Origin of the sequence: Photorhabdus laumondii subsp. laumondii, assembly GCF_003343245.1 — a bacterium.
In the GTDB taxonomy this organism is placed as follows: Bacteria; Pseudomonadota; Gammaproteobacteria; order Enterobacterales; family Enterobacteriaceae; genus Photorhabdus; species Photorhabdus laumondii.
Map to the genome: position 1 here is coordinate 4266998 of NZ_CP024901.1, position 115343 is coordinate 4382340.

At 46.4% G+C, this 115343-nt stretch carries 97 protein-coding genes and 2 pseudogenes (2 of these 99 running past the window's edge); 41 read left to right on the forward strand and 58 right to left on the reverse strand.

What is annotated here, in order from left to right; all coding sequences use genetic code 11:
- Positions 1 to 873: the 3' portion of a LysR family transcriptional regulator ArgP gene (locus tag PluTT01m_RS18610; protein ID WP_011147777.1), read on the forward strand. The gene continues 30 nt to the left of window position 1, outside the view; only the last 873 of its 903 coding nucleotides appear in the window; its start codon lies off the left edge, out of view; its stop codon occupies positions 871 to 873.
- Here PluTT01m_RS18610 and PluTT01m_RS18615 read toward each other — a convergent pair.
- A complete protein-coding gene (locus PluTT01m_RS18615) occupies positions 870 to 1592 on the reverse strand; it encodes an oxidative stress defense protein (protein ID WP_011147778.1) in 723 nt (240 codons plus the stop codon). The genes PluTT01m_RS18610 and PluTT01m_RS18615 overlap by 4 nt on opposite strands.
- A gap of 113 nt (positions 1593 to 1705) precedes the next feature.
- The gene (gene argO / locus PluTT01m_RS18620; protein ID WP_011147779.1) at positions 1706 to 2329 is read right to left on the reverse strand and encodes an arginine exporter ArgO; all 624 of its coding nucleotides are present in this window, start codon (positions 2327 to 2329) and stop codon (positions 1706 to 1708) included.
- Between the two features lie 580 nt (positions 2330 to 2909).
- Here argO and PluTT01m_RS27000 point away from each other — a divergent pair.
- From PluTT01m_RS27000 to PluTT01m_RS18630, 3 genes are all read left to right on the forward strand, one after another.
- On the forward strand, positions 2910 to 3059 hold the full coding sequence (locus PluTT01m_RS27000; RefSeq protein WP_157852141.1) for a hypothetical protein: 150 nt from the start codon (positions 2910 to 2912) through the stop codon (positions 3057 to 3059).
- 187 nt (positions 3060 to 3246) lie between these two features.
- Complete coding sequence (darE, locus tag PluTT01m_RS18625; RefSeq protein ID WP_011147780.1) at positions 3247 to 4545, forward strand: darobactin maturation radical SAM/SPASM protein DarE; 1299 nt, start codon at positions 3247 to 3249, stop codon at positions 4543 to 4545.
- Positions 4545 to 5072, forward strand: a complete 528-nt coding sequence (locus PluTT01m_RS18630; RefSeq protein WP_228956852.1) for a GNAT family N-acetyltransferase — start codon at positions 4545 to 4547, stop codon at positions 5070 to 5072. Before darE ends, PluTT01m_RS18630 begins: the two co-directional genes overlap by 1 nt.
- Before the next feature lie 429 nt (positions 5073 to 5501).
- On the opposite strand, the gene mscS is transcribed toward PluTT01m_RS18630, so the two are convergent.
- The 3 genes from mscS to PluTT01m_RS18650 form a co-directional block, all read right to left on the reverse strand.
- Positions 5502 to 6374, reverse strand: coding sequence for a small-conductance mechanosensitive channel MscS (gene mscS, locus PluTT01m_RS18640; protein ID WP_011147782.1), 873 nt, complete (start codon positions 6372 to 6374; stop codon positions 5502 to 5504).
- A 138-nt stretch (positions 6375 to 6512) separates the two neighbouring features.
- Positions 6513 to 6884: a YacL family protein gene (locus tag PluTT01m_RS18645; protein WP_011147783.1), complete on the reverse strand. Its 372-nt coding sequence runs from the start codon at positions 6882 to 6884 to the stop codon at positions 6513 to 6515.
- 2 nt (positions 6885 to 6886) lie between these two features.
- On the reverse strand, positions 6887 to 7072 hold the full coding sequence (locus PluTT01m_RS18650) for a hypothetical protein (protein WP_041380276.1): 186 nt from the start codon (positions 7070 to 7072) through the stop codon (positions 6887 to 6889).
- 187 nt (positions 7073 to 7259) lie between these two features.
- Between PluTT01m_RS18650 and PluTT01m_RS18655 the strand changes: the two genes are divergently transcribed.
- Together PluTT01m_RS18655 and PluTT01m_RS28320 are read left to right on the forward strand one after the other, a co-directional pair.
- A complete protein-coding gene (locus tag PluTT01m_RS18655; RefSeq protein WP_011147785.1) occupies positions 7260 to 7439 on the forward strand; it encodes a Dabb family protein in 180 nt (59 codons plus the stop codon).
- Positions 7436 to 7555 carry a Dabb family protein gene (locus tag PluTT01m_RS28320; protein ID WP_082302924.1) on the forward strand — a complete coding sequence of 40 codons (120 nt, stop codon included), beginning with the start codon at positions 7436 to 7438 and terminating at the stop codon, positions 7553 to 7555. Before PluTT01m_RS18655 ends, PluTT01m_RS28320 begins: the two co-directional genes overlap by 4 nt.
- Before the next feature lie 917 nt (positions 7556 to 8472).
- Here PluTT01m_RS28320 and acnB read toward each other — a convergent pair.
- The 9 genes from acnB to PluTT01m_RS18705 form a co-directional block, all read right to left on the reverse strand.
- Entirely contained in the window at positions 8473 to 11070 is a 2598-nt protein-coding gene (gene acnB, locus PluTT01m_RS18665) for a bifunctional aconitate hydratase 2/2-methylisocitrate dehydratase (protein ID WP_011147786.1), read from the reverse strand.
- Between the two features lie 472 nt (positions 11071 to 11542).
- Positions 11543 to 12970, reverse strand: a complete 1428-nt coding sequence (gene lpdA, locus PluTT01m_RS18670; protein WP_109791775.1) for a dihydrolipoyl dehydrogenase — start codon at positions 12968 to 12970, stop codon at positions 11543 to 11545.
- Positions 12971 to 13176: 206 nt separating this feature from the next.
- Complete coding sequence (aceF, locus tag PluTT01m_RS18675) at positions 13177 to 14775, reverse strand: pyruvate dehydrogenase complex dihydrolipoyllysine-residue acetyltransferase (RefSeq protein ID WP_011147789.1); 1599 nt, start codon at positions 14773 to 14775, stop codon at positions 13177 to 13179.
- A 14-nt stretch (positions 14776 to 14789) separates the two neighbouring features.
- Positions 14790 to 17453, reverse strand: a complete 2664-nt coding sequence (aceE, locus tag PluTT01m_RS18680; RefSeq protein WP_011147790.1) for a pyruvate dehydrogenase (acetyl-transferring), homodimeric type — start codon at positions 17451 to 17453, stop codon at positions 14790 to 14792.
- Positions 17454 to 17642: 189 nt separating this feature from the next.
- The gene (pdhR, locus tag PluTT01m_RS18685; protein ID WP_011147791.1) at positions 17643 to 18407 is read right to left on the reverse strand and encodes a pyruvate dehydrogenase complex transcriptional repressor PdhR; all 765 of its coding nucleotides are present in this window, start codon (positions 18405 to 18407) and stop codon (positions 17643 to 17645) included.
- Between the two features lie 731 nt (positions 18408 to 19138).
- Positions 19139 to 19507, reverse strand: coding sequence for a hypothetical protein (locus PluTT01m_RS18690; protein ID WP_011147792.1), 369 nt, complete (start codon positions 19505 to 19507; stop codon positions 19139 to 19141).
- 47 nt (positions 19508 to 19554) lie between these two features.
- The gene (locus PluTT01m_RS18695; RefSeq protein WP_109791777.1) at positions 19555 to 19830 is read right to left on the reverse strand and encodes a hypothetical protein; all 276 of its coding nucleotides are present in this window, start codon (positions 19828 to 19830) and stop codon (positions 19555 to 19557) included.
- Between the two features lie 341 nt (positions 19831 to 20171).
- The gene (locus PluTT01m_RS18700; RefSeq protein ID WP_011147794.1) at positions 20172 to 20393 is read right to left on the reverse strand and encodes a helix-turn-helix domain-containing protein; all 222 of its coding nucleotides are present in this window, start codon (positions 20391 to 20393) and stop codon (positions 20172 to 20174) included.
- 8 nt (positions 20394 to 20401) lie between these two features.
- Positions 20402 to 20980, reverse strand: a complete 579-nt coding sequence (locus PluTT01m_RS18705) for a hypothetical protein (protein ID WP_011147795.1) — start codon at positions 20978 to 20980, stop codon at positions 20402 to 20404.
- 983 nt (positions 20981 to 21963) lie between these two features.
- Here PluTT01m_RS18705 and PluTT01m_RS18710 point away from each other — a divergent pair.
- The 6 genes and pseudogenes from PluTT01m_RS18710 (at position 21964) to PluTT01m_RS18730 (ending at position 25071) form a co-directional block, all read left to right on the forward strand.
- Complete coding sequence (locus PluTT01m_RS18710) at positions 21964 to 22341, forward strand: fimbrial protein (RefSeq protein WP_041380278.1); 378 nt, start codon at positions 21964 to 21966, stop codon at positions 22339 to 22341.
- 32 nt (positions 22342 to 22373) lie between these two features.
- Positions 22374 to 22568, forward strand: a complete 195-nt coding sequence (locus PluTT01m_RS18715; RefSeq protein WP_041380280.1) for a hypothetical protein — start codon at positions 22374 to 22376, stop codon at positions 22566 to 22568.
- A gap of 102 nt (positions 22569 to 22670) precedes the next feature.
- Entirely contained in the window at positions 22671 to 23387 is a 717-nt protein-coding gene (locus tag PluTT01m_RS18720; protein WP_011147798.1) for a fimbrial biogenesis chaperone, read from the forward strand.
- A 10-nt stretch (positions 23388 to 23397) separates the two neighbouring features.
- Complete coding sequence (locus PluTT01m_RS27275) at positions 23398 to 23613, forward strand: hypothetical protein (protein ID WP_192880110.1); 216 nt, start codon at positions 23398 to 23400, stop codon at positions 23611 to 23613.
- A 110-nt stretch (positions 23614 to 23723) separates the two neighbouring features.
- Entirely contained in the window at positions 23724 to 23861 is a 138-nt protein-coding gene (locus PluTT01m_RS27280; protein WP_192880109.1) for a hypothetical protein, read from the forward strand.
- A gap of 241 nt (positions 23862 to 24102) precedes the next feature.
- A pseudogene (locus tag PluTT01m_RS18730) lies at positions 24103 to 25071 on the forward strand (fimbria/pilus outer membrane usher protein).
- Positions 25072 to 25498: 427 nt separating this feature from the next.
- Here the strand turns inward: PluTT01m_RS18730 and ampE are convergent.
- Together ampE and PluTT01m_RS27955 are read right to left on the reverse strand one after the other, a co-directional pair.
- Positions 25499 to 26353, reverse strand: coding sequence for a beta-lactamase regulator AmpE (ampE, locus tag PluTT01m_RS18740; RefSeq protein ID WP_011147799.1), 855 nt, complete (start codon positions 26351 to 26353; stop codon positions 25499 to 25501).
- Positions 26350 to 26472 (reverse strand): hypothetical protein, encoded by a 123-nt coding sequence (locus tag PluTT01m_RS27955; protein WP_255562350.1) that lies wholly within the window; start codon positions 26470 to 26472, stop codon positions 26350 to 26352. The genes ampE and PluTT01m_RS27955 overlap by 4 nt, the downstream gene beginning before the upstream one ends.
- Before the next feature lie 376 nt (positions 26473 to 26848).
- Between PluTT01m_RS27955 and nadC the strand changes: the two genes are divergently transcribed.
- The 7 genes from nadC (at position 26849) to yacG (ending at position 32859) form a co-directional block, all read left to right on the forward strand.
- On the forward strand, positions 26849 to 27739 hold the full coding sequence (gene nadC / locus PluTT01m_RS18745) for a carboxylating nicotinate-nucleotide diphosphorylase (RefSeq protein ID WP_011147800.1): 891 nt from the start codon (positions 26849 to 26851) through the stop codon (positions 27737 to 27739).
- 197 nt (positions 27740 to 27936) lie between these two features.
- Complete coding sequence (gene ppdD / locus PluTT01m_RS18750; RefSeq protein WP_011147801.1) at positions 27937 to 28359, forward strand: prepilin peptidase-dependent pilin; 423 nt, start codon at positions 27937 to 27939, stop codon at positions 28357 to 28359.
- A 167-nt stretch (positions 28360 to 28526) separates the two neighbouring features.
- Positions 28527 to 29969, forward strand: a complete 1443-nt coding sequence (gspE, locus tag PluTT01m_RS18755; protein WP_011147802.1) for a type II secretion system protein GspE — start codon at positions 28527 to 28529, stop codon at positions 29967 to 29969.
- 2 nt (positions 29970 to 29971) lie between these two features.
- Positions 29972 to 31171, forward strand: a complete 1200-nt coding sequence (hofC, locus tag PluTT01m_RS18760; protein WP_011147803.1) for a protein transport protein HofC — start codon at positions 29972 to 29974, stop codon at positions 31169 to 31171.
- A gap of 91 nt (positions 31172 to 31262) precedes the next feature.
- Positions 31263 to 31886, forward strand: coding sequence for a dephospho-CoA kinase (coaE, locus tag PluTT01m_RS18765; RefSeq protein ID WP_011147804.1), 624 nt, complete (start codon positions 31263 to 31265; stop codon positions 31884 to 31886).
- The gene (gene zapD / locus PluTT01m_RS18770) at positions 31879 to 32631 is read left to right on the forward strand and encodes a cell division protein ZapD (RefSeq protein WP_011147805.1); all 753 of its coding nucleotides are present in this window, start codon (positions 31879 to 31881) and stop codon (positions 32629 to 32631) included. Before coaE ends, zapD begins: the two co-directional genes overlap by 8 nt.
- A 30-nt stretch (positions 32632 to 32661) precedes the next feature.
- Positions 32662 to 32859 (forward strand): DNA gyrase inhibitor YacG, encoded by a 198-nt coding sequence (gene yacG / locus PluTT01m_RS18775; protein WP_011147806.1) that lies wholly within the window; start codon positions 32662 to 32664, stop codon positions 32857 to 32859.
- 38 nt (positions 32860 to 32897) lie between these two features.
- Here yacG and mutT read toward each other — a convergent pair whose 3' ends face one another.
- From mutT to secM, 3 genes are all read right to left on the reverse strand, one after another.
- Positions 32898 to 33290, reverse strand: coding sequence for an 8-oxo-dGTP diphosphatase MutT (gene mutT, locus PluTT01m_RS18780; protein WP_011147807.1), 393 nt, complete (start codon positions 33288 to 33290; stop codon positions 32898 to 32900).
- 120 nt (positions 33291 to 33410) lie between these two features.
- The gene (gene secA, locus PluTT01m_RS18785; protein WP_011147808.1) at positions 33411 to 36122 is read right to left on the reverse strand and encodes a preprotein translocase subunit SecA; all 2712 of its coding nucleotides are present in this window, start codon (positions 36120 to 36122) and stop codon (positions 33411 to 33413) included.
- Between the two features lie 83 nt (positions 36123 to 36205).
- Positions 36206 to 36730 (reverse strand): secA translation cis-regulator SecM, encoded by a 525-nt coding sequence (gene secM / locus PluTT01m_RS18790; RefSeq protein WP_011147809.1) that lies wholly within the window; start codon positions 36728 to 36730, stop codon positions 36206 to 36208.
- Between the two features lie 32 nt (positions 36731 to 36762).
- Here secM and PluTT01m_RS18795 point away from each other — a divergent pair, with 32 nt between their 5' ends.
- Positions 36763 to 37290, forward strand: a complete 528-nt coding sequence (locus tag PluTT01m_RS18795; protein ID WP_011147810.1) for a DUF721 domain-containing protein — start codon at positions 36763 to 36765, stop codon at positions 37288 to 37290.
- 127 nt (positions 37291 to 37417) lie between these two features.
- On the opposite strand, the gene lpxC is transcribed toward PluTT01m_RS18795, so the two are convergent.
- The 19 genes from lpxC to ilvI all read right to left on the reverse strand — a co-directional run bounded on the left by lpxC (position 37418) and on the right by ilvI (position 59168).
- Entirely contained in the window at positions 37418 to 38335 is a 918-nt protein-coding gene (lpxC, locus tag PluTT01m_RS18800; protein ID WP_011147811.1) for a UDP-3-O-acyl-N-acetylglucosamine deacetylase, read from the reverse strand.
- 98 nt (positions 38336 to 38433) lie between these two features.
- On the reverse strand, positions 38434 to 39594 hold the full coding sequence (ftsZ, locus tag PluTT01m_RS18805; RefSeq protein ID WP_011147812.1) for a cell division protein FtsZ: 1161 nt from the start codon (positions 39592 to 39594) through the stop codon (positions 38434 to 38436).
- A gap of 62 nt (positions 39595 to 39656) precedes the next feature.
- On the reverse strand, positions 39657 to 40913 hold the full coding sequence (gene ftsA, locus PluTT01m_RS18810; RefSeq protein ID WP_011147813.1) for a cell division protein FtsA: 1257 nt from the start codon (positions 40911 to 40913) through the stop codon (positions 39657 to 39659).
- A 41-nt stretch (positions 40914 to 40954) separates the two neighbouring features.
- Positions 40955 to 41761, reverse strand: a complete 807-nt coding sequence (gene ftsQ / locus PluTT01m_RS18815) for a cell division protein FtsQ (RefSeq protein ID WP_011147814.1) — start codon at positions 41759 to 41761, stop codon at positions 40955 to 40957.
- 1 nt (position 41762) lies between these two features.
- On the reverse strand, positions 41763 to 42683 hold the full coding sequence (locus PluTT01m_RS18820) for a D-alanine--D-alanine ligase (RefSeq protein WP_011147815.1): 921 nt from the start codon (positions 42681 to 42683) through the stop codon (positions 41763 to 41765).
- Positions 42676 to 44151, reverse strand: a complete 1476-nt coding sequence (murC, locus tag PluTT01m_RS18825) for a UDP-N-acetylmuramate--L-alanine ligase (RefSeq protein WP_011147816.1) — start codon at positions 44149 to 44151, stop codon at positions 42676 to 42678. The genes PluTT01m_RS18820 and murC overlap by 8 nt, the downstream gene beginning before the upstream one ends.
- A gap of 55 nt (positions 44152 to 44206) precedes the next feature.
- Positions 44207 to 45274, reverse strand: a complete 1068-nt coding sequence (murG, locus tag PluTT01m_RS18830) for an undecaprenyldiphospho-muramoylpentapeptide beta-N-acetylglucosaminyltransferase (RefSeq protein ID WP_011147817.1) — start codon at positions 45272 to 45274, stop codon at positions 44207 to 44209.
- Positions 45271 to 46464, reverse strand: coding sequence for a cell division protein FtsW (gene ftsW / locus PluTT01m_RS18835; RefSeq protein ID WP_011147818.1), 1194 nt, complete (start codon positions 46462 to 46464; stop codon positions 45271 to 45273). Before ftsW ends, murG begins: the two co-directional genes overlap by 4 nt.
- The gene (gene murD / locus PluTT01m_RS18840; protein WP_011147819.1) at positions 46464 to 47774 is read right to left on the reverse strand and encodes a UDP-N-acetylmuramoyl-L-alanine--D-glutamate ligase; all 1311 of its coding nucleotides are present in this window, start codon (positions 47772 to 47774) and stop codon (positions 46464 to 46466) included. Before murD ends, ftsW begins: the two co-directional genes overlap by 1 nt.
- A gap of 2 nt (positions 47775 to 47776) precedes the next feature.
- Positions 47777 to 48859, reverse strand: coding sequence for a phospho-N-acetylmuramoyl-pentapeptide-transferase (mraY, locus tag PluTT01m_RS18845; RefSeq protein WP_011147820.1), 1083 nt, complete (start codon positions 48857 to 48859; stop codon positions 47777 to 47779).
- Entirely contained in the window at positions 48853 to 50232 is a 1380-nt protein-coding gene (gene murF / locus PluTT01m_RS18850) for a UDP-N-acetylmuramoyl-tripeptide--D-alanyl-D-alanine ligase (protein ID WP_011147821.1), read from the reverse strand. The genes mraY and murF overlap by 7 nt, the downstream gene beginning before the upstream one ends.
- Positions 50229 to 51716, reverse strand: coding sequence for a UDP-N-acetylmuramoyl-L-alanyl-D-glutamate--2,6-diaminopimelate ligase (murE, locus tag PluTT01m_RS18855; RefSeq protein ID WP_011147822.1), 1488 nt, complete (start codon positions 51714 to 51716; stop codon positions 50229 to 50231). Before murE ends, murF begins: the two co-directional genes overlap by 4 nt.
- On the reverse strand, positions 51703 to 53469 hold the full coding sequence (locus tag PluTT01m_RS18860) for a peptidoglycan glycosyltransferase FtsI (protein ID WP_011147823.1): 1767 nt from the start codon (positions 53467 to 53469) through the stop codon (positions 51703 to 51705). The genes murE and PluTT01m_RS18860 overlap by 14 nt, the downstream gene beginning before the upstream one ends.
- A gap of 28 nt (positions 53470 to 53497) precedes the next feature.
- Positions 53498 to 53818 (reverse strand): cell division protein FtsL, encoded by a 321-nt coding sequence (gene ftsL, locus PluTT01m_RS18865; RefSeq protein ID WP_041380284.1) that lies wholly within the window; start codon positions 53816 to 53818, stop codon positions 53498 to 53500.
- Positions 53815 to 54759, reverse strand: coding sequence for a 16S rRNA (cytosine(1402)-N(4))-methyltransferase RsmH (gene rsmH / locus PluTT01m_RS18870; RefSeq protein ID WP_011147825.1), 945 nt, complete (start codon positions 54757 to 54759; stop codon positions 53815 to 53817). Before rsmH ends, ftsL begins: the two co-directional genes overlap by 4 nt.
- A 2-nt stretch (positions 54760 to 54761) precedes the next feature.
- On the reverse strand, positions 54762 to 55220 hold the full coding sequence (mraZ, locus tag PluTT01m_RS18875; protein WP_011147826.1) for a division/cell wall cluster transcriptional repressor MraZ: 459 nt from the start codon (positions 55218 to 55220) through the stop codon (positions 54762 to 54764).
- A gap of 631 nt (positions 55221 to 55851) precedes the next feature.
- The gene (cra, locus tag PluTT01m_RS18880) at positions 55852 to 56859 is read right to left on the reverse strand and encodes a catabolite repressor/activator (protein ID WP_011147827.1); all 1008 of its coding nucleotides are present in this window, start codon (positions 56857 to 56859) and stop codon (positions 55852 to 55854) included.
- A gap of 87 nt (positions 56860 to 56946) precedes the next feature.
- Positions 56947 to 57438: an acetolactate synthase small subunit gene (gene ilvN, locus PluTT01m_RS18885; protein WP_011147828.1), complete on the reverse strand. Its 492-nt coding sequence runs from the start codon at positions 57436 to 57438 to the stop codon at positions 56947 to 56949.
- Positions 57439 to 57440: 2 nt separating this feature from the next.
- Positions 57441 to 59168 (reverse strand): acetolactate synthase 3 large subunit, encoded by a 1728-nt coding sequence (gene ilvI, locus PluTT01m_RS18890; RefSeq protein ID WP_011147829.1) that lies wholly within the window; start codon positions 59166 to 59168, stop codon positions 57441 to 57443.
- A 1425-nt stretch (positions 59169 to 60593) separates the two neighbouring features.
- Here ilvI and PluTT01m_RS18900 point away from each other — a divergent pair.
- Positions 60594 to 61859 (forward strand): SPM autocatalytic domain-containing protein, encoded by a 1266-nt coding sequence (locus tag PluTT01m_RS18900; protein WP_011147831.1) that lies wholly within the window; start codon positions 60594 to 60596, stop codon positions 61857 to 61859.
- Between the two features lie 9 nt (positions 61860 to 61868).
- A complete protein-coding gene (locus PluTT01m_RS18905; protein WP_011147832.1) occupies positions 61869 to 62495 on the forward strand; it encodes a tetratricopeptide repeat protein in 627 nt (208 codons plus the stop codon).
- Between the two features lie 155 nt (positions 62496 to 62650).
- On the opposite strand, the gene PluTT01m_RS18910 is transcribed toward PluTT01m_RS18905, so the two are convergent.
- The 3 genes from PluTT01m_RS18910 to leuO form a co-directional block, all read right to left on the reverse strand.
- A complete protein-coding gene (locus PluTT01m_RS18910; protein WP_011147833.1) occupies positions 62651 to 63217 on the reverse strand; it encodes an RBBP9/YdeN family alpha/beta hydrolase in 567 nt (188 codons plus the stop codon).
- A 324-nt stretch (positions 63218 to 63541) separates the two neighbouring features.
- Positions 63542 to 65341 (reverse strand): AMP-dependent synthetase/ligase, encoded by a 1800-nt coding sequence (locus PluTT01m_RS18915; protein ID WP_109791992.1) that lies wholly within the window; start codon positions 65339 to 65341, stop codon positions 63542 to 63544.
- Positions 65342 to 65578: 237 nt separating this feature from the next.
- Positions 65579 to 66523: a transcriptional regulator LeuO gene (leuO, locus tag PluTT01m_RS18920; protein ID WP_011147835.1), complete on the reverse strand. Its 945-nt coding sequence runs from the start codon at positions 66521 to 66523 to the stop codon at positions 65579 to 65581.
- A 957-nt stretch (positions 66524 to 67480) separates the two neighbouring features.
- Between leuO and leuA the strand changes: the two genes are divergently transcribed.
- The 7 genes from leuA to PluTT01m_RS18960 all read left to right on the forward strand — a co-directional run bounded on the left by leuA (position 67481) and on the right by PluTT01m_RS18960 (position 76345).
- Positions 67481 to 69043 carry a 2-isopropylmalate synthase gene (gene leuA / locus PluTT01m_RS18930; RefSeq protein WP_011147836.1) on the forward strand — a complete coding sequence of 521 codons (1563 nt, stop codon included), beginning with the start codon at positions 67481 to 67483 and terminating at the stop codon, positions 69041 to 69043.
- Positions 69044 to 69045: 2 nt separating this feature from the next.
- Entirely contained in the window at positions 69046 to 70137 is a 1092-nt protein-coding gene (gene leuB, locus PluTT01m_RS18935) for a 3-isopropylmalate dehydrogenase (protein WP_011147837.1), read from the forward strand.
- Between the two features lies 1 nt (position 70138).
- A complete protein-coding gene (gene leuC, locus PluTT01m_RS18940; RefSeq protein ID WP_011147838.1) occupies positions 70139 to 71548 on the forward strand; it encodes a 3-isopropylmalate dehydratase large subunit in 1410 nt (469 codons plus the stop codon).
- Positions 71549 to 71559: 11 nt separating this feature from the next.
- Positions 71560 to 72162 (forward strand): 3-isopropylmalate dehydratase small subunit, encoded by a 603-nt coding sequence (leuD, locus tag PluTT01m_RS18945; RefSeq protein ID WP_041380289.1) that lies wholly within the window; start codon positions 71560 to 71562, stop codon positions 72160 to 72162.
- Positions 72163 to 72606: 444 nt separating this feature from the next.
- Positions 72607 to 74268: an HTH-type transcriptional regulator SgrR gene (gene sgrR, locus PluTT01m_RS18950; RefSeq protein WP_011147840.1), complete on the forward strand. Its 1662-nt coding sequence runs from the start codon at positions 72607 to 72609 to the stop codon at positions 74266 to 74268.
- Between the two features lie 584 nt (positions 74269 to 74852).
- Positions 74853 to 75539 carry a DNA mismatch repair endonuclease MutH gene (mutH, locus tag PluTT01m_RS18955; protein ID WP_011147841.1) on the forward strand — a complete coding sequence of 229 codons (687 nt, stop codon included), beginning with the start codon at positions 74853 to 74855 and terminating at the stop codon, positions 75537 to 75539.
- Between the two features lie 92 nt (positions 75540 to 75631).
- On the forward strand, positions 75632 to 76345 hold the full coding sequence (locus PluTT01m_RS18960; protein ID WP_011147842.1) for a TerC family protein: 714 nt from the start codon (positions 75632 to 75634) through the stop codon (positions 76343 to 76345).
- Between the two features lie 262 nt (positions 76346 to 76607).
- On the opposite strand, the gene speB is transcribed toward PluTT01m_RS18960, so the two are convergent.
- The 3 genes from speB to PluTT01m_RS26250 all read right to left on the reverse strand — a co-directional run bounded on the left by speB (position 76608) and on the right by PluTT01m_RS26250 (position 79944).
- Complete coding sequence (speB, locus tag PluTT01m_RS18965; protein ID WP_011147843.1) at positions 76608 to 77531, reverse strand: agmatinase; 924 nt, start codon at positions 77529 to 77531, stop codon at positions 76608 to 76610.
- A 169-nt stretch (positions 77532 to 77700) separates the two neighbouring features.
- Positions 77701 to 79605, reverse strand: coding sequence for a biosynthetic arginine decarboxylase (gene speA, locus PluTT01m_RS18970; protein ID WP_011147844.1), 1905 nt, complete (start codon positions 79603 to 79605; stop codon positions 77701 to 77703).
- Between the two features lie 126 nt (positions 79606 to 79731).
- On the reverse strand, positions 79732 to 79944 hold the full coding sequence (locus PluTT01m_RS26250) for a hypothetical protein (protein WP_011147845.1): 213 nt from the start codon (positions 79942 to 79944) through the stop codon (positions 79732 to 79734).
- Positions 79945 to 80236: 292 nt separating this feature from the next.
- Between PluTT01m_RS26250 and metK the strand changes: the two genes are divergently transcribed.
- Both metK and PluTT01m_RS18980 read left to right on the forward strand, forming a co-directional pair.
- Positions 80237 to 81409 carry a methionine adenosyltransferase gene (metK, locus tag PluTT01m_RS18975; protein ID WP_011147846.1) on the forward strand — a complete coding sequence of 391 codons (1173 nt, stop codon included), beginning with the start codon at positions 80237 to 80239 and terminating at the stop codon, positions 81407 to 81409.
- A gap of 148 nt (positions 81410 to 81557) precedes the next feature.
- Positions 81558 to 82049 (forward strand): annotated as a pseudogene (locus PluTT01m_RS18980) (SprT family zinc-dependent metalloprotease); the annotation flags it as partial.
- Positions 82050 to 82774: 725 nt separating this feature from the next.
- Here the strand turns inward: PluTT01m_RS18980 and PluTT01m_RS27705 are convergent.
- A complete protein-coding gene (locus tag PluTT01m_RS27705; RefSeq protein ID WP_228957057.1) occupies positions 82775 to 83035 on the reverse strand; it encodes a hypothetical protein in 261 nt (86 codons plus the stop codon).
- A gap of 352 nt (positions 83036 to 83387) precedes the next feature.
- On the opposite strand from PluTT01m_RS27705, the gene PluTT01m_RS18995 reads away from it, so the two are divergent.
- Positions 83388 to 83648, forward strand: coding sequence for a hypothetical protein (locus tag PluTT01m_RS18995; protein WP_162096531.1), 261 nt, complete (start codon positions 83388 to 83390; stop codon positions 83646 to 83648).
- A gap of 247 nt (positions 83649 to 83895) precedes the next feature.
- Here PluTT01m_RS18995 and xerC (PluTT01m_RS19000) read toward each other — a convergent pair whose 3' ends face one another.
- Positions 83896 to 85008 (reverse strand): site-specific tyrosine recombinase XerC, encoded by a 1113-nt coding sequence (gene xerC / locus PluTT01m_RS19000; RefSeq protein ID WP_011145461.1) that lies wholly within the window; start codon positions 85006 to 85008, stop codon positions 83896 to 83898.
- Positions 84995 to 88309 carry a CHC2 zinc finger domain-containing protein gene (locus PluTT01m_RS19005; RefSeq protein WP_011145462.1) on the reverse strand — a complete coding sequence of 1105 codons (3315 nt, stop codon included), beginning with the start codon at positions 88307 to 88309 and terminating at the stop codon, positions 84995 to 84997. The genes xerC (PluTT01m_RS19000) and PluTT01m_RS19005 overlap by 14 nt, the downstream gene beginning before the upstream one ends.
- Positions 88310 to 88441: 132 nt before the next feature.
- Here PluTT01m_RS19005 and PluTT01m_RS19010 point away from each other — a divergent pair, with 132 nt between their 5' ends.
- Both PluTT01m_RS19010 and PluTT01m_RS19015 read left to right on the forward strand, forming a co-directional pair.
- Positions 88442 to 88780, forward strand: coding sequence for a helix-turn-helix domain-containing protein (locus PluTT01m_RS19010; protein WP_011145463.1), 339 nt, complete (start codon positions 88442 to 88444; stop codon positions 88778 to 88780).
- 92 nt (positions 88781 to 88872) lie between these two features.
- Positions 88873 to 89115, forward strand: a complete 243-nt coding sequence (locus tag PluTT01m_RS19015) for a SymE family type I addiction module toxin (protein WP_011145464.1) — start codon at positions 88873 to 88875, stop codon at positions 89113 to 89115.
- 44 nt (positions 89116 to 89159) lie between these two features.
- On the opposite strand, the gene PluTT01m_RS19020 is transcribed toward PluTT01m_RS19015, so the two are convergent.
- Together PluTT01m_RS19020 and PluTT01m_RS19025 are read right to left on the reverse strand one after the other, a co-directional pair.
- Positions 89160 to 89477, reverse strand: coding sequence for a hypothetical protein (locus tag PluTT01m_RS19020; RefSeq protein ID WP_011145465.1), 318 nt, complete (start codon positions 89475 to 89477; stop codon positions 89160 to 89162).
- Positions 89474 to 90403 (reverse strand): hypothetical protein, encoded by a 930-nt coding sequence (locus PluTT01m_RS19025; protein ID WP_237146614.1) that lies wholly within the window; start codon positions 90401 to 90403, stop codon positions 89474 to 89476. The genes PluTT01m_RS19020 and PluTT01m_RS19025 overlap by 4 nt, the downstream gene beginning before the upstream one ends.
- A gap of 352 nt (positions 90404 to 90755) precedes the next feature.
- On the opposite strand from PluTT01m_RS19025, the gene PluTT01m_RS19035 reads away from it, so the two are divergent.
- Entirely contained in the window at positions 90756 to 91016 is a 261-nt protein-coding gene (locus PluTT01m_RS19035; RefSeq protein ID WP_125026219.1) for a hypothetical protein, read from the forward strand.
- A 229-nt stretch (positions 91017 to 91245) separates the two neighbouring features.
- On the opposite strand, the gene xerC (PluTT01m_RS19040) is transcribed toward PluTT01m_RS19035, so the two are convergent.
- Both xerC (PluTT01m_RS19040) and PluTT01m_RS19045 read right to left on the reverse strand, forming a co-directional pair.
- Positions 91246 to 92376 (reverse strand): site-specific tyrosine recombinase XerC, encoded by a 1131-nt coding sequence (gene xerC / locus PluTT01m_RS19040; protein WP_011147852.1) that lies wholly within the window; start codon positions 92374 to 92376, stop codon positions 91246 to 91248.
- A complete protein-coding gene (locus PluTT01m_RS19045; protein WP_011147856.1) occupies positions 92363 to 95677 on the reverse strand; it encodes a CHC2 zinc finger domain-containing protein in 3315 nt (1104 codons plus the stop codon). The genes xerC (PluTT01m_RS19040) and PluTT01m_RS19045 overlap by 14 nt, the downstream gene beginning before the upstream one ends.
- Positions 95678 to 95809: 132 nt before the next feature.
- On the opposite strand from PluTT01m_RS19045, the gene PluTT01m_RS19050 reads away from it, so the two are divergent.
- Both PluTT01m_RS19050 and PluTT01m_RS19055 read left to right on the forward strand, forming a co-directional pair.
- Entirely contained in the window at positions 95810 to 96172 is a 363-nt protein-coding gene (locus tag PluTT01m_RS19050; RefSeq protein WP_011147857.1) for a helix-turn-helix domain-containing protein, read from the forward strand.
- 72 nt (positions 96173 to 96244) lie between these two features.
- Positions 96245 to 96472, forward strand: coding sequence for a SymE family type I addiction module toxin (locus PluTT01m_RS19055; RefSeq protein ID WP_011147858.1), 228 nt, complete (start codon positions 96245 to 96247; stop codon positions 96470 to 96472).
- A 52-nt stretch (positions 96473 to 96524) separates the two neighbouring features.
- On the opposite strand, the gene PluTT01m_RS19060 is transcribed toward PluTT01m_RS19055, so the two are convergent.
- Both PluTT01m_RS19060 and PluTT01m_RS27710 read right to left on the reverse strand, forming a co-directional pair.
- Positions 96525 to 96872: an immunity 8 family protein gene (locus PluTT01m_RS19060; protein ID WP_011147859.1), complete on the reverse strand. Its 348-nt coding sequence runs from the start codon at positions 96870 to 96872 to the stop codon at positions 96525 to 96527.
- A gap of 14 nt (positions 96873 to 96886) precedes the next feature.
- The gene (locus tag PluTT01m_RS27710; RefSeq protein ID WP_011147860.1) at positions 96887 to 97774 is read right to left on the reverse strand and encodes a hypothetical protein; all 888 of its coding nucleotides are present in this window, start codon (positions 97772 to 97774) and stop codon (positions 96887 to 96889) included.
- Between the two features lie 444 nt (positions 97775 to 98218).
- Between PluTT01m_RS27710 and PluTT01m_RS19080 the strand changes: the two genes are divergently transcribed.
- Positions 98219 to 99601 carry an IS4-like element ISPlu9 family transposase gene (locus PluTT01m_RS19080; RefSeq protein ID WP_011144727.1) on the forward strand — a complete coding sequence of 461 codons (1383 nt, stop codon included), beginning with the start codon at positions 98219 to 98221 and terminating at the stop codon, positions 99599 to 99601.
- A gap of 44 nt (positions 99602 to 99645) precedes the next feature.
- Positions 99646 to 99903, forward strand: a complete 258-nt coding sequence (locus PluTT01m_RS27005; protein ID WP_157866891.1) for a hypothetical protein — start codon at positions 99646 to 99648, stop codon at positions 99901 to 99903.
- A gap of 229 nt (positions 99904 to 100132) precedes the next feature.
- Here PluTT01m_RS27005 and xerC (PluTT01m_RS19090) read toward each other — a convergent pair whose 3' ends face one another.
- Together xerC (PluTT01m_RS19090) and PluTT01m_RS19095 are read right to left on the reverse strand one after the other, a co-directional pair.
- A complete protein-coding gene (gene xerC / locus PluTT01m_RS19090; RefSeq protein ID WP_011145673.1) occupies positions 100133 to 101263 on the reverse strand; it encodes a site-specific tyrosine recombinase XerC in 1131 nt (376 codons plus the stop codon).
- Positions 101250 to 104567: a CHC2 zinc finger domain-containing protein gene (locus PluTT01m_RS19095; RefSeq protein ID WP_011147861.1), complete on the reverse strand. Its 3318-nt coding sequence runs from the start codon at positions 104565 to 104567 to the stop codon at positions 101250 to 101252. Before PluTT01m_RS19095 ends, xerC (PluTT01m_RS19090) begins: the two co-directional genes overlap by 14 nt.
- Positions 104568 to 104699: 132 nt before the next feature.
- Between PluTT01m_RS19095 and PluTT01m_RS19100 the strand changes: the two genes are divergently transcribed.
- Together PluTT01m_RS19100 and PluTT01m_RS19105 are read left to right on the forward strand one after the other, a co-directional pair.
- Complete coding sequence (locus PluTT01m_RS19100) at positions 104700 to 105062, forward strand: helix-turn-helix domain-containing protein (RefSeq protein WP_011147857.1); 363 nt, start codon at positions 104700 to 104702, stop codon at positions 105060 to 105062.
- Positions 105063 to 105134: 72 nt separating this feature from the next.
- Positions 105135 to 105362: a SymE family type I addiction module toxin gene (locus tag PluTT01m_RS19105; RefSeq protein ID WP_011147858.1), complete on the forward strand. Its 228-nt coding sequence runs from the start codon at positions 105135 to 105137 to the stop codon at positions 105360 to 105362.
- A 52-nt stretch (positions 105363 to 105414) separates the two neighbouring features.
- Here PluTT01m_RS19105 and PluTT01m_RS19110 read toward each other — a convergent pair whose 3' ends face one another.
- The 3 genes in view from PluTT01m_RS19110 to PluTT01m_RS19120 are tightly spaced (at most 48 nt apart) and all read right to left on the reverse strand, a layout consistent with a single transcriptional unit that may run on beyond the window.
- Entirely contained in the window at positions 105415 to 105762 is a 348-nt protein-coding gene (locus PluTT01m_RS19110; RefSeq protein ID WP_011147859.1) for an immunity 8 family protein, read from the reverse strand.
- A 14-nt stretch (positions 105763 to 105776) separates the two neighbouring features.
- Positions 105777 to 114860 carry a hemagglutinin repeat-containing protein gene (locus tag PluTT01m_RS19115; protein ID WP_011147862.1) on the reverse strand — a complete coding sequence of 3028 codons (9084 nt, stop codon included), beginning with the start codon at positions 114858 to 114860 and terminating at the stop codon, positions 105777 to 105779.
- A gap of 48 nt (positions 114861 to 114908) precedes the next feature.
- Positions 114909 to 115343 carry the final stretch of a ShlB/FhaC/HecB family hemolysin secretion/activation protein gene (locus PluTT01m_RS19120; RefSeq protein WP_011147863.1) on the reverse strand. 1230 nt of this gene lie beyond the right edge of the window, so the window shows 435 of its 1665 coding nt (coding positions 1231–1665); its start codon lies off the right edge, out of view — the gene reads right to left on this strand; its stop codon occupies positions 114909 to 114911.

Consider the following 115343-nt stretch of genomic DNA (forward strand, 5'->3'; position numbering starts at 1 on the left):
GCCCTGGATGCAGTGATCCGAGAACGCGGCTTCGAGCGCGCTGCCCAGAAACTCTGTATCACTCAATCCGCAGTTTCTCAACGTATCAAACAGTTGGAAAATCTGTTCGGTCAGCCTCTATTGGTACGCACCGTTCCTCCACGCCCTACCGAACAAGGACAAAAACTACTGGCACTATTGCATCAGGTAGAGTTGTTGGAAGAACAATGGCTAGGCAATGAACAGGGGACCGATACTCCATTGCTGCTTTCATTAGCCGTCAACGCTGACAGCTTAGCAACCTGGCTGTTACCAGCTCTACATCCGGTACTCGCTGATTTACCTATCCGACTCAATATTCAAGTTGAAGATGAAACTCGGACTCAAGAACAGCTAAGAAGAGGTGAAGTCGTTGGCGCAGTCAGTATTCAACCACAGCCTTTACCCAGTTGTCTGATTGATAAACTAGGCGCACTGGATTATCTGTTTGTCGCCTCACCAGAATTTGCGACCCGCCATTTCCCAAATGGGGTTACCCGTTCGGCGTTACTAAAAGCCCCAGCAGTTGCATTCGACCATCTGGATGATATGCATCAGGCATTTTTACAACAGAACTTCGAATTATCACCGGGTAGCGTTCCATGTCATATCGTCAACTCATCTGAAGCCTTTGTACAACTGGCAAAACAGGGTTCCACTTGTTGTATGATCCCACATTTGCAGATTGATCAAGAATTGAAAAATGGTGAACTGATCGACCTGACACCGGGTTTATGTCAGCGCCGGATGCTCTACTGGCATCGTTTTGCACCGGAAAGCAGGACTATGAAAAAAGTGACTGACGCCCTGTTGAAACTTGGGCGTCAGATGTTAAGACAAGATGATATTAATTAAGGTTTGAGCTCAAAAACCACATCAACCTGATCGCTGAAGTTGATGCTATCCTGCTGGTAAGTTTCACCCACTCCAGCAGCAGCACCTCCCGACATCATCACATCAGTATTGCGATACTTCATGTGATCAATCACCTCTGGTGCTCGGTAATTGATACTGTATATCGAGCCAACTTTGCTATTAAAGCCTTTCGCCAAGGCACCAGCTTGTTCAATTGCATTCTCAATCGCTTTCTGGCGGGCTTCATCACGATATTTTTGCGGATTGTCCACACCAAACTGAACAGATACGATTTCATTCAAACCCGCTTTTAATGCACCATCTAGCAGATCATTAAGTTGATCTAACTTACGAACCTTCACCTCCACTGAACGGATCGCACGATAGCCTTTCAGCACCGATTTGCCCGATACATTATCGTACTCATAATCAGGCTGAGTACGCAAATTCGCGGCATCAATATCTTTCTTTTCAATACCGTGATTTTTCAGAAAATCAAAATACTTAGCAACCAGTTCATCAACCTGCTTTTTAGCCCCAGAAGCATCTTTAGCCGCAATATTGACGTTAATCAGCAATGTTGCTATATCCGGTTCTGCTTTCACTACCGCATTACCAGAAGTAATAACATGAGGGACTCCGGGTAAATCAGCAGCCTGTGCAGCAAGTGGCACCCCGGCACTTAACATGGCGGCCAACCCCAATGATTTTAATTTCACACAACCTCCGAAGAAAACCTGTTACAGAAAATGTTCATCCCACGGAAAAACCGAAATATACATGGGATGAATAAAACACTAACACAGAGAGTGTATGCAAAGAAGTGTTCAGCTTAATCAGAAATTAGCAATCCCTGCTTAGCAAGTTGCCATGCGATATACCACATTATGATACAAATAAACCCATTAATAATCCGTTGAGAAAGCGGCTTACTTAGCACAGGGGAAAACCATGCAGCCAGCAATGACAGAGAAAAAAACCAACTAACAGAAGCACTTGCCGCCCCAAAAGTAAACCAAGGCCTGAGGTCTGAAGATAACTGACCACCAATACTACCCAGAACAACAATGGTATCTAAATAAACATGCGGATTTAACCAAGTGACCGCAAAGATGATCGCAACTACCCGCCAACGGTTTTTTACTGAATTATTTACCTGCGCCAATTCAACATTGGCAAACAAAACCACACGTAAGGCCCCCCATCCATACCAGAATAAAAAAGCAACACCTCCCCAGGTGACAAATTGCAAGAGTAAAGTTGACTGACTAAGTAATGCACTACCACCAAATACACCGACACCAATCAGAAAACCATCACTGATCGCGCACAAAGTTGCGCTCATCAAATGAAATTGTCTCCTGCTACCTTGCTGCATGACAAAGGCATTTTGTGGGCCAAGAGGCAAGATCATTGCTGCGCTAAGAAAAAAACCCTGCACAAATGTCGATAACATAAAAAAACTCCTCAATAATTATTCACTTTGCTATTTCAATGTTCAGAATATTAAGAAGAATAGCTCATTAGAGGAAATAAATGTTTCTAATCGATCATAAGAAATTTTAATAACCAACCAAAAATCAGATTCTTACAGGAAAATCATTTAATTAATTCAAAAAAATCAAGCTAATACCCATTCAAAACATTAATAAACCCTTAATTCTGTAAAAATTAAGAAAAATAAATTATCGATTGAATTATATTAGCAATCATTATTACTAGCGCACTCACTATCATAAATAACTATTTTTTCCGAAGCAATGCTGAAAAGATACTAAACCAATCTAAAACAATTTAATATCATATTAATACAGCAATCAAATATTACCAATATCGAATCTTGCCATAAACCTCTTAATGATAACCACATAAAAAAATAACCTGTTACGATAGATTGCAAACACTTAACCGTTTACTTTATAAAATGAGACAATGATAAAAAAACCATAAAAAAACCATGGATTATTGGAATTTATTCACAACATTAACTACTCTTTAATTACTGACTATCAAGCCAATAGAAAATGGGGTTGCATATGAACGTATCTACAAAAAATCATGATGCTAAATTATCCCCTCCGGGGGAGAATAGTAAAAATAAAGATAATAGAGAGATTAATGATAACAGAGATAAATCAGAATACGAAAATTATCCTGAGCTTTCTCAATGGACCTTTAGATTCTAAACACTAACAATTTAACTTAAACAACGGCATTGGTAGTCAGTACCTATACCTAAAATTAATCCCATTAACGCTATTTTATTTATCATTTTACATTCTCAATACTGATGTACTGTATATGCGTATTAATAACTTTACACAGTTTGAATAAAAACCATCTACAAAAATAACACTTAAAAGAGAGGTTAAGATGAACGAAAAAATAGAAGTAAGAAATATAGATGTAAATAGCGATATGAGTACTAATTACACTAAAAAAAGACCTAAAATCCCTCAGGAACTATACGCATATGAAGATATAAAGAAAATTCCAATCCAAGATATCCTTTCTGATGAGGAAATAGAAATTTATGAAAATGAAATGCAGAAAAAAATAAAAGCAAAACCGTTGGGATCTAACAAACTTGTTGTTGTTACCAAAGCGACCAGATTATGCAATCTAAGATGTTCCTACTGCCATTCATGGGCTGAAGGGAAAAATAATACCATGAGTTTTAGCAGTTTAGTTGCTATGACGAAAAGGATCCTCGATATTCCTGATTTAATTAGAATTGAATTTGTATGGCATGGCGGTGAAGTTACAAGATTAAGACCTGAATTTTTCATAAAATTCATTTGGTTACAACAACATATTAAGAGAGATAACCAATTCGTTACCAATGCGATACAAACAAATGCTGTGAATATCAGTGAAAAATGGATAGCATTGATAAAAAGATTGAATATTAGTGTTGGAATAAGTCTTGATGGTCACCCCGAAATTAATGATAGCAGAAGAGTTGATCTAAAAGGCGTTGGCACTTCGAAAAGAATAGAAAAAACAATACAAACATTTAGAAATAACAATATTAAATATGGAGGGCTAGTTGTCGTTGATCGGCTTATTCTTGAAGCAAATAAAAGAGAACTATTAAGCTATTTTGCAAGAATAAACCTCAATGATCTTGTTTTTCTAGATATCGTTCCAGATAACAGGTTGCTTCCAGGAGAGTCTCCAGGTGACAGTTATGTCAATTACTTCGAATACATGGACTTTCTCTCGGAACTATTTCTAATTTGGTGGAAGGAATATAAAGACACAATTAACATTCCTTTATTTAACTCATTTGTTGGTGTTTTGAAAGGTGCTAGTAATGTTCTGATGTCATGTTATTGGTCAGAAAAATGCCATCAAGAAGTTGTTACAATTGAGCCAAATGCAACCGTATCTGCATGTGATAAATACGTCGGAAGCGAAAATTTTTACTATGGTTCATTGCTAGATAATGACTTAAAAACATTATTAGAGAATTCTATACATTATGAAAAATCAGAAAAAGAAGAAATCACTAATAATAACAACATGAAAAATTGCCAGTGGTTTCATTTATGTCACGGTGGATGCCCACAAACGAGAATAAGTAACAGGAAACATAATAAAATGTACTCAGATATATTAGCATGTTGCGGAACTGACAAGCTACTTAATACAATTTCTGGAGTTTTATGATGGAAAATAACAATAAAAACACTAACTTTAATAAAACTGAAATGAATAAATTCACTTTTGTAGAATCAAAATTGAGCAATGAAGAAGTCGTTGATATACATGATATAATGGTGAACTCAGGAGAATTAAGACCTATTGAATACCTTAAGTTATGCCAGAATGAGATTAAAGAATCAAAGAGAATAGTTATACTATGTAGTCATAATACAGAGTTTGTCGGTATGGCACATATTCTCTTAATATCTGAACGCACATCATTTAATGATCAGGGAATTATTGAACTCCATGACCTTTGGGTTAATCCAAAGTGGAGGAGAAATGGCATAGTACTTCCTCTCTCTCGCAAAGTAGAAGAAATTTGTTATCAACGACTTAACGTAAAAAATGTTGGCTTGGCGATACAACTCTATAAAAACAATGAATATATTTTGCGATTTTATATGAAAATTGGGTATAAACCCATTGATTTGCAAATAGATGGTTCTAATACAGTATTATGGATGACAAAAGAAATAGAACCTTTTTAAACGACTGGTATTGAACTATCAATATCAGAGTCTATCCCTAATAGGCGTAATTATTGCAAACAATGGCAAATAAAACAGCCTAATGGGATAGGTTATTAGTCTCTCTATTTAACTCAACAATATCATCATACCGAGATATACCCGTTATCTTTCAAGTTGCCTCTTTGTTGGCTGCGCTCACTCACCCCGGTCACATAGTTACCTATGCTCCCGGGGATTCGCTCCCTTGCCGTCGCGATCCATCTTGAAATCCATAGGGTATAAAACAACCAGATGGTTGTTAAAAATAAGGGATTATTTCGCAGTAACTCAATCCGGTCTGAACGATCACAAAATCAATAAATCACCAACCGGACTGAATTCTGCCAATAATAACGCCAACATCGATACCTTAATATATGCGAAGAGGATCGTGATGATAATCAAACTTTAATCGCTCACCCTATTCTGCGACACAGCTTGGTTCTGATGCAAATAAACATCCATTTGCGGATAAGGAATACTGATATTGTGTTTATCCAATGTGCGTTTAAAGTCCTCCATCAAATCCCAATAAACCTCCCAAGCATCACCATTGGTGGTCCATACACGCACAATAAAATTCAGTGAAGAGGGAGCCATTTCATGCAAACGAATCGTCACGCCTTTTTCATGCTGAATACGATTGTCTGCGGCAATAACATTGCCTAATACTTTTTTAACTTCGTCAATATCCGCATTATACGCCACACCGACCATAATCTGGGTTCGACGATTCGGTTCACGGCTGGTATTAATAACATTATCTGCAATAATTTTCCCATTCGGGATCACGACAATTCTGTCATCTGCTGTACGCAATGTAGTAGAGAAAATCTGCACTTGAACAACAGTGCCTTCAACCGCGCCCAGAATAACATATTCACCCGCACGAATTGGACGAAAAGCCACTAACAATACCCCTGCGGCAAAATTGGACAAAGAACCTTGTAAAGCTAAACCAACAGCTAAACCAGCCGCACCAATAACCGCAATGACAGAAGCCGTCTGAACACCTAATTTGCCCAAAACTGCAATAATAGTGAACGCAATAATCAAATAACGAACAACAGCAGCCAGGAAATCTGATACCGTTACATCAATGCCACGCAATGACATAACTCTTTTTACACCCTTACTAATGAGTTTCGCCGCCATCAATCCCAGAACAAGAATGAGAATAGCAGCAACAGCATTGACCAGATATTGAATGATTAAATCCTGATGATTAATAAGCCAACTTGTAGCTTCATTAATGCCACCAGACAGATTGATATCTTCCATTTAAAACCACCTTGATTCTTTAACTATTTAACCTACCATTGAGTAAAATTACTCGATGACTATCCTTCATAGCAACCATATAACAGTAAGAAAAAAACCTATCGTGCCAGAGAATTATTTTTGTCTATATACAGCCTCTCACCAATCGTACTTTTGCAAAATAAAATCCCGATAATCGGCCAACATATCAATAAAATCCTTGGTACCGCAAAAAGCCAGGCTCTCCTTATCGTAATAACTCATGCCCTCCTCCATCGAATCAGTTTCAAACTCAAGCTGATTGGCACGAACCATAACTTCTTCGTCATCCATTAACAGCGTATATTCATGACCTACAAGTTGCCATTGACGTTCACTACCTTTAATTTCGGCCAACGCTGAGGCAATCTTATCTATCACCGCCAAATCACCTTTAACTTCTTCATTCAGCCACTGACCAATAGCTTCGTGATCCATCGAGAACCGGCTAGTCACCAGTCCAGTGACATCCAGCAAAAATTCGTATTCCATCATTACCTCTGGTGCGTTCTTTCCATTTTAATATTTCCTGGCAATTCCGCCTCAAAATCAGCCCACAAACTGCCAAGAAGTGGGAGATTAAAGCCTCTATGCTGACACAACGGCATGGTTTTCACCGGGATAACCGAAATATACACCCCCAAGTTATTCTTGAGGTTTGTGTCCGCGATGGCTTTCATCGGAGGAGAGTCCAGCCTCAGTGCAAATATAGGCAAATACACTATAATTAATAATATCTCAGAGAAACAAAAACAGCAAAATCGAATACACATCCACTAATTGATGAGATATATTCAAGGATCTTGTAATAGAAAAATTTATTTTCTATCTTGTCAGCAAAAACAAAAACACCTTTCAGGAGCCATTATGATACGCCATATTCTTTTGTTAAAATTCACATCCGAGATAAAACAACAACAATTAACGACGATAAGAGATACCGCTATTTCCATGCAGCATCAGATCAAAGGCATTTCTTCTATCGAGTGGGGAAGTCATGTAAGTAGTGAAAACAAAAAAAAGGTTTTACACATGCTATCACCATGACATTTGATGATCATAAAGCTATTGCAAACTATTTGCCTCACCCAGCGCATGATAAATTAAAAGATCTCCTTATAGATTCGGTCGCTGATATCATCGTCTTTGATTATGAAGTGTAATTTTCATTTATGGTAAATAACCATCTGCTAATCAATGTTCAACATAATGAATATTGTCGGCACGTCTAAGAATAATTAGGTACGCCGATTATTGGTAGAAATAAAATTACGCATCTTTTCATGGGGAATTTAAATATTTAATCAATAATTATACCTTATGGATTTCAAGATGCATCGCGACGAGCATAGGTAACTATGTGACCGGGGTGAGCGAGTGCAGCCAACAAAGAGGCAACTTGGAGGATAACGGTATATATCATTGAAAATTATTAAAAAGATATAACAACCGGATGGGTTAAAACAATATAAAACCAGTTTAAACCGGAGTATTTAAGGAGTATTTAAGGAGTATTTAAGGAGTATTTAAGGAGTATTTAATTTATCATGATTTTGCATAATAAATGCAACATAATAGCACTGAAATTAACCCGATCTGTATGCTGTAAAACCATGTATTTTGGGATTTTATTATGCCGATAATTAGGTTTTTTCTGTTTTTATTTTTTTAGGCTTAAAACCATAAAGAGTAACAGGTTTATTAATAGCATTAAAATAAAATCCAATTTATTTAATGGTTTTTAATACTACTAAACGCTTTTTCTTTTTTCATTGTTAATTTTTTAATGCGGTTAATATTGTTATTTTATCACTTCAATCAATTTAAAATCCGTTCTTCCTAATGTTTTCTCTTTTAATATCAGTTATAGAATGAAACTTTTTACCTCCTTTAAAAAATCCTTAATCACTGTTTTTTTACCTTTAATGATTAAAGTTTTTATTTTTTTTCATGATATGCTTGTCTTTTTTCCAGTATTTAAAGCCACACTAACAGGCAAAAAACGAATTTTCTTAACTAACACTCGTTTTATCATTATCTAAAATGGGAGGTTTTTACCTCCCATTCATTGGTATCGCAATTACACCGTGGTTTGGAAAATCACATCATCCGCTTTTTCAGTGTATTGGTTCAGTTGATCAAAATTGAGATAACGGTAAGTATCTTCCGCAGTCTCATCAACTTTATCCATAAATTGCTGGTACTCTTCCGGTGTAGGTAAACGTCCCAACAAAGAAGCCACAGCCGCCAGTTCAGCCGATGCCAGGTAAACATTCGCCCCCGTCCCCAGACGATTCGGGAAGTTACGAGTCGAAGTGGAGACCACAGTTACACCGTCAGCAACGCGGGCTTGGTTACCCATACACAAGGAACAGCCAGGAATTTCAACCCGTGCCCCACTCTTACCAAAGATGCTGTAATAACCTTCCTCTGTGAGTTGAGCTGCATCCATTTTCGTTGGCGGAGCAACCCACAAGCGAGTTGGTAATTGACCTTTATGTTGATCCAATAATTTACCGGCTGCACGGAAATGACCAATGTTAGTCATACAAGAACCGATAAAAACCTCATCGATTTTACTGTTAGCCACATCAGACAGTAAACGGGCATCATCGGGATCGTTCGGTGCACACAGAATAGGTTGTTTGATTTCAGCCAGATCGATTTCGATAACTGCGGCATATTCTGCATCAGCATCAGCTTCCAACAATTGAGGATCTTTCAGCCAATTCTCCATGCCCGTTACACGACGCTCTAAAGTACGGCGATCACCATAACCTTCGGCAATCATCCATTTCAGCAGCACAATATTGGATTGCAGGTATTCAATAATCGGTGCTTTATCCAATTTAATGGTACAGCCCGCCGCAGAGCGCTCCGCAGAAGCATCCGCCAGCTCAAATGCCTGCTCAACTTTCAGATCTGGCAAACCTTCGATTTCGAGAATACGGCCAGAGAAGATGTTTTTCTTACCTTTCTTTTCAACCGTCAGAAGACCTTGCTGAATCGCATAGTAAGGAATCGCATGAACCAAATCACGCAGAGTAATACCGGGCTGCATCTGCCCTTTAAAACGAACCAGCACCGATTCTGGCATATCCAAAGGCATCACCCCCGTCGCAGCAGCAAACGCTACCAGACCAGAACCCGCCGGGAAGGAAATACCAATCGGGAAACGCGTATGAGAATCACCACCGGTACCAACGGTATCAGGCAACAGCATACGGTTCAGCCATGAGTGAATAATGCCATCACCCGGACGCAGAGAAACACCGCCACGATTCATGATGAAATCAGGCAAGGTATGGTGAGTAGTGACGTCAACTGGCTTAGGATAAGCCGCCGTATGGCAGAATGACTGCATTACCAGATCCGCAGAGAAACCCAAACACGCCAGATCTTTCAGTTCGTCACGGGTCATTGGGCCAGTTGTATCCTGAGAACCAACAGAGGTCATTTTAGGTTCACAGTATTCACCAGGGCGAATACCCACAGTGCCACATGCCCGACCAACCATTTTCTGAGCCAAGGAGAAACCGCGACGACTTTCTTCAACCGCTTTCGCCTGACGGAAGACATCACTGGGGGGTAAACCAAGAGACTCACGCGCCTTACTGGTCAAACCACGGCCGATAATCAGTGGAATACGGCCACCCGCACGCACTTCATCCAACAATACATCTGTTTTCAGTTCAAATTCAGCCAGTAACTCATTGGTTTCGTGGTGACGTACTTCCCCTTTATATGGGTAGATATCAATTACCTCCCCCATATTTAATTTGTTCACATCCAGCTCAATTGGCAGCGCACCGGCATCTTCCATCGTATTGAAGAAGATTGGCGCAATTTTACCGCCCAGAACGACACCGCCACCACGTTTATTTGGCACAAAGGGAATATCGTCGCCCATAAACCATAATACTGAGTTAGTGGCCGATTTGCGGGAAGAACCTGTACCAACCACATCACCGACATAAGCCAGCGGATAGCCTTTCTTATTCAGCTCTTCAATCTGTTTGATTGGACCAATAACACCAGCTTGATCCGGGACAATCCCTTCGCGAGCATTTTTCAACATTGCCAGAGCATGCAGCGGAATATCAGGGCGTGACCATGCATCCTGCGCAGGAGATAAGTCGTCAGTGTTTGTTTCACCCGTCACTTTAAATACCGTGACTGTAATTTTTTCTGCCAATTCAGGGCGTTCCAGATACCACTGCGCATCAGCCCAAGATTGCATAATTTGTTTGGCTTGTGGATTACCTGCTTTTGCTTTTTCTTCTACATCATAGAAGTTATCAAACATCAACAAAGTATGAGAGAGCGCTTTAGCTGCAATTGGAGCCAGTTTTTCATTATCCAAAGCATCAATCAAAGGATGAATATTATAACCACCTTGCATCGTTCCAAGCAGCTCAACCGCCTTTTCTGGCGTAATTAGCGGTGAAATGGTTTCATCTTTCACAATGGCGGCAAGAAAACCGGCTTTTACATAAGCCGCTTCATCAACGCCAGGGGGAATACGGTTAATCAGCAAATCTAACAGGAAATCTTCTTCACCTTTTGGTGGACTCTTCAGTAACTCAACCAGCGCCGCCGCTTGTGTCGCGTCCAATGGTTTAGGGACGACACCTTGGGCTGCACGCTCGGCTACGTGCTTGCGGTATTCTTCTAGCACGACTTTCTCCTCGCTCTCATTGTCATTTTATCTACCCGGCTCTGCACCCGCCTTAGAACCTGCCTCACCAAGCTATTATCTTTGCGTAACAATATGTGTTTTCGCAACAAATAGCCCCTCCTGAAACAGGTTGTTAGTTATGGTTCCGGGTGCCAGGTCAGAGGATTGCCGGCATAACTTAACAAGTGCAAAACAAGTTATGCCCAGCTTCGGGCGCTCAGCATACCAAAATTTGAATACGATGTTAATTCGTTCACAGAAAAGTAACATTAACTGATAGTAATATTCTGAATTAACAGCAGACAAAGCTATTAAAACAGATTATTCCGCTGATTTTTGCCAGTAGCACCCACAAAAACCATACTTTTTATATTGAGTCTCCTCAAACAGGTCATACCAGATAAAAAAACGGCTTTCAATAAATGAAAGCCGCTTCGGTAAATTACATTAATAGATTGATCGATTTAAGAAATTATTTCTTTTTCTTCGCTTTCGCATTTGGCAAATCAGTAATACTGCCTTCAAAGACTTCAGCAGCCAGACCTACCGACTCATGCAACGTTGGGTGAGCATGGATAGTCAATGCGATATCTTCCGCATCACAACCCATTTCAATTGCCAGACCGATTTCACCCAACAATTCACCACCGTTAGTACCCACAATCGCACCACCGATAATACGATTACTTTCTTTATCGAAAATCAATTTGGTCATACCGTCAGCACAATCAGAAGCAATTGCGCGGCCAGAAGCTGCCCACGGGAAAGTAGCCGTTTCATAGCTAATGCCTTTCTCTTTCGCTTCTTTCTCAGTCAGGCCAACCCATGCAACTTCTGGTTCAGTGTAAGCAATGGATGGAATCACTTTTGGATCAAAGTAGTGTTTCTTACCCGAAATAACTTCCGCCGCAACGTGACCTTCATGAACACCTTTATGCGCCAACATCGGCTGACCAACGATGTCACCAATAGCAAAGATGTGCGGTACATTGGTGCGCATTTGCTTATCAACATGGATAAAGCCGCGGTCATCAACGTCAACACCGGCTTTACCTGCATCCAGCATTTTACCGTTAGGTACACGACCGATAGCAACCAGAACCGCGTCATAACGCTGTGGTTCTGCTGGTGCGTTTTTGCCTTCCATCGTGACGTAGATACCATCTTCTTTGGCTTCTACCACGGTAACTTTGGTTTCCAGCATCAGATTGAATTGTTTGCTGATACGTTTGGTAAAGACTTTCACCACGTCTTTATCAGCCGCAGGAATAACCTGATCCAACATTTCAACAACATCAATCTGAGAGCCCAGAGCGTGGTAAACGGTTCCCATTTCCAGACCGATAATACCACCGCCCATGACCAACAAGCGGCCAGGAACCGTAGTCAGCGCCAAAGCATCGGTAGAATCCCAAACGCGCGGGTCATCATGAGGAATAAATGGCAGTTGGATAGGACGGGAGCCCGCGGCAATAATGGCGTTATCAAAATTAATCGTTGTTGCGCCACCTTCACCTTCAACAACCAGCGTGTTCGCCCCTGTAAATTTACCAAAACCATTAACCACTTTAACTTTGCGGCCTTTAGCCATACCAGCCAAACCACCGGTTAGCTGATTAATAACTTTTTCTTTCCAAACACGGACTTTTTCGATGTCAGTTTTGGGTTCACCAAAAACGATGCCATGATCTGCCAGCGCCTTAGCTTCCTCAATCACTTTTGCTACATGCAGCAATGCCTTGGAAGGGATACAACCAACGTTAAGACAAACACCACCTAAGGTAGAGTAACGTTCCACCAGAACGGTTTCTAAACCTAAATCCGCGCAACGAAAAGCAGCAGAATACCCTGCTGGACCTGCCCCAAGTACCACTACTTGGGCTTTAATTTCAGTACTCATCATGACCTCTTAATTGTTTGTCCGGCGGGTCAGGCGCCAAAAACGATATATTCCACCGGGACCTACACACCGCGAGCAGTTTACAGAATTGTTAATAACCTGAAAAGTGCGTTAACGTGACAGAACTCGCAACAAACTCACCAGATGTAAGCTGTCTCTCTGTCACCGCAATAACAATCAGGCCGGCACATGGCCGGCCTTTGAGATTACATCACCAGACGGCGGATATCGCTCATCGCATGATTAATAAATGTGATGAAACGCGCACCATCAGCACCATCGATCACACGGTGATCGAAAGAGAGTGACAGAGGTAGCATCAGGCGTGGAACAAACTCTTTACCATTCCATACTGGCTTCATTGATGAGCGGGATACGCCCAGGATAGCCACTTCTGGTGCATTAACGATTGGCGTGAATGCTGTGCCACCGATACCCCCCAGACTTGAAATAGTGAAGCATCCCCCCTGCATATCAGATGCGGTCAGTTTGCCTGCACGCGCTTTCTTAGACATCTCAGTCAGCTCGCGGGACAATTCAATGATGCCCTTCTTATTAACATCACGGAACACTGGAACCACCAGACCATTAGGTGTATCAACTGCCACACCAATGTTGATGTATTTTTTCAGCGTCAGTTTCTGACCATCTTCCGAGATAGAGCTGTTAAAGCGCGGCATCTCTTCCAGCGCTTTTGCTACCGCTTTTATGATGAATACTAGCGGAGTAATCTTCACGCCAAGCTGTTTCTTCTCAGCTTCCTGATTCTGCTGTTTACGGAAGTTTTCAACTTCAGTGATATCCGTTTCGTCGAACTGTGTAACATGTGGGATCACCACCCAGTTACGGCTCAGGTTAGCACCAGAGATTTTCTGAATACGACCCAGCTCAACTTCTTCAATTTCACCAAATTTGCTGAAATCCACTTTCGGCCAAGGCAACATACCCGGCAGACCACCACCGGCTGATGCAGGAGCCGATTCTGCACGTTTAACCGCGTCTTTCACGTAAGCCTGAACATCTTCACGCAGAACACGGCCTTTACGCCCTGTACCTTTCACTTTAGCCAGGTTAACGCCGAATTCACGCGCCAGGCGACGGATCACCGGCGTTGCATGAACATAAGCGCTATTTTCAGCGAAATCATTTTTGTCTTCTTCTGCGAAGCTTCTGCTAGCAATAACCGGTACTGCTGCTTTCTCTGGTTCAGCAGTTGGAGCTGGCGCAGAGGCAACCGGAGCAACAGGTGCTGCACCCGCGACTTCGAATACCATGATCATAGAACCGGTTTCCACTTTATCACCGGCTTTGATTTGAATTTCTTTAACGATACCGGCGAATGGCGCGGGGACTTCCATAGAGGCTTTATCGCCCTCTACGGTGATCAACGATTGTTCAGCTTCCACTGCATCGCCAACTTTCACCATCACTTCGGTAACTTCGACCTCATCACCGCCGATATCCGGTACATGAACCTTCATAGCCGCAGAAGCTACGGGTTCTGGCTCTGCCATACGCGAAGACAATGTTACCGCTGCTGGCGCTTCCGCTGGCGCAGCTTCTACAGCACCTTCCGCGGAATCAAAAATCATAATCAGTTTGTCGGTTTCAACTTTATCGCCAACCGCAATGATGATCTCTTTAACAACACCCGCCTGTGGGGATGGAACTTCCATCGAAGCCTTATCACCTTCCACGGTGATCAGCGATTGCTCAGCTTCCACTGTATCGCCAACTTTCACCATGATTTCGGTGACTTCAACTTCGTCCGCACCGATATCCGGTACCTTAATTTTGATAGCCATTGATTCTTTACCTCTTATGCCAGACGCGGGTTAACTTTTTCTGGGTTAATGTTGTATTTGTTGATTGCTTCTTCCACAACACTCACAGCGATTTCGCCGCGCTTAGCCAATTCACCCAAAGCAGCAACTACCACGTAAGAAGCATCAACTTCAAAATGATGACGCAGGTTTTCACGGCTATCGGAACGACCGAAACCGTCAGTACCCAATACGCGGAATTCACTTGCAGGGATGAAGTTACGAATTTGTTCTGCGAACAACTTCATATAATCAGTAGAAGCCACTGCTGGTGCTTCATTCATGATCTGAGCAACATAAGGTACACGTGGCGTTTCTGTTGGGTGCAACATGTTCCACCGTTCACAATCCTGACCATCACGAGCCAGTTCAGTGAATGAGGTCACGCTGTACACATCAGAACCCACACCATAATCGTTAGCCAGAATCTGTGCCGCTTCACGAACATGACGCAGAATAGAACCAGAACCTAATAGCTGAACTTTACCTTTGCTGCCTTCCAAGCTTTCCAGCTTATAGATACCTTTACGGATACCTTCTTCTGCACCTTGTGGCATCGCCGGCATGTGGTAGTTTTCGTTCAGCGTGGTGATGTAGTAGTAAATGTTCTCTTGTTTCTCACCATACATACGCTCTAAACCATCATGCATAATCACAGCAACTTCATAAGCAAATGCCGGATCATAAGAGATGCAGTTAGGGATAGTCAGAGACTGAATGTGGCTGTGTCCATCTTCGTGTTGCAGACCTTCACCATTCAAGGTTGTACGGCCGGAAGTCCCCCCAATCAGGAAGCCACGAGCCTGTTGGTCACCTGCTGCCCAGCACAGGTCGCCAATACGTTGGAACCCGAACATAGAGTAGTAGATGTAGAACGGAATCATTGGCAGGTTATTGGTGCTGTAAGACGTTGCTGCCGCCAGCCATGATGAACCGGCACCCAATTCATTGATGCCTTCTTGCAGAATCTGGCCTTTAGAGTCTTCTTTATAGTAAGCAACCTGTTCACGGTCCTGCGGAGTATACTGCTGGCCGTTAGAGCTGTAGATGCCGATCTGACGGAACAGACCTTCCATACCAAATGTACGCGCTTCATCAGCAATGATTGGCACCAGACGATCTTTGATTGATTTGTTCTTCAACATCACGTTCAAGGCACGAACAAAAGCGATAGTGGTAGAAATCTCTTTGTTCTGTTCTTCCAGCAACGCACCAAAATCTTCCAGAGTTGGCAGTTCCAGCTTCTCTTCAAAATGAGTACGACGGCTTGGCAGATAACCCCCTAGCGCTGCACGATGCTCATGCAAATATTTGTACTCTTCAGAGTCTTTATCAAACGTCACATAAGGCAGCTTTTCGAGTTGATCATCAGCCACAGGTACATTAAAACGATCACGGAAATGGCGAACGCCTTCCATATTCATCTTCTTAACCTGATGAGCGATGTTTTTACCTTCCGCCGTATCACCCATACCGTAACCTTTGATGGTCTGAGCCAGGATAACCGTTGGTTTGCCGGTAGTTTCTTGCGCTTTTTTCAAAGCAGCAAAGACTTTCTTAGGATCATGACCACCACGGTTCAACGCCCAAATCTGGTCATCGGTCATATCTTTAACTAATTCAGCGGTCTCTGGGTAACGACCAAAGAAATGCTGACGCACATAAGCGCCATCTTTGGATTTGAATGTCTGGTAATCACCGTCTAGCGTTTCGTTCATCACTTGGATCAATTTACCGCTGGTATCTTTACGCAACAGTTCATCCCAACGATCGCCCCAAAGCACTTTAATAACCTGCCAACCTGCGCCATCAAAAATGCCTTCCAGCTCATTAACGATTTTGCCATTACCCGTAACTGGACCATCCAAACGTTGCAGGTTACAGTTGATAACAAATACCAAATTATCCAGTTTCTCGCGGGTTGCGATAGTGATCGCACCTTTGGATTCTGGCTCATCCATTTCACCATCACCCAAGAAGGCATAAACGGTCTGCTTGGAGGTATCTTTCAGACCACGGTGTTCCAGATATTTCAGGAACTTAGCCTGATAAATCGCACCGATTGGCCCCAATCCCATTGAAACAGTTGGGAACTGCCAGAATTCAGGCATCAATTTTGGATGCGGATAAGAAGAGAGACCATTGCCATGAATTTCCTGACGGAAATTATTCATCTGCTCCTCAGTTAAACGGCCTTCAAGGAAAGCACGAGCGTAGACACCTGGAGAGATATGACCTTGGAAATAAACCAAATCACCGCCGTCATTTTCATTACGGGCACGGAAGAAATGGTTGAAACAAACTTCATACATGGTTGCTGAAGACTGGAATGAAGCCATGTGACCACCTAATTCCAGATCTTTTTTAGATGCCCGTAGCACAGTCATCACAGCATTCCAACGAATAGTAGAGCGAATACGACGCTCCAAATCCAGATTGCCAGGGTAAGCAGGCTCATCCTCAACAGCAATGGTGTTGATATAATCGCGGTTAGCAGCACCGGCCGCAACATTCACGCCACCTTTACGTGCTTCGTTCAGTACCTGATCAATCAAGAACTGGGCACGATCAACACCCTCTTCACGGATGACCGATTCGATCGCCTGTAACCAGTCGCGAGTTTCGATCGGATCCACGTCATTTTTCAAAATGTCTGACATGGTGTATTCCTTATCTGTTATCTGTTTCTAATGATTGTTTTGGAGCCTACCTTCCCGTCATACCCTTTGACGTTCAGCCGGTCATGACTGGAAGATAGGCCCTCACTGTTGTTGCCGCTAGTGCCCTCAGTAAAGGGACTCAACTTAGCTATGCAGACGCAGCAAATTTCAAGATCCACACAGCTAATTTTATTCCTGATGCTGTTGAAGACATCGTAATGATCGCTCGCGGCGAGTGTGCTCGCGGCTGAGATCCAATAAGACATCTTCAATAAACGCTAAATGGCGATGGGAGGCCTCACGGGCTTTCTCTGGTTGCCTCGCCATTATCGCTGCAAAAATCTTCGCCCGATGATCGCTGACAGCCGTCAACATTTCTCGGCGGGTATACAAAAACTCAAAATTCTGCCGGATATTTTGTTCCAGCATAGGTGCCATACAGCGTAATAAATGAAGGAGAACCACATTATGCGCTGCTTCGGCAACGACAAGCTGATATTGCAACACAGCCTCAGATTCAGCATTGACATCACCACTTTCCTGAGCTTGTTGAATAACAAGGTGATATTGCCGAATGCGTTCAAAATCTTCGTCAGTTCCACGCAGTGCCGCGTAATAGGCAGCAACACCTTCCAAAGCATGGCGGGTTTCAAGGAGGTCAAATTGAGATTCAGGGTGACCAGCCAGTAGTTGTACCAGTGGATCACTGAAACTTTGCCAAAGGTTACTCTGAACAAACGTCCCCCCACCCTGACGGCGAAAAAGAAAACCTTTAGCTTCTAACCGCTGAATGGCTTCGCGCAGTGAAGGGCGTGACACATCAAACTGTTTCGCCAACTCACGTTCAGGCGGCAACTTCTCCCCTGGACGCACAGATCCTTCAAGGATGAGATGTTCAAGACGCTGCTCAATAACATCTGATAATTTTGGTTGGCGGATTTTATTATAAGCCATATTTACTATAAGTCAGTTAGAACTAAGCCAGTTAGAACCTATCTCATGTCTCATGAGGCTATTTTGTTTGTCGTTTAAAACCTGGACAATGCTCAAACCACCTGCATCAATAGCACCTACTTAAGGTAACTACATATATCCGTCATCTTTCAAGTTGCCTCTTTGTTGGCTGCGTTCGCTCACCCCGGTCACATAGTTATCTATGCTCCCGGGGATTCTCTCCCTTGCCGTCGCGGTCCATCTTGAAATCTATTGAGTATATATGGATAAACATTGTTTCGGTCTTTGCCAAAGTCAATTGGTAATACCAATTTAAACTACCGGGCCATAAAAGTAACAAAGTATTCACCAACTGTCCATAAAGACCTTGTCCCAAATCATAAAAACCTGCAAATTTTAACAGTTTTTTTTAAAAATTCGCAAAAGTTGATAACCAATAGGTTAATAAACATCCTAAGATAATATTTTAACCTAACCTTTATGAACGTATAAATAGGTGCAGTGAATCGTTACAGCAAGAAAATAGTTGAATCTTTATTAAAAAAATATAGCGACCAAATCATCACCTGTTGATTTTAAATACAAATGCATACCATCAGGTTATAAATGTAGCTCAAATCAATAAAACCGAGGGCTAAAACTGGCAATTAGAAAGGAATAATGACAAATATGTGAGGAACCACCAGCAACAGCTCCAGGTAACTCCTGCTGATGGAAAAAAATGGACTACATTAAAACCAATAACGCGTCTCTTCATGCCACCCTTTTTTATACATACAGGATGAAATTATCCAACGCCTTGATGATTCATTTTTATCCCAACGCTTAACCTCAGTTTTCGGCACAGTAATGTAATGATTACAGGATTTATCTTCGTCCTTGTCTTTATCTTTGCAAGAAAAATGTTTTGTCTCGAAAGAATGAACAACTTCGCTGGTCCAGTCTGATGGTAATTGAGAATAACCTAATGCTTTACATTCAGCGTAATCCCTATCTCTTTCATACTGAGTTGCCCCTGGTTTTTCCCACGATGTACAACCCGCCAATAGAGTAAATAAGGTAAATAAAGGGATAACAGCTATTTTTCTTATAAAATTCATATAACAATACCTTAATTAAAAATAAAGAAATAACCAAAGAAATTAAATTAGAATTTAAAAGTCCCCCCAATACTGTAACTCTTATCTTCAAAAGGTGGTCTTCCACCAGATTGTATAATTTGTCTATCTTGGATTGAGATATCCCGGTAAATATCAGGAGTAGAAGGTATATTATCTACTTTAACTTCACTACCTGAAACTATATCCTTGACATTACATTCAAAATAACCACAGGTTGAAATATAGCCATCAGTAAGCCGTGGCATAGAAGAACATCCTGTAATCACAAATATTGAGAATAAAACAATAAAAAATTTATTCATTGTTAACATCCTTGAATTGCTGTTTTTATAAAAATTTAACTTAAATGAAAACCATATAAAAAGAGAGATCATTTCTTATGATCGAGTAAATAATATCTACATATGCATTTTATCTTTCTGGCATTCCACGGAATATCAGAACAATATCCCCCCAGAGAGAAATATATATTCTTATCGCGAGGAGAAACCTGCTTTATTGGTGAACCATTAACACCACAGAGTAACAGGCTAGATAAAAAACATGAAATAATTAATATTTTCATGCATTTAAAACTGGCTAATGAATATAAAGTTCTATCTTATAAGATACCAAAAGACACACAATGACTTTATTTATTGTATTAGCGGTTATCCTCTCCATCTTCCACATATTCCAATATATCTCCAGGTTGACACTGCAAATGTTTACAAATTTTTTCCAGCGTCTCAATACGGATACCTTTTATTTTGCCATTTTTCAGCAATGATAAATTCTGCTCAGTAATACCAATAATGGCAGCCAGTTCTTTAGACTTTACTTTCCTTTTTGCTAAGATCACATCCAACCTTATTATAATACTCATGATGATTCTCAGATAAAATAACGTTGCTCATCGCTTATCTTCTTAGATTCACGCATAATTAAGCTAAATATCAGAAGGAATACACCAAACATAATAATAAACAGAGATTCTGAATTAACGCCAAATGAAAAACTAAATACCCGTTGCCCTTTCACTAAATCCACAGATAACGCCATTCCTTGTAACATATTAATCACAGGGTAGAGAAGTTGCTCTAGAATCATCAGGAAACCAATAATAAATGAAGCGGAAATATTACGGTTACTCCATATTTCACCTTTAGCAAACCGGAAAAACAGAATGCCAATTAATATATAAGATGACGTTGATATAATCCGAGGTATCGTATCCAGAGAGATATAAAGCACCTGACTTAATAAAGATTGCTTAAATCCTTTTGCAGTTAATGCAGGCATAAGATCGCTATACGCCTGAAGAACGGCCTGACGAGTGGTATCGTGCCATAACGACCAAGATGCAATATGGAACCCCAAATCACCAATTACCATAATGGAAGCAATAATAATAGCCAGAAAGCTGAGTAGCTTGATTCTGGGATTAGTTACAAACTCCTGTTTATCACACATCTTGTGTCATTCCATATACATGTTCAACTAAACTTTCGCTAAAGTACTTTAAAAGTTATCGTATGACAATAATTTTTTATCACTAAATAGACAGAATATGGTTCAAAGTGATAGATAAATCAGAGTGATAATCATTGAAAGCTACCATTAATTTATTGATAGAAAAAGAAAAAAGTCATCATTTATCTGAAACAGCAAACAGTATATGTTACTTGGTCACTGTTCTATCATCCCGCCATTACATGGTTTACAGCGATAGTTTGCTGTGAAGATTGTATGACAAACACAGAACGGTTTACTCAGGGCACCTTTCAAAACCAGCACCATGCCGGTCAATTTCAATACAGAGTGAATCGAAGATGATGGTTCAAAACAAACCTGATATCAGGTCTTAACCAATCCCCTCAACACTGAAATTAATAAGAATAATTAATATAATGCTTTTGCAATGCTGGAGATTCGTGTTTCTGCGCAAGGGTAAGAAGGTGTAAGAACGAGGAAAAACCTTACTCAAAGTAGTGATGTGGCTTTCAATGACATCAGTTTCTGATATGGGACAAAAAACCGAACATTTAGAGTTATTTTGTTCGGTCTTCTTCAAACGCGGGGGAGTATACGGAAAATTTCATCACTTAAAAGAGATTTTTTGTATTTTTTTGTAAAAAATCACCTAGTTTTTTGATTTAAAATTGAAATTATTTCTTGCATTACGGATATTGCGACCTGTTGCAAGATCGTTTTTTGATCGATTTTATATTCAATTTCTTATGACAAAGGCAGAAATCCTGAAACTAAATGGTATAAGTCAGAAGTAATTTCATTAATTTAATATTTATATTCATATATTTCATCAAGTTAATAACTGAACAAAATAACTCTAAATGACCAGTAAACGCACCGCCTTGGCGGTCCGATTGTTTAACCTGTCATGGTGTTGTTTTGGGCAAAATGTATTCAGTAGATGTAGATAAGGAATGTATGAAATGAAAAAGCAAATGATGAAGACCAACATATTAGCCGCAGTACTCCTAAGCATGGAGATAGGTATGGCACACGCTTCAGATGGCGCTACGGTCAACGTGATGGCCTCCATAGGCGCCTCGACCCCTGATCTCAACGTCGAAGGTACGGGCATTGTTGGTAGTAAAGGTGCTTACACTTTAGATATGGGAACAGTTAGAACGTCAGACATTAGTGCTGACATCAATAGCGCTCATTCATCAGGAAAAGAGTTAGAGGTTAAACTAGCTAACTGTAGTTCCAAAATGGGAAAAACCATAAGCAATGCTAAATCACTCCTTCACAAGATATTCAAATACAGGTTTTGGAACAGACTCTTACTAACAGCAACCAGATCTTAAACGCCAATGCTAATGCTGACGTAGAGGTGGCCGTGTATGACGGGAATACCGCTGTTACTAAGGCAGCTCCTATTGTTATCGCTGATACCACAGAATTCGAGCCAACCAGTCCAAAAGATGGAAAAGGCATGAAAAAATGCAAAATGGCGCTGGTTTCCAAGTCCAGCGCCGTACCAGCAGCCCAAGAAGTAATAGCACCAGTAACATTCCAAGTGGTTTATAAATAATCACACGCCATCAAGTGCTAAGGGCATCATAGCAGCGGAATTGGACAGAGAAGTCCAACTCTTGCTGATGCAACACCAAACCAGACACATTCAGGTGACTCAGTGAAAAGATTGATGACAGCGATGATGATGGCCGGCCTGTTAGGCTGCCCGATCACTTCCACACAGGCGGAGAGGGTGGGGATTGATGCCACCCGCATTATCTACCGGGCGGATAGCTACGCTGCAACCGCTTTGCTACGTAATAGCAGTAAAGAGGCCGTCTATCTGATGCAGGTGACGGTCAGTTCTATCCCTGATGGGAGCAAGACTGCGCCATTTTTAGTGACTCCCCCCCTGTTTCGTATGGAACCCGGCAGCCAGAATCAGGTGCGTATCATCAAAACCGGCCAGGCGCTGCCTGCTGACCGGGAATCCCTGTTCTGGTTTACCGCGCAAGCTATCCCGTTAAGCACCGAATCCAATAATCTCTCTAGTAAGCAGAGCTCCGGGGGCGTACAAGTTCTGGCTAACACAATTAAATTGATGTATCGCCCGTCAGGGCTGCCGGTTGCACCGGAAAAGGGCTTCGGCGCTTTGCGCTTCAAAACGACAGCCGAGGGAATAACGATCACGAATCCATCACCCTATTACATCACCTTCACCTCCCTGAAAGTAGGCGGACAAGAGCTGATGACAAAGCAACAGAAAGAGAACATGGTCTCACCGTTCTCGACCCTTTTTTTACCCCTCAAAGGGGTGCATTACCCGGCTAAAGTGAGTTGGACGGTGATTAATGACCTTGGAGGAGGATCTACCTATCAGGGGGAGATACCGTAATGTTAAAACCGTGAGCCTTTATCAGACGGACAACACTCGCTGGTCTGCTTTGTACCGTCCTCTTCCCGGGGCAAGTTCAAACACGGCAGAACTGACTCTGGCATTAACGCTGGAACAGCCAACCTGTGAACTCAACGTGCAGACATCCCACGTCGAGTCTTCACCCATACCGCTTAACGAAGTACAGAACATATCGAAGCAGCGGACAACAAGCCTATTACGCTAGCGTTGTCAGGTTGTGCGAGGTCAGCCAGAGCTGGTCGTACACCGGCCATTAAAATAGCCGGCCCCACACCAGAAAACCACCCGACATTATATCGGGATAAGGCTTCCACTGTGGCGGGAAACGTGGGATTTGGCCTGCGCTATCAATTACCGGGAGGCGGGCTAGGGAGCTACCTGAAAAATGGCGATTATGGCGAAAACCGCCCCGGCGTTTGTGGGGACAGTCAGGATCGCCACGTCCCGTTATAACCCCGCCGCATCGGCGGACGGTATTCAGGCAGAGTGACCTTAATATCAACAGCATAGGCTGAATTATAAGCAGAGATGAGCTATGGCAACAAAAACTTCATTTCCGCCTGCACTGCGGGAGGATAACCAACACGCGCCCGGTCAACCAGGCGGTTTCTGGCCCCGTCCGGTATACCTATGTCTGCTGTGTTCACTGACGGCAACGACCCTGCCCGCCTCGGCGCGGGAATACTTTAATCCCATGTTCCTAATGGGCGCTGATGGTGAACACAGTCATGTCGATCTCTTGGCGTATGAAAACGCGAGATATGTCGCACCCGGGCGCTATCTGGTGGATGTCTACATGAACCAGAATAAGGTGGACAGCCGCGAGATTGAATTCAGGCTGGTTAACGGCCATCTCCAGCCGGTATTCACCGTCGCACAACTGGAAAGGTATGGGGTCAATACTCGCGAGTTACCGGCTTTTCAGGGTAAAGCGGATGACAGCCCCATCACCGAGCTGACGAAACAGATCCCGCACGCCCGCGTGACATTGGATTTTGTCCGTTTACGTCTCGATCTCAGCGTCCCTCAGAGCGCCATGCAGCCCCGTTATTCTGGAACGGTTAACCCGTCACTGTGGGATCCTGAGATCCCAGCTTTTTTGATGAACTACACCGTCAATGGCTCGGAAAAGCATTATGACAATCAGGGAAACTGGGAAGGATCACGTTCTCGTAATCTGTTTGCTTCTTTTCGTAATGGGCTGAATCTGGGACTGTGGCGTCTGCGCAGCCCGCAAACCTACAGTTACAATCATCAGCGCCACGAGGACGCCTCCTGTTTTTCCGCGCCGACACAGACCCAATGGCAGGTGAACAATACCTACCTGCAACGTGACATCCCAGCACTGCGCAGTGAGTTCACGGCGGGTGAAACCTATACCGGTGGCGATATTTTTTACAGTATCCCATTTCGGGACATGAAACTGGCTTCGGAGGAGGCGATGTTACCCGACAGTCAGCACGGTTTTGCCCCGGAGATAACCGGTGTGGCGAACTCCAATGCGCAGGTGACGGTATTCTAGAATGGCAATATCGTGTATCAAACCACCGTAGCACCGGGGCCGTTTCGGTTCACCGACCTCTATACCACCGGGAGTGCGGGCAACCTGACAGTGATAATCAAAGAGGCAAATAGGGATAAACAGCACCTGCTCCAGCGATGATGATGTATTTCAAAATTCACGCTTACTCTACCGGATCGATGGGCCATTTGTTCCGGGGAAACAGAATGCCTTAGCCTCTTCAATAGAGGATGTCGCCTTCATGTTTACTGATGCGGCCACCCCCCCCTTATCACTCAAGAACGCAAGATACGTTAAACAAAGGAACGATAACTACACGGCATCGACACAAGTTTCTGTTGTACCAGTTCTGTTGAAAACTGACGGTGCCGGAGGGCTAGCTCAAGCTGTTGCGGTTATTTCAGTATGGTCGGATATTGACTTCATCGAACCCTCTTCTTAGTTGTTGCAATTGTTGCAGCGCCAGTCGGCGCTGCATAAATCGGCTCTAATAGCTAAAGGTAAGCCAAACAACTCCATATATAGTATGAATAAAACCCGAACCAATCAGAGTCATTAAGCCAACGCATCAAACCAATGCCCCATAAATTGTCAGTAAGGCAACGACAACGATGACAGAGAAAGTCACTTTTTTCGCCAGTATCACCGCAGCAATGGGAGTTTGAATTGAATCAAGATGGGGTTCACGACTTAATGAAAACTGAGCAAGCTGACAGAGCACTTTATATTGTGAAGTTCTTAAATCACTAAGAGAAGCAACCCACGCCGGTAAAGCCCGTTCACCATGCCCTAATAAAGCATAGGCAACGCCAGCCAAACGAGCAGGAACCCAATCCAACCAATGCAACAAGCTGTCAACACCCGATTGCGCCCGCTGAACCGGTGTACCATATTGTGCCAACCATCCCTGATAAGCCCTCAAAAAGCCATATCCCATCAAAGCAACAGGACCTAATTTACCCGCCACAATCAACCAAAAAATCGGGGCCAGATAATAGCGAAAATTTATCCATAGCAACGCATTTTGTATCTCTCGCAACATATTCTCTTTGCTGGCATCAGAGGGTAAACCATGAATAATTGCGAGACGCGTAAGATATTCCCTTTGTTGTTCCCTATTATCCTGATGAACAGTACGAAAATATTCACGATAGTCATGCCGTAAGCGCCCCGCTCCGATGCACAGCAAACAAATGAACACCCATAACACCAGTTCAAGAACACCGAACATAAAATCATTTAATATTTCAATCAGTAACCATGCTATCAACATGACTGCTAACGTCATCAACAGGCTTTTCCATAACGAAAAGGATTTCATACCGGTAAGCAATGGCTCAAGACGATGCTCTAATTGCCAATGGTCACCCATTTTAAAAACTCGTTCCCACGCCAACACTAACAACAGTATAAAGAGAGTCATTCTTTCTGCTCCTGTAACAATTGCTGGTAATGTGTCCAATCGAAATAAAGTCCCAGATCAATTTTTCTTCCCAGAACAACATCATTATAGCCAGTGATATGCTCTTTTATACCCGTCATCTTTCAAGTTGCCTCTTTGTTGGCTGCACTCACTCACCCCGGTCACATAGTTCCCTATGCTCCCGGGGATTCGCTCCCTTGCCGTCGCGATCCATCTTGAAATCCATAGGGTATATATCCGGGTCTACCTATAAACCATTGTGTCAGTACAACAAAGCTTTCCCGGAGACAAACTAATACGATGAATAACCAATAAAACAGTTGCTCACCTGTGGGCACAAATCGTGTGAAAGAATTTTTCTAACTCAATTCATCATGCAACCACATTTTTTCTTTTCCTTAATCTAGATGATAAAACCAAGATAGTAGTTGTTCACTACACAACAGGGTAGCATGTTAAGACCATCAATATTGTTATCACCTCTGGAGCTTTTTAATGACAAAACAAAATTGCAATACGGATCAGCGCCGTGCTGTTCTTATGGAACACTTGCAAAACGACATTCCTGCCAGTGTAACCCTCGCACTAAAAGAAGATCTGGGTGGAAATACAAATTTCACCGCTGATATTACCGGCCAATTAATTCCCGCAGATAAACAAGCCACCGCAGTCATTATCACTCGGGAAGATGGCATTTTCTGTGGACAACAATGGCTGAATGAAGTTTTTACTCAATTAGGCGACCAGATCTCCATTGAATGGTTAGTCAAAGATAGTGATGCAATTACAGCCAACCAAAAACTTTGCCTATTACGAGGCCCAGCACAGATATTACTGACCGGTGAACGCACCGCCCTTAACTTTATTCAAACTCTCTCTGGCGTTGCAACGGAAGTCAGTCATTATGTTCACTGTCTTACCGGTTTAAAAACTCAATTACTTGATACACGCAAAACGCTACCAGGATTACGCACCGCCTTAAAATATGCCGTACTTTGTGGAGGTGGTAATAATCACCGCCTCGGATTATTCGATGCTTTCCTTATTAAAGAAAACCATATTATTGCCAATGGCTCTATTAAACAGGCAGTAGATAAAGCTCGTTATTCTCACCCTGATGTCCCTGTTGAAGTCGAAGTAGAAACGCTAGATGAACTCATTCTGGCACTCAAAGCTAATGTTGATATTATTATGCTAGATAATTTTACTATTCCAATGATGAAAGAAGCCGTCGCTATCACATCAGGTAAAGTCGCTTTAGAAGTATCCGGTAATATCACCCTGGATACTTTGCGCAGCTATGCTGAAACAGGCATCGATTTTATTTCTGTTGGAGCACTCACCAAACATATTAGAGCATTAGATCTCTCCATGCGCTTTAATTAGCAATAATTATATTGATGGTGGTGTAAATCAGCAATTAGTTACTCACAAATTTGCGAACACCACCGTAAATATTTTTGCAAACCTTGTAATCCAAAAATTCTTTTTCGAGTCAATTCCATAACCTTCATATATCCTATTTCATTTTTTTCTCTTTCCTTCATTCTCTATATCGCAATACCACAACACGGAGAAAAAATATGAAACAACAAGGATTTACTTTAATGGAGATCATGGTTGCTATTGCTATCATTTCCATCTTAAGTGCCATTGGTATTCCTAGTTATCAAGGATATATCCAGAAAGCCGCTTTAACAGATATACTACAAAATATTGTACCTTATAAATCAGGTATAGAACTTTGCGGTTTTGAAACTGAAGATTTCAATGGTTGCAACGCAGGAGCAGTGTCAATTCCAAAAGAACATAACAGCAGATATATCGATAACATTTCAGTTAAAAATGGGGAAGTTACCATTAACGGTAAACAGAGTCTTAAAAACCTCAGCGTTACATTAAAGCCGACACAAAATACACAAACAGGTATAATTAAATGGAATATTAAATGTGAATCGACAAACAATTCATTAAAAAGTCGTTGTCAGGAAATATTTGAATTTTAATTCATTAACTCTTATACCCTATGGATTTCAAGATGCATCGCGACGGCAAAGGAGTGAATCCCCGGGAGCATAGATAACTATGTGACCGGGGTGAGCGAGTGCAGCTAACAAAGAGGCAACTTGAAAGATGACGGGTATATCAATACACACTTACACAGGAAGCAATAATGAACTCACTTTCAGCAACGGAAAATACATTAATGGAAAAAGAAATTCATGATATTTGTCAACGCCACCAATCTGTTGTGATAAAAAAAGATGATAATACGATAACAATTGCCAGCAGCGAATTACCCAATGATGATTTATTATCAGCATTACGCTTTATTTCCGGATGTATTGTTAATGTAGAAATTTGGCCACTGGCAAGGATCGAATCAGTATTACATCAAAATATTTCACTGAGTCATGTACCAGAGGAAGAATCCTCTCTATTACCACTTAAAACTGATATCAATACAGATGAAAATGATGCCCCCGTCATTCAACTTATTAATCAAACTTTATTAACTGCAATTCAACGGCGTGCATCCGATATTCATTTCGAGCCATTCCAACAAGGTTACCGTATCCGTATCCGAGTTGATGGCTCATTACACTTATTGTCTTCGCCATCTTATCAAATGAATGCAAGCATTGCCGCACGCCTTAAAATAATGGCGAAATTGAATATTGCTGAAAAACGGTTACCTCAAGATGGACAATTTGATTGGTTTGACACCCGACACAACTATGCTATCCGTATGGCAACTTTGCCAACCATACACGGAGAAAAAGTTGTGCTTAGAATATTAAATACAATGCAGCAATTATCGTTAGATCAATTAGGTATTCCTGACCCATTATTAAATCAGCTCCGACAAAAACTCGCATTACCACAAGGAATGATTTTAGTGACTGGCCCAACGGGTAGTGGGAAAACCGTAACTTTATATAGCTGCTTACAATATCTGAATCAGAATAAAAAGAATATTTGCAGTGTAGAAGATCCCGTCGAGATCCCACTGAATGGCATTAATCAGACACAAACTAATAGCAAAATCGAGCTCAATTTTGCCAAAGTATTACGGGCATTACTACGCCAAGATCCTGATGTCATTATGGTGGGAGAAATACGTGATGGCGAAACAGCTGAAATTTCAGTAAAAGCGGCACAAACAGGTCATTTGGTTCTTTCTACATTGCATACTAATTCAACCATAGATACATTATCGCGCCTACAAAATCTGGGTATTTCAGGTTATATGGCTGCTTCTTGTATCAAATTAATTATCGCCCAACGACTTGTCAGAAAATTATGTCTTCATTGCCGTAAACAACAAACAGAAGAAACCGTTATTAATATTGAAAACAATTCTCTATTTATTAATCAATGGTTAGCAGTTGGTTGTGAACATTGTTTCTCCGGTTATTATGGCCGAACGGCTATTTATGAATTTTTAGAAATAACTTATGATATTCAACAAATATTATCAGAACAGAATCCTAAAAATGTTCAAAACACCATTATGGCTCAAAGAAAAGACACTTTACTTTCATCCGGTATTTTATTAGTGGAACAAGGCATCACGACATTAGAAGAAATTTATCAAGTCACAGGTCAGGAATAGTAATGAAAATTCATTATATTTATAATTGGCAAGCAGTGAACAACAAAGGCGAAATATCAAAAGGGAAATCACTATGTGATAACAGGAAAGCTTTATATCAGCAGCTTATTCATTCTGGATTGCAACCTTATAATATAAAATGTGAAAAATTGATATTTTATCATCATCAACAAATTGCCTACCGTTTGAATTTCATTCGTCAATTGGCAACACTATTATCATCAGGAATGCCATTACTGAATTGCCTCAATATTCTTATTCGCGAATGCGCTCATCCATTATGGCATTGTGTATTATTAGATATTAGCAAGAAAATTACCCGTGGAGAATCATTTTCCTCCTCATTAAAAAATTATCCATTTCTATTCCCACCTTTATTTTGTCAACTTATTTCTGTTGGTGAGTTAACCGGGCAATTAGAAGTCTGCTGTCAATTATTGGTTAAACAACAGGAGCAACAAGATAAGTTACAGAAGAAAATAACAAAAGCGCTACGTTATCCTCTGATTATTACCATTGTTGCCAGCATCATTATTTTATTGATGCTTATTTTTGTTTTACCTGAATTTGAACATATTTATCATTCATTTGATGCACAACTTCCTCTGCTCACCCGCAGTTTATTAATCACTTCCAACTGGCTGATTCAATACGGTGGCTATGGTGTTATTGGATTAATTCTACTGCTTCTATTTTATCTACAATTACGTCAACGCCATACAATATGGATTACTCGTGAAAAAAATCTAATGTTACGTTTACCCGTTATTGCAAAATTAATTAGTTGTCAGCAATTAGGACAACTTTTCCATATTCTGTTTATGACACAAAAAGCCGGCCTGACACTCACCGCAGGGTTAGACAGTGCTATTGCATCAATAAATCATCCGGTATTTTTGCAAGCGACTAAATTCTTACGAGCTCAAATTAATCAAGGGGTACCAATGAGCGAAACACTGAAACAACAATCTTGTTTTCCTGCTCTGTGTCAACAGTTTGTCAGTGTTGGCGAAGAATCTGGCAATCTGGAACTGTTATTAGGAAATCTTGCTAATTGGTACCAACAACAAGCATTGGAGATTTCTGATAATATGACACAGTTACTAGAACCAATACTTATAGTCATAATAGCGATTATTGTCGGTACGCTATTGCTGGCAATGTATTTACCCATTTTTCAGCTAGGTACGATACTCACCTAAAGTAAAAATGATTCCATAGCTTTGTCTCTAGGTCATCTGCCTCCTTTCGGTTACAATCCTGAAATATTATCAAGTAATATTAAGGGATAGGATGACTTATATTATTGCACTCACAGGTGGAATTGGCAGTGGTAAAACCACTATCGCCAATGCTTTTGCTGCGCTTGGTGTTCCTCTTGTCGATGCAGATATTATTGCCAGAGAAATCGTTGTTCCTGGAACGCCCGCTCTACAAGCCATCACAGAACACTTTGGTCATGACATATTGACACCCGATGGTAACCTTAACCGAGCACTGTTACGCCAGAAAATATTCACAAACAATCAAGAAAAACAGTGGGTTAATCAACTTCTTCACCCTCTAATACATCAAGAAACCCGACGGCAATTAGAACAGATAATAGCACCTTATGTTATTTGGGTTATTCCATTATTAGTCGAAAATAATTTAAGGCATCTGGCAGATCGGATTTTAGTCGTTGACGTTTCACCTGAAATACAAATCAGCCGGATAGCCACTCGTGATGGTATTAACTACCAACAAATTGAAAATATTTTGGCGGCACAGGCATCCCGTAGCGAGAGACTGGCTTATGCCGATGACATTATCTCAAATCATGATAACGTACAGGCAATTACTCCTCGTGTTGCCGAATTACATCAACAATACTTAAGATTAGCTGAATCAGCCAGACAGGACAATCATGATGAGTGACACAACTTCTACAATCATTTTTGAACATCCACTGAATGAAAAAATGCGAGCATGGTTGAGAATTGAATCTTCCCTACAACAACTCACAAGTCAACGCCATTTAAACTCATTGGCAAGCAGCCTCGCCTTTTTCCGCACAATAACTGAGTTACTTGAAGTGCTAGAACGCGGGGAAGTACGTTCAGAATTGCTAAAAGAATTAGAACGTCAACAGGCAAAATTAAAACAATGGGCTGAAATACCCGATGTTGATATAAATATCGTCAATAGTTTCAGATTAAAATTGAAAGAGCGGGCTATTGCATTAAGTAAAGCACCACGATTAGGGCAATCCCTTAAAGAAGATAAAATTATCAGCCTAGTGCGCCAGCGCCTCAGTATTCCCAGTGGTTGTTGTGGTTTTGATCTACCCACCCTACATCTATGGCTTCACTTACCACAATCAGAAAGAGATAAAATGGTCGCATTCTGGATTGATAGTTTGCTACCTCTCCAACAAGCCCTGGACAGTATTTTAGAACTCATCCGCCAATCTGCTATTTTTCGTTCAGAAATCAGTAAAAACGGTTTCCATCAGAATACAGCAGAAGGCGCAGATTTACTGAGATTACGTTTGCCATTAACCCCTTTATTGTTTCCCCAAATTTCCGGTCATAAGACCCGCTTTGCTATCCGTTTTTTACCATTGGATAGTGAAAAAGGCTCCGTGCCTGCTCATTTACCATTTGAATTGGCATGCTGCTAATATTACGAACTAATTATCAGGAAAATTATTATGTCTGAATTACTCACGATTGAATGCCCAACATGTGGTAAAACTGTGGTTTGGGGAGAAATAAGCCCATATCGCCCATTTTGCAGTAAACGCTGTCAATTAATTGACTTAGGCCAGTGGGCAAATGAAGAGAAGCGGATACCAAGCCAAAGTGAAAACTCTGATAGTGATGATTGGAGTGGACAACCTGAGCAATAATAAATAGCCGCGTTATTAATAATGCGGCTATTGACAACTCAAGCGGTAAGTAATGCAACAATGCTGCGGTTAGCAGGCGGGAATTCATCAGCAATTAAATCTTTCTGTAATACCCACCGAGAAAGTTGCCCTTCTTTACCGAAAGGCTCATTTTCCCATTCATCCACCAAGAAGAAATACAGGGTAATCAACCTGTCAGGAAAATCATGTTCAACCGTTTTTACCAGATCATAATGAATAACTGTAATACCAATTTCTTCCTGTAACTCACGTATTAAAGCCTGTTCAGGCGTTTCTTCTTGCTCAACTTTCCCACCAGGGAATTCCCAGACCCCCCCCATATGGGCATCAGCATGACGCTGAGTAATAAAAATTTCATGTTGCGTATTTCTGATAATCCCAGCGGCTATATGTAGGTGTTTCTTTTCCATATTACTCTTACTTCTTCATCTCTTCTTTTTGATTGCTCAACAACCAAATACTATATCCAACGTTGACGTTGCTCACTTAAAACTAACAGAGTAAAAAGGCGGTTTCCCGCCTTTTCATCGTTACTGCAAGCGCCCGTGGCAATGTTTATATTTTTTACCCGATCCACAAGGACAAGGATCATTACGCCCTACTTTACGAGCTCCACTGGCAATCTGAGCTTCTGTTGTAGACATCAATGCGCCTTTTTCAACCTCATGGCTTAATTGCTGTTGCTTTGCCAAGCGTTCAGCTTCCGCCCGGCGCTGTTGCTCCAATGCCTCTACTTCTTCCGGCAATCTCACTTGAACTTTGCTCAATGTACTAATCACTTCATATTTCAGCGATTCCAGCATGCTTGCAAACATAGCGAAAGATTCACGTTTATATTCCTGTTTCGGATCTTTCTGAGCATAACCACGTAGATGGATACCTTGACGTAGGTAATCCATTGCAGCCAGATGCTCTTTCCACAACATATCCAGAGTCTGCAACATGATACCTTTTTCGAAATTACGCATCATTTCAATGCCAACAATCTCTTCTTTGCGTTTATAGACTTCAACAGCCTGTTCAAGGATACGCTCACGCAACGTCTCTTCGTGTAACTCAGGCTCTTTATCCAACCACTCTTTGATCGGCAGCTCTAAATCGAAATCAGTCACTAAACGTTGCTGCAAACCTTCCACATCCCACATCTCTTCCAGAGATTGAGGGGGAATATAAGCATCAATGGTTGCTTTAAATACATCTTCACGAATGCTACCAATGGTTTCACTAACATCACTCACATCCAACAAGTCGTTACGCTGAGCATAAATAGCACGGCGCTGATCGTTAGCAACATCATCGTATTCTAGCAATTGCTTACGTATATCGAAGTTACGGCTCTCTACTTTACGTTGAGCATTGGCAATGGCTTTGGTTACCCACGGATGTTCAATCGCCTCACCCGGTTTCATACCCAGTTTACGCATCATGCTAGTGACACGATCAGAGGCAAAAATACGCATCAGTGAGTCTTCCATTGATAAATAGAAACGGGATGATCCCGCATCCCCTTGACGCCCGGAACGCCCGCGTAACTGATTATCAATACGACGAGATTCATGACGCTCCGTACCGATAATATGCAAACCACCCGCCGCCAGAACCCTATCATGACGTTCCTGCCATGCAGCTTTAATCTCTTCAATCTGAGCTTCTGTTGGCTCGGTCAGCTTAGCAATTTCTGCCTGCCAACTACCGCCTAGCACAATATCTGTACCACGACCCGCCATGTTAGTCGCAATGGTTACCGCGCTCGCTTGACCTGCCTGAGCAATAATGTCCGCTTCCATTGCATGAAATTTGGCGTTAAGTACGTTGTGCTCGATACCCGCGTTAGTCAGTTCACGGGAAACCAGTTCAGATTTTTCAATAGAAATAGTCCCCACCAATACCGGCTGCCCTTTACCGGTACGTTCGCGGATATCTTCAATGATAGCTTCAATTTTTTCAGCTTCGGTCATGTAAACCAGATCTGGCAAATCATTACGGATCATTGGACGGTTTGTCGGAACCACAATGGTATCAAGCTTATAAATAGAGCTAAACTCAAACGCTTCTGTATCTGCCGTACCGGTCATACCCGCCAGTTTTTCATACAACCGGAAGTAGTTTTGGAAGGTAATTGAAGCTAGGGTTTGGTTTTCATTCTGAATTTCTACACCTTCTTTAGCTTCAACAGCCTGATGCAATCCATCAGACCAGCGACGCCCCTGCATAGTACGGCCCGTATGCTCATCAACAATAATGACCTCACCATCTTTCACGATATAGTCAACATCACGGGTAAACAGTGCATGGGCACGTAGTGCGGCTGTAACATGGTGCATTAACATGATATTGGTTGGCGAATATAGGGATTCACCTTCTTCCATCAAGCTGGCTTCTGACAGTAATTGTTCAATCAAAACTAAACCGCGTTCCGTCAAGTTAACCTGGCGGGACTTTTCGTCGACAGAAAAATGGCCTTCTCCCTGGAAAGTCTCTGAATCCTCTTTTTCCTGACGAATCAATTTAGGGATCAACTTATTGACTTTGATATAAAGCTCAGAACTATCTTCAGCAGGGCCAGAGATAATCAATGGCGTCCGTGCTTCGTCGATTAGAATGGAGTCAACTTCATCCACTAGCGCATAATGTAACTTACGCTGAACACGCTCTTCCGGGCTAAATGCCATGTTGTCACGCAGATAGTCAAAGCCATATTCGTTGTTAGTACCATAGGTAATATCCGCAGCATATGCCTGGCGTTTAACGGGTGCCGGCATACCTGGCAGGTTAATACCAACACTCAATCCCAGAAATTCAAACAGTGGGCGGTTATTTTCGGCATCACGTTGCGCCAGATAATCATTCACAGTGACTACGTGAACACCACGCCCAGTTAATGCATTTAAATAAGCAGGCAAAGTCGCTGTCAGTGTTTTACCTTCACCAGTGCGCATCTCCGCAATACAACGTTCATTCAGAACCATACCACCCAGTAACTGAACGTCGAAATGACGCATAGCAAACACGCGCTTACTTGCTTCACGTACTGTTGCAAATGCTTCAGGTAACAGATTTTCCAACGATTCGCCTTTTTCTAAACGGGCACGGAATTCGGCAGTTTTACCCTTCAATTCATCATCAGACAATTTTTCAAACTCTGGCTCCATGCGGTTGATGACATCAACAACTTTACGCATACGACGCAATGTACGGTCATTACGACTACCAAAAACCTTTGTTAATAATTTAATCAGCATAGTTAATTACATCTCAGATAAGGCCGTTATTTCGCAGCCAGCAAATAGTTATTTATTTCGAAAATTTGTAAAAAAACGAAGATTCAGAGGTAAGCAGTAGGACCTGCACGGATACCTTGGGCTTTAGCAATCCAAAGCGTCAGAATATAAGAAGATTGTGATGCAACATTCAGGAACGGTATATCTAAAACCGGCTCAGGTGGCTTAGGTTCCCGAATTAATAGTGTATTCAGGGTTTCCAGCACAAGCTGCTGAATATTGGAAGAACTTAACCGGATACTTTGTTTTGCTGTTTCATCGCTCATAGGCTGCGAAATAGAAAAAGCAAAAGAAAGCTGTCTGATCACGTTACGTACAGCATGTTGTTGCCAGTAATTAACGCCATTGGCTGGCTGGTGTTGAACATTCTGCAATGAAAATAGATTATCAAAAGCCGATAAAGCCTGATTTTGCCAGCTCTGACTAGGCGAGGTATTAGCTTGTGAGATATTATCGGTAACACCCGCTAAAATGGTAGGAGCGCCAATACTTGCCGCAACCACCCCTAATAACAGATGTGACCAGAAATAACGTCTGCCAAATTGTCGCCAAAGATTTAGAATACCCATTAATCCTTCATCATACCGGAGCTACTTTCATTATGCGCGATAGCCGCCCACAATCATTAGATGTTCTTTTTGAAGACGCCGCCGCCGTTGAGAAAAGCCCGCTTCATGTTATCCAGCAACGTGCCGTCGCTTTGTTAAAACTTAACCGTGCCGTTATCAGCTTGCTTCCCGCACAATTACATCCGTGGTGCCGGGTCGCTAATTATCGCAAACAAATTCTGGTACTGGAAGCAGGAAACGCCAGTTGGATGACCAGATTACGTTACGAGCTGCCAACGCTGCTTTCTACACTAAGAAGCGGAATTCTACCATCATTGTCATCTATCGACATCAGGATTAACCCATCACTCATGATTAAGCATGGCAATAGTGCGCAGAGCTTCGCAAAAACGATGAGAGATGATCATAAAACTTTACCGACACGTCAGTTAAGTCAAGAGAGTGCGAAAGAATTAATAACGCTAGCGAACCGTAGTCCAAAAAAGCTGAAGGAAAGATTAGAACGACTAGCTGCACTGGCCGGAGAGAGTGCCAGTACAGCTAAAACGACTAAGCGATAACGCTAAATAAATTTAAGTGCTAACGCTGAATAGTGCTAACGCCGAGTAAAAAACATCAGCGAAAATAAAATCACTGATAACATAACCCACTGATATATCATTAAATTATTATCAGCATACTAGAGAGTTATGCCATTACAGTTGATGGAGCACGAAAAGCCAATGGCATTTCAGCTTCATCTTCGAAAGTAGTCAGCTCCCATGCACTTTCTTGCGCCAGAACTGCCTGCAATAGTTTATTGTTCAACGCATGACCAGATTTGAACGCAGTAAATGCGCCAATGATGTTATAGCCACACATAAACAGATCACCAATTGCATCCAGCATTTTATGGCGGACAAATTCGTCTTCAAAACGCAAGCCATCTTCATTAAGCACACGATAGTCATCAACAACAATCGCACAATCAAAGCTGCCACCTAAACACAACCCTTTAGATTGTAAGTACTCAATATCACGCATAAAGCCAAATGTACGTGCACGACTGATTTGACGAACAAACGCCTCTGCCGAGAAATCCAGACAGTAACGTTGAGTGCTTGAATCAATCGCAGGGTGATTGAAATCAATAGTGAAATCCAGACTGAAACCATTATAAGGTGTCATCTCTGCCCACTTATCACCCTCCTCAACGCGCACGGTTTCCTTAATACGCAGGAATTTTTTAGATGTGTTCAGCTCTTCAATACCCGCATCCAGCAGCAGGAAAACAAATGGGCTGGCACTACCATCCATAATGGGAATTTCTGGCGCATCAACTTCGATAATAATATTATCGATACCTAACCCCGCAAGCGCTGCATTCAGGTGCTCAACCGTTGAGATTCGCACGTCATGCTCATTTACCAGGCAAGTACAGAGCATAGTATCACGCACGGATTTTGCATCTGCCGGAAAATCAACCGGTGGATTCAAGTCAGTACGGCGATAGATGACCCCGGTGTTAGCCGGTGCTGGGCGCATTGTTAGTGTGACTTTTTTACCGGTATGTAAACCGACACCAGTCGCCTGAACAATACGTTTAAGTGTCCTTTGTTTGATCATCGTTTTATCTCGCAATATTATCCATCCTGCCAATCACTATACACTATGATTGGCGGGCAAGTTTAGCACAAAAAGCGGAGAATCCAATTTTTTAGCTATTAATCGGCCTGTTTACGCAAAAATGCAGGAATATCCAAATAATCGGGCTCCTTACTCGTTTGTACGCTTTGGTCATTCACCACTTTTGCTGCTGGTTTATTTTCTTCAGACAATGAAGACATACCGCCAGACATTTGCTGATGACGGTGTTCCATTACGCTTGACTGAGAAGATTTATTGGTAACCAACGTAATTTCAGGACGTTTATCCATACCAATACCCGTGGCAACCACAGTCACCCGCAACTCATCATTCATGTCTGGATCCAGAGAGGTACCGATCACGACAGTTGCATTATCAGATGCAAATGCACGGATCGTGTTACCCACTGTTTCGAACTCATCCAAACGCAGATCAAAGCCAGCAGTAATGTTAACCAAAACACCACGAGCGCCTGACAAGTCGATATCTTCCAGCAATGGGCTGGATATCGCCATCTCAGCAGCTTCTTCCGCACGATCTTCGCCCTGCGCAATACCGGAACCCATCATGGCGTAGCCCATTTCGGACATCACGGTACGCACATCAGCAAAGTCAACATTCATTAGACCTGGACGCGTGATCAGTTCAGCGATACCCTGAACCGCACCTTTCAAAACATCATTAGCTGCGCCGAAAGCGTCCAGTAGTGAAATGCCGCGGCCAAGCACTTTTAACAGTTTGTCGTTAGGGATAGTAATCAATGAATCTACATGCTTAGACAATTCAGTGATCCCTTGTTCGGCAAACGCCATGCGCTTCTTACCTTCGAAATTGAAAGGCTTAGTCACCACAGCAACTGTCAGAATCCCAAGCTCTTTTGCAATTTCAGCTACCACAGGCGCTGCGCCAGTACCAGTACCACCACCCATACCGGCAGCGATAAATACCATATCTGCACCATCAAGTGCGGTGCGCAATGCATCACGATCTTCTTGAGCAGCAGTACGACCAACTTCCGGGTTTGCCCCAGCCCCCAAACCTTTAGTAATACCATTACCAATCTGGATAGTCTGGCCGACAGCAGTTTTACGCAATGCCTGGGCATCCGTATTTACTGCAAAGAATTCAACACCTTCGATGCGTTCACGCACCATGTGCTCAACAGCGTTACCGCCGCCACCGCCGACGCCGATGACTTTAATCACCGCGTCATTGGTTAATTCTATTGGTTCAAACATATAGTTTCTCTCCGCTTTGTGCCTTTATATCGAGACTAAAAAAACTCAGCCTCTGTATAAAATTAAAACTCTTTTTTCAGCCAGCTACTGACTCTCTTAAACCAACGGCTCACTGAAACATGTTTTTCAATATCCGCATCACCATTAAGATGAGAGGCTTTTCCGTAATGCAGCAACCCTACCGCTGTTGAATAATAGGGTTGCTGCGCATAGTCCGTCAGACCAGTAATATTAAGAGGTTGGCCGATACGCACCTGAGCATGGAACACACGCTGAGCACATTCAGCCAAACCATCAATCTGAGCACCACCGCCAGTCAAGACAATACCCGCCGCCAGATGGTGTTTAACCCCCTGCTGGCGTAACTGTTCCTGCAATCGCAAGATTTCATCATTCACTAAATTCAGTAATTCGATGTAACGCGGCTCAATGACTTCAGCCAACGTCTGACGCTGTAAGCTACGTGGTGGGCGTCCACCGACACTAGGTACCTCCACACTTTCATCTTTGCTGACCAACGAACCTAGTGCACAACCGTGGCGTACTTTTATCGTTTCTGCATCGCTTGGTGGCGTACCAAAGGCATAAGCAATATCACTGGTGACAACGTTACCGGCATAAGGAATAACTTTGGTATGACGCAACGCTCCGCCGGTATACACCGCAATATCCATCGTCCCGCCGCCAATATCTACCACGCAAACGCCCAATTCACGCTCGTCTTCGGTCAAAACAGCATAGCTGGCAGCCAACCCGGAAAAAATAAGCTGGTCGACTTTCAAACCACAGCGTTCAACCGCTTTTGCAATATTTTTCGCCATATCATTATGACAGGTAATCAAGTGAACTTTAGCCTGCATACGCACACCGGAAAGCCCCACCGGATTTTTAATACCTTCTTGATAATCGATAGCATATTCTTGCGGAATAACATGCAGTATTCGGTATTCATCACGTACACGAACTGATTTGGCAGTATGAACAACATTGTCTACATCTTCCTGAGTAACTTCCTCTTCGGAAATAGGAACCATCCCGATTTCATTCTGACAACTGATATGTTTTCCAGATAACGCCAGATAAACAGAGGAAATTTGACAATCTGCCATCAATTCAGCCTGATCGATAGCCCGCTGTACACATTTAACAACCGACTCCAGGTCGTTTACACCGCCTTTATCCATACCGCGGGATGGACAGCTTCCCACCCCGATAATATTAACCATACCATCGGGCAGAATTTCACCAACAAGGGCAGATACCTTTGCTGTGCCAATCTCTAGGCCAACTACTAATTTTCTGTCCGTCGATTTGATCATCGTTGTTCTGCCTGCCTCATATAATTATTGCCAGTAATTGTTTATTGCCTTTTGACCGGAGCATTAGGATCACCAATGGGTAAAGGCGCCCAACCTACCGCGGCACCACTGTCATAACGCAAATCCACGTAATCTACCCTTTTCTCTGTGTTCTGCTGTAACAGCGGATAAAGCTCGATAAAACGTTTAATACGGCCTGTTGTATCCATTCTTCCCAGCTTTAGCTGGATACCATTATCCAGAGTCAGTTGCCAGGAACGACGCGCAGTCATTGCCGCCGATTTTAATTTCAGTTTATTGGCAGCGAGAAGTTTAGTCATGGCCCGGTAACCATCAAGGACTTCTTTTTCACTGCCTTGTGGGCCATAAAGCATCGGAAAATACCCTTTAGCTCCCCATTCAGCCGGAATGCTGAATACCTGACCTTCGGCATCCAGCATCTGTGTGTCATTCCAGCGCACATAAGGAACATATTCTACCAGATGAATTCTCAGTTCATCAGGCCACTGTTTACGGACAGTGACTTGCCTTATCCACGGCATCCGTTCAATTTGTTGCTGAATGATATTCACATCCTGCGTCATGAAAGTTCCCGGTTGCCCTAATGACAAAATTGCCCGCCGGATATCATCGTTGGTCGTGTAGTGACGCTCACCCGTTACCACCAGTTTTGAAATAGGCAATCTGTTAGCATCTTTCATCCAGTTAAGGACGGCCAAACCTCCCCAAATAATGGTCCCAAGTACCATCAGGAAGAAGATAAGCCCTGCCAGGTAAGAGCCGTTACTAGGACGGGAACTGCTACTTTCATTATCCCGTCCCCTCACTTTCAGGGCCGCTTGAGACATATCAATCAGCCAACTCCAAAATCTTTACCACCAACTGTGAAAAACTTAATCCAGCCTGACGCGCAGCCATCGGCACCAAGCTGTGGCTGGTCATCCCCGGAGAGGTATTCACTTCCAACAGATAGAAATCACCATCAGTATCCATCATGACATCAACTCGCCCCCAACCACTGCATCCAACTGACTGATAAGCTTTAAGCGCCAGTTCTGCCAATTGCTGCTCTTTTTCATCACTTAAGCCACTTGGACAAAAATATTGTGTTTCTTCAGACCAATATTTTGCATCATAGTCATAAAAAACAGCAGCGGGTTGAATACGAATAGAAGGTAAAGCCGTATCACCAAGGATGGCTACTGTGTATTCCGGGCCGTGCAACCATTTTTCGACCAGCAAGTCAACGTCATAACGAAACGCAGCCTCTAATGCACCACGCAACTCCGAAATCTCATTAACCTTAGTCATACCAACACTGGAACCTTCCAGACTTGGCTTAACAATTAATGGCAAACCTAAATCTGCTACATATTCTTGGAGTTGAGAATCAGTCAATCGTTCAACTTGCTGAGAATTAATTGAAACATACGGCGAAACAGTCAACCCAATTCCCTGCCATACCTGTTTTGTACGCAATTTATCCATTGACAGTGCAGAAGCCATCACGCCACTACCGGTATAGGGTAACTGCAAAAATTCCAATACCCCTTGCAAAGTACCGTCTTCCCCACCACGCCCATGAAGCGCGATAAAGACTTTCTCAAATCCGGCCTCTTTAAGTTGAGTCACAGGAAAATCTTTTGTATCAACTGGATGTGCATCAATACCCGCTTCTCTCAATCCAGCCAACACGGCTTGTCCCGATAACAGCGAAACTTCACGCTCAGCGGAAGTTCCTCCCAACAGTACCGCGACTTTCTCAGCCATTGTGTTTTTCCTCATTCAAAGATGGCTGTAATTTTGTTTCAGCCAGATTACGCGCTATTTTGCCTATATTGCCGGCCCCTTGAACCAGAATTAAATCATGACCATCCAGCACCTGTGCCAACACAGCGGTCACTTTTGCCGGATCAGAGACCAAAATCGGATCTAACTTACCGCGGCTACGGATAGTACGGCACAACGAACGACTATCTGCTCCCGGAATAACCACTTCACCCGCAGAGTAAACATCCAACATCAGCAATACATCTACCTGATTCAATACATTGGCAAAGTCATCGTACAAATCACGGGTTCGGGTATAACGATGAGGTTGAAATATCATCACAATCCGTTTATCCGGCCAGCCAGCACGAGCGGCTTTAATGGTTGCATCCACTTCCGTTGGATGATGACCATAATCATCAACCAACATTGCGCTACCACCTTTGCCGTTAACATGTTCCAGAGAAAAATTCCCCAAAAAATCAAAACGGCGCCCGGTTCCCTGAAAACCTGCCAACGCCGCCAAAATATCACTGCCAGAAATCCCTTCCTCAGTCGCAACAGCCACTGCTGCCGCCGCATTCAGCGCATTATGGCGACCCGGTGCATTCAATACGACTTTCAGATCCGCCATATCTTGACGACTAACAGTAAAATATCCCTGAGCACCTTTTTGCTGATAATGGGTAATACGTACGTCCGCTTCCTCGCTAAAACCATACGTCGTGATATAGCGACCAACACGAGGAATTAACTCTTTGACAACCGGATCATCAATGCACATGACTGCACGCCCGTAAAAAGGTAAGTTGTGCAAGAAGTTGATAAACGTCTGTTTCAAGTTTTCGAAGTCACCATGATAGGTATCCATATGATCTGCTTCGATATTCGTAATGACCGCCACCATCGGCTGCAAATGCAAGAAAGAAGCATCACTTTCGTCAGCTTCCGCAATTAAATAACGGCTACTGCCAAGACGAGCATGCGTTCCTGCTGCTTTAACTAAACCACCATTAACAAAAGTGGGATCTAAACCAGCCTGTGCATAGATGCTAGAAATCATCGCTGTTGTTGTCGTTTTACCGTGAGTCCCGGCAATAGCAATACCATGACGGTAGCGCATCAGTTCTGCCAACATCTCTGCTCTGCGAATAACCGGAATTCGGGCCTCACGAGCAGCAACAATTTCCGGGTTATCCGCCAAGATTGCGCTTGAAGCCACAACAACACTGGCATCCAGTATATTTTCAGGACGATGATTAAAATAAATCTGAGCGCCCAATTTAGTCAGTTGCCGAGTTACCGGGTTTGGTGCCAAATCAGATCCACTAATCTGATAACCTTCATTAGCCAACACTTCGGCGATCCCCCCCATGCCAGCACCACCAATGCCAACAAAGTGGATGTGCCTGACTTTTCTCATCTCAGGCACGAAAGCTCTTAATTTCGCCAGTTGTTGTGTATTCACGTTTTCTTCTTCGCTATATATGTTTGCTTCACCGCCCCTTTTAAGGCGGTCTAAATCATTTTTTTGCTGCATCGATCAATGCCGCCGATACTTGCTCAGTTGCATCAACAATTGCTGCTGAACGGGCTTTTTCCGCCATTTCCAGCAATTGTGGCCGTTGCCACTGAGTTAATAATTCAATTACTGCATCAACTGTAAATTGGGGTTGCTCCAGTATTTTTGCTGCGCCAACTTTTTCTAGAGGTAACGCATTCCAGTATTGCTGACGATCTTTATGCTGAAATGGCACAAAAATCCCGGGTAATCCCGCCGCTGACACTTCACTAACCGTCAACGCGCCAGAACGACAAATCACCACATCAGCCCAGGCATAAGCTTGTGCCATATCGTCAATAAATTCAGTAATCTTATGTTCGCATTTAACTGAATTGTCATAGGCATTCTGAACACTTTCTTTAGCCCCTTTGCCTGTCTGATGCCAAAGAGTAATTTTATCACCCATACGGGCAGCAATTTCAGGCATTGCCTGGTTAAGAATTCTCGCCCCCTGACTGCCACCAACAACCAGAACCCGAATCGGACCTTCACGCCCTGTCAAACGTTGTTCAGGTATAGGCAGTGCCAACACATCTTCGCGAACAGGATTACCAACAACGGGCGCTTTTGGAAATGCACCGGGAAATGCTTGTAAAACAGTCGTAGCGATTTTAGCCAGCCACCGGTTTGTCAGCCCGGCAATACCATTCTGTTCATGCAATACAACCGGAACACCGCACATCCACGCAGCAATGCCACCGGGACCAGAAACATATCCTCCCATGCCAAGCACGACATCTGGCTGATAGCGACGCATAATCGCCTTTGCCTGACGGATTGCTTTGAAAATTCGGACCGGGGCAGCCAACAATGCTTTGATCCCTTTACCTCGCAGACCAGAAATCTGAATAAATTCAATATCAATGCCATGTTTTGGCACTAAATCGGCTTCCATACGATCCGCTGTTCCCAACCAGAGAACGTCCCAGCCCTGATCTTTTAAATGATGAGCGACAGCCAGCCCTGGGAAAACATGTCCTCCAGTTCCACCTGCCATCACCATCAAACGCCGGGTTTTGCCACTCATCGGGGGCTCCTTACAAACGCTTGAGCTTTTGCCAAGCGTGTTTCAAAATCAATTCTTAATAGCAATACGATAGCTGTCGACATAATCAGCAAACTTGAACCACCGTAACTAATCAAAGGTAAAGTCAAACCTTTAGTCGGTAACATACCTGCGGCGGCCCCAACGTTAACCAGAGCTTGGAAACTAAACCAAATACCCACCGAACAAGCCAGAAAACCCGAAAAACGCTGATCCATCTGTAATGCGCGACGACCTATCGTCATTGCGCGAAAAGCGACGAAGAATATCATTAACAACACCAAAACCACACCTACGTAACCTAATTCTTCTGCTAAAACAGAGAAAATAAAGTCAGTATGTGCTTCCGGCAGGTATTCCAGTTTCTGTACTGAATTTCCTAGTCCTTGCCCTAAAAATTCCCCACGACCAAAAGCCATCAAAGATTGCGTTAATTGGTAACCTTTGCCGTATGGATCTTCCCAAGGATCCAGAAAGGAAGTTACACGGCGTATACGGTAAGGTTCAGCAATGATTAACAAAACCACCGCGAATACCCCTGAACCAATAATTGCTAGAAACTGCCATAACTTAGCCCCGGCCAGAAATAGCATTGCCAACGTTGTTACAAACAGTACAACCACTGTCCCCAAGTCGGGTTGAGCCAGAAGTAACACCGCTAACACGACCATCACACCCATTGGCTTACAGAATCCCCAAAAGTTATTCCGCACTTCTTCTACTTTGCGCACCAAATAACTGGCGAGGTAGCAAAATAGAGAAAGTTTCGATAACTCAGCAGGTTGAATTCTCAAAGGCCCAATGGCAATCCAACGCGATGCCCCATTGACTGAATTTCCCACCACCAGGACAACCAACAACAAAATAACGGAAACAAGCAGCATCAGATTGCTATAGCGTTGCCAGAAATCCATCGAGATACGCAATGTGATCAATGACAACCCGAAAGCCAGCAAGAGATAAATTGCATCACGCTTAGCAAACAGAAACGGGTCTTCTGCAAGACGCTGCCCAACCGGCATCGATGCTGATGTCACCATAACAAAGCCGATAATTCCCAATCCGAGTGTCAGCCAAACCAGTGTGCGATCATACAACACCATATTGGTGGCATCAGTTTCACGGCCACCAATAACCCAGTCTTTTAATCTACTGAATCCCGGAATAGACATCAGCCCAACTCCTCTGCCAAACGGGTAAACTCATGACCACGCTGTTCAAAATTACGAAACTGATCAAGGCTTGCACAAGCAGGAGATAACAACACCATGTCGCCAGCCACCAGACGCGGAGCAATATCACGTATCGCCTGTTCCATAGTTTCGGTCAATGTCGCTATTTCCGGGCGTAGTTGCGCCAACTGTTTTCCATCTCGACCAAAGCAGTAAAGCTGAACTTTATTCCCACAAAGGAAAGGTTTAAGCGGAGAAAAGTCTGCCGACTTGCCATCACCACCTAACAGCAAATAAAGCGTTCCCTCCAGATTCAGACCATCAAGCGCCGCCATCGTACTGCCAACATTGGTCGCCTTAGAATCGTTAATCCAACGCACTCCTTTGTTCAAACGAGCAAGCTGGAAACGATGGTCAAGCCCCGGATAAACCGTCAATGTTGCCAAACTGGCTTCACGAGGAATACCAACCGCATCAGCTAAAGCCAATGCAACCAACCCATTGGCGTAGTTATGTCGTCCAGTCAGCTTAATTTCATTTGTCGCCAGCAGTGATTGGTTGTGAACTTTCAAAAAAGCATTTTCACTATCAAGCTGGTAGTCACCACAATCGACACCAAAGCTGACACAACGGCTATCCATACCCATTTCAGGCAGTGTCAGGGGATCTTGAGCATTCACAATGCATCTTTTCGCCTGATGATAAATCCTCAGTTTAGCCGCCCGGTACTGAGATACCCCCTGAGGATAACGATCCATATGGTCCTCAGTTACATTAAGCACAGCGGCGGCTGTTGCGTTCAGGCTATATGTAGTTTCCAACTGGAAACTGGAGAGCTCTAAGACATAAAGCTGACAAGATTTCTTCAACAATTCTAATGCAGGTAGGCCAATATTACCGCCAACACCCACCTGCCAATTAGCCGCTTTCGCCATTTCACCGACAAGACTGGTAACAGTACTTTTACCATTAGAACCGGTAATGGCGACTATCGGGGCTGTTGCTTCACGGCAAAACAACTCGATATCACCAACAATTTCAATACCTGCATTAGCCGCAGCCTGCAATACCGCCGTTGCCAAGGCAATGCCCGGGCTTACGACAATCAAATCAGCATCCATCAACCAGTCAGCATTCAGGCTTCCACTGTGACACTCAACACCATCGGGCAGTTTATCCTTGCCGGGTGGTGCCGTACGAGTATCCATCACACGAGGGATCACGCCTCGTGCCATAAAAAAGTCAACACAGGAGAGACCCGTCAGCCCCAACCCGATAATGACGACTTTTTTACCCAAATAATCCGCCATGATTAACGTACCTTCAATGTTGCCAAGCCAATCAGCACTAGCATCAGAGAAATAATCCAAAAACGCACAATGACACGCGGTTCTGGCCAGCCTTTCAATTCATAATGATGGTGAATAGGTGCCATACGGAAAATACGCTGCCCGCGCAGTTTAAAAGAACCCACCTGTAAAATAACTGACAGGGTTTCCACCACAAATACACCGCCCATAATCACCAGTAGAAACTCTTGGCGTAGCAACACAGCAATCGTCCCCAGTGCACCGCCTAATGCCAAAGAGCCCACATCCCCCATGAAAACCTGAGCCGGGTAAGTGTTGAACCACAAGAAACCTAATCCAGCACCCACAATCGCAGTACAGACGATAACCAGTTCACCAGCATGGCTCAGATAAGGGATATGCAGATAGTTAGCAAAATTGACATTACCTGTCGCCCATGCCACCAAAGCAAAACCCGCTGCAACAAAAACGGTTGGCATAATTGCCAAACCATCCAATCCGTCGGTCAAATTCACTGCATTACTGGTTCCGACAATCACAAAGTAGGTCAACAGAATATAAAGCACACCCAGTTGCGGCATCACATCTTTAAAGAATGGCACGACCAATTGTGTTGCCGGAGTATCTTTACCGAAACTGTACATTGCAAACGCCACCCCCAATGCCAGGACGGACTGCCAAAAATACTTCCAACGGGCAATCAACCCCTTAGTATCTTTGCGCACAACTTTGCGGTAATCATCCACAAAACCAACAATGCCGTAACCAATCAGCACAATCAGCACGCACCAAACATAGGGGTTATTCAAGCGCACCCACAACAGTGTAGAAATCGTAATTGAAAGTAAGATCAGCAAACCACCCATCGTCGGCGTACCACGTTTGCTAAAGTGAGATTCCGGCCCATCATTGCGAACAACCTGCCCGATTTGTAATTTTTGCAGAAAGGCGATCATACGCGGCCCCATCCACAATGCGATAGCCAAAGCAGTCAGCAGGCTGACGATAGCCCTAAACGTCAAGTAAGAAAAGACGTTAAAGCCGGAGTGATATTTGACCAAATATTCGGCCAGCCAAACTAACATGTGAAGCTCTCCTGTAATGCGTGGACAACATCTTCCATTGTGGTATTACGCGAACCTTTAACTAACACTGAAAAGACTTTGTGTTGTTGTAATAGTGGAACCAATGTTGCGATCAATGCAGCTTTATCCGCAAAATGCTGACCACAACCGCTCGCTTCACTAACATGAATACTTAATTTGCCCACACTGAACACACTATTGATACCGCAAGAAGCTACGGTTTCACCAATCTGACGATGGTAATCTGCTGACTGTTCACCCAATGCCCCTATATCGCCTACAACCAGCACTCGGTAACCCGGCATCTGTGATAACACCTGAACTGCAACAGTCATTGAGCCGACATTGGCGTTATAAGTATCATCAAGCAGCAATTTTCCTTCTGCCAGATTGATTGGAAACAACCGCCCTGGTACCGCTTTCAGCTCAGATAAGCCCAGACGAATATCTTGCAGGGTTGCGCCAACAGAAATTGCTAACGCACTGGCTGCTAACGCATTGGCGACATTGTGTTTTCCAGGCAACGGCAAATTGATTTCTGTGCTACCAATAGGCGTATGCAGACAAAAATCCGTCGTCAGTTGTTTAACCTGAATATCTGTAGCGTAAAAATCAGCACCTGATGCTTGTTGCATGGAAAAACGCTGTACTGTTTTGTCGCCAATAACCTGCTGCCAGTGAGCCCAATCATTGCTTTCCATATTGATAATGGCCGTACCTTTCTCTGAAAGACCAGTAAAAATCTCGCCCTTAGCTTTTGCAATACTCGCAAGAGAACCAAAATCCGCTAAATGCGCAGCAAACAGATTATTGACTAACGCCGTTTCCGGCCGAGCCATTTCTACGGTATAGGCAATTTCACCAACATGGCTTGCACCTAATTCAACCACAGCAAACTCATGTTGTTCTGTCAGTCTGAACAATGTCAGCGGCACACCGATATCATTATTCAGGTTACCTGCGGTATAGAGCGTGTTGCCACATTGGCGCAAAATCGCTGCGGTCATCTCTTTTACCGATGTTTTGCCGGACGAACCCGTCAACGCAACAACACGGGCATTACTCTGCTGGCGAACCCAACTCGCTAATTTACCCATTGCTAAACGAGTATCTTTAACCACGACCTGTGGAAAGTTAATATCTAATACCCGGCTGACGAGCAAAGCACCAGCACCAGCTTTGACTGCATCAGCAAAAAAATCATGCGCATCAAAGCGCTCACCTTTCAAGGCAATAAACAGACTGCCATTGCCAACCCGACGGCTGTCAGTAGTCACATCACTGATACAAATATTGGCAGCCTGTTGTTCAGTCACCTGATTCAATACGCCATCTGTTACTTGTGAAAGTTGTTGCAAAGTGAGGGAAATCATGCAATTACCCCCAGTAACCGAGCAACAGTTAACCGGTCTGAGTAATCCAGTCGACGATGGCCGACCAATTGATAATCTTCATGGCCTTTACCCGCTATCAATACAACATCATCTGCTTTTGCCTGCATAATAGCGTTGGTTACCGCTTCAACACGGCCATGAATCGCTATCGCTCTCCCCGGATCAAGAAAACCCGTCAGAATATCAGCAATAATCGCCTGCGGTTCTTCATTGCGAGGATTATCATCAGTAACAATCACATAATCGGCCAACTGCTCTGCAACCCCCCCCATCAGTGGACGTTTACCTTTATCACGATCACCACCACAACCAAAAACACACCAAAGCTTACCTTGACAATGCAAACGTGCAGCCATCAAAGCTTTTTCCAACGCATCAGGTGTGTGAGCATAATCAACAACGACAACTGGTTTGCCCGGTGTAGTGAATACTTCCATTCGTCCACAGACAGGTTCCAGGCAGGAAGCTGTTTCAAGCAGTTTTTCCAATGGATAATCCAGAGCTAATAGGGTGGAAAGTGCCAACAACAGGTTGCTAACATTAAATGCCCCCATTAGGGAACTATCAATTGTACCGCCCCCCCAACTAGACTCGAAGGTGATAGATACCCCTTTATCGTGATACTTTATTTCACGCGCTGCCAACCAACGGCCCTGCCAATTTTCCGGCAGACGGTTTTCCATCGTTACAGCAACCGCTTGTGGTAAACGGGATAACCATTTCAATCCAATCTCATCATCAGCATTAATAATTTGTTGCTTCACATTATGAGTGGAAAATAGCAGCCATTTAGCGGCTTCGTAGTGTTCCATATCACCGTGATAATCAAGATGGTCACGGCTCAAATTGGTAAACACTGCCGCCTCAAACGGCAACGCAGCCACACGCCCCTGAACCAGTCCATGAGAAGAGACTTCCATTGCCGCAAAAGTCGCCTCTTGCCGAACAAGTTGTTGCAAATCCAGTTGGATATCAACAGCAGAGCCTGTGGTATTTTCACTTGGCGCCACACGCCCCAGTAAACCATTGCCAACCGTTCCCATCACGGCACTGGTTTCCCCTAACCCGTGGCTCCACTGCGCAAGTAATTGAGTAGTGGTTGTTTTACCATTGGTTCCGGTTACACCAATCAAGTGCAATTTATCACCGGGGTGACAATAAAACTCACCAGCTAACTGTGACAACTTATTATTCAAATCGTTCACATAAACAACCGGAACACCATGCATAATTTGTACGGTTCCGTTATCAACCTCGCCTTGGGCTTCTGCAATAACCGCCGCAACCCCTTGTGCGATGGCTTGAGGAATGTAGTGTCGACCATCTGTCTGGTGCCCTTTAATAGCAACAAACAGATCTCCGGCAGACGATTTACGGCTGTCCAATGTCATTTCGCGTAACTCACGCACTGGGGCGTCAATACCCAACGGCGCGAGTAAATCGCGTAGATTACGATCTGCCACCTGTATCCTCTTTCTTATTAATCACAAATTCGTTTTTATCACCTGCCGCCAAAGCATCTGGCTCCACATTCATGATGCGTAGAACGCCCCCCATAATGGCACCAAATACCGGCGCAGAAACCACACCGCCGTAATACTTACCTGTCAGTGGATCATTAATGATCACAACCAGTGCAAATCTTGGATTACTTGCAGGGGCAACACCTGCGGCGTAAGAGATATATCGACTAGCATATTTGCCATCCGGCCCAACTTTCTTAGCTGTACCCGTCTTAATTGCAATCCGATAACCTTTTATCGCAGCTCGCACTCCGCCGCCGCCGGGCAGAGCCACACTTTCCATCATATGAACGACTGTTCGCATAATAGGCTCAGGAAATACTCTTGTGCCTGGCACAGGTGGATCAACTTTGGTAATTGACAGAGGACGATAAATACCCAAGCTACCAATCGTTGCATAGACCCGCGCTAACTGTAATGGTGTTACCATCAGCCCATAACCGTAAGAAAAGGTCGCTCTATCAAGATCTGACCACCGTTGTTTTCCTGTTGGATATAAGCCACTGCTTTCTCCAACCAACCCCAGATTGGTCGCCTTTCCTAACCCAAAACGTGAATAAACATCCACCAATTCTGTCGCGGGCATCGCCAACGCTAGCTTAGAAACACCGACGTTACTCGATTTTTGTAAAATACCAGTGATAGATAATTCTGGATAACGGGATACGTCTCTGATTTCCTTACCGCTTATCCTATAAGGTACTGTATTAATAACGGTATTTTCTTTGATGATACCATCATTCAGCGCAGCCATTACCACCATCGGCTTAACAGTGGAACCTGGCTCGAAAATATCGGTGATAGCCCGGTTACGCATGACTTCTTTTGGCGTATTGATGCGATTATTTGGGTTATAAGATGGGCTGTTTGCCATTGCCAGCACTTCTCCGGTATTAACATCCACCAACACCGCTGTACCGGATTCTGCTTTGTTAAAGGCCACCGCATTGGTTAATTCGCGGTAAACCAGCGCCTGTAAACGTTCATCAATACTCAATACCAGATTGTGGGCCGCCAGACTATCAACAGATGAGATATCTTCGATGACACGACCAAAGCGATCTTTACGTACAGTCCGCTCACCCGGTTGACCTGTCAACCAACGATCAAAACTTTTCTCTACGCCTTCAATACCCTGACCATCAACGTTGGTCACGCCAATAATATGTGCCGTTACCTGACCTGACGGGTAATAACGCCGGGATTCCTGACGTAAATAAATCCCCGGCAATTTCAGTTTATGAATGTAATCGCCAACCGATGGGTTAACCTGACGCGCTAAATAAACAAAACGGCCTTTTGGATTAGCGCTAACTTTGTCGTTAAGTTGTTCAAGAGGTAAATTAATGGCATCAGATAAAGCTTTCCAGCGGGTATCATCCGTAATACCCCCTTTTTCAAATACCTCTTTCGGATCTGCCCAAACAGCATTGACTGGAACGCTGACAGCCAGAGGTCGCCCCATTCGGTCACTGATCATACCGCGAGCGGTAGGGATTGATTGCACGCGCAGGGAACGTAAATCACCTTCTTTAACCAGTTGATCCGGATTGATGACCTGCAAATAAGTCACTCTCAGCAATAAGGCAATTAAAGCTACGGCAATCCCCCCGCATAACAAAGCAAAACGCCAGCTAACAAAACTGGCTTTATCTTCTTGCCTTTTTAACTTCACGGAGCGTACTGCTTTCATCTCTTACCTTTTTAATAATTAAATTAACTCACTGTGAAACAACAATGTTTTCCTGAGCAGGATTAACATGCTGCATATGCATTTTTTCAACAGCTATCCGCTCAACCCGGCTGTGATCACCCAAGGCATTTTCTTCGAGGATCAAATTGCGCCACTCGATATCTAATGCATCACGTTCCACCACCAGATGCTCTCTTTCAGCCGTCAACAAGCGGGTTTCATGTGCAGTGGTTACAACAACTATGGCCGAAACCAGTACAACGACTAGAAGAATTAACGGTATCTTGGCATTCTTGAGCAAATCGCTGCCGATAATACCGGTTAATCCGTGACGTTCACCTGCCATTATTCACTAACTTTTTCAGCAAAACGCAAAACAGAACTACGAGCCCGTGGATTATCAGCCACTTCTTCCTCTGAAGGTTTCATCTTGCCAATCGATTTCAAGCTACGCCCACCGCGTGCTTTCAGTTGCTCTTCGGTGAGGGGCAATCCTGCCGGTACTTGTGGCCCTCGACTATTCTGACGAATAAATCGTTTAACAATACGATCTTCCAGCGAATGGAAACTAATCACTGAAAGTCTCCCTTGCGGTGCAAGCACTTGTAATGCTCCCTCCAGCGCCTGCTCAATCTCTTCCAGCTCACTGTTGATATAGATCCTAATAGCCTGGAAGCTCTTGGTTGCTGGATGCTTATGTTTTTCTTTTATCGGGCTGGCCTGAGCAATCAAATCGGCTAACGCTTTTGTTCGAGTAATTGGCTCTTCCTGATTGCATGCCACAATTGCTCTGGCAATGCGTTTGGCGAAACGCTCTTCACCAAATGTTTTCAATACCCAGGCAATATCATCTGCTGTTGCGTTCATCAGCCATTCTGCTGCTGACTGCCCACGAGTCGGGTCCATCCGCATATCTAGCGGCCCATCACGCATAAAAGAAAAACCGCGTTCCGGATCATCCAACTGAGGAGAAGAAACACCTAAATCCAGTAATACACCATCAATTTTGCCGATTAGCCCGGCTTTTTCTGTATAGTGAGCCAATTTAGAAAATGGCCCATGTACAATTGAAAAACGTGGATCTGTAATCGCTTTCGCCACTTCAATCGCCTGAGGATCTCGATCAATGGCAATTAAGCGACCCTCAGTCCCCAATTGCGACAAAATCAGACGTGAATGCCCTCCACGGCCAAATGTGCCATCAATATAGATGCCATTTTCACGAATATTCAGCCCGTTGACTGCTTCATCCAACAATACGCTGGTATGTTTAAAATGACTATTTGCCATATTTATAGTGATAATTCCTGTAGCCGTACTGATAAAGGTTCCTGTGTGGATTGCTCAGCCGCAATATCATCTTTAACCTGTTGATACCAAGCCTGTTCATCCCACAATTCAAATTTGTTGAACTGACCAACCAGCATGACCTCTTTGACTAGCCCTGCATGCTGACGCAATGTATTAGCTAACAAAAGACGTCCTGCACTATCCATCTGGCATTCACTGGCATGACCTAAAAGCAAACGTTGCACCCGACGCTCTGCCGGATTCATGCTGGATAAGCGAGAAAGTTTTTCTTCAATAATTTCCCATTCAGATAATGTATAAAGCAACAAGCACGGTTGATGAAGGTCAATGGTACAAACCATTTGCCCTTGTGATTCCTCATTTAGCATAGCCCGGTATCGGGTAGGTACGGTGAGCCGCCCCTTGCTATCGAGATTTATCTGCGTTGCTCCACGAAACATCCTCAGGCCGCCCCTGGTGATCAAAAATTACCACTTTATCCCACTAATCCCCACAATAAGGAGTTTACGGATGGGACGAAAACCTTGTCAAGCCAGAGCCGATGCGCTTTAGCTATATTTGATGGCAGGATTTTGGCTATTGGGAGGCATAATTATTAAATTTAGCAATATCAATAATAATTAACACCATGATAATTCTGAATAATTTTACAAGCACAGGGCGAATGAATGTTTACGGCAAAATAATGAAAAAATAGTTGTGTGATTAATTTATTTACATAATTTACATTTCATTACTATTTAACCATTATGCAGAAATATTTATCATTTCATTTGATGCATTCAACATTAAAACTAACTAGCAACAAAAACACTTCAAGATAAATATTATTAAAATCAATTTAATATATAAAAAACAGTAAAAGACAGGGGTAAATAGACAAATCTCAAACTGAAATAAGCGCTGTTCCATGCTCTTCTTGCTACTGAATAATTTATGTATGAACAAAATTGCTATTTGATCGTGTAAAACACCCAACGTAAGAACTAGTTAAAAGTTGCCCTCACACACTTCTTTTAGGACAATCTGACAACCAAAACCCCCCATCAGAAAATTAATGAGGGGTTTTTATCATATTTTCCGACTCAGGCTTCCTCGCCGACATAAGTCACGATGTATCCGTGTGATACCTGGCCCTGGCTTCTGCTTTTCATCTAGACTTGCTAACACCAGTTCCAATACCCGTTCAGCAATTTCACGATGACGCTGCGCTACAGAAAGCACTGGACATTCAAGGAAATCCAATAATTCATGATCACCAAAAGTCGCAATAACCAATTGATTTGGTAAACGGCCGCTGTGTTTAAGGGTAACATCCATGACCCCCTGTAACAGGGCAAAAGAGGTGGTGAACAACGCTTGTGGCATTGGATGAGTTTCTAACCATTTGGTGAATACTTCAGCAGCCGCATCACGCTCATAGCTGTTTGAGTAAAGATACATCACTTTACGAGGGTCATCTTTCCATGCTTCACGGAACCCCTGCTCACGCAGAAAACTGACTGATAACTCCGGTAATGCACCGAGATAAAGCACAGATTCAGCCGGGAATTGACGAAATTCTTGTGCCAACATCTTTGCATCTTCAAAATCATCACCCACTACGCTGATAAAGTGTTCATTTTCAAGTGCCCGATCGAGAGCAATAATAGGCAAAGAACGACTAGCCCAGCGTTGATAAAAAGGATGCTCCGGCGGTAATGCGGTAGAAACAATAATTGCATCCACCTGACGTTGTAGCAGGTGTTCAACACAACGCATTTCATTCTCAGGTTGGTCTTCCGAACAGGCTATCAATAACTGATAGCCACGCTGACGAGCCTGACGTTCCAAATAATTAGCAATACGGGTATAGCTGGTATTTTCTAAATCTGGAATAACCAAACCAATAGAACGGGTACGCCCTGCACGGAGACCGGCTGCCACAGCATTAGGATGGTAATTATGCTCTCTGACTACTGCCATCACTTTTTCTACCGTTTTATCACTGACACGGTATTGCTTGGCTTTACCATTAATTACATAACTGGCCGTTGTGCGTGAAACACCTGCAAGGCGGGCGATTTCATCCAGTTTCACATTAACTCCTTCATAGACCCAAAAAAGGCCCTACTTTATCGCAGAGCCTGATAAATGTATGCACATAGCCCCGCAGTTTGCGATTTTTCATCGCATAATTTTATCCCCGCGAGAGACACCGACAATACCCGAACGAGCAACTTCAACAATTTCAGCAACATCCCGAACAGCATCGAGAAAGGCATCCAATTTATCGCTGGTTCCCACCAACTGTACGGTATATAAGGTCGCAGTCACATCAACGATCTGCCCACGGAAGATGTCAGTACTGCGCTTGATCTCTTCACGTCCATATCCACTGGCCTGCAATTTGACTAGCATAATCTCACGCTCCACATGAGAACCCGGTGCCAACTCGCTGACTCGCAACACATCCACCAACTTGTGCAACTGTTTTTCAATCTGTTCAAGTACCCTTGCATCGCCCTTAGTCTGAATTGTCATCCGCGATAATGTCGGATCATCCGTTGGGGCAACAGTTAAACTTTCAATGTTGTAGCCACGTTGGGAAAACAGACCAACAACCCGGGACAAAGCCCCTGATTCGTTTTCAAGTAATACAGATAAAATCCGGCGCATAATCAGGTTCTCTCCGTTTTGCTTAACCACATCTCATCCATTGCTCCTCCACGGATCTGCATAGGATATACATGTTCAGTTTCATCCACAGTGATATCAACAAATACCAGCCGCTGATTTTCAGTCACCTCTTTCAAGGCTTCGGCCAATTTACTTTCCAATTCATCATAACGTTGAATAGAAATGCCAACATGACCGTAAGCTTCAGCCAATTTGACAAAATCAGGCAAGGATTCCATATAAGATTGAGAGTGACGACCAGCATAAATCATATCTTGCCATTGTCTTATCATCCCCAAGAAACGATTATTCAAGTTCAGAACCAGTACCGGCAACCCATATTGCAATGCGGTGGACAGCTCCTGAATATTCATCTGAATACTACCATCCCCCGTAACACAGACTACCGTCGCTTCCGGTTTCACCAGTTTAACGCCCAAAGCCGCCGGTAAACCAAATCCCATCGTCCCCAAACCACCGGAACTGATCCAACGCCTTGGTTTATCAAATGGGTAATGCAATGCAACAAACATCTGATGCTGCCCAACATCTGAAGTGACATAAGCTTCTCCCTTCGTCAGACGATAGAGAACCTCGATAGCCGCTTGTGGTTTAATCTTTTCACCACTGCGATCAAAACTAAGACATTTACGGCTCCGCCATTGCTGAATAGATAACCACCAATCTTTTAGCGCATCTGGATCTTGTGTGTCTTCTACTGTCTCCAGCAACGACAACATTTGTCCAAGCACCTGTTTAGCATCACCAACAATAGGTACATCTGCGGAAACCGTTTTCGAAATTGATGTTGGATCAATATCAATATGTAATACCGTTGCTTCCGGGCAATATTTCTCCAGATTATTGGTTGTACGATCATCAAAACGTACACCGACAGCAAAAATGACATCTGAATTATGGATGGCTTTGTTGGCTTCGAATGTACCATGCATACCGAGCATGCCCAGGCTTTGCGGATGAGTTGCAGGGAAACTGCCTAAGCCCATCAGGGAGCTCACAACAGGGATATTGAATTTTTCTGCCAATACCAGTAATTCTGCTGAACAATCTGCGTTAATCGCCCCCCCGCCTACATATATGACTGGTTTTTTCGCATTCAATAGTTTTCTTAATGCCCGCTTAATCTGCCCTTTGTGTCCTTGAATCGTTGGATTATAAGAACGCATACTTATCTGATCAGGATAAATATAGGGTAATTTTACTGCCGGATTTACCGTGTCTTTTGGTAAATCAATAACGACGGGTCCCGGACGACCACTGGAAGCTAGATAGAAAGCTTTTTTCAGTACCTTCGGAATATCCTCTGCTTTTTTCACTAAAAAACTGTGTTTTACGATCGGGCGGGATATCCCTACCATGTCACATTCTTGGAATGCATCATTACCGATCAACGAACTGGCGACTTGACCGGACAATACAACCATCGGAATTGAATCCATATAAGCTGTGGCAATACCGGTAATGGCATTGGTTGCTCCTGGACCGGAGGTGATTAATACCACACCAACCTTCCCGGTAGAACGAGCATAACCATCAGCCATATGAACTGCCCCCTGCTCATGACGTACCAGGATATGCTCAATGCCCCCAACCGTATGCAGGGCATCATAAATATCCAGTACTGCCCCCCCCGGATAACCGAATATATGCTTAACGCCCTGATCAATTAACGATCGGACGACCATTTCAGCTCCTGATAACATCTCCATAGGTTTTCCTCCAGGCTCTGTTTGCAAGTTAATAAATCGGAAATTCCTTCCACTTTTATTTTAGTAAGGCGAATGGCCTCTCAGCGATATATTGATGCTGAGTTAATTAACATAACGCTAGAAACGGGTGTTAGCAATGTGAGTACAAGGCAGAATAGCAACTTTCTAGCCATTCAAAATGTCTCTTGTAAGCGTTATCTTACTATTAAAAGGCTAAAGGTAAGTAGAATATGAGTGGCTATACCTAAAAAGAACGACAACGTATAGGCATTATCCAGTATATATACGATAAAAAACTAAAAAGCAGTTTTCAAGATCGTTTCAGTCACCAAGGTATGAAGCTGATAAAGGAAATGCAGACAAATGCCTCAGATAATTTGACCGTCATTTCCTCGTTTTTGGATAGCCATTGCAAATAATGAATTCGAGTAGAATTTTTTTACTCCATTTTAATTAGAGAATACGATAGAGTCTATTATTTCCCTGTCGTCTCAGTCTCAACCATTCAATATTTGCCCAGAGATTTTAATGTATGATTTTTATACTCATATACGCAAATTAAATAATAAGTAAAAGATCATCTCCCAAGAAGATGATTTAAGGCTGACAATTAAATGGTAATTTAAATTAATCAGACTATTTGGTTACAATATAATCAAACCATATCATTAAAATTATTTATCAAAGGCAATAATGAGTTATGATATAGATAATTCAATTTTAACTTCTAATGTTTGATGGGGTCTGATTTGTCGCTTGCAGGATTAGATAAAACCCAGTGGTTACTTGCTGCTAATAAATTGGGTTTAAAGGCTATGGGTTTAAAGACTATGGGTTCAAAGACTATGTGTTTAAAGACTATGTGTTTAAAGACTAAAAGTCTCAAAAAAGATTTTTTCCGCCTGCCTTATGCAGGGCTGTCTGGAATACAGATATACCCGTCATCTTTCAAGTTGCCTCTTTGTTGGCTGCGCTCACTCACCCCGGTCACATAGTTATCTATGCTCCCGGGGATTCGCTCCCTTGCCGTCGCGATGCATCTTGAAATCCATAGGGTATAAACAACATTTCATTTCGTGCCAAGGAAACCAAGTTGTGTCCCTCAATTCAATAATCGTCCTAAGAAATATAAACGGATACAACCTAATTTATTCGACTATCATTCAGTTAGATAAAAATCATCTGACTGTTAATGGTGAACAAATGATGCTAGTTGCCAATATTAACATAAAGGTAGAAACAAAAACTGACCGACTGAAAATTATTGACTATGGGCTCAGCCCGTTAAAAACCAAAACCGAAGAAAGCCTTTTAGGAACGATAATGACTTCTCAATTCATTTTTTAAAACAAAAAGAACCAATTTAGTAACACTTTATCTGAAAGATAAGAATTATTTTTTAAATCAATGAGGAAGAAACCACATATGCCTGATGAAACGCTACAACAACCTAAACATAAAACAATAGGAATATTTGAAAACTATCAAGAAATTATGCCCGACGATAAACTTTCATACTTTGAAAACACACCGTCTATAACCTTGCATGTAGCCCCCCAAGGTGCTCCTATAGCAGGAGAAAATGGAATCAATATAGGTAAATCACTTACGGGTCATGTTTTCTATACCATCAGAAATAACAACCCCAAAACTGGTAATTTTGAGTCCATTACCGCAGGATTAAGTCCGGGGGAAGATTGGGGTACCGTTAAAGACAATTTGTCGTTTAATGACCATATACGCTACCCTACGGCCTCATCACTAACAATGGTATCCCAAAACCTTCAATTCTTGATGGACCTTGATATGGTTTTTCAGAAAACTATTGATTACCGGGATGGAAAAACGCAACCACCATCCTATAATTTATTAACAAATAACTGTATTGATTTTGTAAAAGAGACGTTTCACAGAAAGGGAGGACATGCTGGTTACTCTGGCATTACTCTAAACTTAGAGAAGACTCCTAATCAAGTACTCAATCAAATTTTCCCAAACCCGAAAAAAGTTACGAAAACTTACATAACACCATTAGTAATTGATTTAAATGGCGATGGCGTTCAAACAGTAACCAGTGAATTAGGAGTAATATTTGATTTTGACGGTCAAGGGCAGAAAGTCAATACAGGTTGGATCGATGCAAATGATAGCCTATTAGTCTGGGATAAAAACAATGACGGATTAATCAATAATGGCACCGAATTGTTTGGGGAAAATTCCCAACTGTCATCTGGAGTAAAAGCACAACATGGTTTTATGGCTTTAGCTGATATAGACAGCAATCAGGACGGTATTATTGATAACCAAGATGTAACTTGGAACACATTAAAAATCTGGCAGGATAGGAATTTAGACGGACTCAGTACCCCAGATGAACTTAACAGCCTTGAAGAAACCGATATTAAATCTATTCAACTAAACTATCAGGAGAGCGATTATTTTGACCTACAAGGTAATTACCACGGACTGACATCTACCGTCAACTGGTCAAATGGATATCAGACAGAGATCACGGATGTCTGGTTTAAACAGGAGCCAATATCTATACACGAAGCTGAACTAAGTAACGAATTACATAATCTAATTAATGCGATGGCCTGCTTTGTCAGCCAGCAAACAGCAGAAATTAACAACACTATCTCTGTCGGGATAACACCAATTCAACTTCTTACCGTCAACTCGATAGGATAAACTAGTAGAATGAAATATATACTTTTGCTGATAATCGTATTATTTACCAATGCATGTGCAGAACCGACGAAAACAAATATTCCTAGAACTGTATTTGATGGAATTAAATATACAGGTATGGTTAAGGAACTGCCACTGAAAGTACCGAGAACAGTTGAAGAGTTTCGGGAACTGGAAAAACAAGCTCAGAATGGTAGCTCTAATGCCTATTTTTTATTAGGAAAACTTTATACCGACAGTTCATTAAAGAAATCAGAAAGAGATTACCAAAAAGCCATCGAGTATTATAGCAAGGCATTAAAGTTAGATAAAAACCATGCGGAATCTTTATATAATCTCGGTATAATTTATAGTTTTGGTTATGGAGTACAAGAAGATCAAATAAAAGCCAATGATCTACTTCAAAGAGCTGGAGATTCTGGCATAATAAATGGGTATCAGATAATAGGGGTGAATTATTTACATGGTTTAGGGAATAGCCCACAGGATTTAGAAAAGGCATTTCATTATATTAAAATAAATGCTGAAAAGGGCATCGTGGAAAAAGAAATATCTCAAGAAATAATAAATCATTGGGATAATTTTTTAATTCTCATGGGATATAAACCCATCCCATTAGTAGGAAAAAGTAACTAAAAATATACTTATAATCCCGCTCTGTATTCAGAGCGGATTATTTTACAGTAGGTAAATGATTATTTTGACAACTTATTTAAAACACACAAAGTCTATCATAATTACATAAAACATGAAAAAATCTGTCATATTCATTTATATAAGGAAATTCTGATTCACAACATTGAGTTATCTTTTAATACCTTTTCTAGCTTAGGAAAAACAGTAAAACCGTCGCGATCTAAAAAGTGCCCGCCATCAGGAAAACCATATAATTCAGCCCGGAGCTGCTGACTCAAATTTAAGGTAAACTGTGGCGATACAATCTCATCATTAAGCGATAATATTGTTATTCGTTGGTTTATTTTCTGTCTGAGCAAGTGAAAATCCAGCCCCTCTTCAGTAAATGTATTTAATTCAGGTAAAGTTGATAGTTTTTCATAAAATCCTGCAATTAATACAATCCCCCCAATATTTATATTATCAGGTAAAGATGAGATATAACGGAGTGTAGCAATGCAACCCAGACTATGCCCGATAAAAAGTGTTCTTTCATTAGGATTTGAAATGCTCTCCTGCAATTTTTCTTGCCATAAATGGGGGGAAGGAACATGAGATTCAGGCAGTTCCGGCACAATAACATTGATATTTAACTTTTCATACTGATCTTTAAGCCAAGGAAACCAATGGTGATCGGGAGTTGCTAAAAAACCATGAACAATAACTACATTATTAAAATTCATCAATTCACCTAATTACACAAAATGTATTTTATTTACCATACAAACTTTATATTATCTTATCAATATGATTTTTCAGAAAAAAATATCTGATAATTTTTAAAATTATCATCATTCAATCTGCAATATTTAATAATCACAAAATGGTCTTAGACAATATAATTTATATGCGATTTTAAGGCTGAAATAAAGTTTATTTTTCTAGTATTTAAATCTTGAAATACGGGTATTTTTCAGGGAAAACCCAAAGCGGGATATTACTACAATATCCCCCATACTTCCCATGAATAACGTGTAATACTCACTCTTTGTATAAAATCCCGAAAATCAATCCTGATACATAGATTCAATTTCTTCATAGTAACGCTGCATAATAATTTTCCTCCTCAATTTCAGTGTTGGAGTTAATTCACCCGTTTCCATTGAAAATGGTTTTGGCAGTAATATGAAACGCTTTACCTGATCGAAGTGAGCAAAGTTTTTCTGCATTTCTTTCAAGCGTTGCTCAAACATATTGATAATCTGACTATGACGCAGTAATTCAACCCGGTCATGATATTTGAGATTAATTGACCTTGCATACTCTTCCAATGCTTCATGACAAGGCACGATAAGAGCCGATACAAATTTACGAGCATCAGCAATAATAGCAACATGTTCAATAAAACGATCTTGTCCCAAAATGCCTTCAATCATTTGAGGGGCAATATATTTGCCATTCGATGTTTTCATCAAATCTTTCAGGCGTTCAGTAATGAACAAATTACCATTTTCATCCAACTTACCGGCATCACCTGTACGCAACCAACCGTCTTGAGTAAATGCCTTGGTGGTTTCTTGCTGATTATTGAAATAGCCTTTCATCACAATTGGGCCACGCACTTGTATCTCATCTTCTTCACCGATACGGACGTCAATGCCAGGCGATGGTTTACCAATAGAACCAAGTACATAACCTTGCTCTTCCCAACAGGAAACCGTGGCACAAGTCTCTGTCATGCCATAGCCATATTTGATATTTATCCCAACAGCGAGAAAGAACAGGATAATCGTTTCGTCCAGACGTGCACCAGCAGCAGGTAAAAACCGAACTCTGCCCCCCAACACATTCCGTAATTTGCTCAACACCAATTTATCAGCCAGTCGATGCATTGCTGTTGACCAAGGGCAGCTTTTTTTACTCTGCAACTTACGTAAAAACTGACGCTCACCACATTTAATCGCCCAATTAAAAAGTTTTCTTCGATGCCAAGGAGCCTTAGAAACCTTTTCAAAAACCGCACTATAAATTTTTTCGTAAAATCTCGGCACTGCACACATCACTGTCGGGCAGACATCCGCCATAGCTTGACGAACAAAATTAGTGTCAGTCAGATAAACATTTTGTGCCCCTACATGCATGACATAGAAACTCCATGCACGCTCAAAGACATGGGATAACGGCAGAAAACTCAAAGAAATGTCCTGATCAGTTAATGCCAGGATATGATCATGTGAATACAACTGATAGGCTAAATTGCGGTAATCAAGCATGACGCCTTTAGGCTCACCCGTGGTACCAGACGTATAAATAAGTGTAAAAAGATCATCCAGATTGTGGTTAGCAATACGAGTTTCCAACTCGGACTGACAGGGTAATTCATTATCGACCATGAAATCAGATAAATGCTGAGCTAATGAACAATCCCGCAAATCGACTGATTCATCTAAGACAATAATGTGACTTAACTGAGGGCAACATTCTGTCAACGTAATAGCAACATCATACTGCGCCTGCCCACCAACAAACAAAATACGCACACCAGCATCATTAAGTATGAAACCAGCCTGTTCCTGACTACTGGTTGCATACAGAGGGACAGTGACCGCCCGAAGTTGTAATACAGCGATATCTGCCAATGACCACGCCATGCTGTTATGTGCAAAGAGGCCAATTTTTTCTTGCACATCAACACCAATCTCCAACAACGCCCGGCTAATAGCGTCGGTCTTTTTGCCAATATCATGCCAGTTTAGTTCGAGTTGTTCAGCCGGAGACCATTGGCGAAAAGCAATTTTCTCTGGGTGTTGTTTTATTTGTTGTTGCAACCGGTTTATCAAGTGATAAGGATGTAAATTTTTAGTTATCACAATTTTTTTCCTGTTCGAAAATTTTTTTTCTTATCGGAGAAAAAACAGTAATTTTATTCTCTGATAATACCTTTCCGCATCACTTATTCGCTTTTCAGCTTACAGGTGTTAGCTATTTCCTTGCAGTCTACCGATTCCTGAACAACAGGAAAAGCCTATTTATCAAAAGTTGAAAAATTTGTGATAAAATAAAAAAACTCACTACCCTTATCCAGTAGTGAGTTTTCAAGTTAATTATCTGCTACTAAGTTGACTCAACAACGATTTCATCCATTGATGCCCTTTATCTTTCGTTGTAGATTCATGCCAAATCAAATAACACGGACGACTTACTTTATCCCACGGTAATGAAACCGCTCTTATTGCTAATTGTTCGCTATAGTGCTCAACTAACCATCTTGGCGCAATCGCAACCAAATAGGTTTGAGAAACAATATGCAACACACTATTCAAATCGGTCCCCTGATAAACCACCGAACGCAAACGTTTACCTCCATCATAATAGGGAACGCTGAATGAACATATATTATCCAGTGATACAACGGCATGATGTTCCTCATACAATTGCTGCTCACTAATACTATTTTCAATTCTTGGATGATGATTAGAAACAGCCAAAACCAACTCATCATTGAATAACGGGTAATGATGAAAATCCATACGTTCTAGCTGCGTATAGCTAATGACAAACTCAGTTTCCTGATACCTGAGCTGATGTTCAATATTATCATGCAGATATGATCTAATCGTCACACCCAGATTGGGTGTGTTTTGCTTCACCTGTTCAACTATTTTTGCCGCCAATCTAATATCTAGAGGGCTACAAATTGAAAGACTAAAAACCCTATCACTATTATCAGGTTCAAAACCAACCCCAGGTAACTCGTTATATACCAATTGTAATGCCTGACGGACTGGACCAAATAATTGATGAGCTCTTGCCGTCGGTTGTATTCCACGCCCATAACGCACAAATAATTCATCATTGAACATGAGCTTCAAACGAGAAACCGCATTACTGACAGCCGGTTGTGACATTCCTAACATCTGTGCCGCACGTGTTACATTCTGCATCTGCATAACTGCATCAAAAACAGTCAGCAGATTGAGATCCACATTACGTAAATGAATTTCATTTGGATCTTTTTTGATTGCAGTTACTGAGGTGTATTCAGCCATTGTTTAACTCCACTAAACTCATGCAGATGATCCCAGCTAATAACAAAACATCGGAAATACCTTCATTTATTACTCAGATATTACGATGACTCTAACTATTAACGAGATCAATTGTCTTAATCATTTGGATAACAAATAATTAAGACTCGTCCTTGTACAAATCTGAATACGCATAGCTAACCCGCGCATCCCCTTATTAGTGTTAAAAATATATAATTCCAATTAGTAGACAATGTAGTGCTCATTATTCATTCACAAAAAAGTACAATCATGTTAACAATTTATTCACCCTGCTATTTTGTATATGATGATAAATCAAAGAATTACACAATTCATAATAAAATTACTGATTTATTATTATTAAACAATTTTATCAGAGTTATTATATTATAGAATTATTTTTTCAAAGATATATAACATAACTTCCTATTTGTATCTATTTTTCCAATGGCAAATGATGTTTTTCGGAAAAATACAAATCGACTTCCAGCTCATCACACAAAAAATACTTAATTTTAATTAATCAGTATAATGCGCTATTTTTTATATAAATCTGAGATTATCATTAAAGTCAAACCAGAACAAAAAAGGATAAAATAAAATCTTTTTAAATATAAACAGATCAACACTTCAATTTACCACCATGAGAAAAGTAAAACCAAGAATCATATGCCTAAATGAATTCTTGACATCACTTTTAAGATAACGTATCAATAAAAGCATACGAATCACAAACACTCATTAATACTATTGAAAGGTTGGATCGATATGATTCACTCAATTTGTCTACTAAACCTACTACTCATCGTATCTGATATGCGCGGTATGCTGGTGGACAGAAAACAGAGTTGATTCAAAACAGAGTTGGTCCAAACCAGACATTAACAAGAACCCGCGCCAAGCGCGGGTTTTTTTTACCTGCTGGGCGCAAAAAATAACCATAAGAGGAACCTACATATGAACCAGCAAGTTATTATCTTCGACACCACGTTACGTGATGGAGAACAAGCATTACAGGCCAGCTTATGTGTGAACGAAAAACTCCAGATTGCCTTGGCCTTGGAGAGAATGGGTGTTGATATCATGGAAGTCGGTTTTCCAGTTTCCTCTCCTGGTGATTTTGAATCTGTACAGACGATCGCTAAGCAGATAAAAAACAGCCGTGTTTGCGCCTTAGCCCGTTGTGTAGAAAAAGACATTGACGTGGCAGCAGAAGCATTAAAAGTTGCAGACGCTTTTCGAATCCACGTTTTTTTAGCCACTTCCGATTTACATATTGAATCCAAGCTGAAAAAAACATTCGAAAATGTCATGGAAATGGCAACGCAATCAATCAAACGAGCACGTCGTTACACTGATGATGTCGAATTCTCCTGTGAAGATGCGGGCCGTACACCTATTGATAATCTGTGTCGGATCGTTGAAAACGCTATCAAAGCAGGCGCAACAACGATCAATATCCCAGATACTGTCGGTTACACCACGCCATATCAATTTGGCGGCATCATCACTAACTTGATCGAACGCGTTCCTAATATTGATAAAGCGATAATATCCGTCCATTGCCACGATGATTTGGGGATGTCTGTCGCCAACTCTATCACAGCAGTACAATCCGGTGCCCGTCAGATAGAAGGGACGATAAACGGTCTGGGTGAACGTGCCGGTAACTGTTCACTGGAAGAAGTCATTATGGCGATTAAGGTCCGTCAGCAAATGTTAGGCGTTTATACTAATATCAACCATCAGGAAATTTACCGCACCAGTCAGTTGGTCAGTCAATTATGCAATATGCCGATCCCCGCGAATAAAGCAATTGTTGGTAGCAATGCATTTTCCCACTCATCCGGGATTCATCAAGACGGGGTACTGAAAAATCGTGAAACTTACGAAATTATGACACCAGAGTCCATCGGCCTGAAAGAAATTCAATTGAACCTGACTTCCCGTTCTGGTCGCGCCGCAGTGAAACACCGTATGGAAGAGATGGGATATCAGGATAAAGATTACGATCTGGGTAGCTTATACGAAGCCTTTTTACGCCTGGCAGATAAAAAAGGCCAGGTATTTGACTATGATTTGGAAGCCTTAGCGTTCATCAATTTGCAACAACAAGAACCCGAATTTTTCCATCTGGACAACTTTAATATCCAATCTGGCTCCAACGTGATGGCAACAGCCGCTGTATGTTTAGTGTGTGGTAAAGAGTTGAAATCAGAAGCGGCCACAGGTAACGGCCCGGTAGATGCTGTCTATCAGGCAATCAGTCGAATAACTGAATACCCAATTGAACTGGTTTCTTATCAGTTATCAGGTAAAGGCCAAGGAAAAAATGCATTGGGTCAGGTCAATATCGTTGTCGAATGCTTTGGACGTCGCTTCCACGGCATGGGATTAGAAACCGATATTGTTGAATCCTCTGCCAAAGCAATGGTTCATGCTCTGAACTGCGTTTGGCGTACAGAGCAAGTTAAGAAAGAGAAACAACGCATACAGCAAAATACAAAGGAAATGGTGTAAACATGTCGAACAATTATCATATTGCAGTTTTACCCGGTGATGGTATTGGCCCCGAAGTTATGGCACAAGCCTATAAGATATTGGACGCAATCCGTAAGCGTTTCAATATCTGTATCACCACCAGCGAATATGATGTGGGTGGGATTGCTATCGATCGCCACGGCTGTTCACTACCGGCAAAAACCGTAGCAGGTTGCGAACAGGCTGATGCCATATTGTTCGGCTCCGTGGGAGGGCCTAAATGGGAACATTTACCACCAGCAGAACAACCTGAGCGTGGTGCACTGTTGCCATTGCGCAAGCATTTCAAATTATTCAGTAACTTACGCCCTGCCCGCTTATATGCCGGATTAGAGGTATTTTGTCCTTTACGCAATGATATTGCTGCCAAAGGCTTTGATATTTTATGTGTCCGTGAATTAACCGGCGGTATCTATTTTGGTCAACCCAAAGGACGTGAAGGCCAAGGTAAATATGAACGAGCATTTGATACTGAGGTTTATCACCGTTTTGAAATCGAGCGCATTGCCCGCATCGCCTTCGAATCCGCTCGCAAACGCAGTAATAAAGTCACATCTATTGATAAAGCAAATGTGTTGCAGAGTTCCGTATTGTGGCGAGAAGTTGTTACTGAGATTGCAAAAGCGTATCCAGATGTAGAAATCAATCACATGTATATTGATAACGCCACTATGCAATTAATTAAAGATCCGTCTCAGTTTGATGTGATGCTGTGCTCCAATATTTTCGGCGATATCTTATCTGATGAGTGCGCCATGATTACCGGTTCAATGGGCATGTTACCTTCTGCCAGCCTGAATGAAAAAGGTTTTGGCCTGTATGAACCTGCTGGTGGTTCTGCACCAGATATTGCCGGAAAAGGTATTGCTAACCCGATAGCTCAGATCCTATCTGCCGCTTTACTACTGCGCTATAGCTTAGGTCACAATGACGCCGCTAATGCGATTGAACAAGCGGTTAACTACGCGCTGGAACAGGGCTATCGCACAACAGATTTAGCCGGAAACGGTAAAGCAATTAGCACTGATGAAATGGGCAGCACTATCGCCCGTTACATAGCCGAGGGTGTTTAACATGGCTAAGACTTTATATCAAAAATTATATGACGCTCATATTGTTCGGGAAGTACCGAATGAAACCCCGTTACTCTATATTGATCGTCATCTGGTTCATGAAGTAACCTCCCCGCAAGCTTTTGATGGTTTGCGTACTAAAGGCCGCCCAGTGCACCAACCAGGTAAAACGTTCGCAACAATGGATCATAATGTATCCACGCAAACAAAAGATATTAACGCTTGTGGTGACATGGCACGTATTCAAATGCAGGAGTTGATGAAAAACTGTGCCGAATTCGGTATCACATTATATGACCTCAATCATCCCTATCAGGGGATTGTTCATGTCATCGGCCCTGAACAGGGGATAACCCTGCCAGGCATGACGATTGTTTGTGGTGATTCCCACACTGCCACGCACGGAGCATTCGGCTCGTTAGCCTTCGGTATTGGCACTTCTGAAGTTGAACATGTACTCGCCAGCCAAACTCTAAAACAAGCCCGTGCCAAAACTATGAAAATCGAAGTGATGGGTGATGTCGGTGACGCTATTACCGCCAAAGATATCGTTCTGGCGATTATCGGCAAAACAGGTAGTGCAGGTGGTACAGGGTATGTGGTGGAATTCTGTGGTAAGGCGATTGAAGCACTTAGCATGGAAGGCCGTATGACTTTATGTAACATGGCAATTGAAATGGGTGCTAAAGCAGGTTTGGTTGCACCGGATGAAACCACTTTTACTTATATGAAAGGCCGCCAGTTCTCACCAAAAGGAGAGCTGTGGGAACAAGCTGTTGCTTACTGGAAGACATTGAAATCCGATCCTGATGCACAATATGACACCATTGTTACGATTAATGCAGAAGAGATCTCTCCGCAGGTTACATGGGGAACAAACCCTGGGCAAGTGATCGCCATTGATCAAACAATTCCTGCACCGGAATCTTTTAGTGATCCTGTTGAACGAGCATCTGCTGAAAAAGCACTGGCGTATATGGATTTGAAACCCGGTATTAAACTAACAGATGTGAAGATCGATAAAGTCTTTATCGGCTCTTGCACCAACTCCCGGATTGAAGATTTACGGGCTGCCGCAGCTATCGCACAAGGTCATAAAGTTGCACCTGGTGTTCAGGCAATCGTTGTTCCCGGATCAGGCCCCGTTCAAGCACAAGCAGAAGCAGAAGGTTTAGATAAAATTTTCATAGAGGCCGGTTTTGAATGGCGCTTACCCGGATGTTCCATGTGTCTGGCAATGAATAATGACCGCCTGCAACCCGGTGAACGCTGCGCTTCTACCAGTAACCGCAACTTTGAAGGGCGACAAGGACGTGGTGGACGCACTCATTTGGTGAGTCCAGCGATGGCAGCAGCAGCAGCGATTAATGGTCATTTTATCGATATACGCCACCCAGCACAGAAGTCATAAAGGAGAGAATGATGGAAAAGTTTATTCAACATACCGGCTTGGTTGCCCCTTTAGATGCTGCAAACGTCGATACTGATGCCATTATTCCTAAGCAATTCTTACAGAAAGTTACTCGTACAGGATTTGGTCAGCATCTGTTTCATGACTGGCGTTTTCTTGATGATGCAGGACAAAAACCTAATCCTGAATTCGTATTAAATCAGCCTTGTTATCAAGGTGCTAGTATCCTTCTGGCTCGTGAAAACTTTGGTTGCGGCTCCTCTCGTGAACATGCACCTTGGGCACTAACGGATTATGGTTTTAAAGTGGTTATCGCCCCAAGTTTTGCAGATATTTTTTACGGTAACGCTTTCAACAACCAGTTACTGCCGGTAAAACTGAACGATACAGATGTCAATGAGCTATTTGAGTGGGTTCAGCAAAACAAAGCTTGTCGTTTTACTGTCGATCTAGAACAACAGAAAGTCCACGCTGGCAATAAAAGCTATGATTTTGAAATCGATAGTTTCCGGCGTCACTGTATGATGAATGGTCTGGATAGTATTGGCCTGACATTACAACATCTGGATGCCATAATAACCTACGAGCAAGAACAACCGGTTTTCCTACGTTAATTTTTCCGTTATTGATTTATCCCGTAGTTTTCTACTACGGGATTTTTCTATCACAAGCAAAAACAATACCACCACGTCAATACTCATGCAGACAATCATTTTTTCAGTCATATACAGGGTTTTAACTAATATTTAGTCATCCCATATCACATTTAAAAGAAATTAACAGATAGAAATAGCTATAGTGGCTGGACAAAACGCCTCCAATACCGGATTATTACTCGCTTTAAACTGATATGTAAAAAAGAAGCGGGGAGTACATAATGTACAATAAGAAAAAAAGCCAGTAAGCTTTCTTACTGGCTGGCAAATCACCATTACTCAAGAAAATTGGGGGAGAAGCCAGATTTCGTCTGGCCTATTGAGCTACTTTCAATATGGATAATTATCGTCTCAATATAAGGAAATAAAAATTGATGAATAATACTCTGGAGTTCCTCTTTTATGCCCAGTTCACGCTTACAACAACAATTCATTCGATTATGGCAACACCATCAAGGAAAAGAGGCTGAAACCACGTTACAAGAACTGGCAAATGTACTGCATTGTTCAAAACGCCATATCCGTTCACTGCTCAACAATATGCAGAAAGCGGGCTGGTTACAGTGGCAGGCTGAGTCTGGTCGAGGGAAACGTTCTCAACTGAATTTCTTACGTGATGGATGGGAACTTCAACAACAACGAGCGGAAGAGTTGCTTGAGCAACATAACGTTGAGAAGTTGGTCCAACTGGTTGGTGATAAAGATACAGTCCGCCATATGGTACTATCCCAGATTGAACGCCGTTTCCGTCAGGGAAAAAACTTACTGCGGATACTCTATTATCGCCCCTTCCCTAATCTTCTACCCGGTTCACCTTTACGCCGTTCTGAAATTCATCTGGTCAGGCAGATATTTAATAGCCTAACCCGAATAAATGAGGAAAATGGGGAACCAGAAGCTGACTTAGCTCATCATTGGCAACAATTATCCTCAAATCATTGGCGCTTTTATCTACGCCCGGCTATCCATTTTCACCACGGCAGAGAATTACAGATGGCGGATGTCATCGCTTCGCTACAAAGATTACGCAACCTGCCCCTTTTTTCTCATATTGAAAAAGTCACCACGCCCACCCCCTATGTGATTGATATTTTTCTTTCAGAACCTGATCTCTGGCTCTCTTTATTAATCGGCAGCCCACATGCCATGATCTTGCCTCAAGAGTGGCAAAAGTTACCGAACTTCTCTCGTATGCCAGTGGGAACCGGCCCTTACCAGGTCATAAAAAACAGCGCTCAGAAACTACAAATTCGTGCCTTTGATAATTACTTTGGCTTTCGGGCACTGATTGATCAGGTGAATATATGGTTTCTACCAGAACTCGCCGAGAAACTGGTTTGTACAACTCTGCATCTGGAAAGTGACAGCACGGATAATAACTCGCTAGATAGCAGGATAGAAGAAGGCTGTTATTTCCTATTACATGACCATCGTTCAACTAAATGTAAGAGAGAAGACGTTCGCCAATGGCTATGCAGCCTGCTAACACCGATCAATCTGCTAGCGCATTGTGACCCCTTTTATCAACGCCATTGGTCACCTGCTTATGGTTTATTACTACGCTGGCATCACAGTAAGCTCATATCCGAATTGAACAAACCAGAGGATATTACCCATCTGACCGTCACGCTTTGTCATCAACATCACGAATACCACACAATCAGCCAGATCCTTCAAGCCATACTGACCAAATGCGGCGTCGAATTGAAAATCAACATCGTGGATTATGACACATGGTTCAATGGTAACACCGAAAGTGACTTCTGGCTTGCTACCGCCAACTTTTATAATCCTCTGGAGTTTTCGCTGTTCGCTACGCTGTACGAGATGCCATTATTGAAAAAATGCCTTGGTAATGACTTAAGTAAAGAAGTATCACAATGGCGACGACAAGAGTTATCGCTTGAAGAGTGGTGCGAAAAAATAGTTGATGAACATTGGCTGCATCCACTGTTCCACCACTGGCTTGAGTTACAGGGACAAAGAAGTATGCGGGGAGTCAAAATGAACACCTTTGGTTGGTTTGATTTCAAATCTGCCTGGTTCAACCCATATGAAGGGTAATTCACAGAAAAAGCCAGAGTTATGAACATACACAGGTGTGCAAACTTGCTTTTATTCACTTTTTCTGTGGATATCTATGTGAAAAAGGCAAGGGTAATTCAGGTATAGCTTTATATTATGAATTATCAATCTATAGACAAAAAATGAAATAGTATTTACTTTTCATTGAAATAGCAGCTATTTACCTCGCTATTTCTAGCGTCAATCACAGCTATAATGGACGACGTTAGTTGATGAGAACAAAAAACAATCAAACATCATGTTATCCACAGGTTATGCTTTTTAGTTAAGCAAAAAACAGCGGTTTTTGTAGAAAAAAGTGTTAGTCAAACCTGTAAATCAAACCAGTGATCTCATTTTTGTCTACTTATCCCATAAAACTGTGGATAACATAGTGTAAGATCCTGTTCATTATTACCGGCAATAGGTGAACAAGAACGGCAGTCAATTTTACAATATTTGAAACAGCAATAAAAAATGTTTGTATATCATGCTATTATCACTTTTTAGCTATTGAATGAACCTCAGATTTATTATTCACAGAAACTAAGGCTGTTTTTTGACCTAAAAAACGGATATCTCAAATGAACACTCTTTTTTCCCCTCCATCGCCACCAGACAACGAACAACAACTGTTTGAATGCGCCCAGCTTCTGGCTGGCTTATCAATGGGAGAACTCGCGGCAAAAGCAAATTTACCTATCCCACCCAATCTGAAACGAGATAAAGGCTGGGTAGGCATGTTGCTAGAATATTACCTCGGTGCAAGTGCCGGCAGTAAGCCAGAGCAAGATTTCGAACATATCGGTATTGAGCTTAAAACCATCCCGGTAGACAGAAGAGGTTATCCACTGGAGACAACATTTGTCTGCGTTGCACCATTAACAGGGAACAGTGGTATTACCTGGGGAAGCTGTCATGTTAGACGCAAATTATCGCGGGTGCTGTGGATACCTGTTGAAGGTGAACGGGAAATTCCTCTAGCCAAACGCCGGGTTGGCTCTCCTTTATTGTGGAGTCCCAATCAAGAAGAAGAAGAGTTACTACGTCGCGACTGGGAAGAATTGATGGATTTCATCGTGCTTGGCAAAGTAGAGAGCGTTACCGCCCGTCATGGCGAAGTATTACAGTTGCGCCCAAAAGCGGCTAACAGCAAAGCATTAACCGAAGCAATCGGCGTACACGGCCAGCCTATTATGACTCTGCCTCGCGGGTTCTATCTAAGGAAAAATTTCACTGCTCCCCTACTGGCTCGTCATTTTTTGATTTAACGTTGAGCTCTGACTGATTTTTACATCGACATACTTACCTTACATCTAATCACGCGTATAATTAGATTTTTACCTTAAGGTTTTAATAAGCAATGTTAGAATGGATTGTTGATCCCCACGCCTGGATGGCACTTGCCACCCTGACAATTCTAGAAATCGTTTTAGGGATTGATAACATTATCTTTTTGTCACTTGTTGTGGCAAAACTCCCTAACCATCAACAAAACAAAGCACGTAAGATCGGACTAATGGGTGCAATGCTAATGCGCTTGGCGCTGTTAGCATCTATTGCCTGGGTTATTCGGCTGACCTCCCCGATATTGACAGTTTTTGAGCATGATATTTCTGCCCGTGACTTAATCCTATTCTTTGGCGGTCTGTTCCTGATCTGGAAAGCCAGCAAAGAAATCCACGAAGCGATAGAAGGTGACAATGAAGGAGAGCTAAAACGCCCTGTTCACTCCTTTCTGGGGGCCATCATCCAGATTATGTTGCTGGACATTATTTTCAGTCTGGATTCAGTCATCACCGCAGTTGGTCTGTCCGATCATCTATTCATTATGATGGCAGCCGTTATCATAGCCGTCGGTGTTATGATGCTCGCCGCTCGTCCTATCGGTGAATTCGTTGACCGTCACCCTTCCGTCAAAATGCTAGCGCTGTCATTCTTAATCCTTGTAGGCTTTACCCTTATTCTGGAAAGTGTACAAGTGCATATACCTAAAGGTTACATCTATTTTGCTATGTTCTTCTCAATGGCAGTAGAAACGCTGAATCTCATGCGTGGGAAAAAGAAAAGAAATTAGCAGTAGCACGACAATAACGCTAAAAAATATCATTCTTTGATTCAAAAAGTACGCCATAGATGCCCAGTTCAGTACTGCGGCATCTCAATTTTGAAGGTAGCAAGTGAAACACGATAAAGGGTACCAAAAAAGCATATAAAGGTTACACCAATCCAAATAATAGCTAAGTTTCAAGGGGATAGCGCCACAACTCAGTACGAGCTTATTTCACTATCCCCTAGAACTATATATCCCCTAAAACTATATTAAGACTATGTACTACTTAACGCTTCTTAGACGCCTGTAAATAAAGCATCTCTAGTGCAATAGTTGCACCTGCCAAAGCCGTAATTTCAGACTGATCATAAGCTGGAGCAACTTCCACCACATCCATACCGACAATATTTAGCGGTTGCAAACCACGCAGCAATTTCAGTGCCCGATCGGTTGTCAAACCACCAATGACGGGCGTACCCGTACCCGGCGCAAAAGCGGGATCAAGACAATCGATATCGAAAGTCAGGTAAACCGGCATATCGCCAACCGTCTCTTTTATCTGAGCAAGCAAATCATCCACACTACGGTCATTAACCTGATCAGCATCCAGCACCGTAAAACCATTGTCCCGTCCATGTTCAGTACGAATACCAATTTGTACAGAATGATGCGGGTCGATCAACCCTTCATTTGGCGCGTGATAGAACATAGTACCGTGATCAAATTGGCTACCGTTTGGATAGGTATCAGCATGAGCATCAAAATGAACCAGAGCCATTTTGCCGAAATGTTTGGCATGAGCGCGCAACAAAGGCAAAGTAATAAAATGGTCACCCCCAAAAGAGAGCATACGCTTACCGGAAGCCAACACTTTTTCAGCATGAGCTTGTAATTTATCACTCATATCCTGAGCATCACCAAAATTGAAGACCACATCACCACAATCTACAACTTTGAGACAATTATGTAGCTTAAAATCCCACGGCCAACGGCGGCTTTCCCATGCCAAGTTAGTAGAAACCTGACGAATAGCCGCAGGCCCGTGGCGACTACCTGCACGGCCTGACGTTGCCATGTCAAATGGTACGCCAGTAATTACCCACTCTGCATCGCTGGAATATGGCTGGAAATTCAGCGGAAAGCGCAGGAAACCGAAGGCATTAGAAACCAGAGAGTCATCTTGTTGGTTGCCCAAGGTACTTATTGTCATGAGATATATCCTCAAAAGTTTCCCGACAGAACAAAGCTATTTAATTCCAGAATACATGCCATGACGAAATGGGGTATGTCTGAGATAACCCCATTTATCTGCATCTCCGCATCTGGTTTATATCAAATAACATTACCTGTATACAGGAGGCTTAATTAACACCAGAAGATTATTCATCTTCCAGATATGTGTAGCCATAAAGACCACTTTCAAATTCCAGTAAAAATTGCTCTTGCAAACCCGTATCCAAATCCGCGCCTTTTACTTGATCACGGAAGCGAGCCATCAGTACATTAGGGTCCAGTTTCACATATTGCAGCATATCCGCGACTGAATCCCCCTCTTCACTTTGGTTATAGGTCACTTCGCCATTATCGAATACATAAACATCAATAGCCGCTGTATCGCCAAACAGGTTATGCATATTGCCAAGAATTTCCTGATATGCTCCCACCATAAAGAAACCAATCATTGGCGGACAATCAGGATCATAAGCGGGCATCGGCATTGTCGCGGCTACACCATCACCATCCACATAATGATCAACAATACCATCAGAGTCACAGGTGATATCTAACAATACCGCACGGCGATCCAACGGCTTATCCAGTCCCTCAATGGGTAAAACAGGAAATAACTGATCGATACCCCATGCATCAGGCAGAGACTGGAACAGTGAGAAATTCACATAGAATTTATCTGCCATACGCTCTTGCAGCTCATCAATAATTGGCCGGTGAGCACGGTTACTTGGATCAAGATCCTGTTGAATACGGCGACAGATATTCAGATATAACTCTTCCGCCCATGCCCGTTCTGTCAAATCCAGCATGCCATGAGCATATTGTGTATGAACATCATGTAGATCGAGTTGACCATCATGCAGCGATTCACGTAAAGAGCGTCTATTTCCTTCAGAGTGCATCTCCTGCCATGTTTCCCACAAACTGGTGAGTGGGCGGGAAGCATCCTCTGCCGGTGGTGTCGTCTGCGTAAATTCATTACGCTCAACTCCGATAACATTGGAGACCAAGACAGTATGGTGAGCGGTCAGGGCACGACCGGATTCCGTGATAACAGTCGGATGGGGTAAACCATGCTCATCACAAGCATCACCAATACCCCAGATGACATTGTTGGCATATTCATTCAACCCATAGTTCACAGAACAATCAGATTGAGAGCGGGTCCCTTCATAATCGACCCCCAGTCCACCACCAACATCAAAACATTGAATATTTACCCCGAGTTTATGTAACTCGACATAAAAACGCGCTGACTCACGGACACCTGTTGCGATATCACGGATATTCGCCAACTGTGAGCCAAGGTGAAAATGCAACAATTGCAGACTATCAAGTCGATCCACAGCACGCAAAGTCTCAACCAATTGCAATACCTGAGTTGCCGCCAGCCCAAACTTCGATTTTTCACCGCCACTGGCTTGCCATTTACCTGAACCCTGAGATGCCAAACGTGCGCGGACTCCCAAGCGCGGGATCACATTCAATCGTTCAGCTTCTTCCAATACTTGGGCAATCTCAGACATCTTTTCGATCACCAAATAAACCTTGTGACCTAACTTCTCACCTATTAGCGCCAGACGAATATATTCACGATCTTTATATCCATTACACACGATGACGGTACGAGTCATACCCGCATGGGCCAGAACTGCCATTAATTCCGCTTTGGAGCCAGCCTCAAGCCCTAAAGGTTCACCGGAACTGGCCAGTGATTCAATAACGCGGCGTTGTTGGTTAACTTTAATGGGATAAACTAAAAAGTAATCGCCTTTATAACCATATGACTCTCTGGCACGTTTAAATGCGGCATTGATTGAACGCAAACGATGTTGCAGGATTTGAGGGAAACAAAATAGCGCCGGCAAACGCAAATGTTTCTGCTCCTGCTGAACTCTTTTCACCAATTCCGCAAGATCAATTTTTGCCCCCGGCAAATCAGGATTTGGACACACACTAACATTGCCAAGATCATTGACGTAGTAGTAACTCCCTCCCCAATATGCAATATTGTAAGTCTGTTGCATTTTACGAGCGATATTATCATTCATGGCAGTCTCCTTAAGGGAGTTAGAGTTTTTCGCCTTCGCCTGTAATTAATAAATAACCCAAAACACTATAATCTCGCGTGTTGAGAAATATCAGGGAACAGCATGCTCTCAGGTTGTAAAAAGCGTTTAGTTACTACTAAACAACGACAAAATTACCGAGTGACAATACGCCTGTCCGACATATCCGGCCTGTTTGCTGACAACAGATAACATCGAATTAAAGACATATTGAAAAGAAAGGAAAAAGACGCGGATACATCCGACGACAAGTGTGGCTGTTGGCCATAAGCAATCAGCAGATAATGGTTCATTACCCCATTCACCCCACACATGACTCATATTTAAGGAGCCATTTTCTCGATTGAGAAACAGAAGCTAGTTAGCTTTCTGCGAGTCTGTAGCAAAAATAGTTCAACTACGGCCGCAGTTTATACTCGCAATCACATAAAATTGCAAAATGAAATTGAACAAAACTGACATACAAACCAAGAAATTATTTATTCACCCGATGAAAATGACTCACTGAGCTAAAAAAATCTAGCACATGGATAAGAATTACCCTAAAATAGCCATCTAGATGTTAATCCATCCATTTCCAAACTGAAATTATATTTTAAGGTAACGTTATATAATGACCACATACCTTTTCACTTCCGAGTCTGTTTCCGAAGGGCATCCTGATAAAATTGCAGACCAAATATCTGATGCCGTTCTTGATGCTATTCTAGAACAAGATCCAAAAGCACGAGTTGCCTGCGAAACCTATGTTAAAACCGGCATGGTCATGGTTGGTGGTGAAATTACTACCAGCGCTTGGGTTGATATTGAAGAAATTACGCGACAAACAGTTCGAGAGATTGGTTATGTTAATTCTGAAATGGGTTTTGATGCAAACTCATGTGCAGTATTAAGTGCCATTGGTAAACAGTCACCGGATATTAATCAAGGTGTTGACCGTGAAGATCCCCTGCAACAAGGTGCTGGTGACCAAGGGCTAATGTTTGGTTATGCAACCAACGAAACTGACGTACTCATGCCTGCGCCTATCACCTATGCGCACCGTTTGGTTCAGCGTCAAGCTGAAGTTCGGAAAAATGGTGTACTGCCGTGGTTACGCCCTGATGCTAAAAGCCAAGTCACTTTCCAATACAATAACGACAAAATTGTCGGCGTTGACGCGGTTGTACTTTCCACACAGCATGCTGAAAATATTAGTCAGAAAGATCTGCAAGAAGCGGTCATGGAAGAGATCATCAAGCCGGTACTGCCTGCTGAATGGTTAAATCCAACAACCAAATATTTCATTAACCCAACCGGTCGTTTTGTCATTGGTGGCCCGATGGGTGACTGTGGTCTGACTGGTCGTAAAATTATCGTAGATACTTACGGTGGCATGGCACGTCATGGTGGCGGAGCATTCTCCGGTAAAGATCCATCCAAAGTTGACCGTTCAGCGGCTTATGCTGCACGCTATGTAGCAAAAAATATTGTTGCTGCTGGTCTGGCTGATCGTTGTGAAATTCAAGTGTCTTATGCTATCGGCGTTGCAGAACCCACTTCCATCATGGTGGAAACATTCGGCACTGAAAAAGTTTCAACAGCAACTCTGACTCTACTGGTACGTGAATTCTTTGATTTACGCCCTCATGGTTTGATTCAGATGCTGGATCTATTGCACCCAATCTATCGTGATACTGCCGCTTATGGTCATTTTGGTCGACCACAGTTCCCGTGGGAAGCCACTGATAAAGCAGAAGCGCTGCGTGATGCTGCGGGTTTGAAACTATCAGCGATGAATATGTAAAAATATAAAAATGGAAGCCGGGTTTGAATAACCAAACCTGGCTTTTTTAGCATTAGCTAATGATTGAAGAATCCCTCAAAATATTATTATCGGTTGTTCAAAGATTTCTAATAGAATTCACTGATCCTTACCTATTTATTTTCAACACATGAAATCAGCTAGCATTCCAATTTATTTACAACAAGCCATCATGAATACTTTGCGGCAAAAACTGCAACAAGCAAACTTATATCTCAACCGTGATTTTCCTGAACCTACAATAAACTATCGCCAACGGGGAACTACCGCAGGCAGTGCCTATATAAAAAATTGGGAAATCCGTCTTAATCCAGTGTTACTGATTGAAAACCAACAAGCTTTTATTGATGAAGTTGTGCCACATGAATTAGCTCATCTATTAGTTTATCGCTACTTTGGGAAAGTGCCTCCACATGGGAAACAGTGGCGTTGGATGATGGAAGAAGTACTGAACGTTCCAGCTAACCGTACACACAAATTTAAAATCGATTCAGTACGTAGTCAAACTTTTACTTATTACTGTAATTGCCAGCAACATGAACTAACCCTACGACGCCATAATAAAATTCTGCGAGGAGAAAGTCATTATATCTGCCAAAAATGCGGAGAAAAACTTATTGCTAAATCAATAGATTCTCTCAATCCTAATTTATACCCAATGGATTTCAAGATGCATCGCGGCGGAAAGGGAGTGAATCCCCGGGAGCATAGGTAACTATGTGACCGCGGTGAGTGAGTGCAGCCAACAAAGAGGCAACTTGAAAGATAACGGGTATAAACTCAAATCCTGTAAGGATACGTAATTCACCGAGAAAATCATAACCAGAGATCAAGATTGTCATTGTTTTATATGCACTAAATAAAGAACTTAATATTGCAAAGATAATATTTATTGCCGGAAAATAGAGAAACCCGCCAATTTAATTCAGTTATTTCTCTTCACATGCGGCACAAAAATCTGATTCATGTAATGCTGGGTTTTCACATTTAATACACTTCATAAAACTTCTCCAAATAGTAACCTTAATCCAAGGATTGATTATTAATTTACGTAAATCGTATAGGTAATAGTATATAAACCAATAACTTATTAGCCCGATAAATACCCCTGTTTTTAATAACCTTATTTACATCTCCAAGTGAAAAAAGAAAGATTCCATCTATAAAGAAACGACACAACCACTTTATTACCAATTACAGTACTAACTGCTTTACCTAACATTGAGGTTGTAGGATCTTCCCCTTTAACTTTACTTCCTAAATAAGTGCCTCCTGTATTAACAAGGGTGCTAAATAGTGTTCCTTTACCTTGAGTTAATGCGCCTGTTCCTACCGCTATCAGTGTATCTATTGCACTATAGTGCCTCCCACAACAGAAGCACCTGCACCCCAAGCGACTAACAATCCTCTTGCCGGATCTTGCCCTTCCAGGTGATCACTTTTGGCATGTTTTGACAACGCCGCTGAAATCTCTTGAGGGGATTTACCTTCATTTAGCATAGCGGTAGCCAGACTGGATGCTGACCGACCGTAATCCGCCAGCCCTTTTGGCAAGCTCAGTGCATTATTGTCAGCAACAACCCATTCCATTGCGACGTTGACCGCCAAACACCGATTTTCCCTGCGCACTCAGTCAGTTACCACCCATTTTTTCCGATGTGCGTTCACCGCCGGACCCAAAACCCCCTGACGCGCTTTTCGCTTCCGAAGGCCGGTTTTTCCCGCCGCGCTCTGGTCAGTGTAGCGCCTTTTTCGGCAACGGGCGAACGTCGCCCAACTCGCTTGGGCGGCGGACGCCCGTTCTGCGGGCGCGGGCGGCAGAGAGCCCGCAAGCGGCGCCCCTGCGACGCTCTGAGGCACTGTGGCTTCGGTTTGCGTATGACCTTGCATGACCACGCGGTTTTGTTTTGTTCAGGGAAGCCCCCGGGGGCTGCACGGGGCGGCGATGGCGAGCACGGGAATGAGCAAGGAGCCTGCGACTGCGAACCGGGCGCAGCCAGTGCAGCGGGGTTGGGGCGGGGGGAAGTCAATGAGCGGAGGCCGCAGGCCGACCTGCCTTCAGGGTTGTTGGCCGGACGTTGGCACGGCAGCTAAAGAAGAACACGGGTTTTTGCCGAGGACTGGCTCAGCCGCTGACAGCAGAAGGCGTCAGCCTTGTGCGCCACACCTGCCAATGCTGACCCGCGGGGGCGCAAGACATAATGCCAATTATACGCATTAAGCCGCTCACGGATGCTCAGGCGGTTGCCCGGGCTCACCGGCGCAGTGCGTATAATTCCCCCGCATTATGTTCAATAGGCGTTGGGCGGCCTGGACCGGCTTAACGGGGACGCTCGTGGTTGAGCCGCCTGACGACTATTTACCCCCGCGTGCGCCGAGGCTGACGGGCAGTCCGGCCACGGTCTGCCCCCACACCGAACCCGCCCAACGTAACGGGGACGGGCGGACGCTCAGCGGCTATCGGAGGTTCAGGTCAGCTCTGGGCTGTCCGGCGGCGTGTCGGCATCGGCGTTATCGTCGGCGTACAGGTCGGCCAGTAAACCCACTTCATCGGCGTCGCGGACTTTTTCGTCGGCCATTTGCTCCGCCGGATGCGTACTGGCGTGCACCGCCTGCAAGGCCCGGATAGAGACCTGCGTATACACCTGGGTGGATTCCACGCTGGCATGGCCTAACATGGCCTGTATCCAGCGCAGGTCCGCGCCGTTCTCCAGCATCTGCGTTGCCATCGCATGCCGGAACAGGTGGCAGGCACCTTTTTTCTCGATACCCACCGCGTTGATATAAGCTGTCACCAGATTGCTGATACCGTTAGCCTGTAAGCCGTCCAGCCCATCCATTGCGACGAATAATGCCTTGACGTCTGGATTGACGATAAGTTGTGGCCGCACCTGTTGCTGATAGCGCTGTAGCCAGCTTAAGGCCCGTTCACCGAGGGGCAACACCCGGTCTTTATTCCCCTTGCCCTGCCGGATGGTCACCGTTTTGCGTTTTCCGTCAACGCTGTACACATCCAGCCGGGTTAATTCGCCCCGACGCATCCCGGTTGACCAGAGCAACTCCATCAACGCCCGGTCACGTATCCCCTGCAACGTCGTCAGGTCAGGCTGCGCCAGTATCTGTTCGGTTTCATCGATGGTCAGGATATAGCGCGGCAGGTGCTTTTCCAGTCTGGGGAGTTCAATGTCCGCCGCCGGGTTCGCCAGTATCAGATTCTGTTTGGTCAGCCATTTGAACCAGACTTTCAATGGCTCCAGTTGGGTACGTTGCGTCCGGGTGCTTAACGGTTCACCGTTGGTCTTGCGGTACTGATACAGATAACGCTGGTAACGCTCCAGTATCGGCCGGGTGATATCCGCTGCGTAGTATAAGCCGCGCTCGGTTGCCCACAGGATAAAGTGGTAAGTATGGTGCGTCTGTACTTTCAGCGTACTTTCTGACCAGTTCCGTTCCTGTCGCCACACTACAAAGCGCAGCAACAACGCATACAGGCTCTTCGGGTCATGCGCCGGCCCCACAGGCTGACGGTAGACGTCATTAACGGTCAGAAGGCTCCCCTTGCGGGGTTTACGGTTTGCCATGATTGACCTCCGGTTGAGATTGAGGGGCGGGCGCAGACAAGGGGCGCGTTTTCTTTTTTCCTTTTATCACGGTGTCTTCCGTTACCCCGACTTGCGGTACGCTGAACCCGTGCTCTGCCTGCCCGGATGGGGATTTTTTCACCCCAGACTTAGCCCGGACCTGGCCCAGACTTGAGGCAGACGGGTGTTCATTTAAGTCAGACTTGCTCTCATGACCTGTCGGGACGGCTGCCGGCGTTTTATCCCTGTCGGGTACGGGCAATGCGCCTCTGTGATTATTTTCCTTAATAACTGCGTTTTCATCTGCCCGGACTTGTGCCCCTGCCGGCCCTTGTTCTGTCCGGGCTGACGCGGGTTTTTCTTCCCCAGACTCAGGCCAGACTTGCCCCGGACTTGGGGAAGACTTACGACCTTCCGGGTCAGACTTGCGTTCACTGCCGGCGGTTTCTGAGTCCGCTTCTCCGACATCCAGCAGGCCGCACAGGTGGGCTGCGCCGTTGTCTTCTCCGTCCCACAGCAGTTCATAATGCAGCAGGTGCCCCCGGCTGCCGCCATGCAACAGCAGGTATTCCATTTCCGTCAGCCGTTGACAGTGGTTTTTGAGCTGGCTGTCGCTCCAGTGGGTAAAGGCGCGGATATCCCGCCGGGTAAAGCGCACTTCATTTGGCTGGCAGTGCTGGATTTGCGCCTGTTCGTTCACCATCTCTTGTATCAGCAGTAACAGTTTGCGTGTTTGCGGCGGCATTTCATCCAGCGTGCGCCCCAGCACCTCATGCGCCAGCCGGTTGGCGAGGGCAATATCGTCTTGGGTGACTTCGATATATTCGATGACCTGCCCGCGGTGGGTCGTTTTCTTCACTTCACGTTGATACTGGTGCAGCAGGGCAATGGCCTGTATCAGCGTCAGGTATTTCATGTGGTCGCGCCGCATCCGGGTTTTGTCTGACAGGAACGTCAGTTGGTGGGCGTAAGGATTGACCACTTTCAGCGGCCTTAACAGGCGCTGGGCGTTCTGGTGTAACTGCGTCAGATAGCCTTTCTCCGAGTCAGCCAGCAACCCGGCCAGCGTCTGGCGGTGTCGCTGCATGGCGTGGATAGCCTGCGTCTGCTCGCGCGATTCGTTGACCGTCAGCACCAGACAGCGGTTCAGCAGCTCTTCATCCACATCAATGGCCGTCGTCGTTAACATCAGCATCACCGGTCCCTGTACCTTGTATTCCCGCGTCACCAGTTCGCCGCTCTGCTCGTTCTTGCCGGTGCTGGCGATTTTCAGCTCGCCGTCGGACTGCAACAGTTTCAGGGCATAAGCCGCCTGCCGCACGCCTTCCTCTTCGGCTATCGCCAGTATTTTGTGTTGCAGGCTGGTTTCGCCGAGGTAATACAGGCTCTGTCCGGTCATTGCCGAGTACTGGATACGCTCCTCTTCCGGCATCAGGTTCAGCACGGCATCCATCAGGCTGCTCTTGCCTGCCGCGCTGCTGCTCTGGATTAACACGGCCAGCGGTTTATCGAGTTTGCGCGAGACTGCCGCCAGATACCCGGTCAGCAGATTGGTCGATTCGCCGACCACCCCGCAGGCGGCCATGTCGTTGATAATCTGTTCTGTTAAGTTCGGTGATGTCAGCAATGCCAGCGCGGCGGCTTCGTCTTCCGCGCTGACCGTGACCGCCGTTGTCCCTGAGGCTTCGGCGTCGGCTTGCTGTTGCGCGTCCTGTTGCTGCTCCAGCATCAGCAATACCCGCCCGGCTTCGCGTTTGATGACCGACAGCTCGCATTCCAGCTCTTGCGCCGCCGTGCTGATGTAGTTCTGACGATGCCGCGCGTGATACATGTCCAGCGTATCCACATGGAACAGGCCGGACGTTTCATCACGGACCTGCACATTGACTTTCATCACATCGGGCACCGGCGATTTTTTCATCCCTCGTATCCGCCAGACCCGGGGGCCGCTTTTCATCAACAACTCACCGGACGCCGTACGCTCACAGGGCACGGGGGCAACGGTCAGCGCCGGCGGGGCGGCTAAAGCAGCCGGTTTAGCCACATCAGCATTGTGAGGCTTTTCCGTCACACCCGGCGAGACGGGCCGCTCATGGCTGAACACCGCGCCCGGTGCCGTTCCCTGTCCCAGCCAGACCGCCTGTTGCAACGCCAGCCCCAGTGCATGTTCGGCGTTGCCGCTTTTGACGGCATAGTCATTGGCATCCATGCCCGGCGGGAACTGCACCCGCCATGCCTCGATACCGGCTTCCAGTAAGTCAGCCGCCACATTAGCCGCGCCACGGTCTCCGGCCTCGTCCCGGTCAAAGGCAATCAGCACCCGTTTCACGCCGTGATACTGCAAGGCTTCGAGGTGCTCACGGTTAAACCCGTTCACCCCGAACGCGGCAATCACGTTACGGAACCCGGCACACCAGAAGGTCATGGCATCGATCAGCGCTTCGCACAGGATAATTTCCGCAGCGGCTTTCATCGCTGCCTCATTCCAGACCCCGGCCAGGGGTGAGGACAGGTACAGATGCTTTGGGCTGTCTTTCAGCACTTTGTAATCCGGCTGGGTTCGGCGGCCATACAGTTGCAGCACCCGCCCGCGGCTGGCCACACTGGCCGATTCGGCCCAGCCGATTATCGGCACCACGACACAGCCCCGGAAGTGGTCCTGCCGGGTGGTGGTACGCAACACGCCCAGCCCCGACAGCTTGCCGCGCAACTGCTGGCCTTCCTGACTGTCTTTGGACGGCAACAATCCCGCGGAACCGCTGATACCGTGATGACCCGCATAACCGAGCCGGAAGTGGCTGACCAGTTCAGGATGATTCAGCCCGCGTCGTGCCAGCCAGGCTTTGGCTTCCGGTGACGCCAGTAAGTGCTGATGATAAAAATCAATCACCTGATGCAACAGCGCCTGCCCGTCATCGTCCAGGTCGGCCAGTTTCGGGCGCGGCAGGGGTGCCGCCTGTGACTCCGGCGGGGCGGCTAAAGAAGAAGCGGCCACAACTGCATTGTCCATATCCGGCAACCCGGCCAGCTCCCGCAGCCGGCGGATAGCGATTTTCAGCGTCACCCCTTCCGTTTGTATCACCCAGTCCAGCACCGACCCCGCTGCGCCACAGCCAAAGCAGTGATACAGGTTCTTAGCAGGCGATATCACCATTGAGGGCGTTTTCTCGTTATGGAACGGACAGCGCAGCACATAATCCTCACCGCGTTTTTTCATCGGACGGCCTTGCTTACGCGCCAGCCCCAGTAACGAGACGGTTTGCTTTAAGCGGGCTAAATCGGTATCGGGAACGCGGGTCATTGCCTCTACTCCTGTAAAATGCGTCAAGATTCATATTGATAATATATATAGTCCCTGATATGATACTTTTAGTCAAGCGATAAAAACGGGAGGGGTATAGTGACGTCAGTTACAGCAACTTTGGAATTTCCTATGAGCTTTTCTGATAAATTGGCGGCTTCCCGTAAAGAGCTTGGTTTCACGCAACAACAGATGGCTGACAAGATTGGTATGCACGTTTCACAATACAAGCGCTATGAAGCCGGGACATCCCAGCCGACGATTGATGTGTTTCGGCGGATTGCATTAGCGTTGAATGTCAGTGCCGATATGCTTCTTTTTGATCCCAATGAGCGCGGACCCGATGACCGGCTAAAACTCCAGTTCGAAGCAGTCTCACAGTTGGATGAGAAAGAGCGGGAAGCGATTGAGACAGTGATTAGCAGTATGTTGCATATGCATGATGCTAAACGTTGGACGGTAAAACGTTAGCCGCTCAAGAAGAGACAATACTTACGCGGTGTTGAGATGCTGAGAACATCCCAGCACCGCTAACCACAACCCACTATCAGAGGTAGTTAGCTATGGCTGAACGCGATTGTAATGTAAATTCAGGCAGTTCGAAAGCGCAACGCCGCTATAAGGTCGGCTATATCAGCCGATGTCACGCCGACCGCCACACTGGCATGACCCGCTATTACAGCCAGCATCCCAGCTTGCATCTTAAAGGTAATTGGCTGGAAGAAGCGGGCTTTGTGACCGGGCAGCCAGTGCAGGTCAGTGTTGAGCACGGACAGTTGATTATCCGGCTCGTTGAGAACAGTTGACGGTTAAAAGCAGGAAGCTCCCGGCCACTGACCGGGACGCCTAATTAACAAAAATCCTGTTCTATATTACCTTCTGCCTTTAGGATTGCCAAAAAGCGTTGATAAGCAGTTTCATCTAACTCAAGTAGATCATCCAGCAACTGTTCTTCTATTAATGCCCAATGATGAACACTTTTAGCATCATCATTTGAGAAAAAAACAGTTTTAAAATCTATCGTTGTATCGATAACTGAGACTTCATGAGACTTATATGCCTGTAAACCTCCATAATTTGGTGGTAACCCATAAAAATATGTTTCATCACCAAACCAATATATGGCAAAAACATCAACAATAGAGCCATCTGATTCTTGTATTTTCATTTAACATTATCCTTTATTGAATCTATTACCTTTTTAGGATCCTGTTGGATTCTCTGAGGAGTAGTAATTTTCATGTCATAGGCTTTACCAGTATTTGAGTTGTACTGGTAATGGATAGTTATTGTTTGTCCATTAGGGAGCCTATGTTTTGCTTCCATTTTCTGAAAACCAGCCGCTGTAGGAAAACGGGGATCTTTATTCATACCTAACAATTTACTTCCTTGTGACGGATTTGATTCAACCTGTTTCCAGAAAGTTTGCTCATTCAGATCCCTTGGCGCAGCAACTTGTTGTCCTGGTTTCGCAGTAGATATCTTTTCAGCATTTTTGATAAGCTGTTGATGATAAACAGTATTATCCGATTTATCACCCAGATTCGTTGTGCCTTGACTGTTTTTCCCAATCTTTTCCAGCGCCGTTTTCTCTGTATTAACAGCCGCGCCTGTGCTTCCCTTTGTTGTTGGCGATGACTTCGGCCCTTTAGCCCCCTCCATCACAATTGGCAATGTCATCGCCATCGCAGCGGCCGTTTCCTTGCTCATGCCCATCGCCTCAAAGCGTTTTGTCCAGCCGAGTTCGCCTACCTTGCCTGTGGCCGCCTGACCTAACGTATTCACCGCCGACAGGTAATTTCTGAACTCAACCGGCAATGTGCCATCCCGGTCCATATTTTTGAGGGTACGTTCAAACACCGGCCACTGATCAACCAGATAACCATACTTCTGTGCACACTGGGTCGGGTTGCTGTTGCAGAAATCCATCATTTCCTGCTGATTGCGGATATTAGTGTCTACCATATCCTTGATCACTTGTTTGCAGCTTTCGCCTTCACAGGTGCGGGCTTGATGCGCAAAACTGTCCAGCTCATTCACGCTCAGATAGTTATTCTCAATAACAACCCATTCCATTGCGAAGTTGACCGCCAAACACCGATTTTCCCAATGCCCTCAGCCAGTTACCACCCGTTTTTTCCAATGGGCGTTCACCGCCGGACCCAAAACCCCCTGACGCGCTTTTCGCCCCCGAAGGCCGGTTTTTCCCGCCGCACTCTGGTCAGTGTAGCGCCTTCTTCGGCAACGGGCGAACGTCGCCCAACTCGCTTGGGCGGCGGGTGCCCGTTCTGCGGGCGCGGGCGGCACAGAGCCCGCAAGCGGCGCCCCTGCGACGCTCTGAGGCACTGTGGCTTCGGTTTGCGTATGACCTTGCATGACCACGCGGTTTTGTTTTGTTCAGGGAAGCCCCCGGGGGCTGCACGGGGCGGCGATGGCGAGCACGGGAATGAGCAAGGAGCCTGCGACTGCGAACCGGGCGCAGCCAGTGCAGCGGGGTTGGGGCGGGGGGAAGTCAATGAGCGGAGGCCGCAGGCCGATCTGCCTTCAGGGTTGTTGGCCGGACGTTGGCACGGCAGCTAAAGAAGAACACGGGTTTTTGCCGAGGACTGGCTCAGCCGCTGATAGCAGAAGGCGTCAGCCTTGTGCGCCACACCTGCCAATGCTGACCCGCGGGGGCGCAAGACATAATGCCAATTATACGCATTAAGCCGCTCATCAATGCTCAGGCGGTTGCCCGGGCTCACCGGCGCAGTGCGTATAATTCCCCCGCATTATGTTCAATAGGCGTTGGGCGGCCTGGACCGGCTTAACGGGGACGCTCGTGGTTGAGCCGCCTGACGACTATTTACCCCCGCGTGCGCCGATGCCGACGGGCAGTCCGGCCACGGTCTGCCCCCACACCGAACCCGCCCAACTCAACGGGGGCGTGCGGACGCTCAGCGGCTATCGGCGGTTGAGGTCGGCTCTGAACTGTCCGGCGGCGTGTCCGTGTCGGCGTTATCGTCGGCGTACAGGTCGGCCAGTAAACCCACCTCATCGGCGTCGCGGACTTTTTCGTCGGCCATTTGCTCCGCCGGATGCGTACTGGCGTGCACCGCCTGCAAGGCCCGGATAGAGACCTGCGTATACACCTGGGTGGATTCCACGCTGGCATGGCCTAACATGGCCTGTATCCAGCGCAGGTCCGCGCCGTTCTCCAGCATCTGCGTCGCCATCGCGTGCCGAAACAGGTGGCAGGCACCTTTTTTCTCGATACCCACCGCGTTGATATAAGCTGTCACCAGATTGCTGATACCGTTAGCCTGTAAGCCGTCCAGCCCATCCATTGCGACGAATAATGCCTTGACGTCTGGATTGACGATAAGTTGTGGCCGCACCTGTTGCTGATAGCGCTGTAGCCAGCTTAAGGCCCGTTCACCGAGGGGCAACACCCGGTCTTTATTCCCCTTGCCCTGCCGGATGGTCACCGTTTTGCGTTTTCCGTCAACGCTGTACACATCCAGCCGGGTTAATTCGCCCCGACGCATCCCGGTTGACCAGAGCAACTCCATCAACGCCCGGTCACGTATCCCCTGCAACGTCGTCAGGTCAGGCTGCGCCAGTATCTGTTCGGTTTCATCGATGGTCAGGATATAGCGCGGCAGGTGCTTTTCCAGTCTGGGGAGTTCAATGTCCGCCGCCGGGTTCGCCAGTATCAGATTCTGTTTGGTCAGCCATTTGAACCAGACTTTCAATGGCTCCAGTTGGGTACGTTGCGTCCGGGTGCTTAACGGTTCACCGTTGGTCTTGCGGTACTGATACAGATAACGCTGGTAACGCTCCAGTATCGGCCGGGTGATATCCGCTGCGTAGTATAAGCCGCGCTCGGTTGCCCACAGGATAAAGTGGTAAGTATGGTGCGTCTGTACTTTCAGCGTACTTTCTGACCAGCTCCGTTCCTGTCGCCACACTACAAAGCGCAGCAACAACGCATACAGGCTCTTCGGGTCATGCGCCGGCCCCACAGGCTGACGGTAGACGTCATTAACGGTCAGAAGGCTCCCCTTGCGGGGTTTACGGTTTGCCATGATTGACCTCCGGTTGAGATTGAGGGGCGGGCGCAGACAAGGGGCGCGTTTTCTTTTTTCCTTTTATCACGGTGTCTTCCGTTACCCCGACTTGCGGTACGCTGAACCCGTGTTCTGCCTGCCCGGATAGGGATTTTTTCACCCCAGACTTAGCCCGGACCTGGCCCAGACTTGAGGCAGACGGGTGTTCATTTAAGTCAGACTTGCTCTCATGACCTGTCGGGACGGCTGCCGGCGTTTTATCCCTGTCGGGTACGGGCAATGCGTCTCTGTGATTATTTTCCTTGATAACTGCGTTTTCATCTGCCCGGACTTGTGCCCCCACTGGCCCTTGTGCTGTCTGGGCTGACGCGGGTTTTTCTTCCCCAGACTCAGGCCAGACTTGCCCCGGACTTGGGGAAGACTTATGACCTTCCGGGTCAGACTTGCGTTCACTGCCGGCGGTTTCTGAGTCCGCTTCTCCGACATCCAGCAGGCCGCACAGGTGGGCTGCGCCGTTGTCTTCTCCGTCCCACAGCAGTTCATAATGCAGCAGGTGCCCCCGGCTGCCGCCATGCAACAGCAGGTATTCCATTTCCGTCAGCCGTTGACAGTGGTTTTTGAGCTGGCTGTCGCTCCAGTGGGTAAAGGCGCGGATATCCCGCCGGGTAAAGCGGACTTCATTTGGCTGGCAGTGCTGGATTTGCGCCTGTGCGTTCACCATCTCTTGTATCAGCAGTAACAGCTTGCGCGTCTGCGGCGGCATTTCATCCAGCGTGCGCCCCAGCACCTCATGCGCCAGCCGGTTAGCCAGGGCAATGTCGTCCTGGGTGACTTCGATATATTCGATGACCTGCCCGCGGTGGGTGGTTTTCTTCACTTCACGTTGATACTGGTGCAGCAGGGCAATGGCCTGTATCAGCGTCAGGTATTTCATGTGGTCGCGCCGCATCCGGGTTTTGTCTGACAGGAACGTCAGTTGATGGGCGTAAGGATTGACCACTTTCAGCGGCCTTAACAGGCGCTGGGCGTTCTGGTGTAACTGCGTCAGATAGCCTTTCTCCGAGTCAGCCAGCAACCCGGCCAGCGTCTGGCGGTGCCGCTGCATGGCGTGGATAGCCTGCGTCTGCTCACGCGATTCGTTGACCGTCAGCACCAGACAGCGGTTCAGCAGCTCTTCATCCACATCAATGGCCGTCGTCGTTAACATCAGCATCACCGGTCCCTGTACCCTGTATTCCCGCGTCACCAGTTCGCCGCTCTGCTCGTTCTTGCCGGTGCTGGCGATTTTCAGCTCGCCGTCGGACTGCAACAGTTTCAGGGCATAGGCCGCCTGCCGCACCCCTTCTTCTTCGGCTATCGCCAGTATTTTGTGTTGCAGGCTGGTTTCGCCGAGGTAATACAGGCTCTGTCCGGTCATCGCCGAGTACTGGATACGCTCCTCTTCCGGCATCAGGTTCAGCACGGCATCCATCAGGCTGCTCTTGCCTGCCGCGCTGCTGCTCTGGATTAACACGGCCAGCGGTTTATCGAGTTTGCGCGAGACTGCCGCCAGATACCCGGTCAGCAGATTGGTGGATTCGCCGACCACCCCACAGGCGGCCATGTCGTTGATAATCTGTTCTGTCAGGTTCGGCGATGTTAGCAACGCCAGCGCGGCGGCTTCGTCTTCCGCGCTGACCGTCACCGCCGTTGTCCCTGAGGCTTCGGCGTCGGCTTGCTGTTGCGCGTCCTGTTGCTGCTCCAGCATCAGCAAGACCCGCCCGGCTTCGCGTTTGATGACCGACAGCTCGCATTCCAGCTCTTGCGCCGCCGTGCTGATGTAGTTCTGACGATGCCGCGCGTGATACATGTCCAGCGTATCCACATGGAACAGGCCGGACGTTTCATCCCGCACCTGCACATTGACTTTCATCACATCAGGCACCGGCGATTTTTTCATCCCCCGTATCCGCCAGATACGTGGCCCGCTTTTCATCAGCAGTTCACCGCAGGCCGTGCGCTCACAGGGCACGGGGGCAACAGTCAGCTCTGGTGGGGCGGCTAAGGCAGCCGGTTTAGCCACATCGGCATTGTGAGGCTTTTCCGTCACACCCGGCGAGACGGGCCGCTCATGGCTGAACACCGCGCCCGGCGCGGTTCCCTGTCCCAGCCAGACCGCCTGTTGCAACGCCAGCCCCAGTGCATGTTCGGCGTTGCCGCTTTTGACGGCATAGTCATTGGCATCCATACCCGGCGGGAACTGCACCCGCCATGCCTCGATACCGGCTTCCAGTAAATCAGCCGCCACATTAGCCACGCCACGGTCTCCGGCCTCGTCCCGGTCAAAGGCAATCAGCACCCGTTTCACGCCGTGATACTGCAACGCGTCGAGATGTTCACGGTTAAACCCGTTCACCCCGAACGCGGCAATCACGTTACGGAACCCGGCACACCAGAACGTCATGGCATCGATCAACGCTTCGCACAGGATAATTTCCGCAGCGGCTTTCATCGCTGCCTCATTCCAGACCCCGGCTAGCGGTGACGGCAGATACAGATGCTTCGGGCTGTCTTTCAGCACTTTGTAATCCGGCTGGGTTCGGCGGCCATACAGTTGCAGCACCCGCCCGCGGCTGGCCACACTGGCCGATTCGGCCCAGCCGATCACCGGCACCACGACGCAGCCCCGGAAGTGGTCCTGCCGGGTGGTAGTACGCAACACGCCCAGCCCCGACAGCTTGTCGCGCAGGTGCTGGCCTTCCTGACTGCTCTTGGACGGTAATAAGCCCGCTGAACCGCCGATCCCGTGATGGCCCGCGTACCCCAGCTTAAAGTGATTGACCAGTTCAGGGTGATTCAGCCCGCGTCGTGCCAGCCAGGCTTTGGCTTCCGGTGACGCCAGTAAGTGCTGATGATAAAAATCAATCACCTGATGCAACAGCGCCTGCCCGTCATCGTCCAGGTCGGCCAGTTTCGGGCGCGGCAGGGGGGCCGCCTGTGACTCCGGCAGGGCGGCTAAAGAAGAAGCAGCCACAACTGCATTGTCCATATCCGGCAACCCGGCCAGCTCCCGCAGCCGGCGGATAGCGATTTTCAGCGTCACCCCTTCCGTTTGTATCACCCAGTCCAGCACCGACCCCGCTGCGCCACAGCCAAAGCAGTGATACAGGTTCTTAGCCGGCGATATCACCATTGAGGGCGTTTTCTCGTTATGGAACGGACAGCGCAGCACATAATCCTCACCGCGTTTTTTCATCGGACGGCCTTGCTTACGCGCCAGCCCCAGTAACGAGACGGTTTGCTTTAAGTGGACTAAATCGGTGTCGGGAACGCGGGTCATCAATGACCTCCTGTAAAAACCTGTCAAGATGCTATATTGATATTTAAAACATATCTGATAAGATATCTAAAAACAAGCTTTTTAAAAGGGGGATATATAGTGATATCAAGTTCAACAACCTGGTTTCTCGATATGCAGTTCCCTGAACGGCTTACCACATTACGCAAGGAACGCGGGCTCACTCAGCAGGCGCTGGCTGATATGGCTGGTGTGGCAGTTTTACAGATCCGGCGTTATGAGGGAGGCTCAGCACAACCTACCTTAGAGGTAATACGTCGCTTGGCTATTTCGCTCGGTGTCAGTGCGGATATGCTGGTTTTTGATGAACAGGAGCGCGGTCCTAGTGAGCGGCTGCGCTATCAATTTGAGGCAATTTCTCGTATGCCGCAGTATGAGCAGGAGGTTATTAAGGAGTTGCTGGATGCAATGATCATCAAAACTCAGATTGCCGGCACAATGGCCTGTATTTCAACAACAGCGAAGGAAGAGAGTTAACACAGCACGGCGCTGAAGTGCGGGAACACTCCAGCGCCGCTAACCATCACCAACTATCAGAGGTAGTTCATCATGGCTAAATGCGATTCTAAAGCAAAAACCATTACAACTAAAGTGCAGGCTGTAAAGCCACGGCATTACACCGTGGGCTACCGGCCTAACCGGGGCAAGCCCAATCCGTACCCGCAGCTCACCATTAAGGGGCGCTGGTTGGCTGCGTTGGGCTTTACCACAGGGAAGCCGATCACTATTACCAGCGAAGCCGGGCAGTTAATCATTCAACTGGCTGAGAATGACTGACGGCTAAAGGAAGAGTCCAGTTTTTTAGCTGGACCCTTTGGATAACAACAGGTTAAGGTTGATAATCCTCATATTCCCAGGCAAAGACACGAGATAGCTTTTGCGCTATCTCCATCCAATCTTGCCCCTCGCACTGATCGATATAGTTTGTAATGGTCTTTTTAATTTCATCCAAATTATACTCACGTACCAGAAGCGTATGACGTATCAATTCCGGCTGCCAATGATGATTACACAGCCATTCAGGTGTACAGATAAAAAGATCAAAATATTCACTCCCACTTTCCAACTCTGGCCCGATTAATAGGGATAAGGTTATATTAATAGTTCCGTCATCTTCACCGGAGTACATAACTGGATCTTTATGCATACAATCTATGCCTTTTAGTACTGCTTTCACTAATGCATCCTCTTTTAATCCAGAATATTTAAATGACCGTTTCCAGTCTTATTTATTTTTCCTTTAGAATCAATGGAATAAGTTTCAAAGTTGGCTTGCACACCAGTAGTGGCATGGGCACTATTAGGTTTCTCTGATGGCGGCCTATAACCTCTCGTACCATCCGCACTAACCCAGCCATTTCCGGTAGTCTTCTTGGCTCCATCTCCTACCCAGATTTTGCCTAATCTATCCGCTTCTGTTCGAGTTCCAGTGCCAATGCCATAATTGAGCTTACCATTATCACCTTTAACTACAGCCGCCAACCTTGGATCTTGCGAAGCAATATGACTGAGGTTTCGTTGCACCAAGTCTTCTTTTAACTTCGGATAAGTTGCCGCATTTTCCGCACCACTTGTGTTTTTCCCTGCTAACTCAGGCTGAGCATCTTTGCCGGCATTATTTTGCGATGATTTTGGTGACGACTTCGGCCCTTTGGCTCCCTCCATCACAATAGGCAGCGTCATCGCCATTGCAGCGGCAGTCTCCTGACTCATGCCCATCGCCTCAAAGCGTTTTGTCCAGCCGAGTTCGCCTACCTTGCCTGTGGCCGCCTGACCTAACGTATTCACCGCCGACAGGTAATTTCTGAACTCAACCGGCAATGTGCCATCCCGGTCCATATTTTTGAGGGTACGTTCAAACACCGGCCACTGATCAACCAGATAACCATACTTCTGTGCACACTGGGTCGGGTTGCTGTTGCAGAAATCCATCATTTCCTGCTGATTGCGGATATTAGTGTCTACCATATCCTTGATCACTTGTTTGCAGCTTTCGCCTTCACAGGTGCGGGCTTGATGCGCAAAACTGTCCAGCTCATTCACGCTCAGATAGTTATTCTCAACAACAACCCATTCCATTGCGACGTTGACCGCCAAACACCGATTTTCCCAATGCCCTCAGCCAGTTACCACCCGTTTTTTCCAATGGGCGTTCACCGCCGGCCCCAAAACCCCCTGACGCGCTTTTCGCCCCCGAAGGCCGGTTTTTCCCGCCGCGCTCTGGTCAGTGTAGCGCCTTTTTCGGCAACGGGCGAACGTCGCCCAACTCGCTTGGGCGGCGGGTGCCCGTTCTGCGGGCGCGGGCGGCACAGAGCCCGCAAGCGGCGCCCCTGCGACGCTCTGAGGCACTGTGGCTTCGGTTTGCGTATGACCTTGCATGACCACGCGGTTTTGTTTTGTTCAGGGAAGCCCCCGGGGGCTGCACCTGTCTTTCCTACACAAATATTTTAACCCGCCCCCGCGTTATTGAACTTTTCCCTCATAGATTGATCTCAATAAAAAACACGACTTGAGGTAATCTTTATGTTTTCAACCAGCGCCGAACAATGGGCAAATGACACGTTTCAACATGCGGAATTAGGTGATAAACGCCGTACCAACCGCCTGGTGAAAGTGGCCTGTTCGTTGGCTAACCATATAGGACAATCGCTCGTGCAATCTCTTGACTCTCCTGCCGATGTTGAAGCGGCCTACCGACTGACCCGAAATTCCGCCATTGCGCCTCAGGCCATCGCCGAAGCCGGATTTACCGCCACCGTCGCTCACGCTCAACGTTATCATTGCCTGTTAGCGCTGGAAGACACGACAACCCTGTCATTTTCCCATGCGTCGGTCGCCGATGAACTCGGCTATACCACCTCAAAGGAAAAATCCCGGGGCATGCAGGCACACTCGGTGTTGTTATTTGCGCCTGAAGAACAACAGGTCGTGGGGTTGATAGAGCAACAGCGCTGGTGTCGAGATGTCAGTGATTATGGCAAAAGCCGACAACGCGATACACGCCCTTATGAAGGGAAAGAGAGTTATAAGTGGGAACGGGCCTCACAAGCCGTCGACAGCCGGTTAGGGGAGCAGATGGCCAACGTGATTTCTGTCTGTGACCGTGAAGCCGATATCATCGAATATCTGCGTTATAAAACGAGCCAAAAACAACGTTTCGTCATCCGTTCGATGCAAAACCGGCGTATAGAGGAAAGTCAGGATAAACTTTATGACTTTATTAGCCGGTTACAGAGTGCTGGAGAACGATTAGTTCAGGTCAGACAGAAAGGCGGGCGTCAGGCGCGTGTCGCGCATTGTGATATCAGTTATGCCGAAGTGACGTTGAAAATCCCCGAAGGAAAAAGCGGTGAGGCGGTGCGGATATTTTATGTCGGTTGCTACGAAAAAGGTCCGGAGGATGGGCTTTGCTGGCATCTTCTGACCTCCGAACCCGTCAACAGTCAGGAAGACGCCCATAAAATATTCAGTTATTACGAGCGCCGCTGGCTGATAGAAGAATTTCACAAAGCGTGGAAAACGGGCGGCACGCAGGTAGAAGCGCTGCGTATGCAAAGCAAAGATAATCTGGAGCGCATGATAGTGCTGCTGGCCTTTATTGCGGTACGAATACACCAGCTGCGTTTTATGGGTCTGAACAAAGAAGAGGCAGAGAAAGAGAGCTGTGAGACAGTATTAAGCCCCCTGGCGTGGAAATTACTGTGGTCAAAACAAGAAAAACGCCGTGTGCCGAAAAAAGCCCCGAGTTTGCATTGGGCCTTCATCAATCTGGGAAAACTGGCCGGCTGGTACGATTCCAAACGCACGGGTCGAGTCGGATGGGAACGACTTTGGGAAGGCTGGTTTCGGCTGCAAACCCTGATAGACGGCTATTTGCTGGCTAAATCAGTTGATTTGGAGATCTGATCAAGAGACAGGGGCTGCACGGGGCGGCGATGGCGAGCACGGGAATGAGCAAGGAGCCTGCGACTGCGAACCGGGCGCAGCCAGTGCAGCGGGGTTGGGGCGGGGGGAAGTCAATGAGCGGAGGCCGCAGGCCGATCTGCCTTCAGGGTTGTTGGCCGGACGTTGGCACGGCAGCTAAAGAAGAACTCAGAGTTGCCGATGTCCGGCTCAGTCGGTTAGAGCATAAGGCGCAGCCTTGTGCGCCACACCCGCCAATGCTGACCCGCGGGGGCGCAAGACATAATGCCAATTATACGCATTAAGCCGCTCATCAATGCTCAGGCGGTTGCCCGGGCTCACCGGCGCAGTGCGTATAATTCCCCCGCATTATGTTCAATAGGCGTTGGGCGGCCTGGACCGGCTTAACGGGGACGCTCGTGGTTGAGCCGCCTGACGACTATTTACCCCCGCGTGCGCCGATGCCGACGGGCAGTCCGGCCACGGTCTGCCCCCACACCGAACCCGCCCAACTCAACGGGGGCGTGCGGACGCTCAGCGGCTATCGGCGGTTGAGGTCGGCTCTGAACTGTCCGGCGGCGTGTCCGTGTCGGCGTTATCGTCGGCGTACAGGTCGGCCAGTAAACCCACCTCATCGGCGTCGCGGACTTTTTCGTCGGCCATTTGCTCCGCCGGATGGGTGCTGGCGTGCACCGCCTGCAAGGCCCGGATAGAGACCTGCGTATACACCTGGGTTGACTCCACGCTGGCATGGCCTAACATGGCCTGTATCCAGCGCAGGTCCGCGCCGTTCTCCAGCATCTGCGTTGCCATCGCATGCCGGAACAGGTGGCAGGCACCTTTTTTCTCAATGCCGGCGGCCCGGATATAACCGCTTACGGCATTCGTGATACCGTTCGGCTGCAACCCGTCGAGACCGTCCATTGCCACGAACAGCGACTGGATGTCCGGGGTGACCAGCAGTTGCGGGCGAACCTGTTGCTGATAGAACTGGAGCCAGTTTAAGGCCCGTTCGCCGAGGGGCAATACCCGGTCTTTATTCCCCTTGCCCTGCCGGATGGTCACCGTTTTGCGTGACCCGTCAATGCTGTAGATATCGAGCCGGGCCGCTTCACTGCGTCGTATCCCCGTTGACCAGAGCAGCTCCATCAGGGCCCGGTCGCGCGCGCCCTGCAACGTATTCGGGTCAGGCAGCGACAGGATATGCTCGATTTCATCAATGCTCAGGATATACCGCGGCAGGCGTTTTTCTTCCCGCGGCAACTCAATGTCCGCTGCCGGGTTCGCCAGTATCAGGTTCTGTTTCGTCAGCCATTTGAACCACACCTGTAACGGCTGCAACTGCGTGCGCTGGGTGCGGATGCTCAGCGGCTCTCCGTTGGTCTTTCGGTACTGGTACAGGTAGCGCTGGTAACGCTCCAGTATCGGCCGCGTGATGTCCGCGGCATAGTACAGGCCCCGGTCCGTGGCCCACAGGATAAAGTGATAGGTGTGATGGGTCTGCACTTTCAGCGTGGTTTCCGACCAGTTCCGTTCCTGCCGCCAGGCCACGAAGCGCAGCAGCAGTGCATACAGGCTTTTCGGGTCATGCGCCGGCCCCACAGGCTGACGGTAGACGTCATTAACGGTCAGAAGACTCCCCTTGCGGGGTTTACGGTTTGCCATGATTAACCTCCGTTTCGGATTGGGGATGGGCGGCTGAGGCAGCGGGCGGTGGGGCCTTTTGCGTTTTATGTCTGTTAACCGTTTTCTTTCCGGCCCCGCCCGGTTCTGTTGTTAAACCTTGTGCTGTCTGTGCTGAGGCCGGATTTTGTCTGTCCGGCTGTGTACCGACCTGGGGCCGACCTGTACCCGACTGAACACCCTCTGACCCCGACCGGAACGCCTTGCCCGCAACAGCGTCATTCGTCATTTCTGTTTCTTCGGGCAGGGGGATTGAAGCCGGTTTTTTTTCTGTCTTAATAACTGCTTTTTGCTTTACCCCGGCCACTTCCGCCGACAGGTCTGATGTTGCCTGCCTTGAGGCCGGATTCTGATTTACCGACTGACTGCCGACCCTGCCCCGACCCGTGCCCGACTGAACATCCTCTGACCCCGACTGAAACACATTGCCTGCCGTTTCTGACCGGGATTCAGTCATCTCCAGTAACCCGCACAGATGCGGTTGCCCGGTATCTTCACCATCCCACAACAGCGTATATTCATAGGTCAGCCCGCGGCGATGCAGCAACAGGTATTCCATTTCCAGCAACCGCGCCAGATGTACTTTCAGTTGCGTATCACCCCAGTGCAAAGCGGTCCGAATATCCCGCCGGGTAAAATGCAGTTCATCGACCCTGACCGCCTGTTGTCCGGCGGTTTCCCGTACCCAGTCCTGTATCAGCAGCAACAGCTTGCGCGTCTGCGGCGGCATTTCATCCAGCGTGCGCCCCAGCACCTCATGCGCCAGCCGGTTGGCGAGGGCAATGTCGTCCTGGGTGACTTCGATATATTCGATGACCTGCCCGCGGTGGGTCGTTTTCTTCACTTCACGTTGATACTGGTGCAGCAGGGCAATGGCCTGTATCAGCGTCAGGTATTTCATGTGGTCGCGCCGCATCCGGGTTTTGTCTGACAGGAACGTCAGTTGATGGGCGTAAGGATTGACCACTTTCAGCGGCCTTAACAGGCTCTGGGCGTTCTGGTGTAACTGCGTCAGATAGCCTTTTTCCGAGTCAGCCAGCAACCCGGCCAGCGTCTGGCGGTGCCGCTGCATGGCGTGGATGGCCTGCGTCTGCTCGCGCGATTCGTTGACCGTCAGCACCAGACAGCGGTTCAGCAGCTCTTCATCCACATCAATGGCGGTGGTGGTCAGCATCAGCATCACCGGGCCCTGTACCTTGTATTCCCGCGTCACCAGTTCGCCGCTCTGTTCGTTCTTGCCGGTGCTGGCGATTTTCAGCTCGCCGTCGGACTGCAACAGTTTCAGGGCATAAGCCGCCTGCCGCACGCCTTCTTCTTCGGCTATCGCCAGTATCTTGTGTTGCAGGCTGGTTTCCCCCAGATAGTAGAGGCTCTGCCCGGTCATTGCCGAGTACTGGATACGCTCCTCTTCCGGCATCAGGTTCAGCACCGCCTCCATCAATGACGATTTCCCGGCAGCGGAACTGCTTTGTATCAGCACGGCCAGCGGTTTATCGAGTTTGCGCGAGACTGCCGCCAGATACCCGGTCAGCAGATTGGTGGATTCGCCGACCACGCCACAGGCGGCCATGTCGTTGATAATCTGTTCTGTCAGGTTCGGCGATGTCAGCAACGCCAGCGCGGCGGCTTCGTCTTCCGCGCTGACCGTGACCGCCGTTGTCCCTGAGGCTTCGGCGTCGGCTTGCTGTTGCGCGTCCTGTTGCTGCTCCAGCATCAGCAAGACCCGCCCGGCTTCGCGTTTGATGACCGACAGCTCGCATTCCAGCTCTTGCGCCGCCGTGCTGATGTAGTTCTGACGATGCCGCGCGTGATACATGTCCAGCGTATCCACATGGAACAGGCCGGACGTTTCATCCCGCACCTGCACATTGACTTTCATCACGTCCGGTACCGGGGATTTTTTCATCCCCCGTATCCGCCAGACCCGGGGGCCGCTTTTCATCAACAACTCACCGGACGCCGTGCGCTCACAGGGCACGGGGGCAACGGTCAGCGCCGGCGGGGCGGCTAAAGAAGAAGATTTAGCCACCCCGGCACTTTGGGGCTTTTCCGTCACACTCGGCGAGACGGGCCGCTCATGGCTGAACACCGCGCCCGGCGCTGTTCCCTGTCCCAGCCAGACCGCCTGTTGCAAGGCCAGCCCCAGCGCATGTTCGGCATTGCCGCTTTTCAGCGCATAGTCATTGGCATCCATACCTGGCGGGAACTGCACCCGCCACGCCTCGATACCGGCTTCCAGTAAATCAGCGGCTACATTAGCCGCGCCACGGTCTCCGGCCTCGTCCCGGTCAAAGGCAATCAGCACCCGCTTCACGCCGTGATACTGCAAGGCTTCGAGATGCTCACGGTTAAACCCGTTCACCCCGAACGCGGCGATCACGTTGCGGAACCCGGCACACCAGAAGGTCATAGCATCGATCAGCGCTTCGCACAGGATAATTTCCGCAGCGGCTTTCATCGCTGCCTCATTCCAGACCCCGGCTAGCGGTGAGGACAGGTACAGATGCTTCGGGCTGTCTTTCAGGACTTTGTAATCCGGCTGGGTTCGGCGACCATACAGTTGCAGCACCCGCCCGCGGCTGGCCACACTGGTCGATTCGGCCCAGCCGATTATCGGCACCACGACGCAGCCCCGGAAGTGGTCCTGCCGGGTGGTGGTACGCAACACGCCCAGCCCCGACAGCTTGCCGCGCAACTGCTGACCTTCCTGACTGTCTTTGGACGGCAACAATCCCGCGGAACCGCTGATACCGTGATGACCCGCATAACCGAGCCGGAAGTGGCTGACCAGTTCAGGATGATTCAGCCCGCGTCGTGCCAGCCAGGCTTTGGCTTCCGGTGATGCCAGTAAGTGCTGATGATAAAAATCAATCACCTGATGCAACAGCGCCTGCCCGTCATCGTCCAGGTCGGCCAGTTTCGGGCGCGGCAGGGGGGCCGCCTGTGACTCCGGCGGGGCGGCTAAAGAAGAAGCGGCCACAACTGCATTGTCCATGTCCGGCAACCCGGCCAGCTCCCGCAGCCGGCGGATAGCGATTTTCAGCGTCACCCCTTCCGTTTGTATCACCCAGTCCAGCACCGACCCCGCTGCGCCACAGCCAAAGCAGTGATACAGGTTCTTAGCCGGCGATATCACCATTGAGGGCGTTTTCTCGTTATGGAACGGACAGCGCAGCACATAATCCTCACCGCGTTTTTTCATCGGACGGCCTTGCTTACGCGCCAGCCCCAGTAACGAGACGGTTTGCTTTAAGTGGACTAAATCGGTGTCGGGAACGCGGGTCATCAATGACCTCCTGTAAAAACCTGTCAAGATGCTATATTGATATTTAAAACATATCTGATAAGATATCTAAAAACAAGCTTTTTAAAAGGGGGATATATAGTGATATCAAGTTCAACAACCTGGTTTCTCGATATGCAGTTCCCTGAACGGCTTACCACATTACGCAAGGAACGCGGGCTCACTCAGCAGGCGCTGGCTGATATGGCTGGTGTGGCAGTTTTACAGATCCGGCGTTATGAGGGAGGCTCAGCACAACCTACCTTAGAGGTAATACGTCGCTTGGCTATTTCGCTCGGTGTCAGTGCGGATATGCTGGTTTTTGATGAACAGGAGCGCGGTCCTAGTGAGCGGCTGCGCTATCAATTTGAGGCAATTTCTCGTATGCCGCAGTATGAGCAGGAGGTTATTAAGGAGTTGCTGGATGCAATGATCATCAAAACTCAGATTGCCGGCACAATGGCCTGTATTTCAACAACAGCGAAGGAAGAGAGTTAACACAGCACGGCGCTGAAGTGCGGGAACACTCCAGCGCCGCTAACCATCACCAACTATCAGAGGTAGTTCATCATGGCTAAATGCGATTCTAAAGCAAAAACCATTACAACTAAAGTGCAGGCTGTAAAGCCACGGCATTACACCGTGGGCTACCGGCCTAACCGGGGCAAGCCCAATCCGTACCCGCAGCTCACCATTAAGGGGCGCTGGTTGGCTGCGTTGGGCTTTACCACAGGGAAGCCGATCACTATTACCAGCGAAGCCGGGCAGTTAATCATTCAACTGGCTGAGAATGACTGACGGCTAAAGGAAGAGTCCAGTTTTTTAGCTGGACCCTTTGGATAACAACAGGTTAAGGTTGATAATCCTCATATTCCCAGGCAAAGACACGAGATAGCTTTTGCGCTATCTCCATCCAATCTTGCCCCTCGCACTGATCGATATAGTTTGTAATGGTCTTTTTAATTTCATCCAAATTATACTCACGTACCAGAAGCGTATGACGTATCAATTCCGGCTGCCAATGATGATTACACAGCCATTCAGGTGTACAGATAAAAAGATCAAAATATTCACTCCCACTTTCCAACTCTGGCCCGATTAATAGGGATAAGGTTATATTAATAGTTCCGTCATCTTCACCGGAGTACATAACTGGATCTTTATGCATACAATCTATGCCTTTTAGTACTGCTTTCACTAATGCATCCTCTTTTAATCCAGAATATTTAAATGACCGTTTCCAGTCTTATTTATTTTTCCTTTAGAATCAATGGAATAAGTTTCAAAGTTGGCTTGCACACCAGTAGTGGCATGGGCACTATTAGGTTTCTCTGATGGCGGCCTATAACCTCTCGTACCATCCGCACTAACCCAGCCATTTCCGGTAGTCTTCTTGGCTCCATCTCCTACCCAGATTTTGCCTAATCTATCCGCTTCTGTTCGAGTTCCAGTGCCAATGCCATAATTGAGCTTACCATTATCACCTTTAACTACAGCCGCCAACCTTGGATCTTGCGAAGCAATATGACTGAGGTTTCGTTGCACCAAGTCTTCTTTTAACTTCGGATAAGTTGCCGCATTTTCCGCACCACTTGTGTTTTTCCCTGCTAACTCAGGCTGAGCATCTTTGCCGGCATTATTTTGCGATGATTTTGGTGACGACTTCGGCCCTTTGGCTCCCTCCATCACAATAGGCAGCGTCATCGCCATTGCAGCGGCAGTCTCCTGACTCATGCCCATCGCCTCAAAGCGTTTTGTCCAGCCGAGTTCGCCTACCTTGCCTGTGGCCGCCTGACCTAACGTATTCACCGCCGACAGGTAATTTCTGAACTCAACCGGCAATGTGCCATCCCGGTCCATATTTTTGAGGGTACGTTCAAACACCGGCCACTGATCAACCAGATAACCATACTTCTGTGCACACTGGGTCGGGTTGCTGTTGCAGAAATCCATCATTTCCTGCTGATTGCGGATATTAGTGTCTACCATATCCTTGATCACTTGTTTGCAGCTTTCGCCTTCACAGGTGCGGGCTTGATGCGCAAAACTGTCCAGCTCATTCACGCTCAGATAGTTATTCTCAACCGCATTCTTCCCTGCCTGTGCCCCGGTGATGGCGCTCCCGGTGGAGTCACCGGCAATACCGCCGGCCAGCCCTGCCGCCAGGGTGGAAAGGGTGCTGATAGTTTGCTTCTGCTCCTCCGTTAACTCACTGACGTTGGCCCCGTCACCATAAAGTTGCTTCATCAGTACCTGAGCGGCCAGTTCACCGGAAGCCGCACCGGCTGCGCCTGACAAGGCATTATTGCCGCTGACCTCTGCCGCTACCGCGCCTAAAATCGCATGGGCCAGCGTATTGGTGGCGGTATCCACCTGATGGGTTTGTGGGTCCGTCGTCAGCTCTTTTATCACGCCCGCCAGATACGGTGAAGCGCCCCCGGCCAGCGCCTGACCGAGATTGTTCCCAGCCAAGCCCTGAATCGCTGCCGTAGCAGCCTGTAAGGCTTTCTGATAGGTTCCGCCGGTCCCCAAGCCCGAGTCATTCAGTGCCTGCGTGTAAGCGGTGTCATAAACTTGCTTATTGATATCCGCTGGAGAGGGGTCTTTATTACCTGCGTTGATCAATTTTTCTCTGGCCGCGGCTTTGTCCGGTTCACTGATATGATTCAGTTTCGCTTTCGCCGCTTTGGTGGCGATAATTTTCCCTTCCGTACGGGCTATCTCGGTCATCTGGGCGCTGAGTTCGCCAATCAGTTGCGCTTGTTTCAGCCGTTGCTGTGCTTTTTCCTTATCAAATATCGGACTCAGAACATTGGCGGCATTATCGGTATCGCGACTTAAGTTCGCGACATCCTGCGTCTGGTGCGCTTTGTCCCGGATAATCAGATTGCCGTCACTGACCGCGGCGTGCGTGGTGCTGCTGTCATGGCCTGAGTTATGAGTCCCCGTCAGCCCATTGACCGCCAGATTATTCAGGACCTGACCGGCGGTCGGTTGACCAAGGCTGACGCCCGCACTCTGCTGTTCGACAGTAAAGTCCGCTTGATTCTGAATGTCCTTGAAGCCCAGCGTCCCGGTGTTCAGGGTGTTTTTGGTTTTGTCGGCTTGACTCGCTATCACCGCCCCGTCCAGTTGGGTGTGGTCACCGACGTTAACCTGATAGCCGCCTTTGCCAGCAAACAGCCCGGTCTGCTCCTGCACGCTGTCATAGTTGCTGTGCAGTTTATTGCGGCTGGCATTGAGGCTCGCGGTACCATTGGTGAGGGGACCCACGGTGGCACTGACGCCCGCACTGGCATTCTGTTGTTTGCTGTCATAGCGCTGGCTGTCCTGCTCGCTGCTGAGGGTCAGATGACGTTTCACCTCGGCGGTAATCTGTTCGCCGCTGACCTGAGCGCCTTTTAGCGTCGTGTCCCGGCCACTGTTCAGCCCGACGGTCTGTCCCGCCTGTAACGTGGTGTTAGTATGACTGACGCCGTTGCCGTTTTCGTGACCGTTGCCCCGACTGACATTGGCCGAGACGTTCAGACCGGTGCCCCCCGGCCCTGCGGTCAGGCCCACGCCCAGCGCGCTGCCGTGACTGCTGTTCTTGCCGGTCGTCTGTTCGGTGTTCTGGCTGGAGGAGAGCTGAATATCCCGGTGAGCATTCAGTTGCAGGTCTTTGCCCGCCTGTAACTGACTGCCCTGAATACGGATATCGCCATTCTGGCCTGATGCGCCTTTGCCATCCCCTTTGGCGGTTATGGTGAGGTTATCCCCGGCGGTGAGGTGGCTGCCCTGTTGGGTGGTCTGACGGTGCTGCTGTTCTGAACGGGAGGATTGCCGACCGTAAGACAGGCTCACCCCGGCCAGATTGTTATTGCCTTTGTCGTCACTGCCCTGAGCTTCCGCCAGTCGGCCAGCCTGCACGGCCTGTACCCCGCTCAGCGCGGCTTTAGTATTTTGCAGCGCTTTCACTCGCGGGTCACTTTCATTGTGGGCGGCTCTGGCTGTTTGCACCGCGCTGTTGACGGCCCCGCCTGCTGTGCCACTCAGCGCCACAGTTAAGCCGCTCTGTTTTTGCTCGGTTTTTGTCGTGGTGTGATGGCGGTTTTCCGCGCTGGTGATATCGACCTGTTGACCGGCGAGCGTCAGGTCTTTACCGGCAATCACCTCGCTGCCGTGAACCCGGAGCTGTTCACCTGCGTTAAGGGTGACATTGCCCTGGCTGCTGCCGACCGTGCTGCCTTTGCTCAGCTGGCTGTCACTGTCGGTGGTGACTTTCTGGCTGGCTTTACCTAAGGTGAAGCCAATCCCCCCAGTCCCCATCAGGCCCGATTTTTTCTCCTGCCGCAAATGGGTTTCATCGTGAGATTCCGCGGCGGTGGTGACGGTGAGCTGATGACCGGCGTTCAGGCTGACATCCTGCGTGCCCGCCACATTGCTGCCGCGGATATTGAGGTCTTTACCGGCCTGTAAAGTCACTTTATCGCCACTGAATGTGGTGCTGAGCGCCTGCCGGTCGTGCACTTCATCGTGGGTTTCCACTGACGATTTCGACAGCCAGCCTTTGCTGGTTTGTTTACTGTGCTCCACTAAATCGGATGAGGCCGTCCCGGTGGTCAGCGTCAGGTTATTTCCGGCCTGCGCCGTCAGGTGTTGACCGGCGTTGACGTGGGCAGCGGTGGCGTTCAAATCCTGCCCGGCTTGCAGGGTCACCTCACCGGCACCGGTTATCTGGCTACCGATATCTTGTTGTTGGGTCAGATGGCGAGTGTTATCTTTCCCCCAGTTGCCCTGCTCTGTGCGACGCGTGCTTAAGGTGTCCAGCGTCAGGTTATGGCCTGCCGTTATCTCGGTGTGGCCGTCTTTACCGGCGTTTTTGACGTCACTGGCGGTTAATTGCACATTGTTGATGGCGTTCAGCGATAAGGTGCCGTTATCGTTCTGCACATAGATGCCTGCCGGACGATCTAACCAACGATTAGCCTCATCCCCGCGCACCGTTGATGCACTGGTGATATCCCGGCCTTTCAGGGTCACCCGGTCATCCCCCTGAATCCGGCCGCCCCGGTTGGTGAGCGTCTGTTGGGCCGTTAAATCTACTTTGCCGCCGCGAATAAAGCCGCTGTTGGTGAGGTTGTTGGCCGTCAGTTGAGTCACATCCCGCCCGCTAATTGTGCCGCTGTTGGTGATATCGCCCTGACTGTTGAGCGCCACGGTATTCCCGGCCAGCAAAGCGCCATCACTGCGCAGGTCGCCCTGACGGACGCGCGCATAAACCTGCGGCACGGTGACCACCTCGGTAGTGCCATCCGGCAAAGTGACGGTTTGGTTAGTCAGCCAGATAATGTCTGAGGTCAGCAGCGCCATCTGTGCCGGGCTTAAGGCGACGCCCGGCGTTAATTGTTGCTGTTTTCCAAAAGCGACACCGGCATCCATCAGCGCTTTAAACTGCGCTTCGTCGTTATTGTAGCCCGGCAGATAGCGCCGGCCGGTCAGTTGGGTGATTTGGTCCCGCACCAGCCGCTGTTCGTAGAACCCATCGCCCAGACGTTTGTGGACCAGCGCCGGGTCATGCGTTAACTGTTGCCGCATATAGTCCGAGCCCAGCCACGGTTTGTACTGGGTAAATTTCGGGTCGGTTTCGACCAGATAGTGACTGTCACTGCCCGGTTGCACGGTATACAGGCTGTTATTCGGCAAGCGGGTATCGGGCGTCACCACGCGTATCACCGGATCGACTGTTTGCCCTTTGACGGTCTCCGGGGGCAAACTCAGCTCAAACGGCTGACCGGGAGGCAAGACCAGTGGCTGATTTTTGATACCGCTCACCGGTGTGACTGTCGTGGGGGCCGCGTGTATCTGACCGGTTTGTCGGTCTGTAATCGTGATATCGGTACCCTGCGGACGGGTATGCTCCTGCCAGGCCAGCGTTTTCAGGTCGATGGTTTCTATCACTGGGGCGGGGGCATAATTGCTGCGGCTTTTTCCCTGCGAGGTTTTGGTACCACGGAATCGGGGCTTCAGTCGTTTCTTTTTCGCATACCAGTGGGTCTGGCGACCTTTATCGGTAGTGATGCGTTCCCCCTGAGTGGCAATATTATGCAGTTCGCCTATCACCCCGTCCAGCGCCCCACCGGCGATAATTTGGCTGTCATGATTGGTGACCTGCGCACTGTTGAGCGTCATATTGCCGCCGGCCAGAATTTTACCGGGGTCACTCTGTTTAACCTGAGTTTCCCTGACGGTGCGGGTGTACTGATATTCGTAAAAGTCATTACTGCCGCTGCCGTCCGGCATGATGGCATCGTGCACTTTGTATTTATTGCGGTGGGAGGTGTCCACCTGTGACCAGTCATAGCGAGTGGTCTGGCCGCTCAGTACTGCATCGTGATGCTGAGACTTTTCTGTTTCGACGACCTGAGTCACCAACCCGGCGTTGGTGTTGTTAATCCGGTCGGCATTAATCTTCAAATGGCGCCCGGCTTCAATCGTCGCCGCGTGGTTATTGAGCACACCAGCTTGGCCGGTAGCTTTCAGGGCGTTATCCAACTGACCGCCGATGTGCATGTCGCCCACACTGTAAATCTGCGCATGATGCTGGTTGTTGAGTGTTCCGGTGCCGATATCCAGTTGGTCCCGCGCCGCAATCACCGCGGCTTTGCCGTCCTGTGCGGAGTTATTCAGTGTGCCTGTCTGGAGGGCAATTTGGTCACCGTAAATGCGCCCGGTGCCGGTATTGTTCAGAGTGTTGGCCGTGAGATGGGTTAAGCCGCCGTCAATCAGTCCGGTGTTGTTCAGCGTATCGTGAACCTGGATTTGCGTTTGTTTGGCGCTGATTTCACCGGAGGCGCTGTTGATGAGATTCTGTGCGCCCAGATACAGCGCCCGACCGGCTTTTATCTGGCGGTTGTTGGTGATATTGCCGGTCGTTTTCAGCGTCAGATTGCCATTGGCCGCCGTGTTGCCGGTATGGTGAAAATCCTCGGTTAAAGTGACCGCCATATCGCCCTGCGATAACAGTTGGCCGTCCCCGCTCAAGGCGTGTGCGGTGATAGCTGCGTGTTCCCCGGCAATTAGCGTGCCTTGCCGGTTGTTAATCGCCAGCGAGGCAGGCCCGCTCTTGTCGCCCACCGTCAGTTGTTTACCTGCGGAGACCAGTCCCTGGGTATTATTCAACGTCTGGCGGATGTTCGCTTGCAGGTGGTTGGCCGCCCGTAAAGCGCCCTGAGTATTGTCCACCTGTTGCGCGTTTACCGTCAGGTTTTGCGCTTCCAGCCCGTTATCCGTGTGCGCCGTCTCGCGGTTAATCAGGCGAGCGGTGTTCAGGGTCAATTGCTGACCGCCACGGATAAGGCCGCCGGTGTTATCGGTTTGAGTGTCAACATCAAGCTGAGTGTCGCCCACCGCCTGCACCTGCCCGTGACGATTATCGAGTTGGTGAGTGTTCAGAGTTAAGGTGTCCGTGGATAACAGTTTGCCATCCCGATTATCCAGCGCGGCGTGTCGGGTATCGATAGCCAACTGTCCGCCTTGAAGATGACCGTGGCGATTGTCCAGCGGGCCACTGGTGATAGTGGTTTTGCCCTCACCGATAATCTGGCCCTGCTGGTTATCCAGTAACTGCCCGTCGGTATCCAGAGTCAGGGCGTCGGCGGATTGTAAAGTGCCCTCGCGGTTGGTGAGTTGTCGGCTGTGAATGTTCAGCCCGCTATTTCCGGCTATCTGGCCCTGAGTATTATTGAGCGCGGTGCTGGTCAGCACGGTTTTGCCGTCCGCTGCGATCATCCCTCCGGTGTTGTCGATGTCGCCGGTGCGCAAAGTTAACTGCCCGCCACTCAATAACCGGCCCGCTTTTTGGTCGGCATGGTGGGTATTGGTGAGCCCATGCCCGTGGGTATCAACGGCCATCTCGCGACCGGCCTGTAACAGCCCCGCCGTATTATCCAGTTGACCACTGTTGACCGTCAGGGTGTCTTCGGCTATCACCTGTCCGGCGGTATTGGTGAAGGGATGGCCTGTGGTCTGGCTGTCAATGTTTTGTGCCAGCAACACCCCCTGGGTGTTATCCAACGTCTGGCTAGTCGTAGTCAGTCGGGTTTTGGCTTCAAGATGGCCGTGAGCGTTTTGAATAGTTTTGCCAACGGTGAGGGTGGCGCTGTCCCCGGCGGCAACAATGCTCCTCCGGCGATTATCCAGTTGAGTGGCGCTAAGTTGGAGCGCGTGGCCCGCTTCCAGTTTGCCCGACTGATTATCCAGCGTGTCTTTGACGGTCAGTTTCAGCGAACCTTGGTCGGCGGCCACGATATTGCCGTGACGATTATCGACGGTCGTTGCCTTAAGGTTCAGGTTGCCATTGCCCGCAATAGTGCCGCTGTGGTTATCCAGTATCCGGGTAGTGAGGGACAAGTCATCCTTACCCCATTGTTGCATCACGCCGCCTTGATGGCTCAGGGTGTCGGCGTTGATGGTTATCTGCCCGGCCTGAGTTTCGGCGTGGTTGAGTTGCAGTTCACCGGCCTGTATCGTCAGGGTGCCATTGGTCAGCAGTTTGCCCTTATCACCCAGCCACCGTTGCGTGTTGAGCGACAGTTTCCCGTTGCCTGCCAGTTGCACCGTTCCCTGGTTGTTATCGGCCTGATGCGCGGTGAGATGCAGGTCCTCGCCCTGACTGGCAATAGTGCCCTGATGGTTGTCGAGCCGGTCAGTGGTGAGGGTCAATTTCCCCTGATTGAACACGGTCCCCTCACGGTTATTCAGGGTGCGGGTATGGAGCGTCAGTTCACCAGTACCGGTCTGATTAATTTTTCCCTTCAAGTTAGAGATATCAGGCGTCGTGAGGTGGATTGCTCGCGCCACTAACTGGCCGCCGTCGTTGTTAAACTGGCCCGGGGTTTTCGCGGTCAAACGGTCGGCGTTGACGGTAGCGCGAGCGGTACTGATGCCCAATTGACTGGCGGTGAGTTGAATCTGGCTGGCTGCGGTCTGGCTGTCGCTCAGGTCAATCCGCTGACTGTGGATAGCCAGCGTATCGGCGGCCAGATTTTTGCCCTTAGCCTGAACGTGCTGCGCGGTCAGAGTCAATGAGCCGGGTCGGGTAGTGTTGCCGTTATCATCCAGCCCCGCAGCCCATACGCTGTCATGGCTGCTGTGTATCGTGCCCGCAGTAACGGTGGTATCGCCGCGGGCTTCCACCCGGCCCTGATTATTGAGCGCACCTTTAGCCTGTAAATTCACCGCCGATTGTGACAGCAATTTGCCGGTGTTAGTGACATCGGCAGACGAGGTTAATTGCAACGTATCCCGACTACTGAGGGTGCCGCGGTTCTCTATCCGGCCCTCGGCGGTGATATGGACCTCGCCGGCAGACGCGCCGATATTACCGGCATTATGCACGCCCACCCCCGCTTCGGTGCCTATCAGCCTGATTTTATGGGCATACATGCCGCCCAGCGCCGCCACATCCAACGCAAACGCCGGGTGCTTTTCATCGTCAATCGATTTTTTCTTCATCTGCTGATGCGTCGCATCGACAATATTGCGCCCGGTGGTCACTTTCAGGTCTTGCGCGTGTAATTTGGCGTTAATCGCCACGGAGCGGGCGATAATATCGGTGTAACTTTGCTGTGTGCTGTCCATACCGTGTCCGTCAATCCGCACTTCCCCCTGATTGACATCAAACCCTTTCAGCCGGCCTCGCTCCATCAGCGCTTGTCCGGTAGTGAGCGTGGTGCGATGTGAGTTAATGAACCCGCAACCGTTACAGGTGATGCCCGCCGGATTGGCAATAATCACCTCGGCTTTATGCCCGGCCACTTCAATCCAGCCGTTGAGGTGACTGCGGTTATGGTTGTTGACTTCATTGAGGATAACGCGGGCATCCCCTTTAGCTAACCACGGATTGCCCGCCACCATGCCGCCGAGTTGCGTCTGCGTAGCCTGATGGCTGTTATTGAGGATAACTCCCTGTTTATCCACGTCAAACTGACGGTAGGTATTGTGGGAAACGCCATCGGCGCCCGGCGTCTGAATATTGACCTGCGGCGTGCCGTTGGCGCTGCGAATAATAGTCGGCTGCTGACGCCCCGGTGCCTGTCCGTCGGCCACAATCGCCGCCTGTGCCGTAAGCGAAATTCCGCCAAGGGCGAATAACACCCCAAACCGTAGCGCAGTCAGCCGGCAACAACGCTGCGGTGAAGCGGAGCGATGAGCGCGGCGTCCGGTTCTTCCCCGTCCGGCCCGCGCTATCTCGGCCACCACCATCCACATCTGGCGGGCCTGATTAAAGATAATACGATATAACTGCTTGTTCATGATTTTTACTCCACACAACACTACCCACTGGCAGTTTTGCTATTTGAATTAATACTGCCAATACAGGTTGAATCCGGCCGTGACGGGGGAGGTTTGGAAGCCGGCGGGTTTGGACAGCGGGACGCCGACAAACAGGTCGTAGCTCACCCCTTTCAGGCTGCCTCGCCAGCCCAGCGCGCTCCCCGCCAGGTGTTTTCCGAGCAGCGTATCGCTGCCCCGTCCGCCCACTTCGCCATAATCCATTGCCAGATACAGCGATTGCCCGCGCAGCGGGGTTTGCCAGTCCAGTTCGTTGCGGCTGTACCAACCCCGATCAGCGGATAAGGTCAGCTCGCCATCAAAGCCGCGTACCGTCCAGCGACCGCCAATCGAGAAGCGATCCTGGGGCGTCAATGGGCTGGCGCTTATCTGACGCAAATATTGGGTCTGATAAAAAAAGGGCTGAGAAAACAGCGTTAACGGCCCGGCAAGTGTCGCCGAGAA

Bases quoted from the DNA above. Each gene is read 5' to 3' on its own strand.
- argO (WP_011147779.1), bottom strand. From the start codon at position 2,329: ATGTTATCGACATTTGTGCAGGGTTTTTTTCTTAGCGCAGCAATGATC.
- PluTT01m_RS27000 (WP_157852141.1), top strand. From the start codon at position 2,910: ATGAACGTATCTACAAAAAATCATGATGCTAAATTATCCCCTCCGGGG.
- darE (WP_011147780.1), top strand. From the start codon at position 3,247: ATGAACGAAAAAATAGAAGTAAGAAATATAGATGTAAATAGCGATATG.
- PluTT01m_RS18630 (WP_228956852.1), top strand. From the start codon at position 4,545: ATGGAAAATAACAATAAAAACACTAACTTTAATAAAACTGAAATGAAT.
- mscS (WP_011147782.1), bottom strand. From the start codon at position 6,374: ATGGAAGATATCAATCTGTCTGGTGGCATTAATGAAGCTACAAGTTGG.
- PluTT01m_RS18645 (WP_011147783.1), bottom strand. From the start codon at position 6,884: ATGGAATACGAATTTTTGCTGGATGTCACTGGACTGGTGACTAGCCGG.
- PluTT01m_RS18650 (WP_041380276.1), bottom strand. From the start codon at position 7,072: ATGAAAGCCATCGCGGACACAAACCTCAAGAATAACTTGGGGGTGTAT.
- PluTT01m_RS18655 (WP_011147785.1), top strand. From the start codon at position 7,260: ATGATACGCCATATTCTTTTGTTAAAATTCACATCCGAGATAAAACAA.
- PluTT01m_RS28320 (WP_082302924.1), top strand. From the start codon at position 7,436: ATGACATTTGATGATCATAAAGCTATTGCAAACTATTTGCCTCACCCA.
- lpdA (WP_109791775.1), bottom strand. From the start codon at position 12,970: ATGAGTACTGAAATTAAAGCCCAAGTAGTGGTACTTGGGGCAGGTCCA.
- aceF (WP_011147789.1), bottom strand. From the start codon at position 14,775: ATGGCTATCAAAATTAAGGTACCGGATATCGGTGCGGACGAAGTTGAA.
- aceE (WP_011147790.1), bottom strand. From the start codon at position 17,453: ATGTCAGACATTTTGAAAAATGACGTGGATCCGATCGAAACTCGCGAC.
- pdhR (WP_011147791.1), bottom strand. From the start codon at position 18,407: ATGGCTTATAATAAAATCCGCCAACCAAAATTATCAGATGTTATTGAG.
- PluTT01m_RS18690 (WP_011147792.1), bottom strand. From the start codon at position 19,507: ATGAATTTTATAAGAAAAATAGCTGTTATCCCTTTATTTACCTTATTT.
- PluTT01m_RS18695 (WP_109791777.1), bottom strand. From the start codon at position 19,830: ATGAATAAATTTTTTATTGTTTTATTCTCAATATTTGTGATTACAGGA.
- PluTT01m_RS18700 (WP_011147794.1), bottom strand. From the start codon at position 20,393: ATGAGTATTATAATAAGGTTGGATGTGATCTTAGCAAAAAGGAAAGTA.
- PluTT01m_RS18705 (WP_011147795.1), bottom strand. From the start codon at position 20,980: ATGTGTGATAAACAGGAGTTTGTAACTAATCCCAGAATCAAGCTACTC.
- PluTT01m_RS18710 (WP_041380278.1), top strand. From the start codon at position 21,964: ATGAAAAAGCAAATGATGAAGACCAACATATTAGCCGCAGTACTCCTA.
- ampE (WP_011147799.1), bottom strand. From the start codon at position 26,353: ATGACTCTCTTTATACTGTTGTTAGTGTTGGCGTGGGAACGAGTTTTT.
- PluTT01m_RS27955 (WP_255562350.1), bottom strand. From the start codon at position 26,472: ATGACGGGTATAAAAGAGCATATCACTGGCTATAATGATGTTGTTCTG.
- nadC (WP_011147800.1), top strand. From the start codon at position 26,849: ATGACAAAACAAAATTGCAATACGGATCAGCGCCGTGCTGTTCTTATG.
- ppdD (WP_011147801.1), top strand. From the start codon at position 27,937: ATGAAACAACAAGGATTTACTTTAATGGAGATCATGGTTGCTATTGCT.
- gspE (WP_011147802.1), top strand. From the start codon at position 28,527: ATGAACTCACTTTCAGCAACGGAAAATACATTAATGGAAAAAGAAATT.
- hofC (WP_011147803.1), top strand. From the start codon at position 29,972: ATGAAAATTCATTATATTTATAATTGGCAAGCAGTGAACAACAAAGGC.
- coaE (WP_011147804.1), top strand. From the start codon at position 31,263: ATGACTTATATTATTGCACTCACAGGTGGAATTGGCAGTGGTAAAACC.
- zapD (WP_011147805.1), top strand. From the start codon at position 31,879: ATGAGTGACACAACTTCTACAATCATTTTTGAACATCCACTGAATGAA.
- yacG (WP_011147806.1), top strand. From the start codon at position 32,662: ATGTCTGAATTACTCACGATTGAATGCCCAACATGTGGTAAAACTGTG.
- mutT (WP_011147807.1), bottom strand. From the start codon at position 33,290: ATGGAAAAGAAACACCTACATATAGCCGCTGGGATTATCAGAAATACG.
- secA (WP_011147808.1), bottom strand. From the start codon at position 36,122: ATGCTGATTAAATTATTAACAAAGGTTTTTGGTAGTCGTAATGACCGT.
- secM (WP_011147809.1), bottom strand. From the start codon at position 36,730: ATGGGTATTCTAAATCTTTGGCGACAATTTGGCAGACGTTATTTCTGG.
- PluTT01m_RS18795 (WP_011147810.1), top strand. From the start codon at position 36,763: ATGCGCGATAGCCGCCCACAATCATTAGATGTTCTTTTTGAAGACGCC.
- lpxC (WP_011147811.1), bottom strand. From the start codon at position 38,335: ATGATCAAACAAAGGACACTTAAACGTATTGTTCAGGCGACTGGTGTC.
- ftsZ (WP_011147812.1), bottom strand. From the start codon at position 39,594: ATGTTTGAACCAATAGAATTAACCAATGACGCGGTGATTAAAGTCATC.
- ftsA (WP_011147813.1), bottom strand. From the start codon at position 40,913: ATGATCAAATCGACGGACAGAAAATTAGTAGTTGGCCTAGAGATTGGC.
- ftsQ (WP_011147814.1), bottom strand. From the start codon at position 41,761: ATGTCTCAAGCGGCCCTGAAAGTGAGGGGACGGGATAATGAAAGTAGC.
- PluTT01m_RS18820 (WP_011147815.1), bottom strand. From the start codon at position 42,683: ATGGCTGAGAAAGTCGCGGTACTGTTGGGAGGAACTTCCGCTGAGCGT.
- murG (WP_011147817.1), bottom strand. From the start codon at position 45,274: ATGAGTGGCAAAACCCGGCGTTTGATGGTGATGGCAGGTGGAACTGGA.
- ftsW (WP_011147818.1), bottom strand. From the start codon at position 46,464: ATGTCTATTCCGGGATTCAGTAGATTAAAAGACTGGGTTATTGGTGGC.
- murD (WP_011147819.1), bottom strand. From the start codon at position 47,774: ATGGCGGATTATTTGGGTAAAAAAGTCGTCATTATCGGGTTGGGGCTG.
- mraY (WP_011147820.1), bottom strand. From the start codon at position 48,859: ATGTTAGTTTGGCTGGCCGAATATTTGGTCAAATATCACTCCGGCTTT.
- murF (WP_011147821.1), bottom strand. From the start codon at position 50,232: ATGATTTCCCTCACTTTGCAACAACTTTCACAAGTAACAGATGGCGTA.
- PluTT01m_RS18860 (WP_011147823.1), bottom strand. From the start codon at position 53,469: ATGAAAGCAGTACGCTCCGTGAAGTTAAAAAGGCAAGAAGATAAAGCC.
- rsmH (WP_011147825.1), bottom strand. From the start codon at position 54,759: ATGGCAAATAGTCATTTTAAACATACCAGCGTATTGTTGGATGAAGCA.
- mraZ (WP_011147826.1), bottom strand. From the start codon at position 55,220: ATGTTTCGTGGAGCAACGCAGATAAATCTCGATAGCAAGGGGCGGCTC.
- ilvN (WP_011147828.1), bottom strand. From the start codon at position 57,438: ATGCGCCGGATTTTATCTGTATTACTTGAAAACGAATCAGGGGCTTTG.
- ilvI (WP_011147829.1), bottom strand. From the start codon at position 59,168: ATGGAGATGTTATCAGGAGCTGAAATGGTCGTCCGATCGTTAATTGAT.
- PluTT01m_RS18900 (WP_011147831.1), top strand. From the start codon at position 60,594: ATGCCTGATGAAACGCTACAACAACCTAAACATAAAACAATAGGAATA.
- PluTT01m_RS18905 (WP_011147832.1), top strand. From the start codon at position 61,869: ATGAAATATATACTTTTGCTGATAATCGTATTATTTACCAATGCATGT.
- PluTT01m_RS18910 (WP_011147833.1), bottom strand. From the start codon at position 63,217: ATGAATTTTAATAATGTAGTTATTGTTCATGGTTTTTTAGCAACTCCC.
- leuO (WP_011147835.1), bottom strand. From the start codon at position 66,523: ATGGCTGAATACACCTCAGTAACTGCAATCAAAAAAGATCCAAATGAA.
- leuA (WP_011147836.1), top strand. From the start codon at position 67,481: ATGAACCAGCAAGTTATTATCTTCGACACCACGTTACGTGATGGAGAA.
- leuB (WP_011147837.1), top strand. From the start codon at position 69,046: ATGTCGAACAATTATCATATTGCAGTTTTACCCGGTGATGGTATTGGC.
- leuC (WP_011147838.1), top strand. From the start codon at position 70,139: ATGGCTAAGACTTTATATCAAAAATTATATGACGCTCATATTGTTCGG.
- leuD (WP_041380289.1), top strand. From the start codon at position 71,560: ATGGAAAAGTTTATTCAACATACCGGCTTGGTTGCCCCTTTAGATGCT.
- sgrR (WP_011147840.1), top strand. From the start codon at position 72,607: ATGCCCAGTTCACGCTTACAACAACAATTCATTCGATTATGGCAACAC.
- mutH (WP_011147841.1), top strand. From the start codon at position 74,853: ATGAACACTCTTTTTTCCCCTCCATCGCCACCAGACAACGAACAACAA.
- PluTT01m_RS18960 (WP_011147842.1), top strand. From the start codon at position 75,632: ATGTTAGAATGGATTGTTGATCCCCACGCCTGGATGGCACTTGCCACC.
- speB (WP_011147843.1), bottom strand. From the start codon at position 77,531: ATGACAATAAGTACCTTGGGCAACCAACAAGATGACTCTCTGGTTTCT.
- speA (WP_011147844.1), bottom strand. From the start codon at position 79,605: ATGAATGATAATATCGCTCGTAAAATGCAACAGACTTACAATATTGCA.
- PluTT01m_RS26250 (WP_011147845.1), bottom strand. From the start codon at position 79,944: ATGAGTCATGTGTGGGGTGAATGGGGTAATGAACCATTATCTGCTGAT.
- metK (WP_011147846.1), top strand. From the start codon at position 80,237: ATGACCACATACCTTTTCACTTCCGAGTCTGTTTCCGAAGGGCATCCT.
- PluTT01m_RS18995 (WP_162096531.1), top strand. From the start codon at position 83,388: ATGAGCAAGGAGCCTGCGACTGCGAACCGGGCGCAGCCAGTGCAGCGG.
- xerC (WP_011145461.1), bottom strand. From the start codon at position 85,008: ATGGCAAACCGTAAACCCCGCAAGGGGAGCCTTCTGACCGTTAATGAC.
- PluTT01m_RS19005 (WP_011145462.1), bottom strand. From the start codon at position 88,309: ATGACCCGCGTTCCCGATACCGATTTAGCCCGCTTAAAGCAAACCGTC.
- PluTT01m_RS19010 (WP_011145463.1), top strand. From the start codon at position 88,442: ATGAGCTTTTCTGATAAATTGGCGGCTTCCCGTAAAGAGCTTGGTTTC.
- PluTT01m_RS19015 (WP_011145464.1), top strand. From the start codon at position 88,873: ATGGCTGAACGCGATTGTAATGTAAATTCAGGCAGTTCGAAAGCGCAA.
- PluTT01m_RS19020 (WP_011145465.1), bottom strand. From the start codon at position 89,477: ATGAAAATACAAGAATCAGATGGCTCTATTGTTGATGTTTTTGCCATA.
- PluTT01m_RS19035 (WP_125026219.1), top strand. From the start codon at position 90,756: ATGAGCAAGGAGCCTGCGACTGCGAACCGGGCGCAGCCAGTGCAGCGG.
- xerC (WP_011147852.1), bottom strand. From the start codon at position 92,376: ATGGCAAACCGTAAACCCCGCAAGGGGAGCCTTCTGACCGTTAATGAC.
- PluTT01m_RS19045 (WP_011147856.1), bottom strand. From the start codon at position 95,677: ATGACCCGCGTTCCCGACACCGATTTAGTCCACTTAAAGCAAACCGTC.
- PluTT01m_RS19050 (WP_011147857.1), top strand. From the start codon at position 95,810: ATGCAGTTCCCTGAACGGCTTACCACATTACGCAAGGAACGCGGGCTC.
- PluTT01m_RS19055 (WP_011147858.1), top strand. From the start codon at position 96,245: ATGGCTAAATGCGATTCTAAAGCAAAAACCATTACAACTAAAGTGCAG.
- PluTT01m_RS27710 (WP_011147860.1), bottom strand. From the start codon at position 97,774: ATGGAATGGGTTGTTGTTGAGAATAACTATCTGAGCGTGAATGAGCTG.
- PluTT01m_RS19080 (WP_011144727.1), top strand. From the start codon at position 98,219: ATGTTTTCAACCAGCGCCGAACAATGGGCAAATGACACGTTTCAACAT.
- PluTT01m_RS27005 (WP_157866891.1), top strand. From the start codon at position 99,646: ATGAGCAAGGAGCCTGCGACTGCGAACCGGGCGCAGCCAGTGCAGCGG.
- xerC (WP_011145673.1), bottom strand. From the start codon at position 101,263: ATGGCAAACCGTAAACCCCGCAAGGGGAGTCTTCTGACCGTTAATGAC.
- PluTT01m_RS19095 (WP_011147861.1), bottom strand. From the start codon at position 104,567: ATGACCCGCGTTCCCGACACCGATTTAGTCCACTTAAAGCAAACCGTC.
- PluTT01m_RS19100 (WP_011147857.1), top strand. From the start codon at position 104,700: ATGCAGTTCCCTGAACGGCTTACCACATTACGCAAGGAACGCGGGCTC.
- PluTT01m_RS19105 (WP_011147858.1), top strand. From the start codon at position 105,135: ATGGCTAAATGCGATTCTAAAGCAAAAACCATTACAACTAAAGTGCAG.
- PluTT01m_RS19115 (WP_011147862.1), bottom strand. From the start codon at position 114,860: ATGAACAAGCAGTTATATCGTATTATCTTTAATCAGGCCCGCCAGATG.